The organism is Paraburkholderia edwinii, from assembly GCF_019428685.1.
In the GTDB taxonomy this organism is placed as follows: Bacteria; Pseudomonadota; Gammaproteobacteria; order Burkholderiales; family Burkholderiaceae; genus Paraburkholderia; species Paraburkholderia edwinii.
The window spans coordinates 2816952-2932294 of record NZ_CP080095.1; the positions used below are offsets into that span (position 1 = coordinate 2816952).

Genomic DNA, 115343 nt, shown 5'->3' on the forward strand with positions numbered 1-115343 from the left:
GACGACGGACTTCCAGGGCAACTCGTGGAAGTTCGTTCAGGGCGGCACGTGCACGAGCATCGTGACGCCGGCCGGCAACCACGGTTCGCTTTCGCCGATCAAGTCCTGATCACGCGTGTCAGGAACGGGGACTGTGATGAGCGGATTGACCAGCACCACCACGATGCGCGCCAACACGCGTCCCCGCGGCCTGACTTCGGAGACTGCGGGATGGGTCGGTACTAGCTTCAAGCATGAGCATCTCGCAGCAATTCTTGCCGACCGTGTCAATCATGGTTTTTTCGAGGTTCACGCGGAAAACTACATGGGGGCCGGCGGCCCGCCGCATCGCATGCTCGAGGCCATCCGCGAGCGTTATCCGCTGTCGCTTCACGGCGTGTGCATGTCGATCGGCGGTAGCGAGCCATTGAACCGTCAGCATCTCGCGCGTTTTCGCGACCTGGTCGATCGTTACGAGCCGGCGCTCGTATCCGAGCATCTGGCCTGGTCCACACATGCGGGCACCTTCTTCAACGACCTGCTCCCGGTGCCGTACAACGAGGACACGCTCGCGCGCGTGTGCCGGCATATCGACGAAGTGCAGCAGGCGATCGCACGGCCGATCCTGCTCGAAAATCCGTCGACCTACGTCGCCTTTGAATCGGCGACGATGAGCGAAACCGAATTCATCACGGCAATCGTGCGCCGTACCGGCTGCAGACTGCTGCTCGACGTCAACAACGTATTCGTATCGGCAACGAATCACGGTTACGCCGCGTCGGCTTATCTCGATGCGTTCCCGCTCGACCATGTCGACGAGATTCATCTGGCGGGACACGCCGAACAACTCGACGACGAGGGCGAACCGCTGCTGATAGACAGTCACGACGGCCCGGTTGCCGATCCCGTGTGGGCACTCTATGAAGACGTCATCGGGCGCATCGGTCCCACTGTCACGCTTATCGAATGGGACAGCAAGCTGCCCGAGTGGCCCGTGTTACGCGCGCAGGCACTCGCAGCAAGGAAGCTCATGGAATCGCGTCGGGTACCGGTTACGACGGACGTCTTCAATGAAATCTGAAGACTGCCGCAACCTGCGGACTACCGACTTCGCAGCGGAATTCTCACGCGGCCTGACGGATCCGGATGTGCAGGCGCCGCCGGACGTCACAGGCCCAGCGGTAAGAGGCGCAAACGGCGAGAGAGAAAGCGCAAGAAAAGGCGCCGTCAAACGCTACAACGTATATCGCAACAACGTGACGGTCAGCCTGATCGACGCGCTAGCCGCGACCTATCCGGCCGTGCAGCGTATTACCGGCATCGATTTTTTCAGAGCGATGGCGCGGTTTCACATTCGCGCCACGCCTCCTGTGTCGCCGCTGCTATTCGAATACGGCCACGACTTTCCCGGCTTTATCGAGCAGTACGAATATGCGAAAGCCATGCCGTGGCTCGCGGATGTCGCGCGTATCGAACGCGCGTGGCTGGACGCCTATCACGCGGCCGATCTGCCGGTTTTACCGGTACAGATATTCGAAGACATCGAGCCCGCGCAATTAGGCGAACTGCGTTTCACGCCGCATCCGGCTACGCGAATCGTTCGCTCAGCTTATTCCGCGCTATCGATCTTCGCGATGAACCGGCGCGACGGTCCGGTCGAACCGCTCGATCCGAGCGGAAGCGAGGACGCGCTCGTGACGCGGCCCGAAGCGGACGTGATCGTGTCGAACCTGCCCGACGGCGGCGCAGCATTCCTGAACACGCTTATTGCAGGCGAATCGCTAGGGGCAGCGGTGGCCGCGGCCTTCGACGAAGCGCCCTCTTTCGATCTTCCGGCCAGTCTGAACGGGATGATCGCATCCGGCGTATTTACCGCCATTGACCGTGGAGATTGAGGACGATGTCCGAACTGGAAAACCGGAAGCCTGCTTTCGCAACTTGCGTGGCAACGAAGATCGGCCAGGCGAGCGGTCTCGTGCAGAAACTGGCGCAGCCCTGGCTCACCCAACTGGTCCTGCGCCTTGCGTTGTCCGTACCGTTCTGGCGGTCGGGCATCCTCAAGTGGCACGGATTCCTGCAACTCAACGATACGGCCGTCGACCTCTTCACCGACGTGTTCCAGTTGCATCTGCCCGGCGGCCCCTATCCGTTTCCGGCGCCGGCGGTGGTTGCCTTTCTGTCAGCGTGCGGCGAAGTTGGTTTTCCCGTGCTGCTCGTGCTGGGCTTCGGCACCCGCTTCGCAGCGCTGGGCCTGTTCCTGATGACCTGCACCATCGAACTGACCGTCCCTGACGGCTGGCCGATTCACATCACGTGGGCAGCGATGGCCTTGGGAATCGCTGCATGGGGACCCGGCGCGATCTCGATCGATCACCTGCTGTCACGGGCGGTGAAGCGCAGTTGATGCGACGGCGCCGAGGGCGCCGCCAGCACCAACCCCGGCGTCAATGCCGATGCCTGTGATGCACATCGGGAAAATGCGCGTGCGAATGCGTGATCGGTGGATGCACATGCCGATGCGTATGCGGTTCATCGCCCTCGTACGGAAAATCGTGTTTGTGCCGATGATGCTCGTCATGCGTATGCGGATGCGCGTGCTCGATCCAGTCGTGCTTATGTTCGTGCTCATGCCGCTCGCGCACATGCAGGACGATGCCGATCGTCATCAGCACCGCGGCGACCCAGAATGCGACATGCGGCCACTCGGGCCATAGCAGCAGCGACAACGCGACGCCGAACAGCGGCGCAACGGAAAAATACGCACCCGTGCGCGCCGTGCCGAGATGGCGCAGCGCGACGACGAACAGCACAAGACTCACGCCATAACCGACAAGGCCCGTCACCATCGCGGCGGCCACTGCCGCTGCCGGGGGCCACGACGCGCCCGCTGCGAATGCAATTGCAAGGTTCGCCGGGCCGGCGATCAACCCTTTCGCGCTCGCGATCGCCATCGCATCGTTGCTCGACACCTTGCGCGTCAGGTTGTTATCGATTGCCCAACACAGACACGCGCCGACAATCAGCAGCGCGCCGAGCGGGACGCCTGTGTCGCCCGGCTGCCACGACAGCACGACACCACCGGCGACGATGGCGACCATGCCGAGAAACACAGGAATATCGACGTTCTCGCGGAACACGACCCACGCGATCACGGCTGTCAATACACCTTCAAGGTTAAGCAGTAACGCCGTGGTTGCCGCTGGCGTGCTCGATAAACCGAGCATCAGCAGCGCAGGCCCTGCGATACCGCCTGCCGCAATCGAGCCGAGCAGCCAGGGCAATTCGGCATGACTAACCGGACTGATCGACGTCGCGCGACTAGCCGGATCAACCAGACCTTCCGGCTCACGATGGCTGTCGCCGGCATGCCCGGACTTTATCAGCCGTCGCGCCATGCGAAGCACAAAGAGCCCGATCCCGCTGCCGAGATAAAACAGCCCGGCGACCATGAATGGAGACATCGCGCCCAGCAGCACCTTGGCAAGTGGCGTGGCGGCGCCGAACAGCACAGCGGCGGCAAGCGCAGTCGAGATCGCGCCGGTTCGTGGGTTCATTGAGAATGTGCGAGGGAGCAGTGGCGTACAAAGTCACAGTGTATCGGGCACCGCCCGACAGTTCGCCAACAACCTGCCTTTCGCAAGGGTGGAATATCGACTCAGCCATCCTGCGCAACGGCCATCGCTTCGTTGCGCGGTGTCGTCACGGCGCGCGGCGAGGTGCAGCGTGACGCATACTCGCGTGGCGTCACGCCGTGATGTTCCTTGAATACGCGGCTGAAATGCGCAGCGTTCAGGAAGCCACACTGGTCGGCCACTTCGCGAATCATCAGTTGCGGGGTATTCGCGAGCAATTGCCGCGCGTGCTCGATTCGCAGCGAATACGCATAGCGCATCGCAGACAAGCCTTCGGCTTTCAGCGCGCGCGACAGGCAACTGACCGACACATTGACCGCCGCGGCCACGCTCGTCACATCAAGCGACGCATCGCCGATACGCCGTGCGATGGCCTGCTTCGCGAGCCACGCGACCTTCGCGCCCGAGCGGCGCCCGAGCACCGGCTGACACGGGCCGAGCAATACATCCATCAGGTCGAGACACTGCATGCCCATGCGCGTGAGCAGTGCCTCGCTGGCATGGCCGACCTGCGCGGTCAGATTGAGTACGAAATCGCGCACCGCGGTCACATCGGCGGATATCGGCACCGGTTCGAAGGCCCGATGAAAGTGATGCGCCCATCCGCGATCGTGCAGCAATGGTTTTGGAATACGCACAATCGACAGTTGTGTCGGCTCGCGAAACGAGGCGACGTAATGAAACGAAGGGTCCGCAACGACGATTTCGCCAGGGCCGACAGCTAGCGCGTGCCCTTTCTGTTCGATCAGCATGCTGCCGGAGCGGACAACCTTGAGGCGGATTTCCCGGGTTGGCCACTGGCCGGCCGCGCGCGACATCGGCGAGAGGGTCTGGCCGGCGATATCGAGCTGGCCGATCAGCATGTCCGCGGCCCGCCCGTACGCCGCCGTCGACCGGCCGGCGTGCAACGGATCGAAGCGGCACGACAGGCCGATCGTCGACATCGCTTCGATCCATCCGCGCCGATCGACGGGCGTCCCGCACCAGATATGCGGCCGAACCAGTGCGTCCACTGCGAGGCCCTCCTTCCTCAGAGAGCCGGCGCGTGCCGCCGCGCCACGTTCGAACTAGAGCAATCCCCTTTGTGGGTAGTACAGACAATGACGGACATCGCGTGCATGTAGCAATCCTCATCTACCAGTGAAAATGGCCCTCCCGATGGACCAACATCATGGGCTGACATTTTCGTTTTGAAAGAATGTGCCCATGGTAGATACCCGCACGCACGATGAACAGCCAGCAAAATGGGATGCATCCGTCCAGATATGGAATGATCGTTCTACCCGTCGGTCCGCACGCCGGCGCGCTCGATCAGTCCACTCAACACGAGGCGCGGGCCGACGCGACCTTTCATGGTCTGATGTTCGAAGTCGATCCACCCCGCGTTAAAGCCGTCGAGCATCTGCATGCGCGGCAGCGGATTGCGCATGCCTTGCGCGCGAAATTCCGCTTCCCATGTATCGCGCGGCACCGCTTGTGCGACCACGGGCCGTCCGAGCAAGGCGCTGAGCACCGCGGCAAGATCGTTCGGCGACACGCGTTCTGGACCTTCGAGTTCGACGACACGCCGGCCGCTCCATGTTTCCTGCAGCAGTTGCGCAACCACACGCCCGATATCGGCGGTCGCCACCATCGGAATCGCGCGATCGAGCGGTTGCAGATAGCTCGCAATAACGCCTGTTTCGATCGCGGGCGCGATATCCCAGGCTGCGTTCTCGATGAACCATGCGGCGCGCAGGAACGTCACCGGCACGCTCAACTGGCCGCTTAATTCTCCAAGCTCACGCTCCATGATTGAGAGCTGCGTCAGCAGGTTTTCCTGCGTCGCATGCGCGCCGACCGTCGACAGGCACACCACACGCTGTGGCCGCGCGCGTTCCAGCGCCTGACGCAGCGCGGCAATCGTATTGCGAGACTCGGGAAAGCCCGGCGACGGATCGAAATTCGGCGGCAGCAGCACGAATACCGCTTCCACGCCACTAAACGCGCGTTCGAGCGCGACCGCGTCATCCATGGCGGCGACCGCGATTTCGCAACCGGCGCGCTGCCATTCGCTTGCCTTGTCGGGGTTGCGCACGACCGCGCGCACGTTTCTACCCGCAGCGAGCAACACGCGGGCTGCAACGCCGCCGACTTGTCCGGTAATGCCGGTGATCGCATACATTTCACTCTCCTCAGGTTGTGCAGCGGATGCTGCGTCGAAACCATTCTGGTGAAATGCTGGTCAGTACGCGATAGCATGAGCGTCATTTGATTCATGACGGGTTAGCATGCTCATCTCTTGCCCGGAGTCGGATCGAACCGGACCGCTATCGCCCATGGCAAGATAGACGCCTCGATCTCTTCGAGGCCATCCGATGCAGACGAACCTCACAGCCTTTTCCGCCCCCGGGCTGCCCGCATTGCGAATAGACGGCGCCCGGCACACATTCGGCAACGCGGCGCTTGCATTGCAATGGAGCATCGACAACGCGCGGCTTCACGGATTCGCGCTTGCCGATCGCGTGCACACCCGCACGTTGCACATCGCAGAGCCCTTCACATTGACGTTCGCCGACGGCCGCACGCTGCGGCTTGCCGATCTGATACCCATCGCGCCGTTGCACAGCGAGCCGCTTGCCGCCGAGCCTGCCGCTTCACGCATTGCAGACACGCTTGCAGGCGTTCGCGTCACCGCGGTACTTCGAGACGCAACGGACAGAACGCGCATCGAGTGGAGCGTCGAACAACGCGACGGCTCGCCGTATTTGCGGATGATTCTGGCCATTACCGCGACAGCGGAACCGCTGCACGCGGTTGCCGTTTCGCTGCTAAAAACAGAGGCGCCCAGTGCGCGCGCAACCGGCACTTTGGACGGCTTGCCCGTTAGCGTGGGCCACGTCTATCTCGGTTGCGAAGATCCGCTTTCGCAGACCGACCTGACAGGCGAGACCGCCGGCCTACGATTCACTATCCGGCGAACGCTGCCGATCGAACCGGGCAAGACCGTCGTGTATTCGACGGTCGCCGGCATCGCGCGCGACGGCCAGTTACGGCGCGATTTCGCGTGCTATCTCGAACGCGAACGGGCCCATCCGTCGCGCGCCTTTCTGCACTACAACTCGTGGTTCGATATCGGTTATCTGACGCGATACACGGAGGCGCAGGCGCTCGAGCGTATCGCCGCAATGGGCCGCGCGCTGCACGACGCGCGCGGCGTAACGATCGACGGCTTTGTGTTCGACGATGGCTGGGACGATTACAGCGGCAGCTGGGCCTTCAGCCACGCATTTCCGCGCGGCTTCGAACCGCTACGCGACGCAGCCGCGCGCTATGGCGCAGCGCCGGGCGTATGGTTGTCGCCGTGGGGCGGTTACGGCCCGCCGCGCGACGAACGCGTTGCGCGCGGCGCCGCGGTCGGGTTTGAAACCGGGTTTGAAACCATAGGCAACGGTTTCGCGCTGTCCGGCGAACGCTACTATCGCCGCTTCCATCAGGTGACGATGGACCTGCTGCGCCGGCACGGCATCCGTCACTTCAAGTTCGACGGCACCGGCAATGCGAATCGCGTGTTTCCGGGCAGCCGTTTCGACAGCGACTGGAACGCGGCGATTGCGCTAATCGCCGATATTCGCCGCGAAGCGCCCGACGTTTTTATCAACCTGTCGACCGGTACCTTGCCGTCGCCATTCTGGCTGCGCCACGCCGACACGATCTGGCGCGGCGGAGAGGACTTCGGTTTCACCGGGACCGGCAGCGACCGCGAGCAGTGGATGACATATCGCGACACGCAGGTGTATCGCAACGTCGTGCTGGCAAGCCCGCTCTTTCCGCTCAATTCGCTGATGCTGCACGGCATGATCTGCGCACAGGAAAACAGGCGGCTCAACGCGAGCGAAGGCGAAGACTTCGCGCATGAAGCGCATTCGTTTTTCGGCAGCGGCACGCAGCTGCAGGAACTTTACTTCACACCGTCATTGATCGGCGGTCGTGCGTGGGACACGCTTGCTGCCGCGGCGAAATGGGCACGTGGCGCGACTGACGTGCTGCGCGACAACCATTGGATCGGCGGCGCGCCGGACCAACTCGACATCTATGGCTGGGCCGCGTGGACACCGTCGAAGGCGATCGTGACGCTGCGCAATCCCGATAGCCGCGCGCGCAAAGCTGTGCTCGATTTACGCGCGCAGCTGGAACTGCCAGACGATGCGCCGACGCGCTTCACGGCGCACACGCTGTGGACCGACGGTAGCCGCGCAAGCGTCGGCATCCCGGCGTTCGATGCGGACAGGCCGCAAACCATCGACCTCGCGCCATTCGAAGTGCTAACGCTAGAACTAAACCCGATCGATCCCACCGTCGAGTGAAGCTAGCGAGGGCTAGCGAGGTCAAGTTCTCTGCAACACTAAAGAATCAGTCGAGCGTGCGCATTAGCTCGACCGGTTTGGCATCAGTCTGATGCAGATCGAAAATCGTGACGACGTTCTCGCCGCGCTTGAGCCACGGCGCCGGGCAGAACAGCCGTTGTTGCGGGCCAATATGCCAGTAGCGGCCAAGATTGTGGCCGTTGACCCAGACCACGCCCTTGGTCCAGCCGCTCATATCGAGGTACGTGTCGCCGGTCGCATCGAGTTCAAAGCTCGTGCGAAAGAACAGGCCGCTTCTGTGCGGATTCGAGCACACACCGCGCAGATTCGCGATATAGGCGTCGTCCATCGGCAACAGGAACATGTCCCAGCCGGCGAGTGTGTGCCGCGTGCCGGCTGCATCGCGCAGTACGACGTCGCCGACGATGCCCTTACGGTCGAGCATGGCGTTGCCGGCGCCATAGTTCACGCGTCCCATGCCTTCCACGAGGATGTCCAGCAGCGCGCCGGCGTCGTCGGCCTCGCTGCCGCCTGACTGCGCATCCGGAAACGCCGGCACAAGCGGCAGCGGCACGCCGCCATGCACGACGTTCAATGGCCGCGCATGCGCCACAGGCACCCGTGCTCGCGACACGGCGCCGGCATAGCGCTCGTCGATAAACACGGTTGCATAGTCTCGAACGCAGCCGGTCTCGAGTGCGACCTCGTGCGCGCTGCCCACCTCGGCACGGCGCAGCGCATGCCGATACAACGCAAAGCCGAATGCCTGTCCTGCCTGTTCGAACGTCTGTGGTTTAACGACGCTCCGATGCGCATTCGCCTTTTCCACCCCATGCTCAAGCGCGTGCAAGTCAGGTAGATTGTCCCAAAGAGACGCGAACAAAGCGGGCTGCAATGCATCGCGTCCACGGCGTTCAATCGTGGGAAGCGCCGGCGGAATTTCCGGCAACGCTTCCTTCAGATAACGCGCGACGATGTTCCGGTACGCAACGAACTTCGGCGTGGCGACGCCCTGCTCGCTGATCGGCGCCGCGTAGTCATAGCTTGTGATATCGGGCTGATACTCGCCGCTCGCCGGATCGACGTTCGCCCCCGCATAAAAGCCGAAGCTCGTGCCGCCATGCGCAACGTACAGATTGAACGACAGGCGGCGCCGCATCAAAGTATCGAGCGTGCCGGACAGATCGACGGCGGCGCCTTGCAGCGCCGCGTCGCCCCAATGCGTGAGCCAGCCCGGATAGACCTCGCCGGCCATCACAGGCACGTTTGGAAATTCACGCCGCGCGGCATCGATTTGTGCGGCGTCGCCATTGCTTAGAGCGATCGCGCCGCCGCGGACTATCGTGCGGTTCTGCCGCAATTGCGCAAGACCGTCTTCGGTATAAAACGGCCCCGCGATACCGCAGTCGACCCATAATGCGCGGATTTCGTCGAGATACGCCAGGTTGCTCTCGCCGTTGCTCACCCCGTTGCTCACCCCGGTGCTCACATACGAGCCAAATTCGTTTTCGATCTGAATCATCAGAATTGGCCCGCCGGCCGCGACCATCAGCGGCGCGACGCGCGCAGCGAGCGCGCGTAGGTAGCGCGCCACGGCAGCCATATAGCGCGGCTCGTTCGCAGAATCAGTACGCAGGCGCATATCGGGCTCGCGCAGCAGTGACGACGGCAAGCCGCCCAGATCCCATTCGGCGCAGACGTAAGGGCCCGGGCGCAACAGCACCCACATGTTTTCCGCGTGACACGCACCGATAAACGCCGCGATGTCGCGATTGCCGCTCTCGAAATCGAATACCCCAGCGCTCGTCTCGTGGTAATTCCACATCACGTAAAGCGCGATCGTATTCATGCCCATCGCTTTCGCCATCCGGATCCGATGCAACCAGTATTCGGCAGGAATGCGCACGGGATGCATCTCTGCGCTGCGGATCTGCAACGGCACCCCGTCGAGCAGGAAATGCTCACCATCGATCGAAAATGAAAAATTCCGCATACGGTTCACCCAATGAAGGTGGCGTCCTCATCAAGGCAATTCGCGCCGCTGTGCTTGCCTGCGTGTGCCCGCACACTTGTCTGCGTCCAGCCTTCGGACGGCTCGCCGGTACTGGATCGGAATAAGCAAGCGTACTCCAGTGTTTTTTGGAAACACGCGATTCACTCGCGAACGGCGCACGCAAACCACTATGCGAACGCGTACGCCATTCAGTCCCGGAGGAGCACACGCCATGTCGGAACTTATACATCGAACGGTCAACGCGAACGGCATCAACATCCATGTGGTTGAACAGGGAGACGGCCCGGCCGTGCTGCTCTGCCACGGCTTTCCCGAAAGCTGGTACTCGTGGCGACACCAGATTCCGGTGCTTGCTGAAGAAGGTTTTCGCGCGATTGCCGTCGATATGCGCGGCTACGGGCGCACCGATCGTCCACACGAGATCGAGCAATACTCGATGCTGCACCTGGTCGGCGATATGATCGGCGTGCTCGATGCGCTCGATGTCGGCAAGGCGGTGATCGTCGGGCACGACTGGGGCGCGCCCGTCGCGTGGCATGCGGCGTTGCTGCGTCCGGACCGTTTCTCCGGTGTCGTCGCGCTAAGCGTGCCGTTCAGGCCGCGCGCCAAGGTTCATCCGTCGACGAGCTTTCCGCGCACCGATGACGAGATGTTCTACGCGCTCTATTTCCAGCAGCCGGGCGTCGCCGAGGCCGACCTCGAACGGGACGTGCGCCGTTTCATGCGCAACATGCTCTACACGTTGAGCGGCGACAGACAGGTGTCGCCGGACGACGATGATGCACACCGCTTCGACATGGTGTCGCGCAACAGTGGGCTTGCGGACGCGCTGCCCGATCCGCCCGTGCTGCCCGCATGGCTCACCGAGGAAGATATCGATTACTACGCCGAGCAGTTCGCGCATACGGGTTTTCGCGGCGGGCTGAACTGGTACAGGAACATCGACCGCAATCAGGAGCTGCTCGCGCCGTTCGACGGTCTGCAGATCACGGTACCGGCCCTTTACATCGCGGGCGAGCGCGATCTCGTCCTGCATTTCGGCGGCATGAGCGAGGTGCTCGCGACGCTCGCGCAGCGTGTGCCGCTGTTGCGCCGCTCGTTGATTCTGTCCGGTTGCGGCCATTGGACACAGCAGGAGCGGCCGCGCGAAGTGAACGCGGCCCTGATCGAATTTCTCGACGAACTCGGCTGACCACAGCCTTTCGCTCTGGCGGTTTTATGTCGATCGCCGTGTGCGGGGGCTTCGAGCGTCGAGCTCCCGCGCTTTTCTTTATGCGACGCCCGAAACAAGGAGATTTGCGATGCCGCTCGTGACGGTCAAAGGAATCGAGGGAGTGTATACGCCGGAACAGAAACGTCAGCTGATCAGGAAGCTGACCGATGTGATGGTGGAATGCGCAGGCGAGAAATTGCGGCCCACCACGTGGGTGATTATCGAGGACGTGAAACCAGGCGACTGGGGCATTGCCGGCAACGCGCTCGATCTTGAAGAAGGGCGGGCCGCGCCGTCGGGCGCCGTCGCGATCTCGGATGCGATCGGCGCCACGTGGTGCGCTTAAATGATCAGTCGTGAGATCTTCGACCCCTCGAGCGATACGCCGGCCATCAGGCCGGCATTCGTCATGACAATCGCCTCGACCGGGCTCGTCGCCGTCGACGTGTCGATATTGCCGTTCGCGCCGATCTTCACGAGCGCGACAGTCGCATCGAGGCCGGCGGCCCAGCCCTGACTGCGGACGAAACCGTCGAGCGCATCCTTCGTCATGAAGAGCAGAATCACCGCTTTCGACTGCGCACCGATCTGCAGCCCGAACGAAGCGGCCGTGATGCTGTAGTAACCGCTCGTTTGCGTGCCGACGCGCAAGGCGCCCTGCCCGTACTGTCCGCCGATCCAGAAGCCGGCCGAAATCACGTGTGGAAACACGAGCATCCCGACCGCCTGCGCGACGAGCTCGCGCGAGCCTTTGACGGTTTCGTAGAGACGCGTCATGGTTGCGTCGACATCCGCGTCGATGGTGCGGCGCCGGCCGGCGTTGGCTTCGGGAGAAGCATCCGACGATGGCGGCGTGGTGGTGCACGCGGCGAGCGCAAGCGCGCCCGACGCGGCAAGCACAGGGGTAACGGCGATAAATCGACGACGTTGCATGCGCGCTTTCCTCCTTAAGACACGGTTCACGAAGTCCGCGAGTTCTGCTGATTTTCTGACAAGCCGTGAAGACTCGTTAAAACCCGCGGGCCTTGTGCTTAATGACCGCTGCATGACACGCAGGGTTCAAATTACCGTGCACGTTACTTGAAGGGTATCGTCGAAAGCAAGTCTTACCGCGCTTCGGCTTGTTGTAATCCGTCAACGTCCGCGCGCCTCGTATGTATCAATTAGTCGTCCCACTTCGGCGCGAACGGCGGCGACACATAGCGCTGGTCTTTCGGCAGCGCCGCGATCGCGCGACGGTCTTCGTCATCGAGCCGCACCTTCAGCGCGCCGAGATTCGACTGCTGGCTCTCCGTGCGCTTTGCCTTAGGAATCGCGATCACGCCATCCTGATCGAGCAGCCATGCGAGCGCGATCTGCGCGGCGGTTGCCTGATGTTTTTCGCCGATGCGGGTCAGCACCGGGTCGCTTGCCGCGCGGCCTTGCGCGAGCGGTGCATAGGCCACGAGCGGAATCTGCTTGGGCCGCAGGTAGTCGAGCAGGCGTGCTTGCGACAGGAACGGGTGATATTCGACCTGCACGCAGGCAAGCGGCGCGCGGACTTCGTCGAGTGCGGTCTTCAGCATCGGCATCGTGAAGTTACAGACGCCGATCGCGCGGGTGCGCCCTTCTTCCTTGAGCGCCTGCATCGTTTCGAGCACGGCCGGCAGATTCATGTCGCGCGATGGCCAGTGCACCATAAACAAGTCGACGTATTCGAGCCGCAGGCGCTGCAGGCTCGTATCGAGCGAGCGGCGCAGCGCGTCCGGCTGCAGGCTGTCGTGCCACGCCTTGGTCGTGATGTGCAGGTTCTCGCGCTCGAGGTTCGCACTGGCGAGCGCGGCACCCACCGCGTCTTCGTTTTCGTACATCGTCGCTGTGTCGATATGGCGGTAGCCAAGCGCCAGCGCGCTTTCGACGACGGGCTGACAGTCCGCGCCCGGCATCCGGAAGGTGCCGAATCCTAAACGCGGAATGCGGATGCCCTGAGTTTCAATCGTGTCGATCGGTTCCATCGTTGTCCCTTTGTGGCGAGGTTGCGCGCGGGCGCGCGTGGTGGCGCTCCGGATCGCGGTGCGGCTCCGCCTTTCGCTTCGATGCGCTTTCGCATTCGAGGACGTGACTGCGGGACCGGACCGCGGCTTGCGCCACTGTCGCACTTCGACACCATTGAATAAAGTACGAGCGGTTCAAATGAGCGATGATTAAAATCACGAATTCGCTCGCAAATGACAAACCGCATATGGGACTCGATGGAAAACTGCTGTCGGGCGTGACCGTGCTGGCCGCGGTCGCCGAAACCGGCAGCTTCGTGCGCGCGGCGGATTCGCTCGGCCTATCGCCTTCGGGGGTGAGCCGCGCCATTTCGCGGCTCGAGAAACGCATCGGCGTGCGCGTGCTCGACCGCACGACGCGTTCGCAGACCCTGACCGATGAAGGCCGGCGGCTTTACGAAGCGGCCGGTCCGCATCTGATCGGTATCGAGGAAGCCGCGATTGCCGCATCGGGCGCAGCCAACGCGGTGCGCGGCAAGCTGCGCGTCAATATCGATCCGTTTTTCTCACGCACGGTGCTTGCGGCGCGACTACCCGAACTGCTGCGCCGCTATCCGGAGCTGTCGCTGGAATTGATCATGCGCGATGCGGTCGGCGATCTTGTGGCGGACGGCTTCGACCTCGCGGTCCGCTTCGGGCCACCGCCTGAAGGAACGCTCGTGGCGCGCAAGCTGCTCGATACGCGCGTGCTGACCGTCGCGGCGCCGCGCTATCTGGCCGAACGCGGCGTGCCGCAGCGGCCTGAAGACGTCGCACAGCACGAGCGGATCCTGTTCTACAACCCGGTCACGTCGAAGCCGTTCGAATGGGTGTTTTTCCGTAACCGGCAAACTATTGAAATACCGGCAAGCGGAAGGCTGCTCGTTTCCGATGTGGATACGATGCTAGGCAGTTGCACGGCCGGCGCCGGCATCGCGCAGATCATGGACCTGGGTGTCGAACATCTGATGTCGGCGGGCGCGCTCAGGGAAATCCTGCGCGATTGGCAGGACGAGCGTTTTCCGTTGTATGCGCTCTACCCTTCACGTCGTCATCAGGCGGCGAAGGTCAGCGCGTTTATCGATTTCTGTCTCGAGATGCTGGCACCGGCGCTGGCGGCACGGGGACGCAAAGGCGACGCCGCCGCGTCGCCCCGGCCAGCAAGAGCGGGTCGCAAGCGCTAAAGCGTATGTTTGCACCGACGGCGCCGTAAGCGGCGCAGATTCAGGTTAATTGTGCTGCACCGGTGGCGCGTGGCCAATGCCGATCATGGCGATTGCAACCGCCGGACGCTAGACGGAAGCGGCTTCCTTCTTTCGCGCAGCCTGCTGCTTCGCTTGCAGATCTTCTGCCACGCCCGCGCGAATTTCGTCTTCGACGAACGGCGCTTGAGCAACACGCAACTCCTGCTCCGCCTGCACGGCGGCGGCTCGCTGCTGCGCTTCGTCGACATGCGTGTCGCCGCCCGTGTACAAGGTCGACAGCACGTCCGGCGAGGTGTGATATTGCAGCGCAAGCCAGGCAAGCCCCGGCGCAAGCTCCCGCCAGAAGCAGACGAACACGAACAGCACGGCCAGGATGGTGAACGCGACGATATACATAGCGATATCCGAACCACCGGAATGGTGCAAACGGGGGCAACGAGTGGCGCTTGCGACGTGATGTCGTGCGCGCTCATCTCGTTTAACGCTTGACCGTGGGGGATATTCCGGGTGCTTCAGGCGATACGTGAGGGGCAGATAAAGCGCGCGTGAGCGTTCGTGATTTTCGAAGCGACATTGACGAATCGCTGCGATGAGTTCGCGTTGACGCGCCGCGATCGGGCAACCGATGCGACGTGTCGGGTGCTCTCGGGCGAAACACCGCCCGACCCGCTCCGGCCACTTTACAGATCGATTGTTCTTGTACGACGACATATATAGTCGGTGCGCCGAGGATTGGCTTGCAAGCGGTGCAAATCACGTGCGAATGCGCCAATCGGCGCGATTGACGCGGGTTAACCCGGTGATTTCTTTTCTACGATGACGGCTGATAATAGCGCTTGTTGTACGATGACTTATCACCAAGCGCCGAAGATATAAGGAGACATGAGTGGACATCGATCAGGCCAGACGCTCGCGAACCGACACGCCGTCGGGTCACTCATCAGGCTCGCCTGCCGCCCTCGCCGGCGCGAACCGCACGGCGGCCGTCAGCGCGTCAGCCGGCAATGAACGGCGGACCCGCGTGCGCTGGTTCATCCTGTTCATGCTGTTCTTCATCACGACGATCAACTACGCGGACCGCGCGAGCCTGTCGATTGCCGGCAACTCGATGCAGCATGCGCTTGGTCTTACGCCGGTCGCGATGGGCTACATCTTCTCGGCGTTCGCGTGGGCCTACGTGATCGGCCAGTTGCCGGGCGGGCGTCTGCTCGACCGCTTCGGCACCAAGCGCGTCTATGCGTTCAGCCTGCTTGCATGGTCGATCTTCACGCTGTCGCAAGGGCTCGTCGTGGGCCTCGCCGCCGCATCGGCCGTTACCGTGATGTTCGTGCTGCGCTTTGCAATGGGTCTTGCCGAAGCGCCGGCGTTTCCGGGCAACAGCCGTATGACGTCGTCGTGGTTTCCGCGCGCGGAACGCGGCACGGCCGCGGCAATCTTCAATGCGGCGCAGTATTTCGCAGCCGTGCTGTTCACGCCGATCATGGGCTGGATCGTGCACCGGTTCGGCTGGCCGTACGTGTTTATCGCCATGGGCGTGCTCGGCATCCTGATGACCGGCGTGTGGCTCAAAGCCGTCTATGCGCCGAAGGATCATCCGCGCGTGAACCGCGCCGAACTCGACTACATCGAAGCCGGCGGCGCGCTCGTCGACCTCGAAACGCGCGAGACGCAGGGTTCGACAGGCAGCGCCGCGCCAGTGAACCAGGCAAACCGGCCCGTCGAAGTGCCGATGGGCGCATCGATTCGCGAGATGCTCGGAAGCCGCATGCTGCTCGGCATTTTTATCGCGCAGTACTGCATCAACGCCCTCACCTACTTTTTCCTCACGTGGTTCCCGATCTATCTGGTGCAGCAACGCCATATGTCGATTCTGAAGGCGGGCTTCGTCGCGTCGATACCGGCCGTCTGCGGGTTTCTGGGGGGCGTGCTCGGCGGCGTGATTTCCGATGCGCTGCTCAAGCGCGGCCATAGCGCGAGCTTTGCGCGCAAGACGCCGATCGTGCTCGGCATGCTGCTGTCCACCTGCATGATTGCGTGCAACTACGTCGACTCGGAGTTTCTCGTCGTCGCGATCATGGCGGCCGCGTTTTTCGGCAAGGGCATCGGTGCGCTCGGCTGGGCGGTCGTGTCGGACACGGCGCCGGTCGAAGCGGGCGGCGTGTGCGCGTCGCTGTTCAACGCGTTCGGCAATGTGGCCGGCATCACGACGCCGATCGTTATCGGTTACCTCGTGCAAGGCTCGGGCTCGTTCAATTCGGCGCTCGTATTTATCGGCGCGAACGCGGTGGTCGCGGTGCTCTGCTATCTGTTCGTGGTCGGCGATATCAGGCGGATGGTGCTGACGCGCTCGGTGGCCGCGCGCTGATCGCCTGCGCCGTACCTTCAATGACAATGCAAGGACATAAGGAAACGACGATATGAAGAAGCTGTTGATGGTGCTCGGTGTGGGACTTACTGCGGGACTCACTGCCGGACTCGCCAGCTCGGGCGCATGGGCAAGCAGTGCCGACGAAACCGCGGTCAACGATGCGATGAACCGGTTGTCGGCGGCGATGATCGCCGGCGACGCGCAGCAGATGAAGGCGCTGACGGCCGACACGCTCACCTACGGGCATTCAAGTGGGAAAGTGCAGAATCAGGCGGAGTTTATCGACACGATCGCCAGCGGCCAGACGCGCTACAAGCGGATCGATCTCACGAAGACCGTGACGACGGTGTCCGGCAACGACGCGGTGATTCGCGATCACTTTAACGGCACCACAGATTCGGGCGGCAAGCTCACGGACGTCGACTTCGATGTGCTGACCGTATGGCAGAAGCAACGCGAGGGAGACTGGAAGCTGCTTGCGCGACAAGGATACAAGCACTGACATTTTTTGTCTTGAGCGTTCGACGCTCGATGCGGCCCGCGGTGCAATGCTGCGGGTCGCATAAGCTTTAATCACGCAGTAAAACAATATGCGCAACATCGGGTTTAATCATCCGATAAATTCAATACAAATATATGCGCATTAATTTCCCGAATTGTTCACAAAAATTCAGAATTGAGATTTTGCGGTCCGAATACGTTCCTGTTAGCTTTTGACTGGCTGTTTGGTGAAAACGACGTCCACTCAATTAAATTCAGGAGCATCCTCAAATGACCGCCCCCACTCAAATCACCATTAAAGCCTCATCGGCAATCAACGTAACGAGTCTTGCCGATAAAGGCAGCAGCGCGACCAAGGTCAGTCTGCCGCAAGGCAAATACGCGGTCACGCTTTCGAACGACACGATGCAGTTCAGGTCCGGGATTCAGGTGCAGCAGGTCATTGTCTTCAACGTGTCGCCAACCGAGACGAAGAGCTTCGAGAAGTGGTTCTACACGGTCAATGAGAGTGAAGGAACTGTGCTCTACGTCGCTGAGGGTCATCCGCTGTATGTATTTATTGTGGATCACCAGAGCATCGCGGACAACTCAGGGCAGGCAACCGTAACATTCACGCCGCTTCAATCGTGACGGTAAAAGAATGTGCCGGATTTAAATAGGCAACAGTTTTTTATGCAATAAAAATTAACCCAAAAAAGAGCGCGCGTCGCAAACATGCGGAACGCGCGCCAATTGGAGACAATCAGAAAACGTATCGCTAACGGGACCAGCCAGAACGACCGAACGATCGCCGAAACCTAGCGCACCAGCGCCGGCCGCTTGTTATCGAATTTCCAAGCCGGGATCAGATACTGCATCGCAATCGCATCGTCGCGCGCGCCGAGCCCATGCTTCAGATACAGCTGGTGCGCTTCTTCAAGGCGTGCATGATCGACTTCGATGCCCAGCCCCGGTTTCTGCGGCAGTGCAATTTCACCGCCTTTGATCAGCAATGGATCGCGCGTCAGACGCTGCCCGTCCTGCCAGATCCAGTGCGTGTCGATCGCGGTGATGCGGCCCGGCGCGGCTGCCGCGACGTGCGTGAACATCGCGAGCGAAATGTCGAAGTGATTGTTCGAATGCGAACCCCACGTCAGATCCCAGTCCGCGCAGGTCTGCGCGACGCGCACCGAACCGCGCATCGTCCAGAAGTGCGGATCGGCGAGCGGAATGTCGACCGCATTCAGACGCAGCGCGTGCGTGAATTGCCGCCAGTCGGTCGCGATCATGTTCGTCGCAGTTGGCAGGTTCGTGGCGCGGCGGAATTCGGCCATCACTTCGCGGCCCGAGAAACCGTTTTCGGCGCCGCACGGATCTTCCGCATAAGCGAGCACGTCGTGCTGGTCGCGGCACAGGCGGATCGCTTCGGCAAGCGACCACGCGCCGTTCGGATCGAGTGTGACGCGCGCTTGCGGGAATCGTTCGGCCAGCGCGGTGACTGCTTCAATTTCCGCGTCGCCCTGCAACACGCCGCCCTTCAGCTTGAAATCGTTGAAGCCGTAGCGCTCGTGCGCGGCTTCGGCGAGTCGCACGATCGCTTCGGGCGTCAGCGCTTCGTCGCGGCGCACCGCTTCCCATGCGTCGCGCGGGTCCGTTTCGCGCAGATACGGCAGGTCGGTTTTGCCCGGGTCTGCGATATAGAACAGATAGCCGAGCACGGGAATCGACTGGCGCTGGATGCCCTCGCCCAGCAAGGCGGCCACCGGCACGCCGAGAAACTGGCCGAGCAGATCGAGCAGCGCCGCCTCGATCGCGGTCACCGCATGCACGCCGACGCGTAAATCGAAGGTTTGCAGGCCGCGGCCGCCGTCGTCGACCGTCGAAAGTTGCGCGCGCACCGATTCGAGCACCGTGCTGTACGCGCCGAGCGGTTGACCCACGACGAGCGCGCGCGACTGCTCGAGCGCCGCGCGGATTTTTTCACCGCCGGGCACTTCGCCGACACCGGTGCGGCCGGCGCTGTCCTTGATCAGCACGACATTGCGCGTGAAGAACGGGCCATGCGCGCCGCTCAGATTAAGCAGCATGCTGTCGTAGCCGGCAACCGGCACGACGGTCAGCTCGGTGACGACAGGCGTATTGGCGGATTGGGGCGCTTGCAGCGATTGGGAAGGCATGTTCATCGCAGAGACCTATTTATTGCGCACCGACTTTCTTGATCAACGTATCGAGCATCTCGCACTCAGCATCGGTCAGATCGGTTAGCGGCGCGCGCACCGGTCCCGCATCGCGGCCGACCAGCTTCGCGCCCGCCTTCACGATGCTGACCGCGTAGCCCGCGCGGCGGTTGCGGATTTCGAGGTACGGCAGGAAGAACGTATCGAGCAACGAGCCGATCGTCGCGTGATCGTCGGCGGCGAGTGCGCGGTAGAACTGCATCGCGGTCTTCGGAATGAAGTTGAACACCGCCGACGAGTAAACCGGCACGCCCAGCGCCTTATACGCGGCCGCATACACTTCCGCGGTCGGCAGGCCGCCGAGGTACGAGAAGCGGTCGCCGAGCCTGCGGCGAATCTGCACCATCAGTTCGATATCGCCAACACCGTCCTTGAAGCCGATCAGATTCGGGCAACGGTCCGCGAGGCGCACGAGCGCATCGGCGCCGAGCTTCGAGTTCGCGCGGTTATAGACGATCACGCCGATATCGACGGCCTTGCAGACCTGTTCGACGTGCGCCGCAATGCCGTCCTGGCTCGCCTCGGTGAGGTAATGCGGCATCAGCAGCACGCCCTTCGCGCCGACGCGCTGTGCTTCCTTCGCATACGCCATGGCAGTGCGCGTCGGGCCGCCCGCGCCCGCGAGAATCGGCACCTTGCCCGCGCAGGTTTCGACGGCCGTGCGCACCACGTCCGTGTATTCGGACGGCGTCAGCGAGAAGAATTCACCGGTGCCGCCCGCCGCGAACAACGCCGTGGCGCCGTACGGCGCGAGCCATTCGAGGCGCTCCGCGTAAGTCTTCGCGTTGAAGTTGCCGTCGCGGTCGAAGTCGGTGACGGGGAACGACAGCAGGCCCTCGGAGACGATCTGCTTCAGTTCTTGCGGTGCGGTCATGATGTGAATGTTCCTGTGCGCGCGCATCGGACGCGCTCGACGAAATTTGAATGGATGACGGGACAAGGCGACGCGGGTCCGCGCCCTTGTTATATGTCATCGTACAACGTACGTCGCAGCGGATCAAGTGGGCAAGCTGCGAGCGAACATCGTCCAGCGAAGAAGTGATCAGGCCGTTTGCGCCGTCTTGCCGGCGTCGGCCCCTGCTCCGGCTTCCTGCGCGCGACGCAGCCGTTCGCGGCTGTTCGACAGATGCATGCGCATCGCCGCGCGCGCCGATTCCGGGTCGCGCCGCGCGATCGCATCGTAGATATCTTCGTGCTCGCGATTGACGCGATCGAGATACGTCTCGGGGTCGTTGTGCGCGAGCGCGGCCGAGTTCACACGCGTGCGCGGAATAATCGTATTGCCGAGCTGACTCAGGATGCTGTGGAAATAGCGGTTGCCCGTCGCCTTCGCGAGTTCGAGATGGAACGCGACATCAGCTGCAACGGCATTGCCGGTACGTTGCGCGACATGCTGCTGGAATTCGTCGAGCGCGCGGCGCATTTCCTTCAGGTTTTCGTCCGTGCGGCGCACCGCGGCGAGCCCGGCCGCTTCCGCTTCGAGGCTGATGCGCAGTTCGAGAATGGCCATCACATCGCGCACCGTCAGCTCGCTCGGCACGCCGCCAAGAAAGCTCTCCTGCTCCTGCGGCTCGAGCACGAAGGTGCCGATCCCGTGGCGCGTCTGCACGAGGCGCGCGGCCTGCAGGCGCGAGATCGCTTCGCGCACCACGGTGCGGCTCACGCCGAGCTGATTCATGATCTCGGACTCGGTCGGCATCTTGTCGCCGGGGCGCAGTGCACCGCCGCGGATGCGCTCCGACAGCTCGGCGACGACCTCTTCGGTCAGATTGCGGGCGCGGCGCAGAGGACGCGCTTCAGGAGCTTGAGGCATGGCGGGAGCCAGGGTGGCGAGCGGTAACGGAGCCCTCATTATAGAGGCGGAAGCGGTCTTGTACGATGACTTCGGTTGGTGATGGACACGGCCGCCGCATGTTCCGGGCGCGGCCCGCCTGGCGTGACCGCGAGCCTCGCGAAGCCCTGCTTTCGCGCCTGGGAGCCGGCTTCCCAGGGTTAGCCCGGATTGGTGCGCGTTGCACTGCCCCGCACACTGATGTACGACAACATATAACAGGCAACCCGTCGTCGCTCGCAAGCTTGCCGTCCATCCGCTGTTTTCAACACGGGGGACGAGCCTGAGCCGCATGCATTCCCGTGTTGCCTCGTTTCCGGAGATTTCGCTTTGCCTCTCGCCTCCCCTTCATCCGATCCCGCGACGCTCGCGCGCGCCGTTAGCAAGGCAAAACGGCACCTGTTCCCGCTGCTGCTCGTGATGTTCATCGCGAACTATATCGATCGCGTCAATCTCGGTTTTGTCGCATCGCATCTGAAGGTGGACCTCGGCATCGGTGCGGCCGCGTTCGGTCTCGGCAGTGGGCTTTTCTTCGTCGGCTACGCGATTTTCGAAGTGCCGTCGAACGTGCTGATGCAGAAGTTCGGTGCGCGTGCCTGGCTCACGCGAATCATGTTCACATGGGGCATCGTCGCCGCGGCGATGGCATTTATTCAGGGACCCGCATCGTTCTATACGCTGCGCTTTCTGCTCGGCATCGCCGAAGCGGGCTTTTTTCCGGGCGTCGTCTTTTACTTCACGCAGTGGTTTCCGCGCCGCGAGCGCGGTGAGGCCGTTGCGGTGTTTCTTGGCGGTTCCGCTTTTGCATCGGTGCTGTCAGGGCCGATCACGGGTGCGCTGCTGTCGGTGCGCGGTCTCGGCCTCGCCGGCTGGCAGTGGATGTTCCTGATCGAAGGACTCTTTTCAGTCGCGCTGTGCGGCCTGTGCTGGGTACTGCTGAAATCGCACCCGTCCGAGGCCGCATGGCTCACGCGCGACGAGCAGCAGGCGCTCGAAACGGCCATCGCCGCCGAACAGAACGAACGCGAAGCGGCGCGCGGCGGCAAGCTGCCGATCGGCGCGCTGCTGCGCGACCCGCAGTTGATACTCTTCTGCCTGCTCTACTTCGCGATCCAGCTGACGATCTATGCGGCGACCTTCTGGCTGCCGACCATCATCCGCAAAATGGGCGGGCTCAGCGACTTTCAGGTGGGCCTGCTCAATGCGATTCCGTGGCTGCTCGCGATCTGCAGCATGTACGGCTTCGCGATGCTGTCGCGCCGCTGGCGTCATCAGCAGGCGTGGCTTGCCACCGCGCTGATCGTCGCAGCGGTCGGCCTGTTCGCCTCGACGAAAGGCGGCCCGGTATTCGCGTTCGTCGGCATCTGCATTTCGGCGCTCGGCTTCAAGGCGGCCGCGTCGCTGTTCTGGCCGATTCCGCAAGACTATCTGGATGTGAAAATCGCCGCCGGCGTGATCGCGCTGATTAATTCGCTCGGCAATCTCGGCGGATTTTTTGCGCCAGCCACGTTCGGCTATCTGCAGGAGCACACCGGGTCGATCACGGGCGGGCTCTATGGGCTCGGCGTGATTTCGGTGATGGCGGCGCTGGCGGCGTTTCTCGCACGCGATGTGCCGACAAAGCGCACACCGGGACACGATGCGAGCGGCACGCCGCGGTCGGCTAGCTAAATATTCACGTTCGACGTGACTGTCAATATTAGCGGACGCATCGGCACGTCATATCGCACGCCAACGCCGGCACTTTATCTTTGACAGGGTCGCACAACTTCAAGGAGCCGTCTCGCGCAGTTGAACGCCAAGCAACTCGGCAAACTTGCGCGTCGCTGGAGCCGGCTCTCCCGGCATCATGACCAGACCATGCCGCCAGCTGCAGCTGGACATCCGCACATACCGCAGCCGCATGCCCTTCATGATGAGCCTTGCGGCCGACGCGGGCATCAACGAAATGCCCTGCCCCGCCGCCACGAGCGACTGGATCGAAAAGAACTCCCGCGACTCCTGCACGATATTCGGCCAGCAGCCGTTCTGTTGCAGGTACGCGATCGCCGATTGATGGAAGTCTGGCGACAGGTCACGCGACATCAGGATAAAGTCGTATCCGCTTAGTGCCTGCGGCGTAATTTCGTCGTCGGCCAGCGGGAAATCGCTTGGCAACACGAACATCATCTGGTCGCTGCCGAGTTCGTATTCGATCAATGAGCGGTCCATACCCAGCCGCATGAACGCGATGTCGAGCGCCCCCTCGCCCAGCAACCGGTATTGATCCGATGAGCACCGGTTGGCAAAGTCGATTCGCACATCCGGATAGGCTTTGCGAAACGTCGACACCGCGTGGGTCACGATTTCGATGGCCCATAACGCAAAGCCGATCTTCAGTTCGCCGATCTCGCCTTTAGCGATTCTTTGCGTTCTCTCGAGTAGCGCATCCGAGTCCGAGACGATCTTTCTGGCTTCCACAGCAAAGACCTTGCCGAGTTCGGTCAAGCGCGCGCCATGGCGCCCGCGCTCGAATAGTGTGCCGCCGACCTGTTCTTCGAGCCTTGCAATCTGCCTGCTAAGCGCGGGCTGCGACAGGTGCAGCATCGCCGATGCACGACCGTAGTTGGAGTGATCGGCCAACGCCAGAAACGAGCGGAGCAGTGAAGTTTCCATGCACGAACCGTATCACAGAGCGACGAATATCTCATTGGACGCATCCATTGCCGTGCAGTTAAATGTCCTGAATGCAGGACTTTCCGGATTGCCTCACAAACAAATAGATTGTCTCTCTGTTTTTAGAACATATGGAAGCCGAGCCACACCAACCCGATTGCATCCGTCGACAGAACGATGTTGTAGATATCGATGCAGACCGCAGGAATTCGCTTGAGATTTACGACACGCCGATCGGATCCCCCGAAGCAAAGTCCCAGAATACGACGATACGCAACTGGCCCCTTGGGCCGATCGCCCTGACGTCGATCGACGTCGGCAATCTGCCGATGACGGTTGGCCCGCTTTCCGACGAGCGGTTCGTTTATCTCGTGGTCAGCCAGTCGGGCGGCCTGACGATCGAAGCGAATGGGCAAATTCTCGATGCCGACGTCCGAAGCGCGGTGTTCATCGATCTGGAAAAACCGCATCAACAGCATTTCCGTCGTCACTCCAGGGCAATTGCATTGCGCGCTCCGCGCAAGGTGCTCCTGGAGCGCGGCGGTTTGCGCGAACAGCGGCTCGGGCTGCTGACGCGGCACATGAGCGAACCCGATGTCCGCGCCGCGAGCGAAACCATCGCGCTGATCGGGCTGCACAGCGGACATACGAGCTTCGAGCTACGTCGCCGGCAAGGCGAGCACCTGCTCGACATCTTCAGCCTGATCACCGACGACCCGCATGGGCGCGGCCGCCCGCGCAGCGCCAGCGCGACGCTGTCGCGCGCGAAGCGCTACATCTCGCGCAACTTCTGCAACGTCGGCCTCAACGTGGAGCTGATCGCATCTGCTGTGGGCGCATCCGAAGCGCACCTGCATCGCCTGTTTCGCGCGGAGGGTCATTCGATGATGCGCTACGTGCAAAGCCATAGACTGGAACTCGCCGCCCAACTTCTGACGAGGCCGGGCGAACGGCAGCTGCATGTGAAGGAAATCGCTTATCGATGCGGTTTTATGAATCACGCGCACTTCAGCCGCTCGTTCAGAGCCTATTTCGGCGTGTCGCCAAGGACTGCGGCGACCACAGGAATGATCGCTCAACACAAACGCGACGATCGTTTCCTCTCCGCGCATGACGCGATCAAGCACGACGTAGCGCCACGTTGTCTCTCATCATTCTGAAATCCCCTATGAAGTCTTTCCATCCTCGACTTGTGCTCGCCGTGTTGTCGGCCGGCGCACTCATGCAGCCGCTCGATTTCTTTATCGTGAACCTGGCCTTGCCGGCCATTCGCGACGGACTCGGCACAAGCAGTTCAGTGGTGCAGCTGATCCTCTCTGCTTACGCGTCGACGTGCGCGGCGTGCATGGTGACGGGCGGCCGGCTTGGCGATCTGTTCGGACGCAAGCGTATGTTTATGGCCGGCATGATTGGCTTCGTGCTGGCGTCGGTGCTGTGTTCGTTTGCTTCGGGCGGTGCGATGCTCGTTGCTGGGCGTATCGCGCAGGCGCTTTGCGCATCGCTGCTCGCGCCGCAGGTGCTGGCGACGATTCGCACCGTGTATGACGCGGCCGACCAGCCTCGCGTGATGAGCCGCTATGGATTCGTGATCGGGCTCTCGCCGATCATCGGGCAACTGGGTGGCGGGTTGCTGATTCACCTTCATCCGCTCGGACTTGGCTGGCAATCAATCTTTCTGGTCAACGTGCCGCTCGGCATTGCGATTTGCGTCGGCGCATGGTTCGTCGTGCCGGAAAGTATTCCGCCGCGGCACGCGCGCATCGATTTTCCTGGGCTCCTGCTGTTGTCGGTATTGCTGTTGCTCGTGATTTGTCCGCTTACGCTTGGGCGCGATGCGGGGTGGCCGACGTGGTCGTTCGTGTCGTTCGCTGCGAGCGTTCCCGTCCTCGGGCTATTCCTCTTCACCGAAAAGCGTGTTGCCGAACGCGGCGGCGATCCGCTCGTCAATCTCGCGTTATTCAGGAATCCCGCCTTTAGCATCGGGGTGGCGATGGCTTTTCTTTTCTATTGCCCGGGCGCGATCCTGCTCGCATTCGGTATCTATCTGCAAAACGGGCTTGGGTGGTCGGCGCTTGCTGCGGCGGGTGCGATCGTGCCTTACGCGCTTGGATTCGCCTGCGGACCGCTACTGACGATGCCGCTCGTGCGTCGTGTCGCGGATCATGTCTTGACCGTCGGTATCGCGACGCAAATGATCGGCCTTGTATTGATGGCGGCCTCGCTGCTTAACGCGGTGAATCCCGGGCCGGTGTTTTACGTTGGCTTTCTGGCCGGCGGACTTGGGCAAGGCATTGCGTTTACGTCATTGCTTCGGATCGTACTCCGCGAGGCCGCACCTGAAATGGTAGGGCTTGCGGCGGGGACGGTGAGTTCGACGCTGCAGATTGGGGCCGCGTTTGGGGTCGCGACGCTCGGCGGCCTGTTTTTCTTTGTGCTCGATGGCGCTGGATTCTCGGCTGCGGCTTATGCACGTGCGTTTCAGGTGACGGCTGCGGCCGCTGCGGGATGTCTGTTTGTCTGTCTGGTGCTTTGTCTGTATCTGGTGCGGCGGCAGGGTGCGACTGCGAAAATGCTGGAACGGGTTGACGCAGAGGTTGCATCGGAATCCTGATATGAAATCGAAAGCTTGCGCATTTGCGATCGCAATGCTTTCAATTGTATCTATGGCATCGAGCCGGCCCGGCTTCGCGACTCCGGGTACCATCGCGTAATCCGCACCACACAAGCGGACCCCACCACCCCATCACCCATCAGAGGACTCAAGAGGACACCATGGCAAAAGCTGGCTTTATCGGACTAGGCATCATGGGGACGCCAATGGCGGCCAATCTGATCAAAGGCGGTCACACGCTCTTTCTGCATAGCCGCTCGGGCGTGCCCGACGAACTCGTCAAGCAAGGCGGCAAGGCCTGCGCAACACCCGCGGAAGTCGCGCGCGAGGCTGACATCGTGTTCGTGATGGTGCCCGACACGCCGCACGTCGAAGCCGTGCTGTTCGGCGACAACGGCGTTGCGTCGACGCTCGGCAAGGGCAAGACCGTCGTCGATATGAGCTCGATCTCGCCGATCGCCACCAAAGGCTTTGCGAAGCGCATCAACGATCTCGGCAGCGACTATCTCGACGCACCCGTCTCGGGCGGCGAAGTCGGCGCGAAAGCCGCGTCGCTGACCATCATGATCGGCGGCCCGCAGCCGGTGTTCGACAAGGTCAAGCCGCTCTTCGAACTGATGGGCAAGAACATCACGCTCGTCGGCAATAACGGCGACGGCCAGACCGCGAAGGTCGCGAATCAGATCATCGTGGCGCTCAATATTCAGGCGGTGGCCGAGGCGCTGCTGTTCGCATCGAAAGCCGGCGCCGATCCGGCCAAGGTGCGCGAAGCACTGATGGGCGGTTTCGCGTCGTCGCGCGTGCTCGAAGTGCATGGCGAGCGCATGATCAAACGCACGTTTAACCCGGGCTTTCGCATCAATCTGCATCAGAAAGATATCGGCCTCGCCAACGAAGGCGCGAAAGCGCTCGGCGTCTCGCTGCCGAATACCGGCGCGATGCAGCAGCTGATGAATGCTTGCATGGCGCTCGGCTTCGGCGAGCTCGACCACTCGGCGCTGTGTCAGGCGATTGAAACGTTGTCCGCACATCAAATCGCGGGCTGATTTTTACCTCGCCTGTGTGATCGGAGCGCATCCGCTGCGCGCCGATCACACAGGACACGCGTGAATCTCACACCCATCTCACGCAAAAACCCGCTCAACAACGGTTCACGTCCGCTCGCCGCCGCTCCTCAGCACCCGCTAAAATCTCGCTGGCCCGCGGGCGGGCTGCGCGGAGATCGCAACACACGCCCCGGCTGTCCTGTCACGACTCCGGAGACGCAGTGCACCTTACAACCACCTTCACCCCCTGGTCCGCTCACGACACGCGCCTGATTCTTTCGTGCGCACTGGGCCTCGCGCTCATCATCGTTTTTATCAGCGCACTGAAGCTCGCGCCGTTCCTGTCGATTCTGGTCGGCACGTTCGCGGCCGGCTTTACCGCGGGCCTGCCGCTCGAAGCAGTCGCAAGTGCCTTCAGCAAGGGCGCGGGCGCCCTGCTCGGCGATGTCGGCATCATCATCGCGCTCGGCGCGATGCTAGGCGCACTGATGGCCGATTCGGGCGCCGCTGACCGGCTCGTCACGACGATCCTCGACCTTTCCACACCGCGCCGGCTGCCGTGGATGATGGCGCTCGTCGCGATCATCATCGGCTTGCCGCTCTTCTTCGAAGTCGGCCTTGTGATGATGGTGCCGATCATCTTCGTGATGGCACGACGCTCGCAGCAGCCTATCCTGCGCATCGCGATTCCCGCGCTCGCCGGCATGACGACGCTGCATGCGCTCCTGCCGCCGCATCCGGGCCCGCTGATCGCTGTCAGCGCGCTGCATGCGGATCTCGGCATCACACTCGGGCTTGGTCTTATCGTGGCGATTCCCGCCGTCATTCTCGCGGGCCCGATTTACGGCGGTGTGCTTGCCAAACACATGCAGATTGCCGAGCCCGAAGAGATGGGCAAGCTGTTCCGCTCCGAAACGGCGCCGTCCGAGTTGCCGGGCTTTGCGATCTCGCTTATCACCATCCTGCTGCCCGTGGTGCTGATGCTGGGGCGCACGGTCGCGAAGCTCGCACTCGAGCCGAAGACGCTCGCTTACGACACGCTCGACTTCCTCGGCGAGCCGCTGGTTGCGCTCGGCCTCACCGTGCTCTTCGCAATCGTCGCGCTAGGCTGGTCGCGCGGCATGCCGCGCGAGCGCGTCGGCGGAATTCTGCGCAAGAGCCTGCCGCCGATCGCCGCACTGCTGCTGACGATCGGCGCGGGCGGCGGCTTGAAGCAGACGCTCGTCGTCGCGGGCATCAGTACGACGATCGGCAAGATCGCTGTCGGCGCCCATTTGCCGCTGATCGTGCTCGCGTGGCTCATCGCCGTCGCATTACGTCAGGCTACCGGCTCCGCCACTGTCGCGACCACGACGACCGCAGGCATCGTCGCGCCCGTGGTGGCGGGTCTGCCCGTCACGCATAACTCGCTGATTGCGCTCGCGATCGGTGCAGGCTCCGTATTCTTTTGTCACGTCAATGATGCGGGATTCTGGATGGTCCGCGAGTACTTCGGACTCCAGTTGAAGCAGACGGTTTTTGTCTGGTCGATTCTGCAGACCATCGTGTCGGTTGTCGGTCTCGTGCTGACACTCGTGTTGTGGAGCGTGCTGACCTGAGTGCGCTTGCACCGGCGTGCAATGGCGCATTGACGAATGGCGAGTAGCGTATGACACATGGCGGCGAGTTCGCACGGCGCGTATAGGCATGCATGTTCGTTTGTCCGTACATGAATGCGCGCGAACTCAACGCATATCAAATGACGAAGCAACGCCCCTATAGCACGTTCTTCTAATCATGTGATCGTCGACTGTGCATCAACCCACACATCGGTGCATGAGCCCATTGTGTTTGCGGGCTATACAAGCTAGTTTTCTTCGCTGACACGGCTTCCTTCCTCAAATCGACTTCAAGGAGATCACCGTGCTGTCCGCAAACAAGCCACCCCGCGCATCGTTTGTTGCATTGGCGATTGCCGTCGCAACAATGTCCCTGATTGCACCGGCCGTCGCATCGGCCGACGACACTGGCACCGCTGCCTCCAACACGCAGCCGAATGCGAACGCCGTCGGCGCCATCCCGCCCGCTGTGAATGCGGTCGGCGTGAATGCGCAGGGCTCGGGCGATGCGTCGCCCAATACAGCGGCGGCGCCGTCCGCCGCCTCGGCTGCCGCCGCTTCCGCCATCGATCCGGCCGACCCGAATCCACCGAACATTCCCGGGCAGGTGATTCTCGGCGACGGTTTCGTCTATCAAGGCAGCCTGCGCGACGGCATGCCGGACGGCAGAGGCGTCAAGCGCTGGCCGACCGGCGACTGGGTTGCGGGCGATTTCACCGCGGGCCTGCTCGAAGGCAACGGCGTCATTCATCATTCGGATGGCGGCTCGCTGGCCGGCACCTTCCGTCGCAACGCGCCGTGGGACGCCGTCGAAAAAGACGCGAACGGCAATGTCGTGGCGATGTATCAGGGCGGCGTGATGCGTGCCGTTACGCAAGCGGCGGGGCAAGGCGGAGCAGTTACGCCGCACGTGCAGCAGGTTCATTCGGGAACGCCGGTTTCCAATCAGTAAGACAGGGTCTGCAACACCCGGGGGGGGGTGGTGCAGGACGCGTGTCGGCCGCGGTGCCTCGCGGGGGATGGCGGGGTCCGTCGGTGCCGCGGCGGATGCGTGTGTGCCGCAGCGGTTCGCTTGAACCGGTATCCAGCTATCGCCGCACAGCGCCTCAAAGACTTATAGCTCGATCGGCTGTCCATGCGGCGTACGGCGCGCGGCGCGGTCCCATGCGTCGCGCCGCTCCAGCAGGCCTTCGTTCGTCACGCAGCCTTTCGCCGCGGCAATGCGCTCGAGCGCGGTCAACCAGTGCCGGTAGTAGGTGTCGCCGCGGTCGGGGTCGCCTGCCGATTGCGCGTCGCGAATCGCATCGTGCAGGTACGCGGCCCACTCGGCCCATGTGAATACGCCGCGGCGATAGAGCGCGAGCGTCATCGCAAAGGCGGCCGCCTCCCAGGGCGCATTGAACACCGGCGCGTCACCGTCACGCGGCAATTCGGGCAGATGTGCAAGCAGTTCCGACGATTCGTTCGGCGATGCGTGCGGAGCAACGGTCGTTGTCATGGCGGTCCCATCGTTCTGATCAATGCTCGCCCACGGGCTCGAGATACGGCTCCCAGCAATCGACGCATACCGATGCGGCGCTCGTATCGTCGCCCCACAGTTCCGTGGCCGCGAAGCGCACGCTATAAAGCCAGCGTGGCTGCTCGCCCTCGCCGGTTGCGTGTGCATCGGGAAACACGTGCGCGCCGCGCACCGCGACGATTACGCCGCGCTTGCCGCGGCAGTAGCGCGGCAGGCGCGTATGCGTCGACGGGTTCATTTCACGCGCGCGCACTGCATCGCCGGCGGCGAAGCGCGCCGGATACCCCATCGGCCTGTCGTAAGGAAAGCCGCGCGACAATGCCGCACGCACGTCCGCTGCATGAAACACGCGCTTGACGGGCGCGGCCGGCGCCTCCGCTTTGCCCGCTTCGATTTCTTCCGCGGTGGCGAGACCGTGTTCGATCAACAGCTTGCAGAGGCCCTTGAACCAGATCTCGTAGTACGTGTCCGTCAGATATTGCGCGGGCGGCAGGCTTTCGCGCGCGGCGCGCGACATGTCGATATTCCACGTGCCCGTGGCGCCCATCGCGAGCGTCAGCGCCAGTACGCGCGGCTCCCAGTCGGCATGGAAGATCGGCTCAGCGCGCTCGGGATGCACGGGCCCGAAGGTTTGCATGCCGCCCATGTCGTGTGCGCCGTTCATGTTCGCGCTCCTTGCGTTGCGTGCCTCGCTTGCGCGCCTTGCGGCGAATGCAGCAGGCCCGTGCCGATCATCGAGTCGCGCGTCACCAGATCCGCGAGCGCGTCTTCACCGAATCCTTCCGTTCCATCGGGACGCATCGGCAGCACGAGATAGCGCACTTCGGACGTCGAATCCCAGACACGGAATTCGACATCGTCCGGCAACTCGAAGCCGAATTCTTTCAGCACGCCGCGCGGGTCGATCACCGCGCGCGACCGGTATGGCGCCGACTTGTACCAGACCGGCGGCAAGCCGAGCACGGGCCACGGATAACACGAGCACAGCGTGCAGACCACCATGTTGTGCACGCGCGGCGTGTTCTCGAGCACGACCATATGTTCGCCGCCACGGCCCGAATAGCCGAGCGAGGCGATCGCGGCGGTCGCGTCGTCGAGCAGCCATGCGCGGTATTGCGGATCGCTCCATGCGCGCGCCACGACTCGTGCGCCGTTGCGCGGGCCGATCTGATGCTCGTAGGTTTCGATCAGCACGTCGAGCGCTTGCGGGTCGACGTAACCCTTCTCGACCAGCAGCGATTCGAGCGCACGCACGCGCAGGTCCATTTCGGATAAGGCGCTGCCTTCGTGGCCATGCTCGTGATCGTGTGCGTGGCGATGGCCGCGCTCATGGTCGCCCTCATGTCCGCCCTTGTGCGCGGCTTCATGCGTATCGTGTGTTTTCTGGCTTTCGTGACTCATCGCGGTTCGGTTCCAGAATGCGGAAAGCGCGTCATCGACCTGCATCGACAATGCACGTGGACGAAAAGTGGAAAGAATGACGAGGTAACCCGATCAGTATCGTTTGCACGGCCACCGAATGCAAATCTTCATACGACGCACGCGCATAGCCGGCTCGCTATGCGCGTCGCACGCGCGCCTCATGCGGGCGGTACAATATCGGTTTGGTCTAACGAACGAATCCACCGGCAACTTTGCCTTGGCGACAGCCGGTCGATGCCTTCGTTGACAATCACGCCAACTGACGATGTTTGGCCACAGCGGTTTGGCCAAAGCGGTTTGGCTGCGGCGATTTGGCCGCAGCAGTTTGCCCACCGCTTCATTTTGCTTGCGCCTGCTCGCGCAGCGTTTCATTCTTCGCTCTTTTCAAATACACGAGGTAAGCGCGCGGCCCACCAGCTCGCGCGTTGTCGCACATGGCTGACAAGAAATCCGCTCACGGCACGCAGGCGTTTCGCAGCGTGCTCGCCTTTGTATTCGCACACTGGTGGCAGCAGCCAGCGCGCGTCGCCGTGATCGCGGCGTTCGCGCTTTGCGGCGCGCTCGCCGACGTGATGACGCCGCTTTTCGCGGGACGGCTCGTCGATGCGCTGTCGGCCGGCGCCGTGAGCGTGGCCGCGAAAGCGCAGGCGTGGGACGCCGCATCGCACGCGTTCGGCACACTGATCGCGCTCGGCTTCACCGGCATGGTGCTGCGCCAGCTCGTCTATCGCAACATCATCACGATGACGCTGCGCATGATGAGCGAAATCGCCGCGAACGGCTTTCACCGCGTGCAGCGCTTTTCGACCGACTGGCATGCGAACAGCTTTGCCGGCTCGACCGTGCGGAAAATCACGCGCGGCATCTGGGCGCTCGATCTGCTCAACGACACCTTGCTGATCACGCTGATGCCCTCCTGCGTGATGCTGATCGGCACGACCGTCGTGCTCGGCACTCGCTGGCCCGTGATGGGCGTGATTGTCGGCCTCGGTTCGCTGCTTTATATCGCCGTGACGGCCACGCTGTCGCTGCGCTATGTCGCGCCCTCGGCGCGGCTCGCCAATATGTGGGACACGCGCCTTGGCGGTTCGCTCGCCGATGCCGTCAGCTGCAACGCGGTGGTCAAGGCGTTCGGCGCCGAACATCGCGAGGAATCGCGGCTCGCGCGCGTCATCGCGAAATGGCGCAAGCGCACGCGCCGCACGTGGGCGCGCGGCACGACGAACGGCGGCCTGCAAAGCGCCATGCTCGTGCTGATGCAGGCGGCAATCGTCGGCACCGCGCTCTGGTTGTGGATGCACGACAAGGCAAGCGTCGGCGACATCACGTTCGCGCTTACCACGTTCTTCATGCTGCAAGGCTATCTGCGCGACATCGGCCAGCACGTGCGCAACCTGCAGCGCGCTGTCAACGATATGGAAGAGCTCGTTGCGCTCGAACACGAACCGCTCGGCATCGAAGACCACCCGGACGCACGCCCGATCGATATCACGCGCGGCGAAATCCGCTTCGAGCACGTGACGTTCCGCTACGGCGCGCTGCAGTCGCCGCTGTATGCGGACCTGTCGATCCGCATCGCGCCGGGCGAACGCATCGGGCTCGTCGGCCACTCGGGCTCGGGCAAGACGACCTTCGTCAAGCTGATCCAGCGGCTCTACGATATCGACGCGGGCCGCATCACGATCGACGGCCAGGATATCGCGCGGGTGCAACAGGCATCGCTGCGCCGGCAAATTGCGATCGTTCAGCAGGAGCCCGTGCTGTTTCACCGCTCGCTTGCCGAGAACATCGCCTACGCGCGGCCCGACGCGACCCTCGCGGAAATCGAGCGCGCCGCGCGCCTCGCCAGCGCGCACGACTTCATCGACGCCTTGCCGCAGGGCTACGACACGCTCGTCGGCGAGCGCGGCGTCAAGCTGTCGGGCGGCGAGCGGCAACGCATCGCGATCGCGCGCGCGTTTCTCGCCGACGCGCCGGTGCTGATTTTCGACGAAGCAACCTCGAGCCTCGACAGCGAAAGCGAAGTGCTGATCCAGCAATCGATGGAACGGCTGATGGCGGGCCGCACGACGCTCGTCGTCGCGCACCGGCTGTCGACCGTGCGCTCGCTCGACCGGCTGCTGGTGCTGGAGAAAGGCCGCGTCGTCGAGGAAGGCTCGCATGAACAACTGATCGAACGTGAAAACGGCCTCTATCGCCGGCTTTTCACGCGTCAGGCGATCGAACTCGCGAAGGGCATGCTCGACGACGGCACCCGCGCCGAAGCCGCTGCGACTCACGATGCCGACGCCGCGATCGACGAAGCGAGCGCGACGCCGCCCGTCGATTACGCTGGCGATCCGAGCACGACCCATCGGCTCGGGCCGATCAGCGCAAACCGGTAGACCTTGGCGGCGCCGCCCCTTGCGCCCCGCCACCGCCCGCCCACAATTGCCCCGCAACTGCCCCGCACCGGCCTCGCTGCCGGTAAAACCTTCGCCTTTGCGACGTCCTCAAAGCATTTGATCCGTCGGAGCATCCCTTTGCGACGATCGATCATATCGGCGCCTAACCCCGTGCCCTACGATTCTTTCCAAGCCGGACGCGACACGCGCAGCCCGGCAGTGAACAGATCACGGAGGTTAAGGCAATGGCACCAGTCGAACGGTTTGAGTATGTGTTTCTCGGCGGCGGCAAGGGCGGCAAGACGCTCGCGGTCGAACTCGCAAAAGCCGGCAAGCGCGTCGCGGTAGTCGAGCGCGGCATGATCGGCGGCTCCTGTATCAACGTCGCCTGTATTCCGACGAAATCGCTGATCCAGACGGGGCGTCTCATTCATGCGGCCCGCGAAGCCGAAAAGCTCGGCGCCGCGCCGCAAGCGGGCGGGCTCGACATGAAGCGCGTCTATCAGCGCGTGCGCTCGGTGGTCGACGGCATGGTCGATATCAATATGACCGCGTTCCAGACCTCGGGACTCGACCTGATCGTCGGTAACGGCCGCTTCGTTGCGCCGCGCACGATCGAAGTGACGCTCGCCAACGGCGACCAGCGCGTCGTGTTCGGCGATCACGCATTTATCAACACAGGCACGACGGCCACGGTTCCTGATATCGACGGCCTGCGCTATGCCGCGCCGCTCACGCACGTCGAAGCGCTCGAACTCGACGCGCTGCCCGGGCATCTGATCGTATTCGGCGGCGGCTATATCGGCCTCGAAATGGCGCAAGCGTTCCGGCGCCTCGGCAGCCGCGTGACCGTGCTGCAGGAAGCGCCGCGCATCGCAATGCGCGAGGACGCGGACGTCGCCCAGGCGATCACGGCCGCGCTCGTGCACGACGGCATCGATGTGCGCGTCAGCGCGCGGGCAGTCAAGGTGGAAGGCCACTCGGGAAAAAGCGTGCATATCACGCTGGCCGACGGCAGCACGCTCGACGGCACGCATATTCTCGTCGCAGCTGGACGCACGCCGAATACGCGTGACATCGGCCTCGACGAAGCCGGCGTGAAACTCGACGAGCGCGGCTTTATCGTCACCGACGAACGGCTCGCGACGTCCGCGGCGAATACGTGGGCAATCGGCGAAGTGGCCGGTACGCCGATGTTTACGCACGCATCGTTCGACGACTATCGCGTGCTGAAGTCGAACCTCGCGGGCGGCACGTACACGACGGCGAATCGCGCGATTCCTTATGCGCTTTTCGTCGAACCGGAACTCGCGCGCATCGGCCTGAACGAAACCGAGGCGGCGGAGAAAGGCATCAAGGTGCGCGTCGCGATGCTGCCGATGGCCGCGGTGCCGCGTGCCCGCACCAACCATGAGACGGCCGGTTTCATGAAAGCGCTGGTGGCGGCCGATTCGGACGAGATCCTCGGCTTCACGATGCTCGGCACGCAGGCCGGCGAAGTGGTGTCGACGGTCCAGATGGCGATGCTCGGCAAGCTGCCGTACACGGCGGTGCGCGATGCGATTCTGAGCCATCCGACGATCGGCGAAGGGCTGAACCTGCTGTTCGCGAAGGTGCCGCCGCGTGCGTGAAAGCGTTCGTGTCGCGTGCCTGAACGGCGAATAAACCAGGAGTGAAGCAGGAAAAAAGCAGGAAAGAAGCAGGCTTGAAATGACGTGACGTGTGCCGCCAGTCGCGCCGGCGGCACACAAAAATCCCGTTAGCGGATGCTTAAAAGCGATGGCAGCTATGCAATAATCGCGGCTTGTCCCCGTCGTTTATTGCTGCGTTCGCCTGCTCATGTCGACTGACCAGAAAGGTCTTATCGCTCCTATCATCGTCGCGTTCGCGATGTTTATGGAGACGGTCGACGCGAACGTGATCGTCACCGCGCTACCCCAGATGGCGCGCACTTTCGCTGTCGATCCCGTCACGCTGAAAATCGCGGTGACGAGCTATGTGCTCGGGCTCGGCGTGTTTATTCCCGTATGCGGCTGGCTGGCCGACCGTTACGGCGCACGTACGGTATTCCGTACTGCGATCGGCATCTTCGTCGTGGGCTCGCTTGCGTGCGCGGCCTCCACCTCGCTTGGCATGTTCACCGTCGCGCGCTTCGTGCAGGGCATCGGCGGCGCGATGATGGTACCGGTCGGCCGCATCATCATCTTTCGCAGTGTCGAGCGCTCGGACTTCATTCGCGCGATGAACTATCTGAGCCTTACGTCTCTGCTGGGGCCGGCCGCCGGCCCGCTGCTGGGCGGCTTTATCACGACGTATCTGCACTGGCGGCTGATCTTCTTTATCAACATTCCGGTCGGCATCGTCGGCATCCACCTCACGAACAAATACATTGCGAACACGCGCGAGCCGCATCCGGGGCCGCTCGACTGGTTCGGCTTCCTGCTCTCGGCAGGCGGCGCGTCAGCGTTCATGCTCGGGCTCGCGCTGGTCGGCAGCGAACTGATCGCCGACTCCACCGCATGGACGATGACGTTCGCGGGCGCGATCGCGCTGGTTGCCTACGTGCTCTATGCGCGGTATGCCACGCGGCCGCTGCTCGATCTGCGCTTTTTCCGCGTGCCGACGTTTCAGGCCAGCGTGATGGGCGGGTCGCTGTTTCGCATCGGTCTCGGTGCGGTGCCGTTTCTGTTGCCGCTCGTGCTGCAGGAAGGGCTCGGCATGAGCGCGTTCGAGTCGGGCCTCATTACGTGCGCGTCGGCGATCGGCGGCCTTTTCATGCGCACCCTCGCCTCGCGCACACTGCGTCGTTGGGGTTTCCGCACGGTGCTGATGTACAACGCCGCGTTCTCGGGTATCGCGATCGCCGCGTGCGGGTTGTTCTTTCCCGGCACGCCGACATGGCTGATCTGGGTCGTCGTGCTGCTCGGCGGCTTTTTCCCCGCGCTGCAGTTCACGAGCCTCAATTCGATGACTTACGCGGAAATCGAAACACGCGATGTCGGCCGCGCGACGAGCCTCGGCAGCGTGGTCCAGCAGATGTCGCTCGGGCTCGGCGTCACGATTGCCGGTATCGTCGTGCAGCTCACGCGTATGCTGCATGGGCATACGCATATCGAGTGGTCCGATTTCTGGCCTGCGTTTCTGACGGTGGGGTTGTGCTCGTTCGCGTCGATTCCGGTCACGCGACGTTTGGCGCCGAATGCCGGCGATGAAATCGCGCGCGGCAAACGCATCGAGGTTCCAACGAAGCGTTGAGCGCGCTGACGAGAGCGCCGGACGATCGGGAGAGTTGGCGCGGGTATGCGCGGTGTTGTGTTGTTGGGCGTTCGGCGTTCAACCTGGCGCGGCCGCGGGTAGCGGTAGCGACACTGAGTCGGGCGTTCCGGCTTATCCGGCCGCTTCACGCGCGCGCGGTTCGACAAGCGGCCACACCGATACACCGCGCGGATCGATTCGTACGTAATGGTCGCGCCCGGCTTCGATAAGCGCATGTTCATCGCCGACATCCAAGCGGTGACCGCTCAGATCGATCACCGCGTAGCGATCGCCGTGACGTAGTTCCATGCGTTCGAGTGTGCCACGGTGAAGGCTGTTTTGATCGTTCACCGCGTCGTCAGCCAGCACCGAGATCGCCCTCGGCGACACGCGCCACATCACCGCCTGCCCCGTCGCAAACACCTGCGCGGCAGCGCTTTCGATCACGAGACCAAGCGGCGTCTCGATCTGTCCATCGCCGCGCACCACGCCCACCCCGACGTTATGCAGCCCCAGCAGTTCGGCGACCCGCAAGCTCGCCGGCCGCTCGAACACCGCCGCGATCGTGCCCGTCTGCAACACGCGCCCATGTTCGATCACGAGCAGTTCATCGGCGAGCAGCGCGGCTTCGTCGGAATCGTGCGTGACGAGCACGGTCACCGCCGCGATCTCGCGCTGCAGTTCGCGCAGCGATTGCTGCAGGCGCCGCCGGCGCGGCGTATCGAGGGCGGAGAACGGTTCGTCGAATAGCAGCAGCTGGCTGTGCCGCGTCAACGCGCGCGCGAGCGCGACGCGCTGACGCTGCCCGAACGACAGCTCGCGCGGCAACCGCGCCGTCAATGCCGCGAGGCCCAGATGCTCGACCCAATAGCGCGCGCTCGCCGCATCCGCATCGCGCGGAAAGGACAGCTGCTGCGCCACCGTCATATGCGGAAAAAGCCCGTAATCCTGCGGCATATAGCCGATCTGCCGCTGCTCCGGCGCAAGCGTTGCGAGATCGCGCTCGCCAAGCTTCACCGTGGAGCCGTCGCTGCGTTCGAGGCCCGCGATCATCCGCAAGGCGAGCGATTTGCCCGAACCGGACGGACCGATGATCGCGAGCCGCCGCGTGGTCGGCGCCCATTCGATGTCGAGATCGAATCCGCCGAGGTCGCGGCGCAATGAGAACGACAGCCGCGCATCGGGCTGCGCCGGCACCGCGACCGTTGCGGCGGCCGTGGCAACTGCGGCGACGGCGGCCAGTTCATCGCCGTTTTCCTGCGGCGCATCGGCTTGCGACGCCACGCGGCGGCTCGCCACCGAGAGCACCGCGCATATGACCGCAATGGCGAGCGTCGGCAGCAGCAACGGCATCATCGCGGGCAGGCCCTGGCCGCCGAACACGACGTACGTATAAACGGGCAGCGAGTACGGGTGATACGCGACCATCACGGTCGCGCCGAACTCGCCGAAGGCGCGCAGCCAGGCGAGCGCGAGACCCGCGCGAATCGCCGGCCACGCGATCGGCAGCGTCACGCGGAAGAAGCGGCTGCCGGCATGATGGCCGAGCGTCGCGGCGACATCGTCGAAGACCGGGTCGACCGCGGCGAATGCCGAGCGTGCGGCAATGATCAGAAACGGCGCAGCGACAAAGGTTTCCGCGAGCACGATGCCCGCGAACGAATCGGTCAGCACGCCGCCGAAAAGACGCCCAAGCGCGCTATACGGACCTAACAGGAACAGCAGCAGAATGCCGCTTGTGAGCGGCGGCAACGCGAGCGGCAGTTGCACGATAAAGCCGAGCACGCCCATCGCACGCGACGACGACCGCGCGAGCGCGTAGCCGAGCGGCACGCCACCCACCAGGATGATGAGCGCCGCCACGCTGGCGCTCGCGACCGACACGCCGACGGCGGAACCCATCGTCTGCCAGTCGACATTGGCCCAGTCCGCGTGATCGATCTGCGGCAGCGCCGCGATAAACGGCGCGCACAGGTAAATGGCAAGCAGGCCGCCGAGCCATCGCAGCGGCCGCGCGGTGTGGCGCGTCATCGAAGACTTACCGTTCCTTTTATTGCGCAGCGTCGATTACCGCCTGCACCGACGGCGGAATCGCCTGCACGTTGCCGACCACGGTCGGCTTCACGACGTCGACGCCATGTTCCTTGAGCAGCTCACGCCCTTTCGCGCTCATCAGGAAGTCGACGAAGCTCGCGGCGCCTTTCGCATTCGGCGCGTCGCCGAGAATCGTGATCGTATAGCTGGCCTTCGCCTGCAGCTCCGGCGCCGGTTGAATGGCCGGGATCTTCAGGTCCGAGGTTTCGGTCGAGTAGAAAAAGCCCGCGTCGAGCTGGCCCGACTGCAGACGGCCGACCAGCGTCTCTTCCGGCAGCACCTGCTCGGGATTTTCCGGCGCGCCGAGCGTCTTTTGCACGAGGTCCGGCTCTTTATAAAGCGTCGCGGCCCTGGTCATCATTTCGACGGTGAACGCGCCCTTCGGGTCGAGCTTCGGATCCGTGCGGCCGATGCGGATGCCCGGCTCCTGGAGCACTTCGTCCCAGCGCTTCGACTTGAACTGCGCGGCAAACTTGCTCTGCGGGTTGTAGCCGATCATCAGCGGCGACTCGGCGAAATTGACGTACCACGTCACGTGGTCGCCATTGGCCGCGCCCATCAGGCTCGTATTGACCTTCGGGCTCGCGCTGATAAAGACGTCGCCGCGGCGCAGCTTGCCCTTGATCTCATTGGCGATTTTGTTCGAGCCCGCGGCATAGCCCTGGAAATGGACGCCGGTCTCTTTCTCGAAGGCCGGGCCGACGCTGCGCTCCATCAGGTTCACTAGCGAACCCGCGTACAGCACATTGATCGTACCGTCCTGCGCCGACGCATCCTGCGCGCCGAACACACCTGCTGCCACCACCACGACTGACGCAACCAGCTTACGAATCATTTCAGCCTCGTACCGTTATTAAGTTGACTATATTACGACGTCCGCACACCATGCTGCATCGAACTTCATCAAGGCCGTACGCTTTCACTCACGCTCAAGGAGAACACTATGCGCACCAGCGCCCGTAACCAGTTTGCCGGCACCGTCGTCGATCTGAAGGCCGGCGCGGTCAACGACGAGATCACGCTGCGCACGCAGGACGGCCTCGAGATCACCGCGATCATCACGCATGGCAGCGCGGCTTCGCTCGGCCTCGCGGCCGGCAAGCCGGCCTTCGCGCTGATCAAGGCATCATCGGTGCTCGTGATGGTCGACGCGGACGCGAGCAAGGTCTCCGCGCGCAATTGCGTCGCGGGCACCGTGGCGTCGGTCACGAAGGGCGCCGTCAACGCGGAAGTCGTGATTGCCGCGCAAGGCGGGGCGCAAATCGCCGCGATCATTACCAACGACAGTGTCGATCGCCTCGGTCTCGCGCACGGCAAGGCGGCCGCGGCGATCTTCAAGGCGTCGAGTGTGATCGTCGGCGTGGATTGATTGCGGGGTCGATGGCCGGCGGGTTGACTGCCGGCTGGTTAATTGCCGTAATATACCAACGGATATATCGACAAGCAAGCGCGACGAGCAAGCGTGAATCGGAACGGGATCATGACGGCAACGCATCACACCAACGACGCAAACCGCACGGAGCACGAAACATCCGCGCAAAATGCGATGCTTTCGCTGACAGGCGACTTTCAACGCCCCCTCACGCTGACGCTCGAACAGTTGCGTGATCGGGGTAGCGTGCGCGCCGACCCGTTCGACCTGCGCTGCTTCACGACCAACCGCTTTATCCGCAAGGTCGACAGCTATCGCGGCGTGCTGCTCAAAGACCTGATCGAAGTCGCCGGCCTGCGCAATGACCGGCCCGGCGACTTCAAGCGCACGATCTTTATCGCGATTGCCCACGATGGCTATGCGGTCACTTTTTCGTGGCACGAACTGTTCAACACGCCGATCGGCGAGCGCGTGCTCGTCGCGCTCGATCGCGGCGACACGCCGCTCACGATCGAAGAAGGCGCACCGCTGCTGTTTTCCGCGGCCGATATCCTGCCCGCGCCGCGCCACGTGAAACGCCTGGCGGGCATTGTCGCGCGCGTGGTCGCGCCCTGACCTCGGCGCGCGACCATCAAGCAATCACCAGGCGATCACCCGATAACCATCAGGCGATCACGACGCGCTCCGCCTAGAAGCGATGCCGCAACCCGACGCGCGTCGCAACCTGGTTGTCCGCGCCGACACCCGACGTTCCCAGCATGCCCGGCGTCGTGCCGATCTGCGCCTGCACCGGCACATTGCGTCCCGCGACCGTATTGCTGCCTGACGCGATCTGATAGACCGCGAGCAGATAGACATCGGTGCGCTTGGAGAGCGCGTAGTCGAGCGCGCCCGTGACCTGATGCCATTTGCCGTTGAAACGGTCGTCGAGATCAGAGAACGTATAGCCAAGCCCCGCCGCCAGCGCAGGCGTGAAGCCGTAGCGGCCGCCGATTTCATAGTTGTTGAGGCGCGACGATGCACCGGCGAGCGGCTCGAAGTTCGTATGCGTCCAGTTGCCCCATACGAGCCCGGCGCCGATCGCCACACGCGCGCCGACGCCATAGGTTTCGAGGTCGCGCAGCCCGCCCGTATTCACGTTCGCGATGCTGACGCTAAACGGCGGCGTGGCGCCATTCGGATAACGGATATTCGTGTACGCGGCGCCGAGGCCGAACGGCCCTTGCGCATAGTTCACGCCGAAGCTGTACGCGCTCGACGCGCCCTGCTGGGAAGCGCCGCCCGCAGTGACGGTCGGCGTGCCCGCAAACGCGCCGGCCCGATTCGAGAACCCGTACATCGCACCGAACGTGAGTCCCGAGAAATTCGCGCTGCTGAACTTGACTGCGTTGTTGACGCGGCTTCCGCTCAGCTGGTCGACGTCGTTGATATGCCAGCCGTAATTGCCGGCGGGCGTCTGGCTGCCGGTCGTGTAGTTCGCGCCGAGGTAGTCGGTCGAGAACGAGTACTGGCGGCCGAACGCGAGCGTGCCGATGCCGTCCTTCGAAACGCCGACGTACGCCTGCCGGCCGAACAGCGCGCCGCCCTGCCCGATCGAGCCATCCGCGCTGCTAAAACCGTTTTCGAGCACGAACAGCGCCTTCAGGCCGCCGCCGAGGTCTTCGGTGCCGCGCACACCCCAGCGGCTGCCGGACGCAACGCCATCCGCGTATTTGACGAGGCTCGCGTGCCCCGCCGCCGGCGTGGCCGAATTCGATACGTAGCTGATGCCGGCATCGATGATGCCGTAGAGCGTGACGCTGCTTTGCGCATGCGCGGTGGTAGCCGCGGTGGCGATTGCGCCGAGGCTGCCGAGTACTGCCACTGCGTTGATGGATTTTTTCATTTAGACATCCTTGTTAGCCATTGCGCGCAGACGACAGCGCGCCCCATGCGCGGCGCAAGCCGGGCATGGCACGATGGCAATTCAGTTCGGGAGAAAGTAGGTCGGTCTTTATCGCCCGTGTCGGGCGGCCCGCGTTTTACCCAGGGTATGGGCGCCCACGCGAAGCATTGTGTGTCCGGCAATGTAGCGCGAGGTTACGTCTCAATAAAGGGGCGGCGGGCGGTCTGTGTCGATTTGCAGACAGCGCGCATGCCGCTGCGAGAAATGGCTGTGCGCCGCGCGCGCGGCGTGCGTCGTGTATGCTTTCGCAGATATCAAACCGTCAGAACAACGCGGCCCCACCGCGACATACAACGATGAAAACTTCGACAACCGTGAAACCTGAGGTCAGGTTCCGCATGCGCATCCAGCAGGCCGACACGATCGCGCTCGGTCCCGGCAAGGTTGCATTGCTCGAAGCGGTCAGGGAGCACGGCTCGATCTCGGCCGCGGCACGCAGCCTCAACATGTCGTACCGGCGCGCGTGGCTGCTGATGGATGAATTGAACAAGTCGCTGAAGTCGCCCGCGACAGTTGCCGAGCACGGCGGGCAAAGCGGCGGCGGCTGCGTGCTCACAGCCGTCGGCGAGGAAATCATCCGGCTTTATCGCGGCATCGAAACACAGGCGTATGCGGCCTGCGCAGCCGAGATTTCAGCGTTGACGCGGATGATCAGGCGATAGCGGCACAGCCAGCGGGCCGCACAGGCGGTGCTGCGCTCAGCCGTGCCGCAAACAGAAGCGCGACACGCGCGCGGCCGGCGCCGGCGCCTCGGCGGCCGCAAGCCGCGCCACCAGTTCGACGAAGCTCGCCACGCTCGCCGTGCGCAGCGGGTAGTACGCCACCTGGCTGCGCTCGCAGACGCGCTTAAGCATGTTCATCGAGTCGTGGTCGATGCAATCGACGGGAAACACGACCATATCCGCATTCGGCAGCGCCGCGGCCAGCAGACCCTTGCGGTCTTCGATGCCGCCGTCGTGCACCGTCACCTCGCCGCCCGCGGATGCCACGAGCCGCCGCACCGCGCTATTCGAACCGGGCCGTCCACCGACATAGACGATGCGCTTGCCCTGCAGCATATCGAGGGCGCCGCTCTTCGCGCTCGCCGTGTCCGATGTGTCGTTGAGCGCCTGCATCGTGCGTTCGAGCGCCTGCGCCTCATCCTGAATCACCCGCAGCAACGCGAGTGCATCGTCGAGGCTTGCGCGTATGAGGCGTACATTTTCCTGCTCGGTCGCGAGCCGCTGTTCGGCTGCATCGCACCGGCTCGTCTGCACGGCGAGGCGCGCGTCGCGCGCGGCAATCGCCTCGCGCAGCCGTTCCGCTTCCGCGTGCTGCGCGCCTGAAACGGGCGCGGCGGAACGTGCCGAAAGCTGCGCGTTCAGTTCATCGATATGGCGCATCCCTGCGTCCCGTTCGAGCGCCATCTGCTGCAAGCGCTGCTGCTGCCGCTCGACCTTCACATGCAGTTCGGCGTTTTCCTGCTCGAGCGCGACGAGCCGCCGGATATCCGCGCGATTCGCGGCGCCGACCAGATGCGACAGCATATGCAATTCGCCGAACGCGGCCTGGCGCGCTTGCAGCGTCGCCTGCGGATGCGTCATCAGCGCCCAGTACGCGGGCGGGATATCGCCGCTCTTGAGCGCATCGTTCCAGAGCACGAGCAGCGCGTCGGTGTCCTTCGCCTGTTCGAAGCAGCGCAGCGCGCCCGCGTAGCGTTCGTCGAGCGCCTTGTGCAGCGCCTTGCCGCCCGCGCCGCCTTCGATCGCGAGTTCGACGGCCGCGTGGTGGATCTCGAGATCCGTCGCCTTCTGCCGGTCGAGCCGCGTGAATTTCGGCACGAGCTTGCGCAATTCATGTGTGGCCAGGCAGGTGCCGATGATCGAGCAATGCAGATGCGAGTCGAGCTCTGAAAGCCGCGTGCGGCGCTTCAGGCTTTGCAGTTGTCCTTGCGATGGCGCGCAGCAGGCGTCGGACGCGCGCAGACGCTCGCCGATGTAAGCGTCGGTTCGCTCGACGCCGCGCGCGGCGGCGAGACGAAACGGAGAAGCTTGCATGGTGGCCTCGTGTCGGGTTCGGGTCACAGCGGATTTGTATTTTCGAAATATACCATTGAATATAACGAGGCGCGATTACGGCGCGGCCGCGCAGTTTGCGTGATGACGGCCGCGGGCCCGCTGGCGTTACAGGAATGCGCAATGACCGTGGATTAGCGCTGCACCGTAGCCACGCCTGCGCCACCACCGTCGGATATCGATGCCGCTGCATAAGCGTGCCGCGCGCCACGCGCCGCCGGACGTTCGCTTCGGACCGCAGGCGCCACACGCGCCGCATCGAACGGCGTGGCGAGTTGCCGCTCGAGCACATGTTCGACGCACAGCCCGACGAGAATCGCGTCGACACGCTCGAGTTCTGTTACAGCCACACGCAGCGCCGCGGGATCGTTGCTGAAAGACTCTGAAAACACCGCGTCGCGCGTTTTTTCGAGCGCACGCGCATCGCGTATCGCACGCCTCAATTCGCGCATGCGGTCGAACTGCGCGGCCTGCGCGGCAGTGTCTAGCACCTTCAGAAGCCGCAGCATTGGCGCCGTGCCGTACTGGTCGCGTTGCGCCGTGTGATCGTTACCCGCATTGCCACCCGCATCGCCGCCCGCGAATAGCAGCACGAAACGCAATACGCTGTTACGCAGACGGATAAAGCCGTCCACGACGTCGCGTATCAGCGGCGCGCGGTCGTCGGCGCCTGCCGGCTTCAGCGTGCTGATATGCGCTGCCAGCGCGCCCGGCTGCGACGCCTGTCCCGCGCGCGGTGACGCGATCTGACGACTGCTCACGCCGCCTTCTCCAGTTCGCCTGCGCATGCAAGTGACATAGTATCGACCGATGTATTCTACCGAATATATCGATACTATATCGAAACGTGTATGGATGCGAGGCCTTTCTGAAAGCGTGCGCGAATCGGGAAACGGCATTTCAACCGTGGAAAGCAAAGGGGAACGACACACCCCGGTGCAAAGCGACGCCGCGCGCTCACCACGTCCGAGTTTGACCACTCGCTTCGTAAATGGCCCGCCGGATACGCGGGTACGTGCCACAGCGGCAAACCACCGGCGTCATCGCCTGATCGATATCCGCAGGGCCCGGTTTATGGTTGTGCATCAGCAGCGCGCTGGCCGCCATCAGTTGCGCGCTCTGACAGTAGCCGCATTGCACGACATCGATGCGCAGCCATGCGGCCTTGAGTGCGCGCGCCTCTACCCCACTGAGCCCTTCGATCGTCGTAATTCTGGTGCCATGCAATTGCGCGACCGGCTTCGTGCAGCAGGTCTGCGCGGCGCCGTCGATATGCAGCGTGCACGCGCCGCACACGCCGACACCGCAGCCGAATTTCGTGCCGGTCAGTTTTAGCTCGCAGCGCAACACCCACAACAGCGGCGTCGCCGGATCGGAGCGGATCGCCGTATCGTGTCCATTGATGTTCAGAGACAGCATCGTCGTCTCCCGCGCCCGTCATACCGGGCAAAGTAGGCCGCGCTTATGCAAGCCGCTCATGCAAGCTTGAGCGGCAGCGAGCGCAGCCTGCGCCCGGTCAGCGCGAACACTGCATTCGCGACCGCCGGTGCGACAGGCGGCGTCGCCGCCTCGCCCACGCCTTGCGGATGCTCGCGGCTCGTCATGATGTCCGTTTGAATCCGCGGGCATTGCTCCATTCTCACCACCGGATAATCGCTGTAGTACTGCTCTTTGACCGCACCGCCGTCGAGTGTGATCGATTCATAAAGCGCGGCGGATAGTCCGAATACGATCGCGCCTTCGAGCTGCTGTGCGATCAGATTCGGATTCACAGGCAAGCCGCAATCGATCACGCAGACCACACGGTTCACATGAATCGTCCTCGCCTTGTCCGCTTCGACCGATACTTCGACCACCTGACCGACGACGCTGCCGAACGCCTCATGCAACGCGATGCCGCGCGCCTGCGCAAGACCTCGCTCGTCGGCATCGAGTGGCGTCCGCCAGCCCGCGAGCTGCGCGACCCGGCGCAGCACCGCGAGATGACGCGGATGATGGGCGAGCATGGCCGCGCGAAACGCGACGGGGTCTTTGCGCGCGGCGGCCGCCAGTTCATCGACAAAGCTCTCGACAAAGAACGCCTGATGCGAATGCCCGACCGAGCGCCAGAAGCCGACCGGCACCGGCAGCGCCACCGGCTTGTGGCCGATGCGTACGTTCGGCCATTCGTAAGGCTGATCGAATGCGCCTTCGTCGTTGGTCTTGTCGAACGAACGGCCGAGCGCCGCGGCAAAACCCGGTACGCCGTAGTTGCGCGCGAGCCAGCTCGTCACGATCGACTGGCTCGCCGAGGTGTTGCGCCATGCGGTCACGACGCCCGCATCGTTGAGGCCTGCGGTAAAGCGCGATACACATGCCGGGCGATAGAAGTCGTGGGTCATGTCTTGCGGACGTGTCCAGATGGTTTGCACGGGCGTGCCGCGTACCTTCTCCGCAATCGCGACGGCTTGTGCGATGTAATCCATCTCGAGGCGCCTGCCGAACGCGCCGCCGATCAGCTGCTGGCGCAAGTCGACTTTGTCCTCGGCAATGCCGAGCATCTGTGCCGTATAGCGGCGCGCGACGTCGGGCACTTGTGTCGCGGCCCAGACGATTGCCGAGCCATCGCTTCTGATCTGCGCGGTGCAGTTGATCGGTTCGAGCGCCGCATGTGCGAGATACGGCGCGTGGTATTCGGCGCTGACCGTGCGCGCGGCGATGCCGAGTGCCGCATCGACGTCGCCATGTGCATACCACGTGTGCCCCGCGCTGTCGTCGAGCGCTTCGGAAAGGCGCCGCATCGCATCCATGCTCGAGAGGCGCGTGTCGTCGTCGATCTTCCATTCGCACTTCACTGCGTCGAGCGCGTGCATCGCCGTGAAGGCGTTGTCGGCGATCACCGCGACGCCACCTGTGCCGCCGTGATAAGGCGGCACCGCGAACACGCTGACCACGCCGGACTGCACGGCAGCAGCCGCGCCATCGAAATGCGCGACCGCGCCGCCGGACACCGGACACATCGCGACGCTGGCGTACAGCAACCCGTCGGGCGCCGCATCGATACCGAAGCGCGCCGACCCATCGAGCTTCGATGGCGCCTCGATACGCGCGAGCGGCTTGCCGATCAGCCGGAATGCGGCCGGATCTTTCAACTCGATCTTGCGCGGCAGCGCCTGGCGCGCGGCAAGCGGCGCGAGCTCGCCGTATGTCGCGCTGCGCGTGGCGGCCGCTGTAATGCCGTCGGCGGGCGCGTCAACCGGGCCGTCGTATACGCGGCCCGTCTTCGTATGGCATTGCTCGACAGGCACGCCCCATTGCGTCGCGGCCGCCTCGATCAGCATCGCGCGCGCGGCCGCGCCGGCCTCGCGCATCGGCAGCCACGCGTCGTTGAGCGAGGTCGAACCGCCCGTCATCATCGCACCGGCCTCGCGCGCGCCCTTGCGTGCAAGCCACGTGAAAAGCCCTTTGATCGCGCTGTCGTCGTCGGGACGAAACGGCAGGTTGCCGGCGACACTTTCCACGTTGTTGTAAATCCGGTCGACTGGCGCGGCCTCGACGCCGACCGTCGACCAGTCCGCATCGAGTTCCTCGGCGACCAGCATCGCCAGCCCGGTGTGCACGCCCTGCCCCATCTCGGCGCGGCAGACCATCACGGTGATGCGATTGTCGGCGCCGATCTTGACCCAGCCGTTTATCGCCGTCTGCGCGGGCTGCGCGGCAAGTGGCTCCGCCGGCGTCAGCCGCTGGCGCGGCGGCAGCGCGGACCAGCCGACCACGAGCGCGCCGAGCGTCGCGGCACCGCCGACAAGGAAGGTTCTACGCTTGACCATGGCACGCCACGCAACGGTTCTTGACGATGGTTATATCGGTCGCCACGGCCCACCAGCGACCCTGACCAGCGGCAGAGGTCGCGGTGAGCGGACATCAGGTAAAACGCACAGGCGCGCGTCTGAATGAAAACCTGCCGGCAAGGACGGCCCGGATCGGCCTGGATCGGTCCGGCGATGGCCGGGATATCTCCCGTCCGGGGTCCACCTGTACAGTCGCGCTTCCATGCATCTTAGTGCGCGAATTCGCACCTTGCGTAGGCCGGGAATGCAATTCGCTAACCGGTTCTCCGTCGACAAAAACGGAGGAACCCACCATGGCAGGCGTTTTTCAGGAGTTCAAGCAGTTTGCGATCAAGGGCAACGTGATGGATCTCGCGGTCGGCGTGATCATCGGCGGCGCGTTTTCGACGATCGTCAATTCAATCGTGAAGGACCTGATCATGCCGATCGTCGGCATCGTGACCGGCAATATCGACTTCTCGAACAAGTTCATCCGGATCGGCGCGTTACCGGCAAGCTTCAAGGGCAATCCCGATTCGTACAAGGACCTGCAGACAGCGGGCGTCGCGGTGGTCGGCTACGGCTCGTTCATGACCGTCGTGCTCAACTTCCTGATTCTCGCGTTTATCGTGTTTCTGCTCGTCAAGTTCATCAACAAGCTGCGCGAGCTCGAAAAGACCGAAGCCGAGACGCCAGCAGCGCCGGCCGGGCCGCCCGAGGACGTCCTGCTGCTGCGCGAGATCCGCGACGAGTTGAAGGATCAGAGGCAGCGCGCCTGACCGCCGGCGTACGGCGCCGCGCCGACGCCGCGGGAACGCCAGATGCTCGACCGTAGCGAACGGTCCAGATGACTGGCGCCACGGCTCGAGGTCCGCGCTTATCGCGCTGGTCATCGCGCTACCCGGTGCGCCGCTTATCGCGCCGCTTATCGCGCCGCTCACTGCGCCACTCAGTGCGCCACTCAGTGCGCCGCAACAAGGAGGCTCGCCATGCTGCCGAATTACGCAAACCCGCAAGCTAAACCGCGCACACCCGCCGCTGCCGCGGGCCTTTCTGCCGCAAGCGATCCCGCAGCGGACCCGCCGATTCCCGACCAACCGGCCATCCCCGACGCACCGAACCCCGGCACGCCGGCCGACGTGCCCGATGTCGGCATACCGGAACCGGAACCGGACCGGGCGCCGCCGGACACCGGCAAGCGCCCCGGATAGCACAGTCAGTTCTCGCATTGAGCAGCCGCAGTGAGCGCACCTCGCGGCGCCGCGCTGCCCCTGCAGCGCCGCTAGGCTTTACGCCCCATGCCCAAACTGACGCCGCACCGGCCTGAACGCGGCGCGCAATTCCTCGGCGAACAGCTGCGGTTGCTCCCAGGCCGCGAAGTGACCGCCTTTCGCCACCTGGTGGTAGTAGTACAGCGTCGGGTACGCGCGCTCGCTCCAGCTCTTCGGCGCGCGATAGATCTCGTGCGGGAACACGGAGATGGCCACAGGAATCTTGATGTCCGTCGTTTTCTGTGCGGCCGAGCTGAAATTGTTATTGTTGTTTTCCCAATAGAACCGCGACGACGACGCACCCGTATTGGTCAGCCAGTACAGCGTGACGTCATTGAGCATTTCATCCTTCGTCAGCACGCGCTCGGGATCGCCGCCGCTGTCGCTCCATTGCGCGAACTTCTCGACCATCCAGGCTGCCATGCCCGAAGGCGAATCCGCGAGTGAATAGCCGATCGTCTGCGGACGCGTGACCATCATCGCGCCGTAGGCCGCATTCCGGCCGAAAAACGTGCTGAGCGAGTCATAGGCGTCGCGCTCGGCGGGCGTCAATCCGGCCGGCGCGGGGTCGCCGCTGTTGATCGACTTCATGAGATCGCCCGGCACCGTGGCCGGCATATTGAGGTGAATCGCCAGCAGGCCGTTCGGCGCTTGCCTCGCGAGAGCGTCGGAGATCACCGAGCCGTGGTCGCCACCCTGCGACACGTACTGCCTGTAACCGAGCCGCTTCATCAGCACGTCCCATGCGCGCGCGGTGCGATCGGGGCCCCAGCCCAGGTCTGTCGGCCGGCCGGAAAAGCCATAACCGGGAATCGACGGAATCACCACATCGAACGCGTCTTCGGCACGCCCGCCATAAGCCTCGGGGTCCGTCAGCGGGCCGATCGCCTTGATGAACTCGAAGGTCGAGCCGGGCCAGCCATGCGTGAGGATGACCGGCAACGCGTTCGGGTTGCGCGAGCGGACGTGGATAAACTGGATGTCGACGCCATCGATCGTCGTCACGAATTCGGGCAGCGCGTTGAGCTGCGCCTCGGCCTTGCGCCAGTCGTAATCGGTGCCCCAGTAGCGCACGAGTGCCTGCACCTTCGCCAGCTGGATGCCTTGCGAATCGTCCTTCACCGTTTCAACGTCGGGCCAGCGCGTTTGCGCGATGCGCCGCTTCAGATCGTCGAGTTGCGCCTGCGGCACGTAAATCCGATATGGGCGGATGCTTTCGTCGCTGTGTGCGCTGCCGATGGCGGACGCGGTCGATGCCGCATCGGCAGCGTGGGCGGTGCGCATGTGGCCCGCGGCCACGAGCATCGTGAAACCCATCGCCGTGGCCAATAGCCGGCGGGCGCGGTGACGGACGTAAGAACGGCAAGACGGACTCAGGCGGTCTGCTGCAAACATGCGTGGTTCTCCTACGAACGGAATGCCGGGAAGACGGTCGCGAACGATCTCTGCCTTGCGCTCGCTTGCCGGCATTCTGCCTGGCCCGCTTGTACCGGATTTGTCGCGCCGTTATCGTCACGTTTCCGATTCCCACGGATTTGTATCGGCATGTAATCTGCGGTATTTGCGACCCGACGCGCGCGTCACCTGGCGTTTTCCCTCAAAAACTATTGCTCGACCAATGCCCATTGATTTTTTAAGCTAGCGCTGTGTTTTTTGGCCTTGTCAGATGCCTACCACCCGTTCCATACATGACCGAACCCATCAGATCCACTTCAAAACTGATTCCCATCACCCGCGACACGCACGGTGTCGACATCGACCTCGTCTACGCCACCGCGCGCAATCTGACGGGCAAACCGATCTACCAACACGCGCACTGCCTGCTGCTCGAGCCGGCCGAAGCCGCGCTGCGCACCGCGATTGCAATCGCGCGCGACAGCGGCTTCGCGCTACGCATCTTCGATGCGTACCGGCCGCCGCAAGCGCAGCAGGTGCTGTGGGACTTCCTGCCGGACCCGACCTATATCGCCGACGTCAAGCGCGGCTCGAACCACAGCCGCGGCGCTGCAGTCGACCTCACGCTCCTCGATGCGAACGGCGAAGCGCTCGATATGGGCACGGGCTTCGATGCGATGACGGTCGAATCCGAGCACTTTCATCCGGGCCTGCCCGAGCATGTGCAGCGCAACCGGCTGATGCTGCTCGGCGTCATGCATGCGGCCGGTTTCACGCATATCAAAAGCGAATGGTGGCATTTCGAATTGCCGGGCGCGCTCGCGCTGCCGTTGATCGACAACGCCAATAGCGGGCCGCTACGGCTCATGTAAGGGGAACAGACGAATGAAACAGGGTTTGCGCAACGTGCTCGCCGTGGCCGCACTGGCGGCCTCGATAGGCTTCTCGCTGACGGCAAGCATGCCCGCGGGCGCCGCGACGCCGAAAGACATGCTTGTCATGGCGACGATGCTCGACGAGTTCTCCACGCTCGATCCGGGCGAAGTCTACGAGCTCGTGCCCGAGGAATACATCGCGAACACCTACGACCGGCTCGTGCGCGTGGACCTCAAGGATCCGTCGAAATTCAACGGCGACGTCGCGCAATGGTGGAGCGTGAGCCCCGACGGATTGACGTTCACGTTCAGGATAAAGAGCGGGCTCAAGTTCCATTCGGGCAATCCGCTCACCGCCGACGACGTCGCGTGGTCGATCCAGCGCACCGTGCTGCTCGACAAAGGCGCGGCCGCGGTGCTGCAAGGCATCGGCCTCACCAAAGACAATGTGCTGCAACGCGTGAAGAAAATCGACGACACGACGGTGAGCGTCAGCACCGACCAGAAATACGCACCGACCTTCGTGCTCAACGTGCTCGGCGCGTGGCCCGCTTCGGTGGTCGACAAACAGTTGCTGCTCACGCACCAGAAGAACAACGACTTCGGCAACGAATGGCTGCGCACGAACGAGGCCGGCTCAGGCGCGTACAAGCTCGTCAAGTGGACCGCGAACGAGAGCCTGATCTTGCAGCGCTTCGACGGCTACCGCGTGCCGCTTGCGATGAAGCGCATCGTGCTGCGTCATGTGCCCGAAGCGGCCACACAACGTCTGCTGCTCGAAAACGGCGACGCCGACATTGCACGCAACCTGAGCCCCGACGACCTCGCCGCGCTGGAAAAATCCGGCAAGGCGCATGTCACGGCCGTGCCGCAGGCGACGCTGCTGTATCTGGGCCTGAATGTGAAGAACCCGAATCTCGCGAAGCCCGACGTGCAGGAAGCGATGAAGTGGCTGATCGACTACAACGGCATTCAGACCAATATCGCAAAGTCCACGTTCAAGGTGCACCAGACGTTTCTGCCCGAAGGCTTTCTCGGCGCGCTGAACGACAACCCGTATCACCAGGACGTCGCGAAAGCGAAGGCGCTGCTCGCGAAAGCGGGCTTGCCGAATGGCTTCAAGGTGACGATGGACGTGCGCAGCAGTTACCCATATAACGAAATCGCGCAGGCGGTGCAGGCGAATCTCGCACAAGGCGGCATCAAGGTCGAGATCATTCCCGGCGACAACAAGCAGACGCTCGCGAAATACCGCGCACGTGCGCACGACATCTATATCGGCGAATGGTCGGCCGACTATATCGATCCGCACAGCAATGCGCAGGGCTTCGCATGGAACCCCGACAACTCGGACAAGTCATCCTACAAGATGCTCGCATGGCGCAATTCGTGGAACATTCCCGATCTGACGAAGGAAACGAACGAAGCGCTCGCCGAATCGTCAACTACGAAACGCGCGCAGCTCTACCAGACGATGCAGAAGCAGATGCTCGCGAACTCGCCGTTCGTGATCATGTTCCAGCAGGTGTCGCAGGTTGCGATGCGGCCCGGTGTGAGCGGCATCGAAGTGGGTCCGATCAACGATCTTGTATCGTATCTGCACCTGAAGAAGCAGCCGTAAGCGAAACTGCGTGAAACTGCGGCGCCCGAGCAAGGAAGCCATCATGTCGACTCCCGTCACGCCGTTCGACCGCCTGCGCGCTCTGCCCGCTCATCACGCGGGCGTGCGCTGGACGCTGCGCGCGCTGCGCTGGGTGCTGACGCTCGCCATTACGTTCGTCGGGCTGCTCGCGGTGACCTTCGTGATCGGCCGCAAGGTGCCGATCGATCCGGTGCTCGCGGTGGTCGGCGACCGCGCCTCCGCCACGGCCTACGCGGCCGCGCGCGCCCAGCTCGGCCTCGACCAGCCGCTCGCCGTCCAGTTCTGGGTCTACGCGCGCGACGTGCTGCACGGCAATCTCGGCGTCTCGCTGCTTACCGCCAACCCGGTGCTCGACGACATCAAGCGTGTATTTCCGGCCACGCTCGAGCTCGCGACGCTGTCGACCGTCATCGGCGTGCTGATCGGCATACCGCTCGGCGTGATCGCCGCGGTCCGGCATAACCGCTGGATCGATCACGTCGCGCGCTTTGTCGGCCTGATCGGCAGCTCCGTGCCCGTGTTCTGGCTCGGGCTGATGGGCCTGCTGCTGTTTTACGCGAGACTGCATTGGGTGGGCGGCCCCGGCCGTATCGATCCGGTCTACGACGGCATGGTCGATACGCACACCGGCAGTCTGCTTATCGACGCGCTGATTGCCGGCGAATGGGAGGTGTTCTTCAACGCGCTATCGCATATCGCGCTGCCGGCCGCGATCCTCGGCTATTACTCGGTCGCCTATCTGAGCCGGATGACACGCTCGTTCATGCTCGACCAGCTAAGCCAGGAATACATCACCACGGCGCGCGCGAAAGGATTGCCGGAGCGGCGCGTGATCTGGCGGCACGCCTTCGGCAACATCATGGTGCCGCTTTTGACTGTGATCGCGCTGTCGTACAGCTTTCTGCTCGAAGGCTCGGTGCTGACCGAAATTGTGTTCGCATGGCCCGGCATCGGTTCGTATCTGACCGGCGCGCTCCTGAACGCCGATATGAACGCGGTGCTCGGCAGCACGCTCGTGATCGGCGCGACGTTTATCGCGCTCAATTTGCTGACCGACGCGCTGTATCGCGTGTTCGACCCACGTGCCCGTTGACGATGCTTCGCTGTCTTCCTGCTTTTAGCCTCGCGGTTAGCCTTCTTATGTGCCTATGAGCCGTATTCGCCCTTCGTCCGAATCGACTGCGTTGCCCGACGAGGGCGCCGCGGCGATGCACGACGCACCCATGAACGACGAGCCGCCGCCGCGACGCGCCTCGGGCTGGCGCGCGTGGCTCCTGAGCGACGCGCCCGCGTCGCGCCGCCAGGCCGCGCTCGGCCTCGCGTACCGCCGCTGGCGGCGCTTTGCCGGCAATCCGCTGTCGCTGTTCGGTTTCGCGATTCTCGTGCTGCTGGTCGCAGTGGCCGCATTCGGGCCGCTCATCGCGCCGCACGATCCACTGCGGCAGGTCCTGTCCGACCGGCTGCTGCCGCCGGGTTCGGTGTCGCACTGGCTCGGCACCGATCAGCTCGGCCGCGACATCCTGTCCCGGCTCATTGACGGCGCGCGCATCACGCTGTCGATCGCGATACTCGTGGTGATCGTCGTGGTGCCGATCGGCCTCATGATCGGCACGGTGGCCGGCTTCTGCGGCGGCTGGATCGACAACGTGCTGATGCGCATCACCGATATCGCGCTCGCGTTTCCGAAGATCGTGCTGGCGCTCGCGTTCGCGGCCGCTGTCGGGCCCGGCGTCATCAACGCGGTTATCGCGATTTCGATTACCGCATGGCCGGCCTATGCGCGGCTTGCTCGCGCCGAAACGCTACGGCTCGTCGATGCGGACTTTATCCACGTCGCGCGGCTGCAAGGCGCGTCGCGCGCGCGCATTCTGCTGCGCTATATCGTGCCGCTGTGCTCGTCGTCGGTCATCGTGCGTGCGACGCTCGATATGGCGGGCATCATCCTGACCGTCGCAGGCCTCGGTTTTCTTGGCCTTGGCGCGCAACCGCCAAGCCCTGAATGGGGCTACATGGTCGCGTCGGGCCGCAATGTGCTGCTCAACGCCTGGTGGGTCGCGACGATACCGGGCTGCGCGATCCTCGTGGTGAGCCTTGCGTTCAATCTGCTCGGCGACGGACTGCGCGACGTGTTCGATCCGCGGCATGGAGACTGACCGATGACCGATTCTTCTTCGCTGCCGAGCGCTACGGGCAAGGCTGTGGCCGACACGGCTAAAAGCGCCCTCGCCTCTGTTCCGCTCGCTGAAATCGACGACCTGCGCATCGCGTTTCGCGGCCACGACGGCACGTTTGCGGAAGCGGTACGCGGTGTATCGCTCACGCTGAACAAAGGCGAGCGGCTCGGCATTGTCGGCGAATCGGGTTCGGGCAAGTCGCTGACGGGCCGCGCGTTGCTCGGCTTACTGCCGCCTGCTGCACAGATGCACGCGAACACGCTGCGCTTCGATGGTACGAACCTGCTCGCGCTCAGCGCGCGCAAGCGCCGTCAGTTGTGCGGCCAACAGATGGGCATGATCCTGCAGGACCCGAAATATTCGCTGAACCCGGTGATGACTGTGGCCGAACAGATGCGCGAAGCGTTCGCGCTGCACGCGCCTAAAACCGGCCGCCGCGAGATGCGCGAGAAGATCGTCGAGGCGCTCGCGGCCGTCCATATCCGCAATCCGCAGCGTGTCGCCGACGCGTATCCGCACGAACTGTCGGGCGGCATGGGGCAGCGCGTGATGATCGCGATGATGGTGTCGACGGGCCCGCGCCTTCTGGTCGCCGACGAACCGACCAGCGCGCTCGATGTGCTGGTCGCCGCGCAAGTGCTTGCGATTCTCGACGAAACGATTGCGAAGCACGACACCGGGCTGATTCTGATCAGCCACGATCTGCCGCTCGTGATGTCGTTCTGCGATCGCGTGGTCGTCATGTATGCGGGGCGTGTCGTCGAAACCTGCGCGGCGCGCGATCTGTTGCATGCGCAGCATCCTTATACGCGCGGCCTGCTGGCCGCGAACCCGCCGCTCGCCAACCCGCCGGACGAATTGCCGGTGCTCGCACGCGACCCGGCATGGCTCACGGACTCGCACGATAACGCGCACGCGGGAGCCTCCGCATGAACGAACCGTTGATCGACGTCGACGCGCTCACGGTACGCTTTCGCACGAAAACCGGGCCATTCGACGCAGTGCGTGACGCGAGTTTTCAGGTGCGGGCGGGCGAAGCGTTTGGCCTCGTCGGCGAATCGGGTTCGGGCAAGTCGACGGTGCTGCGCGCGTTGACGGGGCTCGTGCCGATTGCGGGCGGGCGCGTGACGATCGGTGGGCGCATGGTAGATACGGCAAGCGGCGCGCGTGCAAAGCAACGCGTTAGCGGTTCGCGCGACCGCGCCCCGCAGCGCGGCGTGCAAATGGTGTTTCAGGACCCGTATGGCTCGCTGCATCCGCGCTTCACCGTCGACCAAACGCTGCGCGAGCCGCTCGCGATCAACGGCCTCGATCGCGAACACGAACGCATTGCCGCTGCACTACGCGAAGTCGGACTCGGCCCCGCGTACCGCTTCCGCTACCCGCATCAGCTGTCGGGCGGCCAGCGGCAGCGCGTGGCCATTGCGCGCGCTCTGATCGTCGAGCCGCGCGTGCTGCTGCTCGACGAACCGACGTCAGCGCTCGACGTATCGGTGCAGGCCGAAATACTGAACCTGCTGCAGCGCCTCGCGCGCGAGCGCAATCTGACCATGGTTCTCGTGAGCCACAACCTGGCGGTGGTCGGCTTTCTGTGCTCGCGCGTCGCGGTGATGCGCAACGGCGAGATCGTCGAAGCGCTCGGTATCGATGCCGTGCGCGAGCAGCGCGTGCAACATGAATACACGCGCAGCCTGTTGCTTGCGACTGCCGGATACCGGCGCAATGCGGTCGATTCAATCGGAGTGGATGCGGCGTTGTAGCGCGCGAAAAACCTGATGCGCGCACGCGGTCGAAATCACTGCGTCGCCATCAGCCGCTTGTTGAATCGCCTCATTCCATCGAAGACCTTCGTCGCGACATCGGCTGGGAAATCGGCCGGCAATTCGGCCGATACTTCGTCGATTACCGTGTCGGTGCGACGTGCAACCTGCGCAATCATCTCTTCCACCTGCGCGGCCGGATAGCCGACGCGAGCGCCTTGCGCGATCCAGTGGCGCCGCTCGATCGCTTCAATGTGATAGTGCTTGTCCTGACTGCGCACCGACATCGCGAGCTTCGCCTTCTGCCGCGCAAGCCGGTTGCGCCCGTTGCCGATAATCGGGTGAGCCGACAGCACATCGTAGAGCGGTGTCGACCGGTATTGATTGCGCGGGAAGTGCGCGATGCTGAAGTTCTTCGCGTGGCCGTCGGTTGCGGCAAGAAGCCAGAACACAATCTGCGTCACGAAGAAATTGCGCCGGTCCGCAGCCGCGTCTTCCGAACTCGAGAGAATCTCCATGATGCGCTCGACGCCGGGCCCGCCGTCGCTCTCATACTTGTGCAGCGCCGGCGTACCGGTGGCCTGGCACATGTCCTCCTGCGGAAGCCGCAGGATCCAGCGGCGGTTACTGGCGAGCCGGCGATCGAAGCGTGTCACGACCAGCACTTTCTGGTCTTCGAAGCACGCAATGGCGCACTCGGCCACCGGCAGTCCGTACGCCGCGACGATCTTCGAGCAGAGCCATTCGTTTTCGACCGATGTGCGCATGTCGGCCTGCATGTTGCCGACGAGCCCAAGCGGAAGCTTGAAAATATGCGTGGTGGGCGTGCTGCCTTCCGGCAGCAGCCACTGGCCGCCATGCCACAGCAGCGCGGTTTTTTCCTGGGCGCCGGCGATGGATAAGCGCAGGTCCCCGACGGGGTCGTGCCGGCCCGGCACACCCGTCGCGGTAGTGTCGCGCAACAGCTGCGCCACCGCTGCCTCATCGAGCGGCCTGCCGTGGATGGACTGCAGGTCCGTCGGCGTTTCATCCGGCGGCAGCAGCTGGATTGCGCCGACGCAGTCGCGGCCCAATTCCGCCAGCATCGCGAAAGAGGACGTGTCGCGCGCGCGGTAGCGCAGCGCGATGCGCCGCCGTATCGCTTCGCTGTCGGGCAGCAGGTTGTCGAAGAACGCTTCGACTTCAGGACCTTGATACGACTGGTTTCCCGGCGTAAACGGCAGCGATAGCGATAACGGGCGGCCTTGCTCGTCCGCCACCCAGTCGTCGCGGTAGGCGAGCCGCCCCGCGCCGCGGGAGACTTCCCAGTAGCCGACGGGCAGCCCGTTCATCCAGATGTCGAGTCTGTTCGCACGGGCGCCACGAATCATGGTTACCAATCCTCTCGCTTACGAATCACACGTTTGGTTGCCTTGGGCGCCAATGCGGCGTCTTTCCTGGCCCTGGCGCCGCCCGCCGGAAGCGCGGCGCCCTGCTTTCCTTTTGCGGCTGCCTGCCCGGCGGCACGCTTTGGCGCCGCGGCGCCCGCTTTCGACTGGCCGGCCGACTGCGGCGATCGCGGCAATTGCGGCCGTTTGCCTGCAACCGCGGCGGAAGGCGTGCGGGGCGCAGTGCGCCGCGGGCGCACGGACCAGCTGAGCGACATATCGACCTTCAGGATGCGCAACACCCTGAGCACGCGCTCGGTGCTGGCCGAGCCCGGGTTGGCTTCCAGCGCCGCGTATGTCTGCTGGGTTATGCCGAGCAGGCTCGCCAGGCCGGCCTGCGTGAGGCCGGCAGATTTCCGGAAGGCCTTGAGCATCCGGTGAAGCTCACTGGCTGTACGAACGGGATATTCCACGGCCCCACCTCCGCTTTCATCGCCGAATACAGTCTATTGCCTGTAAAACGATACTACAGCCTTTGAGCTGTATGCAATACAAAGAATAGACTGCAAATTCAAAATACAGATTATAGACTGTAAATGAAAAATACAGCCTAAAGACTGTAATCCCGAAGCTGCCCATCGCGCTGTGGAGCTTGCCACGCAATCCCTGCGCCGGCCCTCAACCGACCATCCCCCGGACCTCAACCGTCCTTAAATCGGCTTCAACCCGCCATCACCCGGTTCCTTCCCCTCGCCTTCGCCGCATAAAGCGCCGCATCCGCGCGCGCCATCAGATGCGCGAGCGTTTCGCCGCGCCGGTGTTCGTCAGCGCCCGCGCTAAACGTATAGACGAGCCGTTCGCCGTCGGAGAGCAGGCAGCCGCCGCCGGCGATTTTCGTGCGCAGCCGGTCGAGCTGCTCGACCGCGTCCGCGCGTCCCGTCGCTGGACACAGCACGGCGAACTCCTCTCCGCCGAGACGGCCGAACAGATCGGTCGCGCGGATATTCGCCGCGACGACGCGGCCGAAATGCGCGAGCACCTCGTCGCCGCACGCATGCCCATGCTCGTCGTTGATCGACTTGAAGTGATCGATATCGATGATCGCGATCGACAGCCGCGTGCCGTTCGCGAGCGCCTGTGCAAGCCGCGCTTCCGCGCGCGCGAGAAACGCGCGGCGCGTGAGCGCGCCCGTCAGTTCGTCGATGTTCGCCCAGCGCTCGAGCCGCTCGGCCATCCGGTCATGCGCGAGCATCACCATGCCGATCGACAGCGACGGCAGCGCGAGAATGCCCAGGCCGAGGAACGCCACGTTCACGACGTTCGGCTGCAGCAAGGCCGTCTGGTGCACGACGCCGAATCCGTAGAGGAGCCCGCGCGACAGATGGCCGAGCGCGCCGAGCGACGCGGTCGCGGTAACGAAGTGATAGCTATATTTCGGGCGCCCAGGAATATGGCCCTTATAGGTGATCCAGCCGACCGACGCATACACATACGCATGAAACAGCGACGCAAGCAGAATGCGCGCATTGATGTCCGGCACGACATAGGTCCAGCACAGGAAGCCGATCATCATCGCGGCCCAGCACACGTATTCGCCGAATTCGATCGGCCGCCGTCCGAAGAATTGGCGGCAACCCTGCAACATCTGCAGCACTGCTATCGAGAAGATGCCGTTGGCGATCATCACCGACAGATAAAGCGGCGTGGCGCGTTGCAGTGCAAACAGGACGAGCCCGACAATCGCCAGCGTATTGCCGCTGATCCAGTAACCGACGCCCGGAATTGCCGCCGGCCGCAACGAGCCGAGCACGGCCATGCTCATGATGCCCGAGAGCACGGTCACGATCAGGATATTGACTGGGTCGAGCATGGGCAAAGCGATATAGCGCAAAGCGCCGCTAAAGTGGCCGAAAGAGATGCAGTGACGACCGATGCCGGCAAGGCTGCGCAACGCGATTGTCAGACTATATGAGTTTACGGCACGAAACTCGCATTTCTTGAAATGCATGAGCGACACGCCGTGTTTAAAATCGACGCATGACCGCACCGCCGACCTTGCCCACGCCGCCTTCGCGCGACGAACCCGAGTTGCCGCTGCACACGCCGAGCGCCGCATCGTTGACAGCAGCGGCATTGATCGCGCTCATCGCGTGGCTCGCGTTCGCCGCGCAAACCGACATCACGATCGATCGGCTCGCCGCGCGCGGCTATGGTGTGTTCGATGCGCTCGAGCGCATGAGCAGCTATCTGACGAACCTGACGGTACTGCTGTGCGCCATCAGCTTCACTTGCATCGCGCTGCGGCCGCCCACGCCGATCGGCCGCTTTTTTCGCGCACCGACGGTGGTTACTGCGATCGTCGTGTATATGGTCTTTGTCGGACTCGCGTACAACTTCCTGTTGCGCCATCTGTGGACGCCGCACGGTTACCGGTCGCTCGTCAACGAAAGCCTGCATACCGTGCTGCCCGCGCTCTGCGCGCTCTACTGGCTGCTGTTCGTGCCGCGCTTTCATCTGACGATTCGGCGCAGTCTGCTGTGGCTCGTTTATCCGCTCGCCTATATCGCCGCGACGATGTTGCGCGGCAGCCTGTCGGACTTCTATCCATACCCGTTCATCGATGTGCTCGAACTCGGCTACGAGCGCGTGCTGATCAACGAATTAGCACTGATCGGCGCGTTTATCGGGCTCATGGTGCTGTTTATCGCCATCAATCATCGACGGCCGCAGCGCACGCGCGAGGCGTCGATTGCTACTCAACACGCGCGGCAGGATGTGACGCAGGACGTCGGGCGATAGCGCGTACTTCGTTGTGTGTTCCCCACTCATCGCGATATCGCGTGATAGCGATTCGCTTGCGTCGACCTCGCGCGCGGGCCGCGTGTCGATGCGCGCCCTTCCATTTCCACCATACCGGCATCGCGTGGCATGAGGATTGCCCCTTCTGCGTGGAGCGAGCGCATCCGGCGTCACACACGCCGCCCATAGCGCCACGAACCGCAAGCGAGCCCACTCATGACCCATTCTTTGCCGCAAGGCACACGCAACTGGCGTCTGCACACGCCGACGCCGCCTGAAATCGAGCCCGATCCGACACCGCCGCCAGACGACGATCCCGACGCGCCGGCCGTGCCCGAACGCGAACCGGGCGGCACGCCGCCGCCCGCCGGCGATCCGCCGCCGGAAGCGCCGCCGACACGCATGCGCATACGCGCTATGCGTACCGCCTGCTGATCGCGCCCCTCATCGCACTCTCATTGCGCACTTCATCGCGCACGCTATCCCGCGGCCAGCGCCGCGAGCGTATCGCCGAATCCGCCGCGCACGCGCGCATCGACGCGCGCGCTCGTCACGACGCGCGGCGCCGCGCTCCACGCAATGCGCACGCCGGCCGCGACGAGCAGATCGACAAGCGCAACGTCTTCGCTGCACGCGAGCGGCGGAAAGCCACCCGCGCGGCGATACGCGCGCGCCGACACACCGATGTTCGCGCCATGAATATGCCGGTGCCCGTCCGCATCCATATACGCGCGATAGAACGCGGCGCGCGTGCGTTCGTGATGCGGCGTCCAGTCGTCGACGACGACCGGCCCGCAGACCGCCTGCGCGCGCAGCGCAAGCTGGGCGGCGAGCCAGTCCGGCGCGACGCGACTATCGGCATCGGTGAAGGCGAGCCAGCGCGCGCCGCGCGCGAGCAGCCGATCCGCGCCGACCGCGCGCGCGATACCGACATTGCGCGCCTCGATTTCGATCGCATCCACACCGAAATCGCGCGCAACCGCGGCGCTGTGATCGTCGCAGCTATCGAGCACGGCAACGATCTGCACCGCTTCGCCGCGCAGACGCGGATGCCGGGCCGCGTCGAGCGCCGCGCGCAGGCACGCGCCAAGCAGCGCCTCTTCGTTATGCACCGGAATCGCGATGCCGATCATGCGAGCCCCTCCTGTTGCGCGACCGAACGGCCGTCCGCCGACCACACGTCGAGCAGCAGGTCGGGTTCTTCGTGATGAATGATTCGGGTCAGCGAAATGCAGCGGTCGAACGCGGCATGCGCGGCTTCGGCCGGCTGGCGCCGCTCGACGAAGGCATGGCGCCAGTGGCATGCGACGAGCGTGCCGTCCGACGAAAGCGATGCACATGCGCGTTGCGCGAGCTGCGCAGTTTCATCGGGATCGAGGTAGTACGCGAGTTCACCGATCACGATCAGATCGAACCGCCTGTCGGGGAGATCGCGCCTATCGTGCAGATCGTGCCTATCGGACGCGCTCACATGAGGCCACTCATGCGGCAGCACGCGCTGCTCGATCGAGACATTGCGCAGTTCCGCGCAGCGCTCGCGCGCGAGCTGCACCGCGCGCCCGCTCAGATCGCACGCGAACAGCGCATCGCAGCGCGCGGCAAGCAGCGCGGTCAACTCGCCGTTCGCGCAGGCCGGTTCGAAAGCGCGTCGAAAACGCTCGCGCGGCAGCGCGGCGAGTGTCAACTGCTGCTTGCGGCGTTCGTACCAGCGATGCCGGTATCCCCACGGGTCGTCGTCTACGCGGTACAGGTCTTCAAAATAGGTAGCCGAGAGCGCCATACGGTCGTCTCCTCCCATTACAGACTGGCGAGCCGCCACTGCCTGTCCGGCCCCTCGCACGCGAGCGGATCCAGGCGATCGGGCGAACCATGTAGATCAAGCGGATCGGGTGCATCGGGAGGATTGCGCAGCGCTTCGCCGAGCGATGCCGCATCGCGTTCCGCATGGCTTTGGCGCAGAAACACGGGCAGATCCGCGGCCGCGCGCGCGAAGTGAAGATCCGTGCACAACGGGCCGGGGCCGAGCGCGCGCGTCGCATGCGCGAGCACTGATGTCGCGGCATCTTCGACGGCGAGGCGCGCACGCATCGCGCGACGCATCGCGTCGGCCCGCGGATAGCGGTCGATCCATGCGGCGGTCTCGCGCAGCAGCGCACCGGCGGCCGCCAGTTGCGCGTCGGCCGCGCCCAGATGCGCGCACGCATGCGCTTCGTTGCGCCGGACGACATGCGCGCGCAGCACGGCGGCGATTTCAGCCGCGCAGCCATACCAGCAGGCGGCAATACCGGCGCCGCCGTGCCAGAAGCCGGGCCGCGCGAGATACGCGCCCGCTGCGCCAACCTGCACGGCCAACGCGCCGTCGAAGCAGACTTCGCTCGTGCCGGTCGCGGCCATACCGATTGCGTTCCAGCCGCCGTCCGAGATATGAACCGATGGCTGCGCGAGCTCGACTGCGGCAAGCACAGGCTCGCCGTAACGGGACACCGTGACAAGCGCATGCGTAAGCAGCGCGGCGCCCGAGCACCAGGGCTTGACGCCTTCGAGGCGCAACACGCTGCCGGTTCCCGCGTTTTCCGGGGGAACATCGCGGACGCCGCTACGCGCGCTGTTGAGCGCACTACTATGCGTGCTATTACCCTCCGGCACTGCCGCCACTTTCTGGTGCGGCGGCTCGGCGGCCCAGACACCCCAGCGTTGCCCGGGCGCCGCGAGTCCGGATGCATGCAGTTCGGCAAGAATCGCGAGCGCGTCGGTATGTCCTTCGTAGAGCTTGACGAGTGACAGGTCGCACGCGGCAACCGCGGCAAGCGCGCTCCAGCGTTCGACGGTGCGTCCGCGGCCCGGCAGCGGCACACAGTCGAGACCGCGCGCGCACAGTGCTTCGAGCGCTGCGCCGCGGCTTTGTGCCGCGTCGGTCGTGAAGCGCATGGCGCCGAGTTGTTGTTCGAGCACGCGTTGCAGCCCGCCATGCTTAGGGTCGCGACCGCGCCGATCGATGCGCTCATGGTCGCCGCCATTGCGTGCGCCGGCCTGCACCGCACCCGCTTGACCCGGTTGCGCACTTCCTGCGTTGTGTACGCGGCGCACAGCGTCGCGCGCCGCATCGTTGCCGATGTGGTTCATCGAGACCTCCGTCGGGGAATCATTGCGGCTTGCGCCTGATCGTCCGAAGCGATTCGCGAAGCAGGTCGAATCGCCTCAGCGCGCGCATGCCATTGCAAACGGAACCGCAAGCGTCATGCCTATGGGGGGAACCCGCGCGAAACCCCGGGCGAAACCCAGGCAGAACCCGCGCCGAACCCTTCGGCACAGTGTTTGCAACGCGTTTTCGCATGTGCCGACCATCGCGACTCGCGTAGCGCGTCGATCGCGCGAAAACGCTACTCGCGCATGACGTCCCGCGCTTATTCGCGACCGCCCGTTTCATGACCCGACCGTCACGAGGTTTCCCATGTCCACTCAATCGATGCAAAAGGTCGCCGCGCTGGCCGATCTCGACGAAGCCCGTCCCCGCCGCGTCAAGATCGGCGAGACGCCGATCGTACTGATCCGTGCCGGCGACGCCGTTCACGCCTATGGCGCAAATTGCCCGCACGCGGGCGCGCCGCTCGAAGAAGGCGCGGTCTGTCATGGACGATTGATCTGTCCGTGGCACAAGGCCACGTTCGATATCGCGAGCGGCGCGATCGTCGAACCTCCAGCGCTGCTACCGCTTACACGCTACCCGGTAATGATCGACGGCGGCGACGTGCTCGTGTCGAGCGAAGCCGAAGCCGACCCGGCAACGGACCTCGCAGCCGGCGCAGGCGCGGAAACGCCCGCGAGCGTGCAGCGTAGCAGCGCCACGAAGCAGGCAAACGCGACGCAAGCCGCCACCCCGCGCGTCTTTGCCATCATCGGCGCCGGTGCGGCAGGCGCGGCCGCGTGCGCGGCGCTGCGCGAATTCGGCTACCGCGAACGTGTCGTGCTGATCGACGACGACGCGCACGCGCCGTACGACCGCACCGTGCTCAGCAAATTCGTGCCGTCCGGCGATATGAAGATCGACGACGTGCCGCCGCTGTTACCCGACGGCTTTTTCGAGCAGCACAAGATCGAGCGGCTTCACGCGCATGCGACGCGGCTCGATGCGAAGCGCCGCGAGATCGAGTTCGACGGCCGACCGATGCTGCGCTACGACGCCGCCCTCGTCGCCACAGGCGGCACGCCGAAAATGCCGCCGTTGCGCGGCAGCGAAGACCCCGCACTCAACGAGCGGCTGCTATTGCTGCGCAACCGCGCCGACGCGGCGCGCCTCGCCGAACTCGCGGCGCAGGCGAAGCATGCGGTCGTGCTCGGCGGCGGCTTTATCGGGCTCGAAGTCGCTGCATCGCTGCGCAAGCGCAAGCTGCGCGTGACGGTCGTCTCGCCGGACAGCGTGCCGTTCGAAAAGCAGTTCGGCGCGGAACTGGGCCGCATCTTTATGAAGCTGCATGAAGAGAACGGCACCGAATTCCGCATGCGCACGCAGATCGAGAGCGTCGAGCCCGGCGAGCCGTTGCGCGTGCGGCTGTCGGGCGGCGACACGCTCGATTGCGACTTTATGATGGTGGGCACCGGCGTCGCACCGGCGACGCATTTCGTGACCGGCGTCGCGCACAACGACGACGGCGGGCTGAACGTCGACGCCTCGATGCGCGTCGCCGATAGCCTGTATGCGGCCGGCGACGTGGCCGCGTTTCCGTACGGCGACAACCGCCGCGTGCGCATCGAGCACTGGCGCGTCGCGCAACAGCACGCGCGCGCGGCCGCGCGTGCGATGGCCGGCGGCGGCGATCCGGAGCCGCTCGTGCCGTTTTTCTGGACTTATCACTTCGACCAGAACTTCAATTATCTCGGCCACCCGCAATCGTGGGACGAAATGGTGATGACCGGCACGCCCGACAAATACGAGTTCATCGCACTGCTGTGCAAGCATGGTTTTGTGGCGGGCGCGCTGGGTTGCGGCCGCGATACGGAACTTGCGAAGCTTGCTGAAGCGATGCGCGAGCCGCTGCATTGCGAGGACGCGAAGAAGCTGATCGGTGCGAGCGGCGGCTAAAGCACCACCTGCACCCCCAACTCAACCACATCCTCCCCCGCAAGCCCGTAATACTCCGCGCTCGACGCCGAATGAAACGCCATCTCGCCGAACAGCTGCTCGCGCCAGCGATGCATCTGTCCGTGCGAGCAGCCGGGCATCACTTCGTCGCGAGGCAGGAAAAACGTCGTGCGCTTCGGCTCGAAATGCCAATCACCGAGCAAGCCGGGACGGCCCGCGTGCCCATCGAGCGATGCGAGCAGGCGCGGCAGATTCGGCCGCTCGACGAAGCCGTGCCGCGAAACGATCTCATAGCAACCCGCGCCCAGATTGCGCACTTCAATGCGGTCGCGCTCATCGACACGCGGCGCCGACTCCGACAGATTCGCGAAGAAAATCGCCGTCGCGTGCAGCACGCGATTGTGGCGCACGTTGCTGGCGAGCGCCGCCGGCGTGCGGCCGGGCGTGCTTACCGGATAGACGGCGGTACCCGGCACGCGAACCGGCGGCTCCGCGCGGTTGAAGAGTTCGTGCAGAAACGCGTCGAGCGGCTGCGCCTCGGCCGTACGCTTCGCGGCGAGTTGGCGTCCGCGATGCCACGTCGACATCAGCGCGAACAGCACAATGCCGACCGCCACCGGAAACCAGCCGCCCTGCGGAATCTTCCGCGCATTCGACGCGACCAGCAGCATATCGATCACAAAAAGCGGCACGCTTACGGCCGCCACCGCGAGCCACGGCCAGCGCCACACATGACGTGCCAGGCTCACCATCTGCACGGTCGTGATCAGCATCGTGAGGCCAACCGCGATGCCATACGCGGACGTCAGACGCTCCGAACTGCGAAACCCGAACGTGAGGAATATCACCGCGCCGAACAGCACCGCGTTGACGGCCGGCACATAGACCTGGCCGCGCTGCGACTTCGACGTCTCGATCACGCGCAAGCGCGGCAGAAAACCGAGTTCGATCGCCTGGCTCGTCATCGAAAACGCGCCCGATATCACGGCCTGCGATGCAATCACGGTCGCAAGCAGCGCGATGATCACCGTCGGGATCAGTGCCCACGGCGGCGCGGCGAAGAAGAACGGCTGTCGCGCGGCGCCCGGCTGAAAAAGGATCGTCGCGGCCTGGCCGAAGTAGCCGATCACGATCGACGGAAACACGATAAAAAGCCACGCAAGCCGGATGGCAGGACGACCGAAGTGTCCGATATCGGCGTATAGCGCCTCGGCGCCGGTCAGCGCGAGAATCACGGCGCCAAGCACCGTGAACGCGAGCAGCGGATGACTGTGCACGAGCGCGGCCGCCCACACCGGCGACAGCGCGCGCAACACCTCGGGATGCTGCACGGTTCGATAAAGACCGACCGCCGCCAGGTACACGAACCAGATCGACATCACCGGCCCGAACGACTTGCCGACGACAGCCGAGCCGCGCCGCTGGAACAGAAACAGCGCAACCAGAATCGTCGCCGCGATCGGCACGACGAGAGGGTCGAACTTCGGGCTGATCTGGCTCAAACCTTCGACGGCCGACAACACGGAAACCGCGGGCGTGACCATCGAATCGCCGTAGAACATCGCCGCGCCGAAAAGCCCCGCCGTGACGAGCAACGCCGGGACCTTGATTCTGTCCTGCTCGTAACCGGAGCGCACCAGCGCGGTCAACGCGATGATGCCGCCCTCGCCTTCGTTATCGGCCCGCATCACGTAGCAGACGTACTTGCCCATCACGACGATGACGACCGCCCAGACGATCATCGACAGGACGCCCATCACGGTCAGCACGTCGACCGTGCCCGCGTCGCTGACCGCCTGCCTCAGCGCGTAAATCGGGCTCGTGCCGATGTCGCCAAACACGACGCCGAGCGCGCCGAGCATCAGTCCCGGTAACGCCTTGCGCGGCTCGGGTCTGCTGTGCGTGTCGCCTGCCTGTGCCGGTTGCCCGGCTTCACGCGCGCCATCCTGTGTGCTCCGCGCGGATGCTTCGTCGTTCGAAGTCGCCGTCATGCGCCGCGAGGCCTCCCGGGTTAAATCCTGCGTCGAATCCTGTGTCAAATCGTGCATCGAAGACTGCCCGTCATTTGCCAAGACTGTCGCGCATGCTGCGCACATCGCGTGTCGTGACAGGCGCGGCATCGTTACCCCACGCATTGCGCACGAAGGTCAGCACGCGGGCCATTTCCGTGTCGGTGAGCTTGCCCGCGAAGGCAGGCATTTTCTTCGGCTCCGGCCCGGTCTGCGTGTTCGGCGCCTCGCCGCCTTCGACAAGCAGACGCACGAGCGAATCGGTATGCGGGCTCAGCACCGCGGGATTGCCTGCGAGCCGCGGATACTTCGACGGCTTGCCCATGCCGTCGGCCTGATGGCAGCGCGCGCAAAAACTCTGATAGAGACCGGCGCCCGGCAGCTCGACATCGCCCGTATCGAGGGCGCGCACGGTACGCAACGCGGCGCGCGAGCGGTCGTCGAAATGCCCCGACGATTCATGCGGCGGAAGGCTCTTCAGATAACCGGCGATCGCATGAAGATCGTCGTCGCTCAGGTACTGCGTGCTGTCCTCGACGACCTGCACCATGCTGCCGAACGTGATCAGCCCGCCGCCGCGGCCCGCTTGTCCTGCTTGTCCTGCTTGTCCTGCTTGTCTCTCCAGTTCTCCATCGCCGCCATGTCCGCTGCGCAAAAACCCGACGATGTCCGCTTCGGAAACACGGCCGAGGCCCGAGCCCGCGTCGCCGGTCAGGTTCGGCGCGAACCAGTGGTCATTCGTGCCACCCGTCAGATAGAGTCGCGATCCTTGATCGTAGCCGCGCTCCTGGTAAGCAGGGCCGCGCGGCGTATGACACGCACCGCAGTGCCCGAGCGACTGCACGAGATACGCGCCGCGGTTCCATTGCGCGCTGCGCGTCGACTGCGGCACATACACATCGTTCGGCGCAAAGGCGAGGCTCCAGAACATCAGCGCCCAGCGCTGGTTGAACGGAAACGGCAGTTTCGTCTGCGGCGCCGGTGTTGCGACGGGCTTCACGCCATGCATGAAATACGCGTAGAGCGCACGCATATCGTCGTCGTTGATCTTCGCGAACGATGGAAACGGCATCGCCGGATAAAGCCGCTTGTTGCCGGGCGCCACGCCTTCGCGCACGGCGCGCACGAAATCGTCGTAGCTGTAGCGGCCGATACCCGCGTTCGGGTCGGGCGTGATGTTCGACGAAAAGATCGTGCCGAATGGCGAGCCCATCGGCAGGCCGCCCGCGAACGGCAAGCCCGGATGCAACGGCTCCTTGCCCGATGGTCCGCCCGGCGGCGCCGTGTGGCAGCCCGCGCAATCGGCGGCTTTCGCGAGATATTCTCCCTTTGCGATGAGCTTCGCGTCGCCCGCGTCGCCCGCTTCGCTTGTGTCGATCCGTGCGCCCGGCGTCTGAGCGCGAGCCTGATCCGGCATCGCGCTTAACACTAACAGCGCCGCACCTGCCATTGCGATCGCGACTCCAATGGCAATAGCGGCTATACCGATGACATGCCTTGCGCGTCCTTGCATCGTCATCACCATGGCCCGCCGCACGGCGACACAATCGCCACCGCAAGCACGGTGACGAACATGCCAAACATGAACATCGCGCTCGACAATGCGCTGATGCGCGCGAGAAACCATTCGAGTTCCGCCACCCGGCGCGCGCGGCCCTCGAGCGGATATTTTCTCTTTTCACGCGTCAACACGACATTGCGCCACGCGATCACGACACCCACGATCGCGAGCGCGAAGCACGCGACGCTAATCGCGATCAGCACCGGCATCGCCCACGACGGCGGCCCTTTCGGACCGTTCGCATCGGACAAACCGCACACGTTCGCTGTCAGCACTTCGCCCGCCCCCATCAGCGCGAACCACGCGAGTGCGGTCGCCAGCATGCCGGCCGACAGCCGCCACGGATGAAACTGCGGCGCAACGCCCGCCAGTTGCGACCGCGGTTGCGGTTGCGGTTGCATCTGTTCGCGTCGATCGTTCATGTGCGCGCCCTCAACACATACGGCGACAGATAGATCGTCGAGAAAATAAGGAGCCATACGAGATCGACGAAGTGCCAGTACAGTCCACCGATCGTCAGCGCAAGGCAACGCTTTTCGTCGAAGTAGCCGAGTGCGGTCCACAGCAGCAGCAACGCGAGCACGACGAGCCCGACCAGCACGTGTGCCATATGAAAGCCCGTTATCGTGAAGTACAGCGAGCCGTATAAATTCGACGTCACACCATACGGATGGTCTTGCCACTCCTTCAACTGGATGCCGACGAAAATCACGCCCAGCACGAGCGCGGTCGCCATCGACGCGACGGCCCAGCGCAGACGCCGCCGTTTCACACAGCGCTCGCACAGCATCACGAAGACACTGCTCGTCAGCAGAATGACGGTGTTGGCGCCGCCGAGGCCCAGCTTCGGCAAACCCTCAGGCGGCCACATGCGGCCGCTTTGCGAGGCGAGATACAGGTACGAGAAGATCAGGTAACCGAACAGCGAGCCTTCGGTGGCGATCAGCGCGAGGCAGCCGAACCAGCCGCCCGAGCGTTCGCCGGCGCTACCGACCGGCAGGCACAGTGGCTCGCCGTAGCCGTCTTCGCTCAACGTATCGCTCATATCAGCTCCCCACATCGTGTACGCGCCGCGGCTCGCGCTGGATCAGGCCGCGCTCGGGCCACAGCCACACGACGATCGATGCGGCGCAGCCGAGCAGCATCGCGGCGGCGAGCCACCACACCTGCATCGCGAGCCCCGCGAAAAACAGCGCAGAAAACGCGCCGAGCGCGAACGGCGTATACGAGTCCTCGGGCATCTTCAGAATGACGTCGGGCCGCGCCTCGAGCGCAGTCGTGCCGAGCGCCTCACGACCATGGTCGAGCAGGTACCCTTGCGCAAGCGACGAACGGCTGCCGGTCTGCTCTTCCTCCTCGATGCGCCCTTCCCACAGCGGATGGCGGCTCGCGATGGTCGGCACGACCGCGAAGTTGTACGGCGGCGGCGGCGACGTCGTCGACCATTCGAGCGTGCCCGCATCCCACGGGTTGTTGCCCGCCGGCGCACCACGCCGCAAGCTGTAAAACAGGTCGCACAGGAAAATCAGAATGCCGAGCGCAAGCACGAACGAGCCGATCGAGGTGATCATGTTCACCGTGTTCCAGCCCATATCGGGCGCGTACGTATAGATGCGGCGCGGCATGCCGAGCAATCCCGCGATATGCATCGGAAAGAACGCGACGTTAAAGCCGATAAACATGACCCAGAACGCGAGCTTGCCGACGCGCTCGCTCATCATGCGTCCCGTGAATTTCGGAAACCAGAAGTACACGCCGCCGATCACCGGAAATACGTTGATGCCGAGCAGGACGTAATGCAGATGCGCGACGACGAAATACGTATCGGTGAGTTGCCAGTCGAACGGCACCGCCGCGGTCATCACACCCGATACGCCACCGATCACGAACAGCAGCACGAAGCCCGCGAAGTAATAGAACGGCACGCGAAACACGGGCCGTCCCAGCCAGATCGTCGCGATCCACGCGAACGTGGCGATCGCGCTCGGCACTGCGATCGCCATGCTCGCCGCGCCGAAAAACGACAGCGCAAGCGCCGGCAGACCCGTCGCGAACATATGGTGAATCCAGACGACGAAGCCGATCAGCATCGTCGCGACCGTCGAGAACGCGACCGGCCCGTAACCGACGAGCGGCCGCCGGCAGAACACGGGCAAGGCATCGGAAACGATGCCCATCGCCGGCAGCACGACCACATAGACCCACGGGTGCGCGAAGATCCAGAACAGATGCTGCCAGAGCAGAGCGCGCCCGCCGTTCGCGACATCGAAGAAATGCGTGCCGATGCGCCGGTCCATCCACAGCAGGAAAAACGCGAGGCTCACCGATGGCACCGCGGCAAGGTTGCCGCACGACGCCGTCATCGTGCCCCACACGAGCACGGGAATGCGGTCGAGCGACATGCCCGGCGCGCGCATACGCAATAGCGTCACAACGAAGTTCACGGCGCCGACCGTCGTCGATATGCCGAGCAGCACCATGCCAAGCGCGTAGACGTCGATGTTCGGCCCCGTGTTGTATTCGAGCCCTGAGAGCGGCACGTAGTTGAACCAGCCCGCGTTCGGCGCTTCGCCGAGCGGAAAGCTCACATACAGAAAAATCGCGGCGAACAGAAACACCCAGTACGACAGCGCATTGAGGCGCGGGAACGCCATATCGCGCGCGCCCAGGATCAGCGGCCACAGATAATTCGAGAAACCGGACAACACAGGCAGCGCGTACAGAAAGATCATCGTCATGCCGTGCATCGTGAAGATCTGGTTGTATTGCTCGGGCGTCAGCAGCGTTGCGTTCGGCCGCGCGAGCTGGATGCGCATGATCAGCGCCTCGACACCGCCGAGGATCAGAAAGATAAATGCCGTGACCAGATAACGCATGCCGATGCGCTTGTGATCGACCGTCGATAGCCAGCCGCGCCAGCCGGCGGGCGTTTCCCACAATGCGCGCAGATGTTCCTCGGCTGGACTGCCGCGCGCCACGACACCGCGCTGCAGCGTTCGCTCGAGCGGCGGGAGGTTCGTCGAAGAGGTTGTCGTTGTGTCGGCCATCTTGGTTCTGTGATCCTTCAGTCGTGCGGCGTGCTCAATGCGCGTCCGCCGCGCGTTCAATGCAGCGTCGCAAGATAGGTGGACAATGCCGCGGCCTCATCCGCCGTCAGCGCAATGCCCGGCATCAGCGAATCAGGCTTGATCCGCTGCGCGTGGGCGATCCAGTCGAGCTGATGCTCGGGCGTGTTCGTCATCGCACCGGCTGCGATCAGGCGACGCGAATCGAGATGCGTGAGATCGGGCGCCTGCGCGCCATGCGCATCGGTGCCGCGCACTGTATGGCAGCCCGCGCAACGATCGAGGAAAAGCTTCCGGCCATTCGATGCCAACGTGTTGGCGCCCGCTGCGATCGGCGCGGCAGGCAGCGCCTGAGCGCGGCGCCACGCATCGAAACCGGCGCGGTCCTGCGCGACGACCTCGAACGCCATATGCGCATGCTGCGCGCCGCAAAACTGCGAGCATTGCCCGCGATAGACGCCCGGCGTGTCGGCCTGAATCCACTGCTCGTTAATCTGGCCCGGAATGGTCTGCGTCTTGCCAGCAAGTTGCGGCACCCAGAACGCGTGGATGACGTCGGCGCTCTTCAGCACTATTTTCACGGGCTCGCCGACCGGTATATGTATCTCGTTCGCGGTGACTAACGCGGGGAGGCCGTCCGCATCGCTGTATTCGACTTTCCACCACCAGTCGTACGCGGTCACGGTCAAGGTCAGCGAAGGCGCGTGAGACGGCGCCGCGACCGCATTGAGCACGATCAGCGTGTAGGCGAGCGCTGCGATCAGGAACACCGACGAGATGCCGGTACCGATATAGATCCACCGTATGCCGGTTTTCTCGCCTCGCACGATGGTCAGCCCCGCGCGATCCGCTTCGATACGCCGGCGCCGCGCGATCGCCACGGCAAGCAATAGCGCAACGATCACGATCACGGCCATCGACAGCGCGGCAAGCGCCCAGCCGAGCACCATCGTCGGTCCGGCAGCCGGTCCCGCCGCATGCAGAAAATAGTCGAGGGGCGCGGCGTGCGTGTGAATAGCTTCCACCTTCCGTTTGAGGCTGAATCCAGCGCATGGCGCGCGCCTTTCGCTTGATGCGCGCCTTTCGCTTGACGCGCGCCGGTCCAATCAACAGACGCTTAGCAAGAAGCGGACTCGACCGGCCGAACGACACAAAACGAAATGTGCTGACACCACCGCTTAACAGCGCCGCGGACCGGCAAACGCGCACCGGCGCGCCGGTTCGCGGGCTGCGTACGAATTACATCACAATGCGATATTTACAGGCGGCGGCAAATCCGGACTCGTATGCAAGTCGTTAACTGCGCGTTAACTGCGGCTACGGCGGTCAATCCCTTCCCCCCGGAATCACAGATCCGAGCACCTGCCGCGCGGTATTGGCAATCACACTGCCTTCTTTCGGATCGCCTTCCATCAGCGTGCGCGCAAAGGCTTTCGCTTGCGGCAACGTCACATGCGGCGGCAACGGCGGCACTTCCGGATCGCACTTCACTTCGAGCACGACCGGCCGTTTCGCAGCCAACGCCGTTTCCCACGCGTCGGCCAGCTGCTCGGCCTTGTCCACATAAATGCCAGTCAGCCCGATCAATTCCGCAAAGCGGTGATATGGCACATTCGGAATCTGCTGCGACGCGTTGAACTTCGGATCGCCGTTCATCACGCGCTGCTCCCAGGTCACCTGATTCAGATCTTCGTTATTGAGTACCATGCAGATCCAGCGTGGATCGGCCCACTGCTTCCAGTATTTCGCTACCGTGATCAGCTCGGCCATATTGTTCATCTGCATCGCGCCGTCGCCGACCATCGCGATCACGGGGCGGCCCGGATACGCAAACTTCGCGGCGATCGCATACGGCACGGCCGCGCCCATCGAAGCGAGGCCGCCCGATAGCGACGCCATCATGCCGCGCCGGATCTTCAGGTCTCGCGCATACCAGTTCGCGCACGAACCGGAGTCGCTGGTCAGGATCGCGTTGTCGGGCAGGCGCGGCGACAGTTCGGTGAAAGCGCGTTGCGGGTTGACGCCGTTTTCGGTCGGCTGATGCGCGCGTTCGTCGAGCGTTTCCCACCAGCGCGAAGTCCAGCGTTCGATTCGCGAACGCCACGCCTCGCTCGTCTTCTCGTTCAGCAACGGCAGCAGCGCCCGCAAGGTCTGCGCGCTATCGCCGACGAGATTCACTTCCATCGGATAGCGCAAGCTCAGCATGTCGGCCTTGATGTCGATCTGCACGCCGCGCGCATCGCCTTCTTTCGGCAAGAATTCCGAATACGGAAAGCCCGAGCCGATCATCAGCAGCGTGTCGCAGGTGTTCATCATTTCGTAGCTCGGCTTCGTGCCGAGCAGGCCGATCGAGCCGGTCACCCACGGCAGATCATCGGGTAATGCGGCCTTGCCGAGCAATGCTTTCGCGACGCCTGCGCCAAGCCGGTTAGCCACATCGATCACTTCGTCAGTGGCGTTCAATGCGCCGGCGCCAACCAGAATCGCGACCTTGTGTCCCGCATTGAGCACATCGGCGGCGCGCTGCAGTTCGTCCCGCGTCGGCACGACAGTCGGCCGCATGTAGCCGACGCCCGAATGCGCGGTGCCGTGCTTGCGCGCGGGTGGCTCGTATTCGAGATCCTGCAGATCGTTCGGCAGAATCAGCGCCGTGACACGCCGCTCGGCAAGCGCAATCCGTATTGCGCGGTCGACCATATGGCGCACCTGCGACGGCACGCTCGCCTGCTGCACGTATGAGCCCGCGACATCCTTGAACATCGCGGCGAGATCGAGCTCCTGTTGATAGTGCGAACCGAGCGCCGCGCGCGCCTGCTGACCGACGATCGCCAGCACCGGCATATGGTCCATTCTCGCGTCGTAGAGGCCGGTGATCAGGTGCGCGGCGCCCGGCCCCGATGTGGCGATGCAAACGCCGAGCTCACCGGTGAATTTTGCGTGCGCGCTCGCCATAAACGCGGCCATTTCCTCGTGACGCGTCTGCACGAATTCAATCTTTCCTTCCGCGCGATTCAGTGCGCCGAACACGCCGTTAATACCGTCGCCGGGATAACCGAACATCCGGGTGATACCCCAGTGATGCAGCCTGTCGACGATAAAGTCGCCCACTGTCATAGCCATCAAAGCCTCCTGCGGAAAGAAGTTGTGCGAGCGCGTGTCGCGTGTCCGGCGTGTCTGTCATGACGCAAAGGCTGCCGTGAATCGAGCGCTGAAACGTGCCTTCGAAATACGCGCAGCAAGAGACGCGCCCCGCGTTGCGAAACCGGTCTGTAAGGAACATCCATTGCTGATGTGTCAGTGATGCAAGCCGACCTGTCCTGTCGTTTCTGAAAGCTCACACCATGCACGACGCTGCTTCAGCTTCTCCTTCCTCGCTTTCTGTTAGTACTACCGCAACTACCGCAAGCGATCGTTGCGCCGCGGCGCCGATCAGCCGCATCGCGGCCGACGCGTACACGATTCCAACCGATGCACCGGAAGCGGACGGCACCTTCAATTGGAATTCGACGACGCTCGTCGTCGCCGAAGTCGAAGCCGCCGGCGTTACCGGGCTCGGTTATACGTACAGCGATGCGAGTGTCGCGACGCTGATCCGGCACACGCTCGCGGACGCGCTGAAAGGCGAAGACGCGTCGGACATCCAGCGCCTGTGGTTGCGCATGCAGCGGCGCGTGCGCAATCTCGGCCGCGACGGCATCGCGGCCACTGCGATTTCGGCACTCGACTGCGCGCTGTGGGACCTGCACGCGAAACGTCTGAACGTTCCGCTCGTCAAGCTGCTCGGTCAGGCACGCGCGAACGTGCCCGTATACGGCAGCGGCGGCTTCACAACCTATACGGACGACCAGATGCGCGTGCAGCTTTCACGCTGGGTGCGCGACGACGGCTGCCGCTGGGTGAAGATCAAGATCGGCAGCGACCCGGCGCGCGACCCCGGCCGTGTGCAATGCGCACGCGATGCGATCGGCGACGAGGCAGGCCTCTTCGTCGATGCGAACGGCGCATTCGATCCGAAGACGGCACTGCGCTTTGCCGAGGAATTTGCCGACCTGGATGTGCAGTGGTTCGAGGAGCCGGTCAGTTCCGACAATCTTGCCGGGCTCGCCGCCATCCGATGTGCTGCGCCGCCGTGCATGCAGGTCGCCGCCGGCGAATACGGCTATACGGCCGACTATTTCAGGCGAATGCTTGAAGCGGAATCCGTCGATGTGCTGCAGGCCGATGCAAGCCGTTGCGGCGGCGTGACCGGCTTTATTCGCGCCGCGCATCTCGCCGATGCATTCCATGTTCCGCTATCGGCGCACTGCGCGCCGGCGCTGCATTTGCACGCGGCGGCAGCTGTGCCCGGTTTATCTCATCAGGAATGGTTTCACGATCATGCGCGCATCGAATCGATGCTGTTCGACGGCGCGCCGCGCGTGGCGAAAGGCAGCATCGTGCCGGATCTGTCGCGCCCCGGTTGCGGCCTCGAATTCAAGCGCAAGGATGCGCAGCGTTTCGCGACAAGCGTACCTTGAGGCGATGCGTTTAAGCACCGCAGTCCACTGTTTTTTGAATCAAACGATACCCTGACGATGATAAGAACCACGTTATATGTGCTCGGTGCGCTAAGCGCTGTATCAGGCGCCGCTGTGCTGGCGACGAAGAAGAACAATGCTGCTGCACAGCCGGCGCGTTCACTGGTCGGGTCTTCGTCGCCAGCACGCAGCGATGTATCGGGCACACTGCCATCGGGCGCACTGCCGCGCGCTCATATCGATGCCGCGCGTGGATTCAATCACAGTTCCGCCCTGCTCGCCTTCTCCGCGCTAGCCGACAGCGCCGTCGAGCACTATCGCGGTTCGTTCGAGAATCCCGCGATGGTCACGCCGCTCATCTCCGCGACCTGTGCGCTGCTAGCGGGCTTGCATGGCGGCCGCGACCGCACGGAAGCATCGCATTCCGTCAGGCATGCGATCTATCTGACCGCGGCGGCCGCCGGCGTCGCGGGCAGCGCGTTTCATCTGTACAACGTGACGAAGCGGCCCGGCGGTTTCAGCTGGCACAACCTGTTTTACGGCGCACCGCTCGGTGCGCCGATGTCGCTGCTGCTATCGGGTGCGCTCGGCGCAGTCGGCGAACGGTTGCGCAACGAGCCCGCGGTCGATCCACGGCTGTTCGGCATGCCTGCCGGCAGGGCGCTCGCGCTTGCAGCCGGCATCGGGCTGGTCGGCACGATTGGCGAAGTCGGTCTGCTGCATTTTCGCGGTGCGTTCCAGCATCGCGCGATGTACGCGCCGGTCACGATTGGGCCGCTTGCCGCGGCATTGCTCGCGAATGCGGCGCTCGCTTCACCGCAACCGCGCTGGTTCACTCGTATCTGGCTACGCACGACCGCCGCGTTAGGCTTCGTCGGCACGCTGTTTCATGCGCGCGGTGTTGCGCGCATGCAAGGCGGCTGGCGCAACTGGTCGCAGAACCTGCTCGGCGGCCCGCCGTTGCCGGCGCCGCCGAGCTTTACCGCGCTCGCGATGGCCGGTCTCGCGGCATTGCGCCTGAGGGAGACCGAGCATGGGTAAGCACCTGCATGCGCACCGGCCGCTTCCCGCCTATCCGGACTACGACGTTCTCGACAAGCGCGATTCGCCTTCGTGGGACGACGCGACGCGCAGCGTGATCGACGACCGCATCGACACACGCGACGAACCCGCGTGGTGCACCCCAGACGAATGGCGCACGCTGCGCGCATTGTGCTCAGTCATCATTCCACAACCGCGGCACCGCCCAGCGGTGGCGCTCGCAGCGCTCGTCGATCGCAAGATCGCCGCGAACCGGACCGACGGCTATCGCAACGCGAGCCTGCCCGGCTTGCAACAGGCATGGCGCATCGGTCTGGCCGCACTCGATGACGAAAGCCATCACCGCTATCGCGCCGCATTTGCCGATATCGACGAACACGCTCGCATCGGCCTCGTGCAAGCAATGGAACACGGCACGCTGACGCGCGAGGCGTGGCGAAACATGTCGGCAAAGCTCTTTTTTAAACAGCGCGTGCTGCACGATCTCTGCACGACTTACTACGCCCATCCGTCCTCGTGGAGCGACATCGGCTTCGGCGGACCGGCCAATCCGCGCGGCTACGTACGCATGACGGTCAATCGCCGCGATCCTTGGGAAGCCGTCGACTCGACCGGCGAGCAGGCCGCGGAAGAGCGGGAGACACGCCGTGCTCGATGATGCGCTCCGTCATCCGCGCGGCACGAACGGCCGCGCGCCCGACGTCTTTACGCGTGGCGGCTGGGTGTCGATGCGCGCCTACCCGCAAAACGAAGAGGTCGATTTCGTTATCGTCGGTACCGGCGCCGGTGGCGGCACGCTCGCCTGCCGGCTTGCCGAGAAAGGCTTCAAGGTCGTCGCGCTCGATGCGGGCGCGTGGTGGCGGCCGCTCGAGGAATTTGCCTCCGACGAGATGCATCAGGCGAAGCTCTACTGGACCGACGAGCGCATCGTCGACGGCGACGACCCGCTGGTGCTCGGTGCGAACAACAGCGGCAAGGCGGTCGGCGGCAGCACAGTGCACTTCGCGATGGTGTCGCTGCGCTTCAGGCCGGAATGGTTCAAAGCGCGCACGCTACTCGGCTATGGCGCGGACTGGCCGCTCGACTGGCGCGAAATGTGGCGTTACTACACGTATGTCGAAGATGCGCTAAAGATCTCCGGGCCCGTGCGCTATCCGTGGGGACCGCGGCGGCCGCGCTATCCGTATCGCGCGCATGAGATGAATGCGGCGGCCCTCGTGCTGGCCAAAGGCGCCGAAGCGCTCGGCATCGGCTGGAGCCCGACTCCGCTCGCCACGATTTCCGCGCCGCGCGGTAAAGCGCATCCGTGCGTGTATCGCGGCTTTTGCGTGTCCGGTTGCGCAACCAATGCGAAACAGAGTGCACTCGTCACATGGATTCCGCGCGCGGTCACGGCCGGCGCCGAGATTCGCGATCTGTCGATGGTGGGCCGTATCGATGTCAATCCGGCTGGGCGCGCCACGGGTGTCGAATACTTTCGCGAAGGCCGCCGGCAATTTCAGCGCGCGCGTCATGTTGTCGTGGCCGGCTATGCGATCGAAACGCCTCGACTGCTGCTGATGTCGGCCAACGAGCGCTTTCCCGAGGGCCTCGCGAACCGATCGGGACTGGTCGGCAAAAACCTGATGGTGCAGTCGAATCAGGCCGTATGGGGCGTGATGGACGACGAAATACGCTGGTACAAAGGGCCGCCGTCGCTTGCGATCAGCGAACACTGGAACTACACGGACAAGGGCAAAGACTTTTTCGGCGGCTACGCGTATATGAGCCAGGGACCGTTGCCGATGGTCTGGGCGCAGACGCAACTCGGCCGTGGCCTCTGGGGCCAGGCGCTGGTCGACGAAATGCAGATGTACAACCATCAGGTGGGACTCAAGATTGTCGGCGAGACGTTGCCGCAGGAGCGCAACCGCGTGACGCTCGCCGACGAGAAGGACCAGTACGGCTTGCCGATCGCGCGCGTCACATGGAGTTACTGCGACAACGACCGGCGGCTCATTGCGCACTCACTGCGCTTTATGACCGATGCACTTGGCGCGGCCGGCGCAACGCGTATCTGGGAACAGACCGACGACACCTGCCATCTGAACGGCACGGCGCGCATGGGCGACGACCCGGCGACGAGCGTTGTCAATGCCGATTGCCGCAGCTGGGATATTCCGAATCTGTGGATTTGCGACGGATCGGTTTTTCCGACGGTCGGTGGCGTCAATCCGTCGCTGACGATTCAGGCGATTGCGTGCCGCACGGCAGACAGAATTGAAGTGCTGGCTGCGCGTGGAGAGTTGTAGCTTGCTCCTGCGCTGGTGCGCGTCCACTAGAAGAGAAGGAGGGAAAGCTCATGAGCCGCATCCGAAGACCGCAAACCGTCGTCATTACGGGCGCCACGGCAGGCGCGGGCCGCGCCGCCGCACTCGAATTCGCGCGGCGCGGCGCCGATGTCGCGCTGCTCGCGCGCGACCCCGCAGCGCTGCAGGACACCGCCGAAGAGGTCCGCGCGCGCGGCGTGCGGGCGCTGCCGATCGAAGTCGACGTGAGCGATGCGCAAGCAGTCGAGCAAGCCGCGGCTTCGGTCGAAGCGCAGTTGGGCCCAATCGACGTATGGGTCAACAACGCGATGGTCACCACCTTCGCGCCGATCGACACGCTGTCGCACGAAGACTTCGCGCGCGTGACGAACGTCACGTATCACGGTTACGTCTGGGGCACGATGGCCGCGCTGAAACGCATGATGCGGTCAGACCGCGGCGTGATCGTGCAGGTCGGCTCCGCCCTCGCCTACCGTTCGATTCCGCTGCAATCCGCGTATTGCGGCGCCAAGCATGCGATACGCGGCTTCACTGACGCACTGCGCTGCGAACTCTATCACCGTAAAAGCCGCATTCACGTGACGATGGTGCAGATGCCGGCGCTAAACACGCCGCAGTTCGACTGGGCCGAGAACCAGATGGCGCACGCGCCGCGCCCGGTCGCGCCGATCTTTCAACCGGAAGTCGCGGCGCGCGCGATCTATTGGGCTGCTACGCATCGTCGTCGCGAAGTGTGGGTCGGCACCTCGTCGATCAAGGCAATCGTCGCGAACCAGTGGATACCGGGCTGGCTCGACCGTTACCTCGGCCGCACCGGTATCGATGCGCAGCAGGATCCGCAAGCCGCGAACACTGGGCAACCGTCGAATCTGTGGAAACCGATCAGCAAACTGCATCGTGTACACGGGCGGTTCGATGCGTCTGCTTCGTCGTCGAGCCCGGCTTTATGGCTCGATACACATCGCGGTCTCGTGGTGGTTGCGGCCGCAACTTTCGCGACGCTCGGCTTCCATCTGTTGCGGCGCCGGGTCTGATCATGTCCTCGCGGATCGAGGACTACGCGCTGATCGGCGACGGACACAGTGCCGCCCTCGTCGGCCGCGACGGCTCGATCGACTGGCTGTGCTGGCCGTCGTTCGATGCAAGCCCGTGCTTTGCGTCTCTGATAGGCGAACCTGAGAACGGCTACTGGCGCATCGCGCCCGACGAGCCCGTCGTCGCGGCGCGCCGCCGGTATCGGGGCGCATCGCTCGTGCTCGAAACGACGCTTGAAACCGCCTCCGGCACACTCGAACTGGTCGACTGGATGGAATGGGCGGCCACGCCCGCACGGGTTTTCCGGCAGGTGCGCTGTATATCGGGGCGCGTGCGTGTGACAAGCGAACTGGCCGTGCGCTTCAACTACGGGTCCGCGCTACCGTGGCATCGCCGCCTCGATGACCGGATCGCCGCGGTCGGCGGCCCGTGGGCACTGTGGCTCGATGCGTCCTGCGTGCCTTCAGCCGACGCCACGCATATCCGCACCCGCATCGATCTGGCAGCCGGCGAAACGGCCGATTTCGTGCTTACCTGCTGCCGCTCGCATGAACCTCCGGCGCCGCTCGCGGATGCATCGAAATCGCTTCGCGCAACGCAGCAGTTCTGGCAGCAATGGACCGCGCGGCATCCGGGGCGCGGTCCGTACGCGGAGGCGGTGCTGCGCTCGCTTATTACGCTGAAGGGCCTGACGAACCGGCTGACCGGTGGTATCGTCGCCGCGCCGACGACCTCGCTGCCCGAACATATCGGCGGCAAGCGCAATTGGGATTATCGCTACTGCTGGTTGCGCGATGCGAGCTTCACGATGCTGGCGCTCGTCGGCGCAGGCTTCGAAGACGAAGCCGAGGCGTGGCGCGACTGGCTTATTCGCGCGATTGCGGGCCATCCTGCGCAAACGCAGATCATGTACACGACCGATGGCGCGCGTCACATTCCCGAATGGGAATGCAAGGCGCTGCCCGGCTACGAAGGCTCGCGCCCGGTACGCTTCGGCAATGCTGCCGTCATGCAGTCGCAGCACGACATCTACGGCGAAGTCATGAATGCGCTCTACGTCGCGCGTCGGCATGGCATGCCGCCGGACGAGGACGCGTGGGGACTCGAATGCGGTTTGATCGATCACGTCGCGGCGATGTGGCGAGAACCCGATAACGGCCTGTGGGAGTTCCGCGACGGGCGGCGGCATCACACGCTGTCGAAGGTGATGGCGTGGGTGGCGGTCGATCGCGCGATTCGCAGCGCCGATGAATTCGGGCACAGCGCGCCCGTCGAAGCGTGGAAACGGCTTGCGGCCGCGATACGCGGCGATGTGCTCGCGCATGGCTTCAATGCGCAGGCCAACGCGTTTACGCAGTCGTATGGCAGCGAGCGGCTCGATGCGAGTCTGTTGCTATTGCCGCTGTTCGGCTTTTTGCCCGCCGACGACTCGCGCATCGCGGCGACGGTCCGCGCGATCGAACAGAACCTGATGAGCGAAGGCCTTGTATTGCGCTACCTGGGCGACGGCCACGACATCTCGGCAGACGCACAGCAGGAACCGGTACAGGAAGGCGCGTTTATCGCGTGCAGCCTGTGGCTCGCACAGGTTCGCCAGATGCAGGGGCGCCACGGCGAAGCACGCGAGCTTTTCGAACGCGTGCTTGCGCTGCGCAACGACGTCGGTCTGCTATCGGAAGAGTACGACACGGTCGAAAAGCGCCAGTGCGGCAACTTTCCGCAAACGCTATCGCACGTCGCCTTGATCAATGCAGCGTGTATGTTCGAATGAATATTGTCGGTCCGCCGTCGCACCGCCTCGCGATTACTCGCACACCTCAGGCGCCACGCACGCGATCAACTCGCGTGCTGCATGCGCCTGCCGCCGACCGACAGCGCAACCAGGGCCAGCACAACCGACACAGCAGCGAACGCAACGTCAGCCCACACATGTCCGACGCTGCGCGACAGCAGCGCAATGCCGACCACCGGTAGCGAGTTCCCCGTATAGCAGCAAAGCAGATAGGCGGACAACAATTCCGCGCGCTTTTCGGCCGGCGCCATGCGATTCGCTTCCTGCAGACTGCCGCGAAAACCGAGCGCCGATGCGATGCCGCCAACCGCGGTCGCGATGATCAGCAAAGTCATCGATCCGGCGATTTGCGCCCACAGCAGCAGTCCGAGACTCGGTGGAAGCAGCCACAGGCCGGCCGTCATCGCGCTGCGTGCGGCCAGCGTTTTCGTCACAAGTACGGTAACGGTACTGACCGCGAACAGCTCCGCCACGACCGCGCCGCTTAACGCCGGACTATGCTTTTGCATGCTGTGCTGTAACAGGCTCGGCAATAGCGCCGCGTAGAAGCCGAGCAGCGCAAACGTCGCGAATGCGGTCAGTGCCGGCGTGACAAACGGCGCACGCAGATCCGCCGGTACGCCGATACGCGGCTTGAGCCGGAGATCGGCGGCCTTGTGCGTAGGGTGCTCAACCGTTTCGTGTGACAGCGCGGCGAGCACCGCGGTCGCGATGAGCGCCGCAAGATAGACGACGAACACCGTGCGCAACGGCCAGGGCGCGAATTGCGCGAGGAGCCCCGCGATGAGCACTCCCGCGGCCAGCCCTGCGAGGTTGACCGCGGCGGCAAGCCGGCTCGCCGCCGCCTTATCGTGCGCCGGGTGCAGTTCGGCGATCCATGCGGTCGCCGCCGCCGCGCCTACGCCGATCGCAAGGCCGCTTGCGGCACGCGCGATGAAGAGCCATGCGGGCTGCATTGCAAACAGGAACATCAACGTGCTGACGATCGCCACTGCAAGCACGATGAAACTGGTCCATCGACGCCCCGCCTGGTCCGAGATGCGTCCGAACAGAAAAAGCGCGCCGAGATTGCCGATCACATAGGACGCGTAGACCAGTGTGACGACCAGTTCGGAGAGTCCGAACGCCTGCTGGTAAAGCGGATAAAGCGGTGTCACGAGCGGACTGCCTGCGTATAGCACACCGAGCACCAGCGCCGCCGCGATCAGCGACAGCAGGCTGCCTCGCTCCGTTCGCCGCTGCGTGGGCGAATCCATGCGTGTCTCCCGAATCAGCGTTTCCTTCCGGTGGAAAGGAGCAAGCGCTATTCCGAAGCATTGCAGCGGCGACCACTCCCCTAGCCGACCAGCAACGACTGCCCGCCGTCGATCCACACCGGCGTACCCGTGATGAACCGTGCCCGATCCGACGACAGATAGACGACCATTTCCGCAATATCGTCGCTGCTGCCCGCCTTGCCGTCCGTGAGCGGAATCTTGCCTTGCGGATATTCGGCCACTTCCGATGCTTCGCTTGCCGAACGGGTCTGGGTGTTTTCGTCGATCTCGGTGTCGATTTTTCCCGGGCAGATGACGTTCACGCGAATCTTGTGCTTGGCGAGTTCGAGCGCCGTCATCTGGCCGAGCGCGAGCAAACCGGCCTTCGTCGTCGAATAGGCCGATGCACCGCCGTGACTGAACACGCGCGTGCCGTTGATCGACGAGACGATCACGACCGAGCCGCCACCCGCGCGCTTCAGATGCGGTACGGTCAGATGCAGCGTCATATACGCACCGCGCAGGTTGGTGTTGATCGTGTTGTCCCATTCGGCGGGCTTCAACTCGTCAATCGGCGCCCATACGCCGTTGATGCCCGCGTTCGCCACGACGATATCGAGCCTGCCGCTCTGCGAGATCGCATGGTCGAGCTCCTGGCCGAAGCCAAGATCGTCGCGAATGTCGGCCGTAAAGCCGAACGCGTCGCCGCCTTGCTTGACGATCTCGTCGACGGTCGCGCGTGTTTCGTCGTCCTTATGCGCGTGCACGATCACTTTTGCGCCGGCCGCCGCGAGATGCAGCGCGCTAGCCTTGCCGATGCCCGACCCCGCGCCCGTGACGAACGCAGTCTTGTTTTGCAGGTTCATTCGTTTCCTCCGCTGAAATATTGACGCCATGTCGTGCATTTGTTTGCTCGATCGCGCGGTTCGCGCGTTTGGCACGGTGTTGCGTGGTCTGATGTCACGCGTTTTCGCTCGCGCGTTTTCGGTCGCGTTTTCGTCCACGCGTTTCGCACGCGCGGCTGTGTTTGGTCAGCCGCCACCTATGCCTTGCAGCACCTTGCCGGTGCCGCCGCAGACGTCGCAGCGTTCGCCTTCGACCATGCCGGTGCCCTGACAAGCGGCGCAGATGTCCTCGCCAACGCCGGGAGCATCCGGCGGTCCTTCGTCGCCCGGCGAGAGCGGTTTCTGATCGGGCTGCATGATGTCCTCCATGTTCGGTTGCGTTGCTGCGTTGCTGCGTTGCTGCGTTGCTGTGTTCCAGCGTCCAGGCGTTCCCGCCTCAGGACTTGCGGGTAGCGCCGGCCCGCTTGCGCTGCGAGGGGCGTCCGCCGCCGCCCGGCGGCTCTGGGTGATTGCCCGTGCCATGCGGCACTTCTGCCGTTTGCTCAGGATGCACATTCGCACGTGACGGATTCGATTGCTTCATGGCTTCGGTGGGTTCGGTGGATTCGCCAGCGTTGCGCGGCTCGCGTTGACCGCCCGCGTTGCGATCGGATTCGCGAGGATCGAGCGGCGGCGGTTCGCCGTTGCGGTGTTCGTTCGGTGGCATGGATTGCTCCTTTGAAGACGCTTGCATGAAGCGCAGCAACCAACGGGCCAAAGCAAGATACAAGCGGGAATTTGCGAGACAAAGCGCGAAGTACCGCAAAGCGTGGCAAAGCGAAACGACACTCGGCGAAAGCATCAGGTACACCCGATGCGCGTTTGCTATTAGTCGGCATTCAGCATTCAGGGAGACCCAACATGAGCATCACGACCATTCGTGTATCGGACACTGAAGTGCAGGTCGAGCAAACGATCTACGCGTTTGCAAAAAAGGACGCTGCCGCCGCGTTCCAGCTTTGCCTGGCCTATCATTCGATCGATACCTGCGGTCGCGAGCAGCCGCCCGTGTCGACGCGTTCGGCGGTCGCGGACGTCAAGCCCGAGGACCCGAATCGCGACAGCACGATTTCTCCGACGGTCGGCGGTATGCCGTTATGACGCGATCGATTACGTTTGCGGTGACGTCTGCGGTTTAGCCGCCGCTGCATTGCACGGCGGCGCGTCACGTTGCGGCATAGCACTGTCACGACGGCGGCGTGTCACCGTCACATAAGCACCCTCGATCTGGTCCGCCGCTGTTTTCGGATTGACGACATCCGGAGACCACCAAGGGAAGATCTACTCGGCGCGTGGAAGCATCGCAACGAAGGCGCGCGCCCGGGCCGTATTCCATTTGCCGCGTTGCCGCATCAACCGACGCGGAACGCTCCTTGCTGAGCCGTTTGCTACGGTTCAATTCACGGAAAATTTCCATGCTCGCCCACGAAATGTCCCGCAACAAACCGCGCCGTGACGATCCGCGCGCGCTGTATTCCCCGCTGTATCTCTTTTCCTATGCGCTTGCCGCTTCCGGTTTTTCCGCGCCGAAGCGTCACCACGAACAGCATCCGCATTCGGAACGCTCGGAAAAGGAAATCGACAAAGCCGTCGAAGACTCCTTCCCCGCCAGCGATCCGCCTGCTACAGGCGGCACGACGCGTATCGATCCCACGCCTTCGAGCGACGACGCCAAAGACAAGGCAAAAAACAAGGACAACGCAGCACACAAGCGTCCGGGCTCGGACAAAGGCGGCAATTCGTGATGCACACGAGCGGCCAACGCGGCCTTCGCGACCTTGATGACTTGAACAAACGTGCGGTGCGACATGAGTGAAAGCCTGGCGCAAACGCCGGGCGTGCATGACAAGCTTCGCGGCGAGTACAGCGAAACCGCCGGTCGCCCGCGTGGCGGCGATGAGCAGTCGCACAGCAAAGGCAACCAGGACCGCAGCGGTCACGACGATCGCGATGGCGGCCGCGACGCAAGCTCGCAGCACGACGACGGCAAGGACGACGCCGCCGAAGAAAGCGCCAAAGACGGCAGCGAGGGCAGCGGCCGCCATGACGAGCAAAACGGCGACGGTAAAGACGGCAACGCAAAAGATCGAGACGCCGAAGATAGCAACGAACACAGCGACGACAACAGCGGCAACAAGGACGGCGACGGCGAAGAGAAAAAGCCGCGCAGCCGCAAGCCGCTCTACATTCTCGGCGCGCTGGTGCTGCTGCTGATCGTCGCGGGCGGCATCTGGGCGTTTCTCACGCGCAACCAGGTCACGACCGACGACGCCTACACCGACGGCAACGCGATCACTATCGCGCCGAAGGTGTCGGGCTATGTCGTCAAGCTCGCGGTCAACGACAACACGCATGTGCACAAGGGCGATCTGCTCGTCGTGATCGACAAGCGCGACTACATCGCACAGGTCGATCAGGCCAAGGCGGCGCTCGGCCTGGCTCAGGCGCAGTTGCAGGCCGCGCAGGTGCAGCTCGATATCGCGCGCGTGCAATATCCGGCGCAGTACCAGCAGGCAAAGGCGCAGGTCAAATCCGCGCAGGCGAATCTGACGCAAGCGCAAGCCGCGTATGACCGGCAGCATTCGGTCGATGTCCGCGCGACGTCACAGCAGAATATCGATGCCGCCAACGCGCAGCAGCAGAACGCCAGCGCGAGCGTACAGCAGGCACGCGCGCAGTTGCAGACGGCGAGCCTCGTGCCGCAGCAGATCCGTCAGGCGGAGGCGAGTGTGGCCGAGCGGCAGCAGCAGGTCGAGCAGGCGCGCGCACAGCTGGAGCAGGCGGAACTGAACCTGTCTTACTGCGAAATCCGTGCACCGTCGGACGGCTGGATCACGCGGCGCAACGTGCAGTACGGCAGTTTCCTGCAGGCCGGCACGTCGCTCTTTTCGGTCGTCACGCCGCAGGTATGGGTGACCGCCAATTTCAAGGAGTCGCAATTGACGCGCATGCGCCCCGGCGACGAAGTGAAAGTGGGCGTCGACGCGTACCCGGACCTCGAACTGCATGGGCACGTCGATAGCATCCAGCTCGGCAGCGGGTCGCGCTTCTCCGCGTTCCCGGCGGAGAACGCCACCGGCAACTTCGTGAAAATCGTGCAACGCGTACCGGTAAAGATCCTGATCGACAGCGGCATGCCGACCGATCATCCGCTGCCGTATGGGCTCTCAGTGACGCCGAAGGTGTATCTGAAGTGATGGGGGACGGCACGGCGGGAGCCGGTCCGACCCTCAGTCGCGTTGCCGCCCCTCGCCCGCCCGGGCCCGTGCTCACCAGTCCGGATTGTTCACTTCCTGCCGGTAGTCGTACGCGCGGTTCACGAGCCGGTGCGGCCGGCCGCTCGCCTGCAGCACTTCGCGCCAGCCGGACAGCTCGGCCAGCGAATCCGTGTGCAGTACGGCGTACGCCTTGCCGTTGGCCCCGGCGCCCGGAAAGAACTCGATCGGGTCATCCCCGTTCGTCGACAGCATGCGGATGTCCGCCTGCAAGACCTGCATTTCGTATTGGGTCATCTGCGTTCTCCATTTCCGGGTGACGGGCAAAAAAGCAGGTCAATGAGCAAATCGATCAGCAGACAGGCGCGCAGACCAGCGCGGATTGACAGCATACGCCGTACCTGGCGCGGTGTCGCGCGCCGTGTCGCGTATAGGCCGCCAGGGCCGCGGCACGGCCTGTGCTTCGCGCTCAGACAGGACTTAGACGATGAAACACCGATCCATCTCACCATGACGATGCGCGAGGCTGAACCGATAGCGGACAATCTACCGGCGTACCGCGCCGGAGCCCACCACGACGCCCTTGCGCCCGCCCGACACGGCGCGTGGCTGCAGGAAGGCCGCAGTTGTGCGTGGCTGCGGCGTGCGCAGCGCCTGCGCGTGCTGATCGACGCGGCCGACTATTTCGATGCGTTGCGCGTGGCGATGACGCGCGCCCGCGACACGATTTTCATTGTCGGTTGGGACATCGACAGCCGTCTGCAGTTGACGCCCGAGGGCGCACGCGACGGCCTGCCCGCCGGCCTCGCCGATTTCTTATGCGCGCTTGTGGAAAAAAATCGGCATCTGCGCGTCTACGTGCTCGCGTGGGATTTCGCGATGCTTTACGCATTCGAGCGCGAATGGCTGCCCGTCTACAAACTCGGCTGGCGCACGCATCGGCGTGTGCGCTTTCAGCTCGATGGGCGGCACCCGCTTGGCGCTTCGCATCATCAGAAGCTTGTCGTGATCGACGACCGCGTCGCGTTTGCGGGCGGCATCGATCTGACCGGTTCGCGCTGGGATACGCCCGAGCACCACCCGCAGGCGCCGCTGCGCCGCAATGCGAACGCGGTGCCCTATCAGCCGATGCATGACGTGCAGGCGATGTTCGACGGCCCGGCGGCCGCGGCGCTCGGCGAGCTCGTGCGCGAACGGTGGCGGCGGGCGGCGGCGCGGCGGATCGAGTTGCCGCCGGTCACGGCACATGCAGCCGGCAAAGCTAACGCCGCCCATCCCGACCCGTGGCCCGAACACGTGCACGCCGACATCGAAGAGGTCGAACTCGGCATCGCATTGACCGAACCCGAGTACAACGGCCGGCCCGCCGTGCAGCAGATCCAGCAGATGTACGTCGATGCGATCGCGCGCGCACGCGAGAGCATCTATATCGAGAACCAGTATTTCACGGCGAGCCGCATCGGCGCCTCGCTGGCGGCGAGCCTCGCGGATCCCGACGGACCCGATATCGCGGTCGTCGGCCCCGAACGGCAAACCGGCTGGCTGCAGCACGCGACGATGGGCGTGATGCGCGCGCGGCTGCACAGGCTGATGAAGCAGGCCGACCACCATAGCCGCTACGCGATGTACGCGCCGACCGCGGGCGGATTCATGCACGACCAGTTCATCAACGTGCACAGCAAGCTGATGACGGTCGACGACGAGTTGCTGCTGATCGGCAGCGCGAATCTGAACAACCGGTCGATGGTGCTCGACACGGAATGCAATATTGCGCTCGATGCGCATGGCGACCCGCGCATCCAGGCGATGATCGCGTCGGTGCGCAATCGCCTGCTGGGCGAACACCTCGACGCGACGCCCGAAGCGGTTGCCGAGGCACTCGCAACACAGCGCCTCAATGCCGCGATCGCATCGTTGCGCCACGGCGAGCGCACGCTCGCGCCGCAAGACCCGGTCGCGCCCGCGGAACCCGATGAGCTGACGACGCGCATGTCGGTGTTCGACCCCGAAGCGCCGCTCGCGCCGCAGGAACTCGTACGTCAGTTTCTGCCCGAAGCGGAAAGCCGTCCGCTGCGCGGCCGGCTGCTCGTGCTCGGCAGCTTCGCGCTCGCGGTTGCGCTGCTTGCCGTGCTGTGGCGCTTTACGCCGCTTGGCAACCTGCTGAGCTTTGCCGCGCTCGTGCATGCCGCGCACGAACTGCACGGCTCGCGGCTCGGGCCGCTCGCGATCGTCGCCGTCTATGCGGTGGCGGCGAGCATCTCGGTGCCGGTCACGCTGCTGATCGCTGTCAGCGGCTTCGTATTCGGCGCGCTGGCCGGCAGCCTGTACGCCCTAAGCGGGACCTTGATCTCAGCCGTGATCACCTACTACGCGGGCGCTTCGCTCGGGCACGACGCGGTGCGGCGCCTCGCCGGCTCGCGCATCAATCGCATCAGCGAAAAGCTCGGCAAAAAAGGCTTCGTTGCCGTCGTGATCGCGCGGATCGTGCCGATTGCGCCGTTCACTTTGCTCAATCTCGTTGCCGGTGCATCGCATATCGGTTTTCGCGATTATCTCGCGGGCACCGCGATCGGCATGGCGCCCGGCATCGTGCTCGCGACGACATTCGCGCAACAGCTCGTCGCGGCGGTCCACCATCCATCGCTCGGCGGCATTTTGCTGGTCGGCGCGATCGGCGCGGTGCTGGTTGGAATCTCGATTGCGCTGCATCGATTTTTCGCTCGCCGGTCATAAACGCACCCATGAACAACAATCCGAACGCGCCATTGAATACGCCCTTGATTGCACCTTCGAATGAAACCTTGAATGCGCCTTCCGATGCGCCGCTGCACGCCGATCTTCACGTGGATTTGCACGCCCCGTTGAACCCGTCCGCGCTGCGCGATGCGCCCGCGAGCGCGTCATCGGAATCGGGCGAAGCCGATTCGCGCGTGCTGCGCATTGCGACCTACAACATTCACGGCGCGATCGGCTGCGACGGCGTGTATATGCCGCGCCGCGTCGCTGACGTGATTGCCGAACTCAACGCCGATATCGTCGCGCTGCAGGAAGTGCCGCTCGGCGGCCGCGATGCGCCAAACGTGCTGCCGATGCTGCGCGAAGCAACGGACATGCTCGCGATCGCGGGCCCGACGCTCGATACGCCCGAGCGGCGCTATGGCAACGCGGTGCTCACGCGTTTGCCGGTACGCGGAACGCGCACCTTGAACCTGTCGTTCGGCAAACGCGAGGCGCGCGGTGCGCTCGACGTCGATATCGCGAGCACGGCCGGCATGCTGCGCATTGTCGCGACGCATCTCGGCCTTTCCGCACGTGAACGGCGCGCGCAGATCGCCTCGCTGATCGCGGCGTTCGATACGCCGGCGCTGCCCGTGATCCTGCTCGGCGACATCAACGAATGGTTCGTCTGGGGCTATCCGCTGCGCGCCCTCGTGACGCACTTCAAGGCGGCGCCCGCGCCGCGCACGTTCCCAGCGTGGTGGCCCGTGTTTTCGCTCGATCGGATCTGGATGCACCCGGTCGAACGGCTGGTCGACGTGCATGCGCATCGCAGTGCGCTCGCGCGCGTCGCGTCGGACCATTTGCCGCTGGTGGCGCGCATACGCGTGTGAGGGCGATGCGCGTAGGCGTCCGTGTGGGCGCATGCGGCACGCGCGCCGGAACCCTGGCCGCGTGGGCGGCCGGGCGTGCGACTTGCTAACCGGCTGAGTCCACTCGCTGCGCGGTGCCAACGGCAGCGCAAGCGTCTCCGCGTTTGCGCGCGCGCACGCAAACGCATATGCAAGGAAATTTCGATGCTTCAACTCACGTATCCGCCCGATGAGCTCGACCCACGCTGATGCGCCCGCCGAGGGCAATCACGGCAAAAGCGGCAACGGCCGCAACGACGGTGGCGGCAACGGCGGCGGCAAAAACGGCAACCCGTCGCGCGACGACACATGGCGCCCAGCCGCCAACCCGTGGCTGATCGCGATCGTCGTCACGCTTGCGGCATTCATGGAGGTGCTCGACACGACCATCGTCAACGTCGCGCTGCCGCATATTGCCGGCACGATGTCGGCGAGCTACGACGAAGCGACCTGGACGCTGACTTCGTACCTCGTCGCGAACGGCATCGTGCTGCCGATCTCCGCGTTCTTCGGCCGTGTGCTCGGCCGCAAGCGCTACTTCGTGATCTGCATCATCGCCTTTACGATCTGCTCGTTCCTGTGCGGAATCGCGACTAATCTTGGACAACTGATCGTGTTCCGCCTGCTGCAAGGCTTTTTCGGCGGCGGACTGCAACCGAACCAGCAGTCGATCATTCTCGATACGTTTCCGGCCTCGCAACGCGGCCGCGCCTTTTCGATCTCGGCCGTGGCGATCGTCGTCGCGCCGGTGCTCGGGCCGACGCTCGGCGGCTGGATTACCGATAACTTCACGTGGCGCTGGGTGTTTCTGCTCAATGTGCCGGTCGGTATCCTGACCTCGATCGCGGTGATGCAGTTCGTCGAAGACCCGCCGTGGGAGCGCAAGCGCACGGGCAAGGTGTCGATCGACTATATCGGCATCGGGCTTATTTCGATCGGCCTCGGCTGCCTGCAGGTGATGCTCGATCGCGGCGAGGACGACGACTGGTTCGGCTCAAACTTTATCCGCATCTTCACGGTGCTCGCCGTGGTCGGCATCGGCGGCGCGATCACGTGGCTGCTATACACGAAGAAGCCCGTGGTCGACCTGCGCTGCATGAAAGATCGCAACTTCGCGCTCGGCTGCGCGGCGATCGCGGCCTTCGCGGTGATCCTGTACGGCAGCGCCGTGCTCGTGCCGCAGCTCGCGCAACAGCAGCTCGGCTATACGGCGACGCTCGCGGGCCTCGTGCTGTCGCCGGGCGCGATCCTGATCACGATGGAGATTCCAATCATCAGCCGGCTGATGCCGTACGTGCAAACACGCTCGCTGCTTTCAATCGGTTTCATGCTGATGGCGCTCGCGCTCGTCTACGCGCATACGCTCACGCCCGACGTCGACTACGACACGCTCGTGAAGATGCGCAGCGCGCAGTCGCTCGCGATCGGCTTCCTGTTCGTGCCGATCACGACGCTCGCGTATCTGACCGTGCCGCAGCGGCTGCACAACGATGCGTCGGCGATCTTCACGATGTGCCGCAACGTCGCGGGCTCGATTGGCATCTCGCTTTCGACCGCGCTGATCCGCGAACGCAGCCAGGCGCGCATGGCGCATCTCGCCGAGCATATGACGCCGCTGTCGCAGAACTACAGCGACGCGCTCGCGCGCAACACCCAGTCCGTGATGGATTACGTGGGACAGCCGCATGCGCAGGCCGCGCAAACCGCAACCGGGCACCTCTATCAGACCTTCGTGAGTCAGGCGACGATTCTTGCGTATGTGGATGTATTCGCGATGCTGGCGATCTTTTGCATCCTGTGCATTCCACTCACGTTTTTCTTTTCGCCGGCGAAAGCGTCGGGCGGCGGAGCGCACTGACATGACGATCGACATGGAAAAGAGGCAGCGCGCCTGCTCCCGTTTATTTGCGTTGCTGCTGTGCACGGCAGTAAGCGCCTGTGCGGTCGGCCCCGACTTCAAGGCGCCCAATGGACTCGGCCAGGACGAGCCCGCGCATTGGCGCGATCCGCAACGCGCGAACGACGCGGCAGCGAACGGCGACGCGCCGAAACCGGGCGCCGGTGCCGCGAAAGTGCCGGACGCAAGCACCGTTTCGTCGCACCCGACCGAAGACTCGGATCCGGACCCGCGCTGGTGGCGCACCTTCAACGATCCGACGCTCGACCGCCTGATCGCGCGCGCGGCGCAAAGCAATCTGGATCTGCGCGAGGCGGTGCTGCGCATCGAGGAAGCGCGCGCGCAGGTGCAAGGCGCGGCCGCGCAAGGTCTGCCCAACGTGCGCGCGACCGGCAGCTACACGCGCGAGCAGCTCGGCATCAAGGGCATTCTCGACGACGAAAACGTCGACCTCGATCAACTGGGCGCGCCCGGTTCTCCGGTCAATCAGATTGCGCCCGGCCAGGGCGCCGCGGTTCAGAACGGCGCGCGCAATCTCGTGAACCAGCTCGAACAGCCGATCAATCTGTGGCAGGCGGGCTTCGATGCATCGTGGGAACTCGATCTGTTCGGCCGCGTGCGGCGTTCGGTCGAAGCCGCCAATGCGCAGACGCAAGCGGCTGTCGAAAGCCGCAACGATGCACTGCTGTCGCTCGAAGGCGAAGTCGCGCAGAACTATATGCAGCTGCGCGGCGCGCAGGCGCAGTTCAATATCGCGAAGCGCCTGGTCGACGAGCAGAACGGCGTGCTGACGCTCACGCAAAGCCAGGCGAAAGTGGGCCTTGCGAGCCAGCAGGACGTGCAAAGCGCAGCGGCCCAGCTCGAATCGACACGCGCGCAGCTGCCGCAATTCGAGCAGCAGATCGTGCAGGCGTTGAATGGCCTGTCGTATCTGCTCGCCGAGCCGCCGGGCGCGCTCGACGACGAACTATCGACGCCCGGCGCGGTACCGCCCGTGCCGCCCGTCGTCGCGACGGGCTTGCCGTCGACGCTGGCGCGCCGGCGTCCCGATATCCGCCGCGCCGAAGCGGATTTGCATGCGGCAACCGCGAACGTCGGTGTCGCGGTCGCGCAGTTCTACCCGGACATTTCGCTGACGGGGCAAATCGGCTTGCGCGGCACGCACGCGAGCGACCTCGCGCGCTGGTCACATCTGTTCTACTCGTTCGGACCATCGGTTTCGCTGCCGATTTTCGAGGGCGGCGCACTCGTGTCGAATCTGAAGGTGTCGAAAGCGCAGCAGGCGGAGGCCGCGCTCGAATACCGCAAGACCGTGCTGCTCGCGTTGCGCGACGTCGATAACGCGCTTGCCGTGTATCGCACTGACCAGGCGCGGCGCACCTCGCTCGAGCGCAGCGCGGCCGCGCAGCAGGACGCGTTCGATCTTGCTCGCGAAAGCTACCGGAAGGGGCTGACGAACTTTATCGATGTGCTCGATGCGGAACGGCAGCTTTCTCAGGTGCGGCAACAGTATGCGCAAAGCACGACGCAGGTCAGCACCGATCTCGTCGCGCTGTATAAGGCGCTGGGCGGCGGGTGGGAAGCGACGCCCGACCCGAAGCAAATTGCATCTCCAACGTCGTAAAGAGAACACACCGGAGGGCTTTACAGGTATATCGTTTGCAATTGAGTGGTTAGCGAAGCGCGACTCGCCGTCGCGCACCAAAGTCGTCCTCTCATCGGCAGATCGATCATGCAGAGCCGCCCGCCCGCCTTGCCGCGCATTTCCGTGGTCGTCCTGACGCATGATCGCGCCGGCCAACTCGTGGGCACGCTCGCCCGCCTCGCGTCCTTGCCCGAGCAGCCGCCCGTGATCGTCGCGGACAACGCTTCGCACGACGATACGGTCAAGCTCGTCGATATGCTGTTTCCTCAGGTGCGCGTGGTCCAGTGCGGCGCCGATCTCGGCGCGGCGGGCCGCAATCGCGCGGTTGCGTGCGTGCGCACCGACTATGTCGCGTTCTGCGACGACGACAGCTGGTGGGAACCCGGCTCGCTTGCACTGGCCGTGAAGCTGCTCGACGGCGCGCCGCAGGTCGCGGTGCTCAATGCGCGTGTCGTGACCGGTGAACACGGCGCGCTCGATCCGCGCTGCCGTCTGATGGCGGGAAGCCCGCTCGCGGCGGCCGGCTGTGCCGGGCCGGGCCTGGGACCCACCGTCGCGACGTATATCGCGGGCGCCTGCGTGTTTCGCACGTCGGTGTTCCGGGCGGTGGGCGGGTACGAGCGGCGCTTCGGCCTCGGCGGCGAGGAAGCGCTTGTCGCGCTCGATGTGCTCGATGCGGGCCACGCGATCGCCTATTGCAATGACCTGATCGTGCGCCGCGGTGCTTTTGCGTCGGCTGCCGAAGCGGCCGCAGATAACCCCGCGGATCACCCTCTACGCCGGCGCAGCGATAAGCGACTGGGGTCCGGCAATGCATGCCCTGGCGAAGACGCGTTGCAGCGACGCGTGCTGGCGCGCAACGCAGTATGGGTCGCCTGGATGCGGCTGCCGTGGCGCGATGTCGGCCGGTCGATGTGCGGCGCGCTCGCGACCTTTGCGCACGAGCACACGTTGTGGCGCGACGGCAAGGCGATGATCGGCGGGCTGCCGTGGGCGCTCGTCAATCGTCATAGGGTCAACGCGCAGGTGCTGGCGATGCGCGCCGAGATGCGGGCCACCGAGCGGCGTCTCGCGCACGGCGCGCAGCCGGAGCGAGATGCGCAGCACGCGAAACACCACACGGTAGCCGAGCCGCGTTCGCACGATCATTGACCGTTGCGACGAGGGCGACGGCGGGCGCGCGTTCGTCACAACACGTTTGTCACAACGCCTCTGTCACGCGGCGTTGATTACCCCTTCTGCTTCCGGCTCAACGCATCGAGTGCCCAGCGCAATTGCCGGTCGGTGGCGCGCAACCGCAATTCGTCGGACGCAAGCGCCGCCAGCGCGGCCAGCGTCTCGCGCGCTTCTTCATCGAGCTCGCGCGGCTCGTAGTCCATCACGCATAGGGAGCCGAGCGCAAATCCGTCCTGATCGACAACCGGCGCGCCCGCGTAGAAACGGAAGCATGGGCCGCCGGCCACCGCCGGATTGTCCGAGAAGCGCGGATCGTCGGCCAGGTTCGATGCAACGAGCACGTCGCGCTGCAGGATCGTGTGGTTGCACAGCGCCCAGCTGCGCGGCGTTTCAGTAAAGCCTTCGAGGCCGTAGCGCGACTTGAACCACTGGCGTTGTGCGGTCAGCACCGTCAACAGCGCGATCGGCGCCTTGAGCGCGCGGCTTGCGAGCCACGTCAGGCGGTCGAATGCGTCTTCGGGCGGCGTGTCGACGAAGCCCGCGCGTTCGAGCGCGACGAGGCGCTGCGCTTCGTTCGGCGCGACCGGATACGACGCGTCGGGATCGGGTTGAAGCGCGGCGGCATCGCGGTCGCGTAGCAGATTGCGCACGGCCGCCGGCAGCGCCCGCTCGTGTTCGATGCGTGTGATTTTCGCGGCGGCGAGTGCGTCTGTCTTTGCGTCAGCGTTCGCGTGTTCATCATGCCGCGCATCGCCCTCACCGCCTAAGGTGACGATGTGCGATGCGCCGAGCGCAGGCTGCGCGGCAAGCTGCGCGACCAGCGCGGCGCGCTCGTCACAGTCGCTGCGCATGGGGTTGCGTATGGGGTCGCGGCGCTCGCCCGCTCGCTTGCGAGCGGCGGCGCGCTTGCCCTCTTCTCCCGGCTCGCCTTGTCCGCCTGGCACCGCGTCGCGCAGATCGACGACCACCACCGCCGGCAACCGCAAGCCGATCGCGAACGCGGCTTCCTGCGCGTCGCTGTACGCATCGACCGTGCACCCTTCCACCGCGGATAACCATTCGACGCAGCGCGCGATCTGCGCCGGCGGCGCGACAAGCACGACGCGCGCGGAGTTGAACTCATCCGGCGTTTCGTCGTGCTGCGCAACGAAGGCGAGCACGTCCGCGCGATAGACGCGCCGGTGTCCGCCCGGCGTCTTCCATGAGCGCAGCGTGCCGCCCTCGATCAGCAGTTGAGCGGTACGAACCGATACGCCCATCAGCCGCGCCGCTTCTGTCGTGGTGAGTACGTCGTTTTCCATAGACCCGAATTGTGCAGGCATCGAAATGATTTCGCCGGCTCAGACCCGGCTGGCTTTCACTATGACAAGTCCCTCAACAAATATCAATTCTATTTGGTAAATTTGATAGATTTGATAGTCTCGCGGTGTTACTCCAACGCAAGTCGCTGCAAATCTCGAATTCAGGACCTCCTCTGACGTTCCGACCGGTGACCCAATGAACCATCCTTATCCCGATACAGCGAATCGCAGCCTTCCCGAATCGGCCTCTACCGATCGCATGACCCGCGGCGATCGTCTGAACGAAGACGTTTCCGGCGACTACGACTTTATCGTCTGCGGCGCCGGACCGGCCGGCTCGGTCGTGGCCGCGCGCCTCGCCGCCAGTCCGCACGTGCGCGTGCTGCTGATCGAAGCGGGCGGCAGCGACGACGTGCCCGAAGTGATGACGCCCGCGCAATGGCCGCTGAACCTCGGCTCCGAACGCGACTGGGCCTTTACCGCGCAGCCGAACCCGCATCTGAACGGCCGCTCGATTCCGCTCAACATGGGCAAGGTGCTGGGCGGCGGCTCGAGCATCAATGTCGGCGTCTGGGCGCGCGGCCACAAGAACGACTGGGAGCGTTTCGCGGCCGAGGCCGGCGATCCGGCCTGGGGCTACGAGTCGGTGCTGGGCCTCTATCGTCGCATCGAAAACTGGCAAGGCACGCCGGATCCGCTGCGGCGCGGCGCCGGCGGCCCGGTGCATGTCGAGCCGTCGTCGAATCCGGCTCCGACCGCCCATGCGCTGCTCGACGCGGCGCAGGCGCTCGGCCTGCCGACCTTCGACAGCCCGAACGGCACGATGATGGAAGGCCGCGGCGGCGCGGCGGTCAACGATCTGATCGTGCGTGACGGCCGGCGCCAGTCGATCTTCCGGTCGTATATCGGCGACCCGCGCAGCGTCAATTCGAACCTGACGATCATGACCGGCACGCTGGTCAGCAAGGTGCTGCTGCGCGGCACCACGGCAGTCGGCGTGGAGGCGATCGTCAACGGCGAGCGGCGGCAATTTTATGCGCAGCGCGAAGTGATCCTGTCGCTCGGCGCGATCCATACGCCGAAGGTCTTGATGCAGTCGGGCATCGGCCCGGCGGACGAACTCGAGCGCCACGGTATCCGCGTGATTCAGCCGCTTGCCGGTGTCGGACAGAACCATCAGGATCACGTATCGTTCGGCTGCGTGTTCGAATACCGCGAGCCGCAGCGGATCGGCAACAGCGGTTCGGAATCGACGCTTTACTGGTCGAGCGACGCCAGCCTCGAAGTGCCCGATATGTTTCACTGCCAGGTCGAATTTCCGGTCGCAAGCCCGGAGACCGCCGTGCTCGGCATGCCCGAACACGGCTGGACCATGTTCGCCGGACTGGCGCATCCGAAAAGCCGCGGGCAGGTGCGGCTATCGGGCGCGGAGGTGAACGACCCGGTGCTTATCTACGCGAACACCCTGTCGCATCCCGACGATCTCGTCACGGGCCTCGCGAATATCGAGCTATGCCGCGAACTGGCAAACAGCAAGGCGTTTGAGCACATCGTGTCGCGCGAGCGGTTGCCCGGCAAGATGGACGCGACCGCGCTGCGCGACTACGCGCGCAATGCGGCGGTCACGTATTGGCATCAGTGCGGCACGGCGAAGATGGGACGCGATGACATGTCGGTCGTCGATGCGCGGCTCAAGGTATATGGCATCGATAATCTGCGCGTGGCCGACGCGTCGGTCATGCCGGAGATCACAAGCGGCAATACGATGGCGCCGTGTGTCGTGATCGGCGAGCGCGCGGCCGATCTGATTGCGGCCGATCATGCGCTGGCAGCGGCGCCGGACGCGACGGTCGCCCGCCGAGCGCGCCGCTGATATGCGCGCCCGTTACCTGCGGCGCGGCTCGCTTGTGCGATGGTTCATGCGATCGCTCGTCCGATGCGCGGCTCGATGCGTTGCACGATGCGTCACTGCCCGCGCCGCGGCTTGCTCCATGGTTTGCTCCACGGTTCGCTCCGCGATTTGCGCTGCCGTTTGCTCCATCGCCGGCGCCGGCCTGCATGCGTCGAAGCGCGCCGTGATACGCGCGCTTCTGCTTTCCGCGCCCGCTTTTGCTCCCCGCTTTTCTCCCCTCAAGCCCGGCTCTCCTTCAACTCCACCGGCGCGCGGGTCGGATCGAAATCCGCCCATTTGCCGTGCTGCCAGCGCCCTGTCGCGCGCTCGATCTCCGCGCCACCCGCCTCGCGCAGCGTTTGCGCGGCGGCGGTCTGCGTATCCGGCGTTACGTGTACGGCGAGCAGCACACCCGAGTCGCGCGTCTCGTGATGCACGCGCTCCTCATGCGGACGCTTGCCGCCGCCTCGCGTGCGGGACATCGCGCCGATAAGCGAGCCGACATACGCACCGACGCCGGCTGCAATCAACGATATGAGCAGCGGGGAAGAAAACGCCGCAAAAATGCCGACGCCGACGACCGCGCCGATCACGGCGCCGATCGTCACGCCCATGCCAGCGCCTTTCGGTGCGTCGGTCGAGGCGGCGTCCTTGTTCACGTCGCCGCCTATCGGGTAGCGCGCATGCTGACCGCGCGGATTGACGAAGAAAAGCGAGACGTCCTCTTCGACGAAGCCTTGGCCGAAGAGTCGTTCGGCGGCCGATTCAGCGGCCGGAAAGGTGGTGAAACGTGCGGCAACAATCAGCGACATGGTGCCCTCCTTATCAACGCCAAGGGGTTGAAAATGCCGGCTGCGGCGCAGTGAGGTCCGGCTGGGTCCGGCGGGATTCGATGCGCCGCGCGGTCTGCATAATCCGCATGATCCCGCGTGGTCCGTGTGAGCGCTGCGCAGCAAATCGCGCTCCCGCGGACTGTGGCGCATCGATGCGCGCGGTCCGGCGGTCGAGCGCGCACCGCTGATACCTTAGGTATAGCACCCGGCCGCCGCTCCCGCCGGACGCTCAAAAGCGCCGGCAGCGGTCGCGGCTGACCGGCGTGCTGACGGACAGTCGCATTCATCGTTTATCCGCGGTCCGTTCGTTGCCCGGCTCGTCGCCGGGTTCATCGTCGTCCGTCTCTTCTTCATCCTCGTCGGCCGCCTTGTCCGCGAGCCTTCCGCCCGCGAGCAGCTCGTCCGCGGTCGCTTCATCACGGTCGCGTGAATACGGGTCGTCGACGCGATCGATGTCGATATCCCGGTTCTCGTCGAGGGTCGAATCGCCGTCGGCCGCGGCGCGCTCGCCCGTGCCGGCGCGATCGGTATCGCTTGCCAGTTCGCGGTCGCCGGTTTCGAGCGCGTGGTTGTCGAGTTCGCTATCGCGGTCGAAGTCGTGGCGCTTTGCACCGGCCACGTCGCTGCCGCTGTCGGACGAGTCGCTCGGACCGAGCGTCCCGGTGGTGTTCCCGGTCTCCTTGACGATTTGCGGTTCCCCTTCATCGGGATCGAGAGTGCTGGTCATCAATGGCTCCTTATAACGGTTACTTCGCACAGGATGGCCGCAATAACCGTTCCGCGGACGGCCGGGCGCAGCAACTGGTGCGGCCCTCCCGGTTCTCCAACGATGCCGCGCGCATATCGGGGATCGCATCCCAACATATGAACGACCGCTGAACGCCATTCGACTGCATACCTAAAGTTCGGCTTCGTGTAAGCCGTTTACCCCGAATAAGAACAGCCATGTCCCGTGCACGTCGCTTTGCACCGCTGTGCACATCGAAGTAAACGCTAGAGACCAGAACACATGAAAATATCGATCAGGATGCGCCTTGCCGTCGCGATGTTTGTGCTCGGCTGTCTGTTATCGCTCGTCGGCATACTGGGACTGACCGGCATGTCGAGCAGCAACGACGCGAACCGCGAGACGTACAGCAACAAGCTGCCGCGTGTGGTCTATATCGGCGACTCGGAAATTATCCTGACGCGTCAGCGCGCGGCGCTGTTGCGCGCGGCGCAGGATCCGACCACGCCCGATCTGGAAAGCATCATTACGAAGTCGCAGGGTTTCGAGAAGCAGTCGCATGCGCTGTGGGACAAATATCTCGCGCTGCCGCGCAGTGCCGACGAAGACCGGCTCACGCAGGAGGTGATCCGCACACGCGTTGCCATGGATAAAGGCCTCGACGACTTCGTCGCGGCCCTGCGCAGCCGCGACAAGGATGCGATCACAAAAGCGGGCCTGGTCAACAACGACCTGTACGCCGCCTTCAATACCTCCGGCGAGAAGCTGCGCCACTATCAGTTCGCCACCGCCAAGGACGACTACGAAGCGCAGCAACGCGGCTTTACGCTGTTTCGCTGCGTGATCATCGGCGCGATCGTGCTCGGCGTGCTGGCCGCGCTCTACAGCTGGCATAGCCTGCGCAGCGCGATCTCGCGGCCGCTCGAAGCGGCGCTGTCGCATTTCGAGTACATCGCGGCCGGCGACCTCACGCATCGTGTCGAGGTCATGTCGCGCGACGAAATGGGCCAGCTGATGGCGGGCCTTGCGAAGATGCGCGACAGTCTCGCGCATACGGTGCGCACCGTCCGCAAAGGCAGCGATGCGATCGCCACCGCGACGCGCGAAGTCGCCGCGGGCAATCTGGACCTGTCCGCGCGCACCGAGGAACAGGCCGCGTCGCTGCAGCAGACCGCGGCGAGCATGGAAGAGCTGTCCGGCACCGTGAAGCAGAACGCCGACAACGTGCGCGAGGCGGCGAACATGTCGACGGCCGCATCCGGCACCGCCGATAAGGGCAGCGACGTCGTGCAACGCGTCGTGCAGACGATGACGGGCATCGACGAAAGCTCGAGCCGCATCAACGACATCATCAGCATCATCGAAGGCATTGCGTTCCAGACGAATATTCTCGCGCTCAACGCAGCCGTCGAAGCGGCGCGCGCCGGCGAACAGGGGCGCGGCTTCGCGGTAGTCGCGGCCGAGGTACGCAGCCTCGCGCAGCGCTCGTCGAGCGCGGCCAAGGAGATCAAGCAGCTGATCGAGCAATCGGTCGAGCGCGTAAAGGTCGGCACGACGCTGGTCGGCGAGGCCGGCGCGACGATGACGGAAATCATCGGCTCGGTGAAGCGCGTGACGGACATCATGGGCGAGATCGCGGCCGCGACGCACGAGCAGACCAACGGCATCGACCAGGTGTCGCATGCGGTCACGCAGATGGATGAAGTCACGCAGCAGAATGCCGCGCTCGTCGAGCAGGCCAGCGCCGCGGCGGCATCGCTCGAAGATCAGGCGCGCGCGCTGCGCGATGCGGTTTCGGTGTTCAAGCTTGCCGACGATACGGGTGTGCATGCGACGTCGGTGCGCGCGACGCACGCGCGCATGCCGGCGATGGCCGCGGCCTAGCCGCTGATTTGCGGCTTATTTGCGGCCTATCTGCCGCCTCGCTGCCCGCTTCTCTGCAGCTGATTGCCGCTTGTTTGCCACTTGTTTGCAGTTCGCCGCATCGACCTGACGACTTTACGCCCGCGGATTCGTCCATACCGCGGGCGCTTTTTTTGCACTCCCTCCTTTCTATGATGCGCGCTTATGTGCATGCATCGCCGCGTCCGCGACGGCCAGCAGATCGTCGTCAAACGGTGCACGAAAAAGCGCAGCCACGTCGCATTCCAGCCAGCTTGCGACCTTGGGCATACCGCTTGCGCGAATGTGCGGCATAGCCGTTGCTCGATAACGAGTATGGGCTGACGGATAAACGAACAGCGTGCATGCTTTGCCGCTTTGTTGCGGGACTGAGCCGTGGCGGCTTGACTGCAGCATACGGGCTTGCGCTGTTCGCCGCTGAATTTCGCCCCTGATTTCACTTCGAAGCGATGCGCCGACTAAGAGTTTCTGCGAAGGCTTTGAGGGAGGAACTTGCAATGAGCCGAGCCGTACGCGAACTGATGTCGCGCGACGTTGTGACGATCGCCCCTTCGGACACGATCGGCCACGCGGCGCAATTGATGCATCGACACGGCGTCGCCGCGCTGCCGATCTGCGACGGCGCCCGCCTGACCGGTCTGCTGACCGATCGCGATCTCGCCGTACGTGCGCTGTGGGTCGGCAAACCGCCCTACACGCTTGTGCGCGAAGTGGCATGCGATGGCGCCGAGTGCTGCTTCGACGACGACGATGTCGCCGAAATCGCGCGGCAGATGCGCATCGCGCAACTGAAGCTGATGCCGGTGATCGACCATCAGCATCGGCTGGTCGGCATGCTGTCGCGCGGCGATATCGCTGCACGCGGCAAGCCGGCCGCGATCGGCAACGGCCGCTCGAACGACACGCGGCGAGGCGCGCGACACGACTGACAAACATGCGGTCACACGTCCGGCGGAATCCGGCGGAATACTGAAGGCAACACAGGGCAACACGCAGCAACACGCGAAGCAATCCGAACAGAAGGGAGGCAGATCATGACCATGCTCAACGCACCAGAAAGCAACCCTGGCGCGCGCGTCGTCGGCGAAGGGTCCGCGACGAATGCAGACCCGCGCCCCGATGTGATGGCGGCCGCGAAACTCGACGGCAACAAGGTGCTGACCGCTGACGGCGAAACAGCCGGCAAGGTCAAGGACATCATGCTCGACATCGGAGCGGGACGCGTCGCCTATATCGTGATGTCGAGCGGCGGCTTTCTTGGCATCGGCGACAGGCTGTTTGCGATTCCGTGGAATGCGCTCACGCTCGACACCGACCGCGCATGTTTCGTGCTGAGCGTCGATGCGTCGCGTGTCAAGGATGCGCCGGACTTCGATCAGGAGCATTGGCCCGCGATGGCCGATGCGGGCTGGGCGGCGTCCGTTCACGAATACTACGGCAGCGAGCCGTACTGGGGCGGCCGCGGCGCGTTGCACGATCCGCTCGCGGACCCGGTCGGTGAAATGGGCGACGCGCTCGAGGGCGGGCGCGGCGAGTTACGGCGCTGAGTTACTTCGCTGGGATTCGATGCGCGCTCGACACCTGCGTGAGGCTCGATAGAACGATCGCAGATTAGACGTGCAGATCGAGCACGCAATGCGGCGCATGCCGATACAAAACACACCAACACCGAAAGCACAATTGGGAGGTCTTATGAAGTTTCGACCAGCAGGATTCGAGGCCGCGCTCGTCGCAGCGGCCTTTACGATCGCACCGCTCGCCTTGGGCGTGAGTTCCGCATATGGGCAAAACGCGCCGCAAAACACGACGAAAAGCGCCACCGAAAACCCGGCCATGTCGTCGACGAACGGCGCTCAGGCCATGTCGGACACCGACCGTCAGTTCGTCAAAACCGCGGCCGTTGCGGGCACAACGGAAATCGACGCGGCGAAACTCGCGATGCGTCAGTCGAACGACAAGAACGTGAAGGCATTCGCGACACACATGATCGCCGATCATACGAAGCTCGCGATGCAACTGAAGGCGGCGGTGCCGCATGGCGTCGATGTGCCCAAGGATGCGGATACATCGGCGCTCGACAGCATCCGCTCGCTCAAGGGCGCGGATTTCGATTCGGCGTATATCAGCAAGTTCGGCGTGCAAGGTCACAAGGATGCGATCGCTGCGTTCCAGGACGAGGCGCAGAACGGCCAGGACGCGAGCCTGAAAAAGGCTGCGCAAAAAGCGTTGCCGACCATCGAGCACCATTACGAGATGGCGCAGGAACTCGCGAAGAAGAAAAACGTGATGGCGAGCGAGTGACCTTCGTTAGCCAGGGCTTTCGACCATGAGCGCGCGCAACGAGGATGACCAGAACGGCACGCCCGAGGTCGACCCGCAGCAACAGCCGGCGCGCCTCGATGCGTGCCGTCGCTGCGCGTTGTGGCACGACGCGACGCAGGCGGTGCCCGGCGCCGGGCCGCGCCATGCGCCGATCATGATGGTCGGGGAGCAACCGGGCGACAGCGAGGACCGCGCCGGCAAACCGTTCGTCGGGCCAGCCGGGCAACTGCTCGACAATGCGCTCGATGAAGCCGGCGTCACACGCACGGACGTCTTCGTGACGAACGCGGTCAAGCACTTCAAGTGGGAACCGCGCGGCAAGCGGCGCATGCACAAGACACCCGCGCAACGCGAGATCGCCGCCTGTCACTACTGGCTGGAAAAGGAATTGTCGACGGTCGAGCCGGTCGTTGTGGTGGCGCTCGGCGCGACCGCGTTGAAAGCGCTGCTCGAAACGCGCGATGCGCCGCTGCGCGAGGTGATCGGCAAGGTGCTCGAGCACGGCGCGCGCCAGGTCGTGCCGACCTGGCACCCGTCGTTCGCACTGCGCGCCCCCGATCGCGCAACGCGCGAGCGCGTCTATGCGGATATCGTGAAAGCGCTTCGGGAAGCCGGCCAGATCGCGCACGATGCCGCGAAGCGTCGGCGCTAACCCGCTATACGCGCCCCGCGTCCTCTCTCGTTCGTTCGACCATTACTGCAAAATCGCGCCTGACCGTGTACGGTAGCGGATTGTTACGATTTGAAGACTCAGTCGCCCGCAAATTCGGTGCACGCAGTCGCCATCGGAGAAACACAGACGGTCGCGTAGTTTGCGGTCCAGTCCAGCTTCTTCGTCACCGCGACCGCGTTTTGCAGCTCAGGGCTGCTTTCGTACGCGATAAACGACGAACAGACGACGGCCGACAGCACGACCAACGAAAATGCAATCTTTTCAAATACCTGATACTGGAGCGGCATGACGATTCTCAATTTTTAGCAAGCATCGTCATTCTATCTCAAATAAGGGTTTTTACCTAGGGGTTTCCCTAGGTTGGCCCTGCATAGGTCTTTTTGTTGCTTTCGCCCACCCCGGGCTAACTAAAAAAGGAGTTGATATGAAAGCGTTTTCCCGAGCCTTGATCGCAGCCGCCGTGCTCGCTACTGCTGCCAGCGCCCACGCGCAGGTCGCCGGCACGCAGACCCTGGGCGTCAGCGTCCAGCAGTCGCAGGCGCTGCTGCAAGGCTGGAGCGCCAAGAAGAGCATCCTCGGCAAGCCGGTCTATAACGATTCGAACGAGAAAATCGGCTCGATTTTCGATCTCGTGATCGCACCGGACGGCTCGCTGTCGGCGGCGGTGATCTCGACGGGCGGCTTTCTCGGCGTCGGCTCGCATAACGTCGCCGTGCCGATCCAGGCGTTCGATCTGAAGAACGGCAACTTCTATCTGCCCGGCGCGACGAAGGATGCGCTGAAGGCAACGCCGGCGTTCGAATACAGCAAGGTCGACAAGCCGAAGAAGCCGCAGAAGATCCAGTCGGCGCAGTAACTTTTCAATTACACTCCCCGTTCGTGCGCGCCGGCCTGGCGCGCCTTCCCGTTAGCTTTCCGTCAGAAATAGTCATTCGTCGCCCGCGCGCTGCACGGTTGCGGCAACGCTGGTTTCGCCCGGCATAACAACAACGCGATGAACGCCCCGTCAGCACCTGATTCAGCCACGCATTCCGCTACGCATTCGGCCGCCAATTCAGCAGATCGGCCCGACCTCCCTTCCGGATCTCACCCCGCTTCGCACACCGCCGGCCAGGCGAACGAACGCCTGCCGAAAAGCGGCGCGTTCCAGCGTTTCTGGTGCACACGCGTGCTATCGTCGCTGTCGTTCCAGATGCTCGCGGTCGCGATGGGCTGGCATATCTATGCGCTCACGAAAAGCGCGTTCGCGCTTGGCATCGTCGGGCTCGCGCAGTTTCTGCCGATGTTCGTGCTGACGCTCGTGGTCGGGCACGTCGCCGACCGCTATGACCGGCGTCGTATCGCCGCCGTCTGCCAGACGATCGAATGCGCGGCGGCCGCGGTCTTCGCGCTCGGCACCTGGGGCGGCTGGATCGATGCGCCGGTCATCTATTTGCTGGCCGCTTGTGTCGGCGCGGCGCGCGCGTTCGAGGGCCCCGCCATCGCGTCGCTGCTGCCGGCCGTCGTGTCGCGCGCGCAACTGCCTCGCGCGACCGCGTGGTCGACGTCCGCGAATCAGGCGGCGCAGATCGTCGGGCCCGCGCTCGGCGGTCTGCTGTACGGCATCGGCGCCGCTCCGGCCTATCTCGGCTGCGCGCTGTCGTTCGCGGCGGCAATGGTCCTCGTCTCGAGCATTCCGCTGCACGCGAAGCCCGCGATGCGCACGCCGGTCACGCTCGAATCGGTGTTCTCAGGCATCCGGTTTATCTTCCGGGAACCGGTCATTCTCGGCGCGCTGTCGCTCGATCTGTTCGCTGTGCTGTTTGGCGGCGCAACCGCGCTTTTGCCGGTCTTCGCACGCGATTTCCTGAACACGGGTCCGCTCGGCCTCGGCCTGTTGCGCTCGGCATCGGCAGTCGGCGCGCTGGCCGGCACGTTATGGCTCGCGCGCTTTCCGTTGAAACACCGCCCCGGCTTTGCGATGTTCTGCGGTGTGATCGTGTTCGGTGTTGCGACGGCCGTGTTCGGTCTGTCGCATCAGTACATCGTGTCGCTGCTTGCGCTGGTGGTGCTCGGCGCGTCGGACGTGATCAGCGTGGTCGTGCGGCTGTCGCTCGTGCAACTGCGCACGCCCGACGAGATGCTGGGCCGCGTAAGCGCCGTCAACTCGCTTTTTGTCGGCACGTCCAACCAGCTCGGCGAATTCGAATCGGGCGTGACGGCCGGCTGGTGGGGCGCGCGGCCCGCGGTGCTGGCGGGCGGCATCGCAACGGTCGCGGTCGCGCTGCTGTGGATGCGCTTCTTTCCCGAATTGAAACGCACGCGCTCGCTTGAGCGCGACGGTGAACATCGCGCTGGGTGAGTGGAGAAAGCTTGGTGAGTCGGCCGCGATACGAATCGCGGCACGAATAGCGGCACGAATCGCGGCACGAATAGCGACACAAAAACCGACTCGAAAAGCGATTCGAATAGCGGCACACATAGCGACGCAAACAGTGGCACGAAAAACACAAGCGGGCCCAGGCGCTGCGCGCCGGGAACAAAGTCTGCTTGTCGATCTCGTCACCTACCTTATCGAGGAGGCGTAGATGAACTCTCACCGTTCGACCTTCTTCCACGCTGCGGTGATCGGCATGTCGCTGGTTGCACTGGCGCCCGCTCTCGCGCGCGCGGACGATGCGCCGAGTCCGTGCGCCGCGCTCAAACGGATCGTCGCAGCGGCGCCAGGCGGTTTCGCGCAGTTATCGCCCGCCGATGGCCAGGGCGTCGCGCAACCGTACGGCGACGATGCACAGTGCGGCGGCTCGCACGCGAGCTATCAATGCGTCTAGACGCCACACGGCGATGCTGGTTCGAGCGCGTCGGCATTGCAGGCGGTCGCGGCCGATATCGCGTCGTGTCTGCCGGATGCGACGCATGATGTCAATTCGCCGGCGCGGCAGCACTTTTACGTCGGTGCGCGCGACGCCCGCACACAAATCACAGCGACGACTGCCGGCGCGAACAAGCTCAAGCTTGTGGTGTCGGGTAAGTAGAAACGCGGTTTCGCCTCATCACTGCGTCCGGTACCAGACGCGAATGCCGGAATACCAGTGACTGACGCTCGTATCGTCGCCGGAGCCGAACGTCGACAGGCTCTCGACGTTGATGACATCGACACCGCGCTCCGCGATCCACGCATTTGCGCGCTCGACGAGCGCCGACGCATTCTCGTACACGTGTCCTTTGATCAGATGGCGCTCGACCACCCGCCGCTCGAAGTCTTCGAATGCGATTTTTGTCATCGTAAGTCTCCTGAGACCGTAAGCAGCGAATAAGCAGCGTACTGGAATTCGAGTCTAGCAAAAGCTTATTCGCAGCCTGCGAAGTGTGGGCGCGGGACCGCTGTTTGCTGGTCGACTGGTGGTTTCGGCCTAAAGGGAGAGCAGTCAAATGAATCAGACGACCAACCAGCCAGGTGGCGACATCGAGCATCCGACGCAGCCTAAGCACAACGATAACGAAAAGAGCAAGATGCCCGAGCGCAACGATCAGAACCGGAAGCAGGCGCCGTCGGACAAGCCGGGCAAAAAACCGGGCGAAGGCGAAACTTCGGTAGGCTGAACGCACAGCGTCAACGCTTTCGCACGCCGCCCGTCGAAAATGAAAAACGGCGACCCGGTTATTCCGTGGCCGCCGTTTTTTGCTGCACCGTGCGCGGCGCGTCATTACGCATGACGCCGTCGCCGCTCACGCCTTCGCGCCGCTCACACAAAGCGGCGCGCTTTTTAACCCATCAAGGTTCGTCGCGCAGATAGCCGACCTTCGACGGATCGCGCATGCGCAACGATACGATCCCTGCGATTGCGCACAGCACTGTCACATACCAGTAGAACATCGATTCGCTGCCCGCCTGCTTGAGCCACAGCGCGACATACTCGGCCGAGCCGCCGAAGATCGCATTCGCGACCGCATATGAAAGCCCCACACCAAGCGCGCGCACTTCCGGCGGGAACATCTCGGCCTTGATCAGCCCACTGATCGACGTGTAGAAGCTCACGATCGCCAGCGCCACCACCACGAGCACGAATGCCATATACGGGCTCGTCACATCCTTCAACGCATGCAGTAGCGGCACCGTGCCGATCGTCGCGAACAAGCCGAACAGGATCATCGACTGGCGGCGGCCGATGCGGTCCGACAACGCGCCGAACAGCGGCTGCATCAGCATATAAACGAGCAGCGCGACCGTCATCACATTGCTCGCGGTCTTGGCGCTCATGTGCGCGGTGTTCACGAGGTACTTCTGCATATACGTCGTGAACGTATAAAAGATCAGCGAGCCGCCGGCCGTGAAGCCGATCACCGTCAGGAACGCGCCCTTGTGTTTCCACATGCCGGCGAGCGTGCCCGCGTCACTGCGCTGGCGGTTCGCGGCCGTCGATGTTTCGTCGAGCGACTTGCGCAGATACAGCGCGACAAGCGCGGCCACCGCGCCGACCACGAACGGCACGCGCCAGCCCCACGCCTTGAGTTCGTCGGTGGTGAGCGTCTGCTGCAGGATCACGAGCACGAGCAGCGCGCACAACTGCCCGCCGATCAGCGTCACGTACTGGAACGAGGCAAAGAACCCGCGGCGGCCTTGAAGCGCCACTTCACTCATGTACGTCGCGCTGGTGCCATACTCGCCACCAACCGACAGCCCCTGGAACAGGCGTGCGACGAGCAGCAGCGCCGGCGCGAGCACGCCGATCTCCGCATACGGCGGCAGCACGGCGATGACGAGCGAGCCGCCGCACATCATGAACACCGACACCATCATCGCGAAGCGTCGGCCGCGCTTATCGGCAAGGCGTCCGAAGAACCAGCCGCCGATCGGGCGCATCAGGAAGCCCGCGGCGAACACGCCCGCGGTGTTGAGAAGCTGTGTGGTGGTATCGCCCTTCGGGAAAAACGCCGGCGCAAAGTACAGCGCGCAGAACGAGTAGACGTAGAAGTCGAACCACTCGACGAGATTGCCCGATGAGGCGCCGACGATCGCGAAGATACGGCGACGCGTATCGTGTGCTGGTGTGAAAACAGTCTGATCGACCATGATGCTTTGGCTGTCCCTTTTTGGAATGGATTCGAGCGGTCGTGCTGCCGCCCTTGTTTTTACTTTCAATTTTCATTTGTCGCCTACGCGATGTTCATATAAATGAAAGCTCGCGCAGGGTCCGTATGGTATCGGATATCGACGAATCACGGGGATGAAATAGCACGCCCAGGCACGTTAAAGATCGCGCTTTCGCACGGTTGCGGCGCAGCATGGGCCTATGTCCACAGCGCGAGCATTGCCCGGGAGACAAGACGCCGCGGACATCTGGCCCAATAAAAAAGCCAGCCTCGACGAGGCTGGCTTTGCGATAACTTACAGCTCAGTGGCCGTAAACCATCGGTAATGAAAGAAAGGAATTCAGATCCTCACTGTCGGCGCCGTGTAACGGCATTCGTAGCGCTTGCGCACGGTTCCGTTCTCATCGACGCTTTCGAGGAATACGTCGAATTGCCACAGTCGCGCCATGTGCTTCAACACCTCGTCGCTGTCGTTCGACAGGTGACGGTTGTCGCTCATGAAGTGCCGCAGCGTAAGACTACGGTCGCCGCGCGTATTGACCGACCACACCTGAATGTTCGGCTCGCGGTGGTGAATATCGTACTGCCGCGACAACGCCTGCCGCACGTACTGATAGCCGCTATCGTCGTGAATCGCCGACACTTCGAGCGCATCGCGCATGTCGTCGTCGAGTATCGAGAAGAGCCGCATTTCGCGGATCAGATGCGGCGACAGGTACTGTGCGACGAAGCTCTCGTCCTTGAAGTTGCGCATCGCGTAGTGCATGGCCTGCAACCACGGGCTGCCCGCGAGCTCCGGGAACCAGCGGCGGTCTTCCTCGGTCGGGTTCTCGCAGATGCGGCGGATGTCGCTCATCATCGAAAAACCGAGTGCGTACGGATTGATGCCGCTGTAATACGGCTTCGTGACCGGCGGTTGGTAGACGACGTTGCTGTGCGAGTGCAGGAACTCCATCATAAAGCCGTCTTCGAGCTTGCCGTCGTTGTACATCGTGTTGAGCAGCGTGTAATGCCAGAACGTCGCCCAGCCTTCGTTCATCACCTGCGTCTGGCGCTGCGGGTAGAAGTACTGACCTACCTTGCGCACGATGCGGATCACTTCGCGCTCCCACGGCTCGAGCAGCGGTGCGTTCTTTTCCGCGAAATACAGCAGGTTTTCCTGCGGTTCCGGCGGATAACGCCCTTCCTCTTCCTCGGGCAGCGGCACGTGCTTGCTCGGCAGCGTGCGCCACAATTCGTTGACCTGCGACTGCAGATACGCCTCGCGCTCGCGCCGCGCTTCGAGCTCTCGTTGCAGCGACAGCTTTTGCGGCCGCTTGTAGCGGTCCACGCCGTAGTTCATCAGCGCGTGGCACGAATCGAGCAGTTCTTCGACGCGGTCGAGCCCAAAGCGCTCTTCGCATTCGGCAATGTAGTTCTTCGCGTAGACGAGATAGTCGATGATCGCGTGCGCATCGGTCCACAAGCGGAACAGGTAGTTGCCCTTGAAGAACGAATTATGGCCGTACGCCGCGTGCGCGATGACGAGCGCCTGCATCGTCATCGTGTTCTCTTCCATCAGGTACGCAATACACGGGTTCGAGTTGATGACGATCTCGTAGGCGAGACCCATCTGCCCGCGCCGGTAACTCTTTTCGGTCGACAGGAAATGCTTGCCGAACGACCAGTGGCGGTAGTTGACCGGCATGCCGACCGACGCATACGCATCCATCATCTGCTCGGAGCTGATCAGCTCGAGCTGGATCGGATACACGTCGAGTTCGTATTGCTCTGCAACATGCGAGATATGCGTGTCGTACTCTTCGATCAGCTCGAAGGTCCAGTCGGACGGGCACGGCAACGGCCGTCTATCGGCAACGTTCATACGGACTTCCCTTTGCCCAATGGAGGGCGCCCCGGTTTGTCCCTGTGCTTGACCGCCTTCACGTGGCCCGCTTTTTCCGGCGTCGGGTACGTACACCTTGTGTACGCCGGTTTCGGCATGCTCCACCTTATTGCCTGTCTGCACGCCTTTCTTGCGCTCCGGCTCATCGCCTCGCGCCTCGTTATGCAAGTGTCGCGTCGTCATACTTCTACATGCTTCTCGAACAGTTCACGGAACACCGGATAAATATCCGCGGCTGTCTCGACCTTCTTCATCGCCAGA

Annotated in this window: 103 protein-coding genes and 3 pseudogenes (2 of these 106 cut by a window edge); 58 read left to right on the forward strand and 48 right to left on the reverse strand. The window is 63.9% G+C overall.

The genetic code is table 11. The features are described from left to right. The 4 genes in view from KZJ38_RS12435 to KZJ38_RS12450 are tightly spaced (at most 54 nt apart) and all read left to right on the forward strand, a layout consistent with a single transcriptional unit that may run on beyond the window. Positions 1–109, forward strand: partial view of a BufA1 family periplasmic bufferin-type metallophore gene (locus tag KZJ38_RS12435; RefSeq protein ID WP_219796192.1) — the final stretch only. It extends 206 nt beyond the left edge of the window; the window shows 109 of its 315 coding nt (coding positions 207–315); its start codon lies beyond the left edge, outside the window; its stop codon occupies positions 107–109. Positions 110–163: 54 nt separating this feature from the next. Beyond that, a complete protein-coding gene (gene bufB, locus KZJ38_RS12440) occupies positions 164–1060 on the forward strand; it encodes an MNIO family bufferin maturase (RefSeq protein WP_219800293.1) in 897 nt (298 codons plus the stop codon). Next, positions 1050–1874, forward strand: a complete 825-nt coding sequence (locus tag KZJ38_RS12445) for an HvfC/BufC N-terminal domain-containing protein (RefSeq protein WP_219796193.1) — start codon at positions 1050–1052, stop codon at positions 1872–1874. Before bufB ends, KZJ38_RS12445 begins: the two co-directional genes overlap by 11 nt. A 5-nt stretch (positions 1875–1879) precedes the next feature. Next, positions 1880–2383: a DoxX family protein gene (locus KZJ38_RS12450; RefSeq protein ID WP_219796194.1), complete on the forward strand. Its 504-nt coding sequence runs from the start codon at positions 1880–1882 to the stop codon at positions 2381–2383. Positions 2384–2423: 40 nt separating this feature from the next. Here KZJ38_RS12450 and KZJ38_RS12455 read toward each other — a convergent pair whose 3' ends face one another. The 3 genes from KZJ38_RS12455 to KZJ38_RS12465 form a co-directional block, all read right to left on the reverse strand. Further along, on the reverse strand, positions 2424–3533 hold the full coding sequence (locus tag KZJ38_RS12455) for a DMT family transporter (RefSeq protein ID WP_219796195.1): 1110 nt from the start codon (positions 3531–3533) through the stop codon (positions 2424–2426). Between the two features lie 101 nt (positions 3534–3634). After that, the gene (locus KZJ38_RS12460; protein WP_219796196.1) at positions 3635–4624 is read right to left on the reverse strand and encodes a helix-turn-helix transcriptional regulator; all 990 of its coding nucleotides are present in this window, start codon (positions 4622–4624) and stop codon (positions 3635–3637) included. A 266-nt stretch (positions 4625–4890) separates the two neighbouring features. Further along, entirely contained in the window at positions 4891–5775 is an 885-nt protein-coding gene (locus KZJ38_RS12465; protein ID WP_219796197.1) for an NmrA family NAD(P)-binding protein, read from the reverse strand. A gap of 193 nt (positions 5776–5968) precedes the next feature. On the opposite strand from KZJ38_RS12465, the gene KZJ38_RS12470 reads away from it, so the two are divergent. After that, a complete protein-coding gene (locus tag KZJ38_RS12470) occupies positions 5969–7957 on the forward strand; it encodes an alpha-galactosidase (protein WP_246641454.1) in 1989 nt (662 codons plus the stop codon). A gap of 46 nt (positions 7958–8003) precedes the next feature. On the opposite strand, the gene KZJ38_RS12475 is transcribed toward KZJ38_RS12470, so the two are convergent. After that, complete coding sequence (locus KZJ38_RS12475; protein WP_219796198.1) at positions 8004–9950, reverse strand: glycoside hydrolase family 35 protein; 1947 nt, start codon at positions 9948–9950, stop codon at positions 8004–8006. Positions 9951–10182: 232 nt separating this feature from the next. Here KZJ38_RS12475 and KZJ38_RS12480 point away from each other — a divergent pair, with 232 nt between their 5' ends. Both KZJ38_RS12480 and KZJ38_RS12485 read left to right on the forward strand, forming a co-directional pair. Beyond that, positions 10183–11163, forward strand: a complete 981-nt coding sequence (locus tag KZJ38_RS12480; RefSeq protein ID WP_219796199.1) for an alpha/beta fold hydrolase — start codon at positions 10183–10185, stop codon at positions 11161–11163. Between the two features lie 109 nt (positions 11164–11272). Beyond that, positions 11273–11530, forward strand: coding sequence for a tautomerase family protein (locus KZJ38_RS12485; protein ID WP_219796200.1), 258 nt, complete (start codon positions 11273–11275; stop codon positions 11528–11530). Here the strand turns inward: KZJ38_RS12485 and KZJ38_RS12490 are convergent. Together KZJ38_RS12490 and KZJ38_RS12495 are read right to left on the reverse strand one after the other, a co-directional pair. Beyond that, positions 11527–12117, reverse strand: coding sequence for a BPSL1445 family SYLF domain-containing lipoprotein (locus KZJ38_RS12490; RefSeq protein ID WP_219796201.1), 591 nt, complete (start codon positions 12115–12117; stop codon positions 11527–11529). The genes KZJ38_RS12485 and KZJ38_RS12490 overlap by 4 nt on opposite strands. Positions 12118–12347: 230 nt before the next feature. After that, the gene (locus KZJ38_RS12495) at positions 12348–13178 is read right to left on the reverse strand and encodes an aldo/keto reductase (protein WP_219796202.1); all 831 of its coding nucleotides are present in this window, start codon (positions 13176–13178) and stop codon (positions 12348–12350) included. A 227-nt stretch (positions 13179–13405) separates the two neighbouring features. Here KZJ38_RS12495 and KZJ38_RS12500 point away from each other — a divergent pair, with 227 nt between their 5' ends. Further along, positions 13406–14380: a LysR family transcriptional regulator gene (locus KZJ38_RS12500; protein ID WP_219800295.1), complete on the forward strand. Its 975-nt coding sequence runs from the start codon at positions 13406–13408 to the stop codon at positions 14378–14380. 108 nt (positions 14381–14488) lie between these two features. Here KZJ38_RS12500 and KZJ38_RS12505 read toward each other — a convergent pair whose 3' ends face one another. After that, on the reverse strand, positions 14489–14797 hold the full coding sequence (locus KZJ38_RS12505; protein ID WP_219796203.1) for a hypothetical protein: 309 nt from the start codon (positions 14795–14797) through the stop codon (positions 14489–14491). 646 nt (positions 14798–15443) lie between these two features. Between KZJ38_RS12505 and KZJ38_RS12510 the strand changes: the two genes are divergently transcribed. The 3 genes from KZJ38_RS12510 (at position 15444) to KZJ38_RS12520 (ending at position 17900) form a co-directional block, all read left to right on the forward strand. Continuing rightward, a complete protein-coding gene (locus tag KZJ38_RS12510; protein ID WP_219800296.1) occupies positions 15444–16766 on the forward strand; it encodes an MFS transporter in 1323 nt (440 codons plus the stop codon). Positions 16767–16818: 52 nt separating this feature from the next. After that, complete coding sequence (locus KZJ38_RS12515) at positions 16819–17271, forward strand: nuclear transport factor 2 family protein (protein WP_219796204.1); 453 nt, start codon at positions 16819–16821, stop codon at positions 17269–17271. A gap of 269 nt (positions 17272–17540) precedes the next feature. Beyond that, positions 17541–17900, forward strand: coding sequence for a hypothetical protein (locus KZJ38_RS12520; protein WP_219796205.1), 360 nt, complete (start codon positions 17541–17543; stop codon positions 17898–17900). 167 nt (positions 17901–18067) lie between these two features. On the opposite strand, the gene KZJ38_RS12525 is transcribed toward KZJ38_RS12520, so the two are convergent. The 3 genes from KZJ38_RS12525 to KZJ38_RS12535 form a co-directional block, all read right to left on the reverse strand. Further along, complete coding sequence (locus KZJ38_RS12525; RefSeq protein WP_219800297.1) at positions 18068–19426, reverse strand: enolase C-terminal domain-like protein; 1359 nt, start codon at positions 19424–19426, stop codon at positions 18068–18070. 19 nt (positions 19427–19445) lie between these two features. Further along, entirely contained in the window at positions 19446–20360 is a 915-nt protein-coding gene (gene kdgD / locus KZJ38_RS12530; protein WP_219796206.1) for a 5-dehydro-4-deoxyglucarate dehydratase, read from the reverse strand. A 168-nt stretch (positions 20361–20528) separates the two neighbouring features. Further along, a complete protein-coding gene (locus tag KZJ38_RS12535) occupies positions 20529–21299 on the reverse strand; it encodes a FadR/GntR family transcriptional regulator (protein WP_219796207.1) in 771 nt (256 codons plus the stop codon). Between the two features lie 438 nt (positions 21300–21737). Here KZJ38_RS12535 and KZJ38_RS12540 point away from each other — a divergent pair, with 438 nt between their 5' ends. Beyond that, complete coding sequence (locus tag KZJ38_RS12540; protein WP_219800298.1) at positions 21738–22988, forward strand: MFS transporter; 1251 nt, start codon at positions 21738–21740, stop codon at positions 22986–22988. A 99-nt stretch (positions 22989–23087) separates the two neighbouring features. Here KZJ38_RS12540 and KZJ38_RS12545 read toward each other — a convergent pair whose 3' ends face one another. Then, entirely contained in the window at positions 23088–23972 is an 885-nt protein-coding gene (locus tag KZJ38_RS12545; RefSeq protein ID WP_219796208.1) for a LysR family transcriptional regulator, read from the reverse strand. A gap of 131 nt (positions 23973–24103) precedes the next feature. Between KZJ38_RS12545 and KZJ38_RS12550 the strand changes: the two genes are divergently transcribed. The 5 genes from KZJ38_RS12550 to KZJ38_RS12570 all read left to right on the forward strand — a co-directional run bounded on the left by KZJ38_RS12550 (position 24104) and on the right by KZJ38_RS12570 (position 30179). Then, on the forward strand, positions 24104–25132 hold the full coding sequence (locus KZJ38_RS12550; protein ID WP_219796209.1) for an AraC family transcriptional regulator: 1029 nt from the start codon (positions 24104–24106) through the stop codon (positions 25130–25132). A gap of 8 nt (positions 25133–25140) precedes the next feature. After that, positions 25141–26583 (forward strand): MFS transporter, encoded by a 1443-nt coding sequence (locus KZJ38_RS12555; protein WP_219796210.1) that lies wholly within the window; start codon positions 25141–25143, stop codon positions 26581–26583. 161 nt (positions 26584–26744) lie between these two features. Continuing rightward, complete coding sequence (locus KZJ38_RS12560; protein WP_219796211.1) at positions 26745–27629, forward strand: 2-hydroxy-3-oxopropionate reductase; 885 nt, start codon at positions 26745–26747, stop codon at positions 27627–27629. A 221-nt stretch (positions 27630–27850) separates the two neighbouring features. Continuing rightward, entirely contained in the window at positions 27851–29227 is a 1377-nt protein-coding gene (locus KZJ38_RS12565) for a GntT/GntP/DsdX family permease (RefSeq protein WP_219796212.1), read from the forward strand. A gap of 367 nt (positions 29228–29594) precedes the next feature. Further along, entirely contained in the window at positions 29595–30179 is a 585-nt protein-coding gene (locus tag KZJ38_RS12570; protein ID WP_219796213.1) for an MORN repeat-containing protein, read from the forward strand. A 162-nt stretch (positions 30180–30341) separates the two neighbouring features. Here the strand turns inward: KZJ38_RS12570 and KZJ38_RS12575 are convergent, their stop codons facing one another. From KZJ38_RS12575 to nthA, 3 genes are read right to left on the reverse strand one after another with little or no spacing between them, the layout of a single operon-like run. Further along, positions 30342–30725 (reverse strand): nitrile hydratase accessory protein, encoded by a 384-nt coding sequence (locus tag KZJ38_RS12575; protein ID WP_219796214.1) that lies wholly within the window; start codon positions 30723–30725, stop codon positions 30342–30344. A gap of 19 nt (positions 30726–30744) precedes the next feature. Next, positions 30745–31410 (reverse strand): nitrile hydratase subunit beta, encoded by a 666-nt coding sequence (gene nthB, locus KZJ38_RS12580; protein ID WP_219796215.1) that lies wholly within the window; start codon positions 31408–31410, stop codon positions 30745–30747. Further along, positions 31407–32192 (reverse strand): nitrile hydratase subunit alpha, encoded by a 786-nt coding sequence (nthA, locus tag KZJ38_RS12585; RefSeq protein ID WP_246641455.1) that lies wholly within the window; start codon positions 32190–32192, stop codon positions 31407–31409. Before nthA ends, nthB begins: the two co-directional genes overlap by 4 nt. A gap of 410 nt (positions 32193–32602) precedes the next feature. Here nthA and KZJ38_RS12590 point away from each other — a divergent pair, with 410 nt between their 5' ends. The 3 genes from KZJ38_RS12590 to KZJ38_RS12600 all read left to right on the forward strand — a co-directional run bounded on the left by KZJ38_RS12590 (position 32603) and on the right by KZJ38_RS12600 (position 37807). Next, positions 32603–34552 carry an ABC transporter ATP-binding protein gene (locus tag KZJ38_RS12590; protein WP_219796216.1) on the forward strand — a complete coding sequence of 650 codons (1950 nt, stop codon included), beginning with the start codon at positions 32603–32605 and terminating at the stop codon, positions 34550–34552. Positions 34553–34797: 245 nt separating this feature from the next. Then, positions 34798–36183, forward strand: coding sequence for an FAD-dependent oxidoreductase (locus tag KZJ38_RS12595; RefSeq protein ID WP_219796217.1), 1386 nt, complete (start codon positions 34798–34800; stop codon positions 36181–36183). A 208-nt stretch (positions 36184–36391) separates the two neighbouring features. Then, complete coding sequence (locus KZJ38_RS12600; RefSeq protein WP_219796218.1) at positions 36392–37807, forward strand: MFS transporter; 1416 nt, start codon at positions 36392–36394, stop codon at positions 37805–37807. Between the two features lie 132 nt (positions 37808–37939). Here KZJ38_RS12600 and KZJ38_RS12605 read toward each other — a convergent pair whose 3' ends face one another. Continuing rightward, positions 37940–39838: an ABC transporter ATP-binding protein/permease gene (locus KZJ38_RS12605; RefSeq protein ID WP_219796219.1), complete on the reverse strand. Its 1899-nt coding sequence runs from the start codon at positions 39836–39838 to the stop codon at positions 37940–37942. Positions 39839–39857: 19 nt separating this feature from the next. Beyond that, entirely contained in the window at positions 39858–40736 is an 879-nt protein-coding gene (locus tag KZJ38_RS12610; protein ID WP_219796220.1) for an extracellular solute-binding protein, read from the reverse strand. A 108-nt stretch (positions 40737–40844) separates the two neighbouring features. On the opposite strand from KZJ38_RS12610, the gene KZJ38_RS12615 reads away from it, so the two are divergent. Then, entirely contained in the window at positions 40845–41270 is a 426-nt protein-coding gene (locus KZJ38_RS12615; protein WP_219796221.1) for a TOBE domain-containing protein, read from the forward strand. A gap of 177 nt (positions 41271–41447) precedes the next feature. Next, positions 41448–41888 carry a molybdopterin-dependent oxidoreductase gene (locus KZJ38_RS12620; protein WP_246641762.1) on the forward strand — a complete coding sequence of 147 codons (441 nt, stop codon included), beginning with the start codon at positions 41448–41450 and terminating at the stop codon, positions 41886–41888. Positions 41889–41961: 73 nt separating this feature from the next. Here the strand turns inward: KZJ38_RS12620 and KZJ38_RS12625 are convergent, their stop codons facing one another. Then, on the reverse strand, positions 41962–43158 hold the full coding sequence (locus KZJ38_RS12625) for a porin (RefSeq protein WP_219796223.1): 1197 nt from the start codon (positions 43156–43158) through the stop codon (positions 41962–41964). A 356-nt stretch (positions 43159–43514) separates the two neighbouring features. On the opposite strand from KZJ38_RS12625, the gene KZJ38_RS12630 reads away from it, so the two are divergent. Next, positions 43515–43880, forward strand: a complete 366-nt coding sequence (locus KZJ38_RS12630; protein WP_246641456.1) for a winged helix-turn-helix domain-containing protein — start codon at positions 43515–43517, stop codon at positions 43878–43880. A gap of 36 nt (positions 43881–43916) precedes the next feature. Here the strand turns inward: KZJ38_RS12630 and KZJ38_RS12635 are convergent, their stop codons facing one another. From KZJ38_RS12635 to KZJ38_RS12650, 4 genes are all read right to left on the reverse strand, one after another. Then, positions 43917–45254, reverse strand: coding sequence for a DUF2325 domain-containing protein (locus KZJ38_RS12635; protein WP_219796224.1), 1338 nt, complete (start codon positions 45252–45254; stop codon positions 43917–43919). 152 nt (positions 45255–45406) lie between these two features. Then, positions 45407–46033, reverse strand: coding sequence for a hypothetical protein (locus KZJ38_RS12640; protein ID WP_219796225.1), 627 nt, complete (start codon positions 46031–46033; stop codon positions 45407–45409). Between the two features lie 196 nt (positions 46034–46229). After that, positions 46230–46691: a (2Fe-2S)-binding protein gene (locus KZJ38_RS12645; RefSeq protein WP_219796226.1), complete on the reverse strand. Its 462-nt coding sequence runs from the start codon at positions 46689–46691 to the stop codon at positions 46230–46232. 56 nt (positions 46692–46747) lie between these two features. Continuing rightward, the gene (locus KZJ38_RS12650; protein ID WP_219796227.1) at positions 46748–49081 is read right to left on the reverse strand and encodes a xanthine dehydrogenase family protein molybdopterin-binding subunit; all 2334 of its coding nucleotides are present in this window, start codon (positions 49079–49081) and stop codon (positions 46748–46750) included. A 314-nt stretch (positions 49082–49395) separates the two neighbouring features. Here KZJ38_RS12650 and mscL point away from each other — a divergent pair, with 314 nt between their 5' ends. Both mscL and KZJ38_RS12660 read left to right on the forward strand, forming a co-directional pair. Beyond that, complete coding sequence (gene mscL, locus KZJ38_RS12655) at positions 49396–49860, forward strand: large conductance mechanosensitive channel protein MscL (protein ID WP_219796228.1); 465 nt, start codon at positions 49396–49398, stop codon at positions 49858–49860. Positions 49861–50070: 210 nt separating this feature from the next. Next, complete coding sequence (locus KZJ38_RS12660) at positions 50071–50292, forward strand: hypothetical protein (RefSeq protein ID WP_219796229.1); 222 nt, start codon at positions 50071–50073, stop codon at positions 50290–50292. A gap of 78 nt (positions 50293–50370) precedes the next feature. Here the strand turns inward: KZJ38_RS12660 and KZJ38_RS12665 are convergent, their stop codons facing one another. Beyond that, positions 50371–51636, reverse strand: a complete 1266-nt coding sequence (locus KZJ38_RS12665) for an epoxide hydrolase family protein (RefSeq protein ID WP_246641763.1) — start codon at positions 51634–51636, stop codon at positions 50371–50373. Positions 51637–52040: 404 nt separating this feature from the next. Here KZJ38_RS12665 and ddpX point away from each other — a divergent pair, with 404 nt between their 5' ends. From ddpX to KZJ38_RS12695, 6 genes are all read left to right on the forward strand, one after another. Continuing rightward, positions 52041–52619, forward strand: coding sequence for a D-alanyl-D-alanine dipeptidase (gene ddpX, locus KZJ38_RS12670; RefSeq protein ID WP_219796230.1), 579 nt, complete (start codon positions 52041–52043; stop codon positions 52617–52619). Positions 52620–52632: 13 nt separating this feature from the next. Beyond that, positions 52633–54243: an ABC transporter substrate-binding protein gene (locus KZJ38_RS12675; RefSeq protein ID WP_219796231.1), complete on the forward strand. Its 1611-nt coding sequence runs from the start codon at positions 52633–52635 to the stop codon at positions 54241–54243. A gap of 43 nt (positions 54244–54286) precedes the next feature. Beyond that, the gene (locus tag KZJ38_RS12680) at positions 54287–55357 is read left to right on the forward strand and encodes an ABC transporter permease (RefSeq protein ID WP_219796232.1); all 1071 of its coding nucleotides are present in this window, start codon (positions 54287–54289) and stop codon (positions 55355–55357) included. A gap of 130 nt (positions 55358–55487) precedes the next feature. Continuing rightward, positions 55488–56417 carry a nickel transporter permease gene (nikC, locus tag KZJ38_RS12685; RefSeq protein WP_219796233.1) on the forward strand — a complete coding sequence of 310 codons (930 nt, stop codon included), beginning with the start codon at positions 55488–55490 and terminating at the stop codon, positions 56415–56417. A gap of 3 nt (positions 56418–56420) precedes the next feature. Next, complete coding sequence (locus KZJ38_RS12690) at positions 56421–57371, forward strand: ABC transporter ATP-binding protein (RefSeq protein WP_219796234.1); 951 nt, start codon at positions 56421–56423, stop codon at positions 57369–57371. Positions 57372–57379: 8 nt separating this feature from the next. Next, the gene (locus tag KZJ38_RS12695; RefSeq protein ID WP_219800303.1) at positions 57380–58198 is read left to right on the forward strand and encodes an ABC transporter ATP-binding protein; all 819 of its coding nucleotides are present in this window, start codon (positions 57380–57382) and stop codon (positions 58196–58198) included. Positions 58199–58233: 35 nt separating this feature from the next. On the opposite strand, the gene KZJ38_RS12700 is transcribed toward KZJ38_RS12695, so the two are convergent. From KZJ38_RS12700 to KZJ38_RS12710, 3 genes are all read right to left on the reverse strand, one after another. Continuing rightward, the gene (locus KZJ38_RS12700) at positions 58234–59568 is read right to left on the reverse strand and encodes a type II toxin-antitoxin system HipA family toxin (protein WP_219796235.1); all 1335 of its coding nucleotides are present in this window, start codon (positions 59566–59568) and stop codon (positions 58234–58236) included. A 2-nt stretch (positions 59569–59570) separates the two neighbouring features. After that, positions 59571–60038, reverse strand: a complete 468-nt coding sequence (locus tag KZJ38_RS12705; protein ID WP_246641457.1) for a helix-turn-helix transcriptional regulator — start codon at positions 60036–60038, stop codon at positions 59571–59573. A gap of 248 nt (positions 60039–60286) precedes the next feature. Then, positions 60287–61435: a GGDEF domain-containing protein gene (locus KZJ38_RS12710; protein WP_219796236.1), complete on the reverse strand. Its 1149-nt coding sequence runs from the start codon at positions 61433–61435 to the stop codon at positions 60287–60289. A gap of 167 nt (positions 61436–61602) precedes the next feature. Between KZJ38_RS12710 and KZJ38_RS12715 the strand changes: the two genes are divergently transcribed. Continuing rightward, entirely contained in the window at positions 61603–62364 is a 762-nt protein-coding gene (locus tag KZJ38_RS12715; RefSeq protein ID WP_219796237.1) for a Pr6Pr family membrane protein, read from the forward strand. 216 nt (positions 62365–62580) lie between these two features. Next, a complete protein-coding gene (locus KZJ38_RS12720) occupies positions 62581–62799 on the forward strand; it encodes a hypothetical protein (protein ID WP_219796238.1) in 219 nt (72 codons plus the stop codon). A 44-nt stretch (positions 62800–62843) separates the two neighbouring features. Here KZJ38_RS12720 and KZJ38_RS12725 read toward each other — a convergent pair whose 3' ends face one another. The 3 genes from KZJ38_RS12725 to KZJ38_RS12735 are packed head-to-tail and all read right to left on the reverse strand — an operon-like array spanning position 62844 to position 65487. After that, positions 62844–63497, reverse strand: coding sequence for a glycosyltransferase family 2 protein (locus KZJ38_RS12725; RefSeq protein ID WP_219796239.1), 654 nt, complete (start codon positions 63495–63497; stop codon positions 62844–62846). After that, positions 63494–64144 (reverse strand): class I SAM-dependent methyltransferase, encoded by a 651-nt coding sequence (locus tag KZJ38_RS12730; RefSeq protein WP_219796240.1) that lies wholly within the window; start codon positions 64142–64144, stop codon positions 63494–63496. Before KZJ38_RS12730 ends, KZJ38_RS12725 begins: the two co-directional genes overlap by 4 nt. A gap of 17 nt (positions 64145–64161) precedes the next feature. Beyond that, positions 64162–65487: an acyl-CoA dehydrogenase family protein gene (locus KZJ38_RS12735; protein WP_219796241.1), complete on the reverse strand. Its 1326-nt coding sequence runs from the start codon at positions 65485–65487 to the stop codon at positions 64162–64164. A gap of 328 nt (positions 65488–65815) precedes the next feature. Between KZJ38_RS12735 and KZJ38_RS12740 the strand changes: the two genes are divergently transcribed. After that, on the forward strand, positions 65816–67444 hold the full coding sequence (locus tag KZJ38_RS12740; protein WP_219796242.1) for an FAD-dependent oxidoreductase: 1629 nt from the start codon (positions 65816–65818) through the stop codon (positions 67442–67444). On the opposite strand, the gene KZJ38_RS12745 is transcribed toward KZJ38_RS12740, so the two are convergent. The 7 genes from KZJ38_RS12745 to KZJ38_RS12775 all read right to left on the reverse strand — a co-directional run bounded on the left by KZJ38_RS12745 (position 67441) and on the right by KZJ38_RS12775 (position 77199). Then, entirely contained in the window at positions 67441–69435 is a 1995-nt protein-coding gene (locus KZJ38_RS12745) for a potassium transporter Kup (RefSeq protein WP_219796243.1), read from the reverse strand. The two genes, KZJ38_RS12740 and KZJ38_RS12745, sit on opposite strands and share 4 nt — an antisense overlap. Before the next feature lie 70 nt (positions 69436–69505). Then, positions 69506–70903 carry a cytochrome c gene (locus KZJ38_RS12750; RefSeq protein ID WP_219796244.1) on the reverse strand — a complete coding sequence of 466 codons (1398 nt, stop codon included), beginning with the start codon at positions 70901–70903 and terminating at the stop codon, positions 69506–69508. A gap of 68 nt (positions 70904–70971) precedes the next feature. Beyond that, positions 70972–71436, reverse strand: coding sequence for a hypothetical protein (locus KZJ38_RS12755; protein WP_219796245.1), 465 nt, complete (start codon positions 71434–71436; stop codon positions 70972–70974). Beyond that, entirely contained in the window at positions 71433–72059 is a 627-nt protein-coding gene (locus KZJ38_RS12760) for a cytochrome c oxidase subunit 3 (protein ID WP_219796246.1), read from the reverse strand. Before KZJ38_RS12760 ends, KZJ38_RS12755 begins: the two co-directional genes overlap by 4 nt. Before the next feature lies 1 nt (position 72060). Beyond that, positions 72061–74061 carry a cytochrome c oxidase subunit I gene (gene ctaD / locus KZJ38_RS12765; protein WP_219796247.1) on the reverse strand — a complete coding sequence of 667 codons (2001 nt, stop codon included), beginning with the start codon at positions 74059–74061 and terminating at the stop codon, positions 72061–72063. Between the two features lie 56 nt (positions 74062–74117). Next, on the reverse strand, positions 74118–75104 hold the full coding sequence (coxB, locus tag KZJ38_RS12770) for a cytochrome c oxidase subunit II (protein ID WP_246641458.1): 987 nt from the start codon (positions 75102–75104) through the stop codon (positions 74118–74120). A gap of 301 nt (positions 75105–75405) precedes the next feature. Continuing rightward, positions 75406–77199: a thiamine pyrophosphate-requiring protein gene (locus tag KZJ38_RS12775; protein ID WP_219796248.1), complete on the reverse strand. Its 1794-nt coding sequence runs from the start codon at positions 77197–77199 to the stop codon at positions 75406–75408. A 221-nt stretch (positions 77200–77420) separates the two neighbouring features. Here KZJ38_RS12775 and KZJ38_RS12780 point away from each other — a divergent pair, with 221 nt between their 5' ends. The 6 genes from KZJ38_RS12780 to KZJ38_RS12805 are packed head-to-tail and all read left to right on the forward strand — an operon-like array spanning position 77421 to position 84752. Beyond that, on the forward strand, positions 77421–78596 hold the full coding sequence (locus tag KZJ38_RS12780) for an enolase C-terminal domain-like protein (protein ID WP_219796249.1): 1176 nt from the start codon (positions 77421–77423) through the stop codon (positions 78594–78596). A 57-nt stretch (positions 78597–78653) separates the two neighbouring features. After that, complete coding sequence (locus KZJ38_RS12785; protein WP_219796250.1) at positions 78654–79637, forward strand: hypothetical protein; 984 nt, start codon at positions 78654–78656, stop codon at positions 79635–79637. Continuing rightward, on the forward strand, positions 79630–80295 hold the full coding sequence (locus KZJ38_RS12790) for a gluconate 2-dehydrogenase subunit 3 family protein (protein WP_219796251.1): 666 nt from the start codon (positions 79630–79632) through the stop codon (positions 80293–80295). Before KZJ38_RS12785 ends, KZJ38_RS12790 begins: the two co-directional genes overlap by 8 nt. Then, positions 80285–81928: a GMC family oxidoreductase gene (locus tag KZJ38_RS12795; RefSeq protein WP_219796252.1), complete on the forward strand. Its 1644-nt coding sequence runs from the start codon at positions 80285–80287 to the stop codon at positions 81926–81928. The genes KZJ38_RS12790 and KZJ38_RS12795 overlap by 11 nt, the downstream gene beginning before the upstream one ends. A 50-nt stretch (positions 81929–81978) precedes the next feature. Further along, positions 81979–82980 carry an SDR family oxidoreductase gene (locus KZJ38_RS12800; protein WP_219796253.1) on the forward strand — a complete coding sequence of 334 codons (1002 nt, stop codon included), beginning with the start codon at positions 81979–81981 and terminating at the stop codon, positions 82978–82980. 2 nt (positions 82981–82982) lie between these two features. Then, complete coding sequence (locus tag KZJ38_RS12805; RefSeq protein ID WP_219796254.1) at positions 82983–84752, forward strand: glycoside hydrolase family 15 protein; 1770 nt, start codon at positions 82983–82985, stop codon at positions 84750–84752. 65 nt (positions 84753–84817) lie between these two features. Here KZJ38_RS12805 and KZJ38_RS12810 read toward each other — a convergent pair whose 3' ends face one another. From KZJ38_RS12810 to KZJ38_RS12825, 4 genes are all read right to left on the reverse strand, one after another. Next, positions 84818–86029 (reverse strand): MFS transporter, encoded by a 1212-nt coding sequence (locus KZJ38_RS12810; protein ID WP_219796255.1) that lies wholly within the window; start codon positions 86027–86029, stop codon positions 84818–84820. An 80-nt stretch (positions 86030–86109) separates the two neighbouring features. Next, on the reverse strand, positions 86110–86895 hold the full coding sequence (locus KZJ38_RS12815; RefSeq protein WP_219796256.1) for an SDR family oxidoreductase: 786 nt from the start codon (positions 86893–86895) through the stop codon (positions 86110–86112). Between the two features lie 165 nt (positions 86896–87060). After that, positions 87061–87243 carry a hypothetical protein gene (locus KZJ38_RS12820; protein WP_219800558.1) on the reverse strand — a complete coding sequence of 61 codons (183 nt, stop codon included), beginning with the start codon at positions 87241–87243 and terminating at the stop codon, positions 87061–87063. Between the two features lie 67 nt (positions 87244–87310). Continuing rightward, the gene (locus tag KZJ38_RS12825) at positions 87311–87580 is read right to left on the reverse strand and encodes a hypothetical protein (RefSeq protein WP_219796257.1); all 270 of its coding nucleotides are present in this window, start codon (positions 87578–87580) and stop codon (positions 87311–87313) included. A gap of 194 nt (positions 87581–87774) precedes the next feature. Between KZJ38_RS12825 and KZJ38_RS12830 the strand changes: the two genes are divergently transcribed. The 3 genes from KZJ38_RS12830 to KZJ38_RS12840 all read left to right on the forward strand — a co-directional run bounded on the left by KZJ38_RS12830 (position 87775) and on the right by KZJ38_RS12840 (position 90110). Then, the gene (locus KZJ38_RS12830; RefSeq protein ID WP_219796258.1) at positions 87775–88014 is read left to right on the forward strand and encodes a hypothetical protein; all 240 of its coding nucleotides are present in this window, start codon (positions 87775–87777) and stop codon (positions 88012–88014) included. Between the two features lie 272 nt (positions 88015–88286). Next, positions 88287–88658, forward strand: a complete 372-nt coding sequence (locus tag KZJ38_RS12835; protein WP_246641824.1) for a hypothetical protein — start codon at positions 88287–88289, stop codon at positions 88656–88658. A 63-nt stretch (positions 88659–88721) separates the two neighbouring features. Next, complete coding sequence (locus KZJ38_RS12840; RefSeq protein WP_219796259.1) at positions 88722–90110, forward strand: HlyD family secretion protein; 1389 nt, start codon at positions 88722–88724, stop codon at positions 90108–90110. A gap of 72 nt (positions 90111–90182) precedes the next feature. Here the strand turns inward: KZJ38_RS12840 and KZJ38_RS12845 are convergent, their stop codons facing one another. Beyond that, positions 90183–90425: a hypothetical protein gene (locus KZJ38_RS12845; RefSeq protein WP_219796260.1), complete on the reverse strand. Its 243-nt coding sequence runs from the start codon at positions 90423–90425 to the stop codon at positions 90183–90185. A gap of 219 nt (positions 90426–90644) precedes the next feature. Here KZJ38_RS12845 and KZJ38_RS12850 point away from each other — a divergent pair, with 219 nt between their 5' ends. From KZJ38_RS12850 to KZJ38_RS12870, 5 genes are all read left to right on the forward strand, one after another. Beyond that, positions 90645–92861, forward strand: coding sequence for a VTT domain-containing protein (locus tag KZJ38_RS12850; RefSeq protein WP_219800307.1), 2217 nt, complete (start codon positions 90645–90647; stop codon positions 92859–92861). A 143-nt stretch (positions 92862–93004) separates the two neighbouring features. Continuing rightward, on the forward strand, positions 93005–93739 hold the full coding sequence (locus KZJ38_RS12855) for an endonuclease/exonuclease/phosphatase family protein (RefSeq protein ID WP_246641764.1): 735 nt from the start codon (positions 93005–93007) through the stop codon (positions 93737–93739). Between the two features lie 208 nt (positions 93740–93947). Further along, positions 93948–95615, forward strand: coding sequence for a DHA2 family efflux MFS transporter permease subunit (locus KZJ38_RS12860; RefSeq protein WP_219796262.1), 1668 nt, complete (start codon positions 93948–93950; stop codon positions 95613–95615). Positions 95616–95628: 13 nt separating this feature from the next. Then, entirely contained in the window at positions 95629–97278 is a 1650-nt protein-coding gene (locus tag KZJ38_RS12865) for an efflux transporter outer membrane subunit (RefSeq protein WP_246641765.1), read from the forward strand. A gap of 108 nt (positions 97279–97386) precedes the next feature. Continuing rightward, positions 97387–98451, forward strand: a complete 1065-nt coding sequence (locus KZJ38_RS12870; protein ID WP_219796264.1) for a glycosyltransferase family 2 protein — start codon at positions 97387–97389, stop codon at positions 98449–98451. A 77-nt stretch (positions 98452–98528) separates the two neighbouring features. On the opposite strand, the gene KZJ38_RS12875 is transcribed toward KZJ38_RS12870, so the two are convergent. Beyond that, positions 98529–99776: a GAF domain-containing protein gene (locus KZJ38_RS12875; protein ID WP_246641460.1), complete on the reverse strand. Its 1248-nt coding sequence runs from the start codon at positions 99774–99776 to the stop codon at positions 98529–98531. A 196-nt stretch (positions 99777–99972) separates the two neighbouring features. Here KZJ38_RS12875 and KZJ38_RS12880 point away from each other — a divergent pair, with 196 nt between their 5' ends. Then, positions 99973–101649: a GMC family oxidoreductase gene (locus KZJ38_RS12880; RefSeq protein WP_246641461.1), complete on the forward strand. Its 1677-nt coding sequence runs from the start codon at positions 99973–99975 to the stop codon at positions 101647–101649. Between the two features lie 257 nt (positions 101650–101906). On the opposite strand, the gene KZJ38_RS12885 is transcribed toward KZJ38_RS12880, so the two are convergent. After that, complete coding sequence (locus KZJ38_RS12885; RefSeq protein ID WP_219796266.1) at positions 101907–102479, reverse strand: hypothetical protein; 573 nt, start codon at positions 102477–102479, stop codon at positions 101907–101909. A 436-nt stretch (positions 102480–102915) separates the two neighbouring features. Then, a pseudogene (locus KZJ38_RS12890) lies at positions 102916–103227 on the reverse strand (chemotaxis protein); the annotation flags it as partial. Between the two features lie 282 nt (positions 103228–103509). On the opposite strand from KZJ38_RS12890, the gene KZJ38_RS36890 reads away from it, so the two are divergent. From KZJ38_RS36890 to KZJ38_RS12915, 5 genes are all read left to right on the forward strand, one after another. Beyond that, on the forward strand, positions 103510–105111 hold the full coding sequence (locus tag KZJ38_RS36890) for a methyl-accepting chemotaxis protein (protein WP_219796268.1): 1602 nt from the start codon (positions 103510–103512) through the stop codon (positions 105109–105111). Positions 105112–105626: 515 nt separating this feature from the next. Continuing rightward, the gene (locus tag KZJ38_RS12900) at positions 105627–106058 is read left to right on the forward strand and encodes a CBS domain-containing protein (RefSeq protein WP_219796269.1); all 432 of its coding nucleotides are present in this window, start codon (positions 105627–105629) and stop codon (positions 106056–106058) included. A gap of 105 nt (positions 106059–106163) precedes the next feature. After that, complete coding sequence (locus tag KZJ38_RS12905) at positions 106164–106676, forward strand: PRC-barrel domain-containing protein (protein ID WP_219796270.1); 513 nt, start codon at positions 106164–106166, stop codon at positions 106674–106676. A gap of 145 nt (positions 106677–106821) precedes the next feature. After that, positions 106822–107430 (forward strand): DUF4142 domain-containing protein, encoded by a 609-nt coding sequence (locus KZJ38_RS12910; protein WP_219796271.1) that lies wholly within the window; start codon positions 106822–106824, stop codon positions 107428–107430. 25 nt (positions 107431–107455) lie between these two features. Continuing rightward, complete coding sequence (locus tag KZJ38_RS12915; protein WP_219796272.1) at positions 107456–108103, forward strand: UdgX family uracil-DNA binding protein; 648 nt, start codon at positions 107456–107458, stop codon at positions 108101–108103. A 98-nt stretch (positions 108104–108201) separates the two neighbouring features. Here the strand turns inward: KZJ38_RS12915 and KZJ38_RS12920 are convergent, their stop codons facing one another. Further along, positions 108202–108411: a hypothetical protein gene (locus KZJ38_RS12920; protein WP_219796273.1), complete on the reverse strand. Its 210-nt coding sequence runs from the start codon at positions 108409–108411 to the stop codon at positions 108202–108204. Between the two features lie 137 nt (positions 108412–108548). On the opposite strand from KZJ38_RS12920, the gene KZJ38_RS12925 reads away from it, so the two are divergent. From KZJ38_RS12925 to KZJ38_RS12935, 3 genes and pseudogenes are all read left to right on the forward strand, one after another. After that, the gene (locus KZJ38_RS12925) at positions 108549–108980 is read left to right on the forward strand and encodes a PRC-barrel domain-containing protein (protein ID WP_219796274.1); all 432 of its coding nucleotides are present in this window, start codon (positions 108549–108551) and stop codon (positions 108978–108980) included. Between the two features lie 138 nt (positions 108981–109118). Continuing rightward, positions 109119–110465 carry an MFS transporter gene (locus tag KZJ38_RS12930; RefSeq protein ID WP_219796275.1) on the forward strand — a complete coding sequence of 449 codons (1347 nt, stop codon included), beginning with the start codon at positions 109119–109121 and terminating at the stop codon, positions 110463–110465. A gap of 271 nt (positions 110466–110736) precedes the next feature. After that, a pseudogene (locus KZJ38_RS12935) lies at positions 110737–111138 on the forward strand (hypothetical protein). Positions 111139–111156: 18 nt separating this feature from the next. Here KZJ38_RS12935 and KZJ38_RS12940 read toward each other — a convergent pair. Beyond that, the gene (locus KZJ38_RS12940) at positions 111157–111387 is read right to left on the reverse strand and encodes a hypothetical protein (RefSeq protein WP_219796276.1); all 231 of its coding nucleotides are present in this window, start codon (positions 111385–111387) and stop codon (positions 111157–111159) included. Between the two features lie 148 nt (positions 111388–111535). On the opposite strand from KZJ38_RS12940, the gene KZJ38_RS12945 reads away from it, so the two are divergent. Then, positions 111536–111706, forward strand: a complete 171-nt coding sequence (locus KZJ38_RS12945; protein ID WP_219796277.1) for a hypothetical protein — start codon at positions 111536–111538, stop codon at positions 111704–111706. 172 nt (positions 111707–111878) lie between these two features. On the opposite strand, the gene KZJ38_RS12950 is transcribed toward KZJ38_RS12945, so the two are convergent. The 3 genes and pseudogenes from KZJ38_RS12950 to KZJ38_RS12960 form a co-directional block, all read right to left on the reverse strand. Then, positions 111879–113177 carry an MFS family transporter gene (locus tag KZJ38_RS12950; RefSeq protein ID WP_219796278.1) on the reverse strand — a complete coding sequence of 433 codons (1299 nt, stop codon included), beginning with the start codon at positions 113175–113177 and terminating at the stop codon, positions 111879–111881. Between the two features lie 360 nt (positions 113178–113537). Continuing rightward, positions 113538–115073: pseudogene (locus KZJ38_RS12955) on the reverse strand (SpoVR family protein); the annotation flags it as partial. 188 nt (positions 115074–115261) lie between these two features. Further along, positions 115262–115343, reverse strand: partial view of a YeaH/YhbH family protein gene (locus KZJ38_RS12960; RefSeq protein WP_219796280.1) — the final stretch only. Its footprint extends 1187 nt past the window's final position; 82 of the gene's 1269 nt are visible here — the last part of the coding sequence; its start codon lies off the right edge, out of view; its stop codon occupies positions 115262–115264.

Bases quoted from the DNA above. Each gene is read 5' to 3' on its own strand.
- KZJ38_RS12495 (WP_219796202.1), bottom strand. From the start codon at position 13,178: ATGGAACCGATCGACACGATTGAAACTCAGGGCATCCGCATTCCGCGT.
- bufB (WP_219800293.1), top strand. From the start codon at position 164: ATGCGCGCCAACACGCGTCCCCGCGGCCTGACTTCGGAGACTGCGGGA.
- kdgD (WP_219796206.1), bottom strand. From the start codon at position 20,360: ATGACCGCACCGCAAGAACTGAAGCAGATCGTCTCCGAGGGCCTGCTG.
- KZJ38_RS12820 (WP_219800558.1), bottom strand. From the start codon at position 87,243: ATGGAGGACATCATGCAGCCCGATCAGAAACCGCTCTCGCCGGGCGAC.
- KZJ38_RS12635 (WP_219796224.1), bottom strand. From the start codon at position 45,254: ATGCAAGCTTCTCCGTTTCGTCTCGCCGCCGCGCGCGGCGTCGAGCGA.
- KZJ38_RS12885 (WP_219796266.1), bottom strand. From the start codon at position 102,479: ATGTCGCTGATTGTTGCCGCACGTTTCACCACCTTTCCGGCCGCTGAA.
- KZJ38_RS12540 (WP_219800298.1), top strand. From the start codon at position 21,738: ATGTTCATCGCGAACTATATCGATCGCGTCAATCTCGGTTTTGTCGCA.
- KZJ38_RS12465 (WP_219796197.1), bottom strand. From the start codon at position 5,775: ATGTATGCGATCACCGGCATTACCGGACAAGTCGGCGGCGTTGCAGCC.
- KZJ38_RS12760 (WP_219796246.1), bottom strand. From the start codon at position 72,059: ATGAGCGATACGTTGAGCGAAGACGGCTACGGCGAGCCACTGTGCCTG.
- KZJ38_RS12595 (WP_219796217.1), top strand. From the start codon at position 34,798: ATGGCACCAGTCGAACGGTTTGAGTATGTGTTTCTCGGCGGCGGCAAG.
- KZJ38_RS12920 (WP_219796273.1), bottom strand. From the start codon at position 108,411: ATGCCGCTCCAGTATCAGGTATTTGAAAAGATTGCATTTTCGTTGGTC.
- KZJ38_RS12690 (WP_219796234.1), top strand. From the start codon at position 56,421: ATGACCGATTCTTCTTCGCTGCCGAGCGCTACGGGCAAGGCTGTGGCC.
- KZJ38_RS12600 (WP_219796218.1), top strand. From the start codon at position 36,392: ATGTCGACTGACCAGAAAGGTCTTATCGCTCCTATCATCGTCGCGTTC.
- KZJ38_RS12475 (WP_219796198.1), bottom strand. From the start codon at position 9,950: ATGCGGAATTTTTCATTTTCGATCGATGGTGAGCATTTCCTGCTCGAC.
- KZJ38_RS12715 (WP_219796237.1), top strand. From the start codon at position 61,603: ATGACCGCACCGCCGACCTTGCCCACGCCGCCTTCGCGCGACGAACCC.
- KZJ38_RS12500 (WP_219800295.1), top strand. From the start codon at position 13,406: ATGGGACTCGATGGAAAACTGCTGTCGGGCGTGACCGTGCTGGCCGCG.
- KZJ38_RS12555 (WP_219796210.1), top strand. From the start codon at position 25,141: ATGAAGTCTTTCCATCCTCGACTTGTGCTCGCCGTGTTGTCGGCCGGC.
- KZJ38_RS12570 (WP_219796213.1), top strand. From the start codon at position 29,595: ATGTCCCTGATTGCACCGGCCGTCGCATCGGCCGACGACACTGGCACC.
- KZJ38_RS12755 (WP_219796245.1), bottom strand. From the start codon at position 71,436: ATGAACGATCGACGCGAACAGATGCAACCGCAACCGCAACCGCGGTCG.
- KZJ38_RS12535 (WP_219796207.1), bottom strand. From the start codon at position 21,299: ATGCCTCAAGCTCCTGAAGCGCGTCCTCTGCGCCGCGCCCGCAATCTG.
- KZJ38_RS12880 (WP_246641461.1), top strand. From the start codon at position 99,973: ATGAACCATCCTTATCCCGATACAGCGAATCGCAGCCTTCCCGAATCG.
- KZJ38_RS12620 (WP_246641762.1), top strand. From the start codon at position 41,448: ATGCTTTCGCTGACAGGCGACTTTCAACGCCCCCTCACGCTGACGCTC.
- KZJ38_RS12900 (WP_219796269.1), top strand. From the start codon at position 105,627: ATGAGCCGAGCCGTACGCGAACTGATGTCGCGCGACGTTGTGACGATC.
- KZJ38_RS12845 (WP_219796260.1), bottom strand. From the start codon at position 90,425: ATGACCCAATACGAAATGCAGGTCTTGCAGGCGGACATCCGCATGCTG.
- KZJ38_RS12575 (WP_219796214.1), bottom strand. From the start codon at position 30,725: ATGACAACGACCGTTGCTCCGCACGCATCGCCGAACGAATCGTCGGAA.
- KZJ38_RS12785 (WP_219796250.1), top strand. From the start codon at position 78,654: ATGATAAGAACCACGTTATATGTGCTCGGTGCGCTAAGCGCTGTATCA.
- KZJ38_RS12915 (WP_219796272.1), top strand. From the start codon at position 107,456: ATGAGCGCGCGCAACGAGGATGACCAGAACGGCACGCCCGAGGTCGAC.
- KZJ38_RS12825 (WP_219796257.1), bottom strand. From the start codon at position 87,580: ATGCCACCGAACGAACACCGCAACGGCGAACCGCCGCCGCTCGATCCT.
- KZJ38_RS12875 (WP_246641460.1), bottom strand. From the start codon at position 99,776: ATGGAAAACGACGTACTCACCACGACAGAAGCGGCGCGGCTGATGGGC.
- KZJ38_RS12510 (WP_219800296.1), top strand. From the start codon at position 15,444: ATGCTGTTCTTCATCACGACGATCAACTACGCGGACCGCGCGAGCCTG.
- KZJ38_RS12815 (WP_219796256.1), bottom strand. From the start codon at position 86,895: ATGAACCTGCAAAACAAGACTGCGTTCGTCACGGGCGCGGGGTCGGGC.
- KZJ38_RS12805 (WP_219796254.1), top strand. From the start codon at position 82,983: ATGTCCTCGCGGATCGAGGACTACGCGCTGATCGGCGACGGACACAGT.
- nikC (WP_219796233.1), top strand. From the start codon at position 55,488: ATGAACGACGAGCCGCCGCCGCGACGCGCCTCGGGCTGGCGCGCGTGG.
- ctaD (WP_219796247.1), bottom strand. From the start codon at position 74,061: ATGGCCGACACAACGACAACCTCTTCGACGAACCTCCCGCCGCTCGAG.
- KZJ38_RS12720 (WP_219796238.1), top strand. From the start codon at position 62,581: ATGACCCATTCTTTGCCGCAAGGCACACGCAACTGGCGTCTGCACACG.
- KZJ38_RS12905 (WP_219796270.1), top strand. From the start codon at position 106,164: ATGACCATGCTCAACGCACCAGAAAGCAACCCTGGCGCGCGCGTCGTC.
- KZJ38_RS12910 (WP_219796271.1), top strand. From the start codon at position 106,822: ATGAAGTTTCGACCAGCAGGATTCGAGGCCGCGCTCGTCGCAGCGGCC.
- KZJ38_RS12700 (WP_219796235.1), bottom strand. From the start codon at position 59,568: ATGATTCGTGGCGCCCGTGCGAACAGACTCGACATCTGGATGAACGGG.
- KZJ38_RS12730 (WP_219796240.1), bottom strand. From the start codon at position 64,144: ATGGCGCTCTCGGCTACCTATTTTGAAGACCTGTACCGCGTAGACGAC.
- KZJ38_RS12520 (WP_219796205.1), top strand. From the start codon at position 17,541: ATGACCGCCCCCACTCAAATCACCATTAAAGCCTCATCGGCAATCAAC.
- KZJ38_RS12840 (WP_219796259.1), top strand. From the start codon at position 88,722: ATGAGTGAAAGCCTGGCGCAAACGCCGGGCGTGCATGACAAGCTTCGC.
- KZJ38_RS12480 (WP_219796199.1), top strand. From the start codon at position 10,183: ATGTCGGAACTTATACATCGAACGGTCAACGCGAACGGCATCAACATC.
- KZJ38_RS12645 (WP_219796226.1), bottom strand. From the start codon at position 46,691: ATGCTGTCTCTGAACATCAATGGACACGATACGGCGATCCGCTCCGAT.
- nthA (WP_246641455.1), bottom strand. From the start codon at position 32,192: ATGCAGGTCGATGACGCGCTTTCCGCATTCTGGAACCGAACCGCGATG.
- KZJ38_RS12605 (WP_219796219.1), bottom strand. From the start codon at position 39,838: ATGACGCGCCACACCGCGCGGCCGCTGCGATGGCTCGGCGGCCTGCTT.
- KZJ38_RS12735 (WP_219796241.1), bottom strand. From the start codon at position 65,487: ATGAACCACATCGGCAACGATGCGGCGCGCGACGCTGTGCGCCGCGTA.
- KZJ38_RS12470 (WP_246641454.1), top strand. From the start codon at position 5,969: ATGCAGACGAACCTCACAGCCTTTTCCGCCCCCGGGCTGCCCGCATTG.
- KZJ38_RS36890 (WP_219796268.1), top strand. From the start codon at position 103,510: ATGAAAATATCGATCAGGATGCGCCTTGCCGTCGCGATGTTTGTGCTC.
- KZJ38_RS12550 (WP_219796209.1), top strand. From the start codon at position 24,104: ATGGAAGCCGAGCCACACCAACCCGATTGCATCCGTCGACAGAACGAT.
- KZJ38_RS12680 (WP_219796232.1), top strand. From the start codon at position 54,287: ATGTCGACTCCCGTCACGCCGTTCGACCGCCTGCGCGCTCTGCCCGCT.
- KZJ38_RS12545 (WP_219796208.1), bottom strand. From the start codon at position 23,972: ATGGAAACTTCACTGCTCCGCTCGTTTCTGGCGTTGGCCGATCACTCC.
- KZJ38_RS12515 (WP_219796204.1), top strand. From the start codon at position 16,819: ATGAAGAAGCTGTTGATGGTGCTCGGTGTGGGACTTACTGCGGGACTC.
- KZJ38_RS12800 (WP_219796253.1), top strand. From the start codon at position 81,979: ATGAGCCGCATCCGAAGACCGCAAACCGTCGTCATTACGGGCGCCACG.
- KZJ38_RS12675 (WP_219796231.1), top strand. From the start codon at position 52,633: ATGAAACAGGGTTTGCGCAACGTGCTCGCCGTGGCCGCACTGGCGGCC.
- KZJ38_RS12780 (WP_219796249.1), top strand. From the start codon at position 77,421: ATGCACGACGCTGCTTCAGCTTCTCCTTCCTCGCTTTCTGTTAGTACT.
- KZJ38_RS12660 (WP_219796229.1), top strand. From the start codon at position 50,071: ATGCTGCCGAATTACGCAAACCCGCAAGCTAAACCGCGCACACCCGCC.
- KZJ38_RS12485 (WP_219796200.1), top strand. From the start codon at position 11,273: ATGCCGCTCGTGACGGTCAAAGGAATCGAGGGAGTGTATACGCCGGAA.
- KZJ38_RS12810 (WP_219796255.1), bottom strand. From the start codon at position 86,029: ATGGATTCGCCCACGCAGCGGCGAACGGAGCGAGGCAGCCTGCTGTCG.
- KZJ38_RS12615 (WP_219796221.1), top strand. From the start codon at position 40,845: ATGCGCACCAGCGCCCGTAACCAGTTTGCCGGCACCGTCGTCGATCTG.
- KZJ38_RS12865 (WP_246641765.1), top strand. From the start codon at position 95,629: ATGGAAAAGAGGCAGCGCGCCTGCTCCCGTTTATTTGCGTTGCTGCTG.
- KZJ38_RS12930 (WP_219796275.1), top strand. From the start codon at position 109,119: ATGAACGCCCCGTCAGCACCTGATTCAGCCACGCATTCCGCTACGCAT.
- KZJ38_RS12505 (WP_219796203.1), bottom strand. From the start codon at position 14,797: ATGTATATCGTCGCGTTCACCATCCTGGCCGTGCTGTTCGTGTTCGTC.
- KZJ38_RS12790 (WP_219796251.1), top strand. From the start codon at position 79,630: ATGGGTAAGCACCTGCATGCGCACCGGCCGCTTCCCGCCTATCCGGAC.
- KZJ38_RS12710 (WP_219796236.1), bottom strand. From the start codon at position 61,435: ATGCTCGACCCAGTCAATATCCTGATCGTGACCGTGCTCTCGGGCATC.
- KZJ38_RS12870 (WP_219796264.1), top strand. From the start codon at position 97,387: ATGCAGAGCCGCCCGCCCGCCTTGCCGCGCATTTCCGTGGTCGTCCTG.
- KZJ38_RS12850 (WP_219800307.1), top strand. From the start codon at position 90,645: ATGCGCGAGGCTGAACCGATAGCGGACAATCTACCGGCGTACCGCGCC.
- KZJ38_RS12925 (WP_219796274.1), top strand. From the start codon at position 108,549: ATGAAAGCGTTTTCCCGAGCCTTGATCGCAGCCGCCGTGCTCGCTACT.
- KZJ38_RS12940 (WP_219796276.1), bottom strand. From the start codon at position 111,387: ATGACAAAAATCGCATTCGAAGACTTCGAGCGGCGGGTGGTCGAGCGC.
- KZJ38_RS12860 (WP_219796262.1), top strand. From the start codon at position 93,948: ATGAGCTCGACCCACGCTGATGCGCCCGCCGAGGGCAATCACGGCAAA.
- nthB (WP_219796215.1), bottom strand. From the start codon at position 31,410: ATGAACGGCGCACACGACATGGGCGGCATGCAAACCTTCGGGCCCGTG.
- KZJ38_RS12750 (WP_219796244.1), bottom strand. From the start codon at position 70,903: ATGGCAGGTGCGGCGCTGTTAGTGTTAAGCGCGATGCCGGATCAGGCT.
- KZJ38_RS12455 (WP_219796195.1), bottom strand. From the start codon at position 3,533: ATGAACCCACGAACCGGCGCGATCTCGACTGCGCTTGCCGCCGCTGTG.
- KZJ38_RS12650 (WP_219796227.1), bottom strand. From the start codon at position 49,081: ATGGTCAAGCGTAGAACCTTCCTTGTCGGCGGTGCCGCGACGCTCGGC.
- KZJ38_RS12450 (WP_219796194.1), top strand. From the start codon at position 1,880: ATGTCCGAACTGGAAAACCGGAAGCCTGCTTTCGCAACTTGCGTGGCA.
- KZJ38_RS12525 (WP_219800297.1), bottom strand. From the start codon at position 19,426: ATGCCTTCCCAATCGCTGCAAGCGCCCCAATCCGCCAATACGCCTGTC.
- KZJ38_RS12745 (WP_219796243.1), bottom strand. From the start codon at position 69,435: ATGACGGCGACTTCGAACGACGAAGCATCCGCGCGGAGCACACAGGAT.
- KZJ38_RS12950 (WP_219796278.1), bottom strand. From the start codon at position 113,177: ATGGTCGATCAGACTGTTTTCACACCAGCACACGATACGCGTCGCCGT.
- KZJ38_RS12560 (WP_219796211.1), top strand. From the start codon at position 26,745: ATGGCAAAAGCTGGCTTTATCGGACTAGGCATCATGGGGACGCCAATG.
- KZJ38_RS12775 (WP_219796248.1), bottom strand. From the start codon at position 77,199: ATGGCTATGACAGTGGGCGACTTTATCGTCGACAGGCTGCATCACTGG.
- ddpX (WP_219796230.1), top strand. From the start codon at position 52,041: ATGACCGAACCCATCAGATCCACTTCAAAACTGATTCCCATCACCCGC.
- KZJ38_RS12610 (WP_219796220.1), bottom strand. From the start codon at position 40,736: ATGATTCGTAAGCTGGTTGCGTCAGTCGTGGTGGTGGCAGCAGGTGTG.
- KZJ38_RS12625 (WP_219796223.1), bottom strand. From the start codon at position 43,158: ATGAAAAAATCCATCAACGCAGTGGCAGTACTCGGCAGCCTCGGCGCA.
- KZJ38_RS12630 (WP_246641456.1), top strand. From the start codon at position 43,515: ATGAAAACTTCGACAACCGTGAAACCTGAGGTCAGGTTCCGCATGCGC.
- KZJ38_RS12830 (WP_219796258.1), top strand. From the start codon at position 87,775: ATGAGCATCACGACCATTCGTGTATCGGACACTGAAGTGCAGGTCGAG.
- KZJ38_RS12945 (WP_219796277.1), top strand. From the start codon at position 111,536: ATGAATCAGACGACCAACCAGCCAGGTGGCGACATCGAGCATCCGACG.
- mscL (WP_219796228.1), top strand. From the start codon at position 49,396: ATGGCAGGCGTTTTTCAGGAGTTCAAGCAGTTTGCGATCAAGGGCAAC.
- KZJ38_RS12740 (WP_219796242.1), top strand. From the start codon at position 65,816: ATGTCCACTCAATCGATGCAAAAGGTCGCCGCGCTGGCCGATCTCGAC.
- KZJ38_RS12725 (WP_219796239.1), bottom strand. From the start codon at position 63,497: ATGATCGGCATCGCGATTCCGGTGCATAACGAAGAGGCGCTGCTTGGC.
- KZJ38_RS12445 (WP_219796193.1), top strand. From the start codon at position 1,050: ATGAAATCTGAAGACTGCCGCAACCTGCGGACTACCGACTTCGCAGCG.
- KZJ38_RS12665 (WP_246641763.1), bottom strand. From the start codon at position 51,636: ATGCGCACCGCCCACGCTGCCGATGCGGCATCGACCGCGTCCGCCATC.
- KZJ38_RS12490 (WP_219796201.1), bottom strand. From the start codon at position 12,117: ATGCAACGTCGTCGATTTATCGCCGTTACCCCTGTGCTTGCCGCGTCG.
- KZJ38_RS12590 (WP_219796216.1), top strand. From the start codon at position 32,603: ATGGCTGACAAGAAATCCGCTCACGGCACGCAGGCGTTTCGCAGCGTG.